This window comes from Neobittarella massiliensis (ex Bilen et al. 2018), from assembly GCF_900289145.1.
GTDB classification, from domain to species: domain Bacteria; phylum Bacillota; class Clostridia; order Oscillospirales; family Ruminococcaceae; genus Neobittarella; species Neobittarella massiliensis.
The window spans coordinates 57,672-173,014 of record NZ_OKQO01000005.1 but is presented as its reverse complement, the minus strand read 5'-3'; the positions used below and the strand labels follow the sequence as shown (position 1 = coordinate 173,014).

104 protein-coding genes, 1 tRNA gene, 1 pseudogene and 1 other annotated feature (2 of these 107 cut by a window edge) are annotated in these 115,343 nt (G+C 58.1%); of the genes and pseudogenes, 62 read left to right on the top strand and 44 right to left on the bottom strand.

What is annotated here, in order from left to right:
- From C6Y32_RS08360 to C6Y32_RS08350, 3 genes and pseudogenes are all read left to right on the top strand, one after another.
- On the top strand, nt 1-542 hold the 3' portion of the coding sequence (locus C6Y32_RS08360) for a hypothetical protein (RefSeq protein WP_105204852.1). Its footprint begins 25 nt before the window's first position; only the last 542 of its 567 coding nucleotides appear in the window; its start codon lies off the left edge, out of view; its stop codon occupies nt 540-542.
- A 290-nt stretch (nt 543-832) separates the two neighbouring features.
- Complete coding sequence (locus C6Y32_RS08355; protein WP_105204987.1) at nt 833-1,186, top strand: type II toxin-antitoxin system PemK/MazF family toxin; 354 nt, start codon at nt 833-835, stop codon at nt 1,184-1,186.
- Between the two features lie 396 nt (nt 1,187-1,582).
- Nucleotides 1,583-2,374: pseudogene (locus C6Y32_RS08350) on the top strand (collagen-like domain-containing protein); the annotation flags it as partial.
- A gap of 598 nt (nt 2,375-2,972) precedes the next feature.
- Here the strand turns inward: C6Y32_RS08350 and murC are convergent.
- Nucleotides 2,973-4,340, bottom strand: coding sequence for a UDP-N-acetylmuramate--L-alanine ligase (gene murC, locus C6Y32_RS08345; RefSeq protein WP_207204824.1), 1,368 nt, complete (start codon nt 4,338-4,340; stop codon nt 2,973-2,975).
- 492 nt (nt 4,341-4,832) lie between these two features.
- Here murC and C6Y32_RS08340 point away from each other — a divergent pair, with 492 nt between their 5' ends.
- The 6 genes from C6Y32_RS08340 to C6Y32_RS08315 all read left to right on the top strand — a co-directional run bounded on the left by C6Y32_RS08340 (nt 4,833) and on the right by C6Y32_RS08315 (nt 11,112).
- Nucleotides 4,833-5,720 carry a MurR/RpiR family transcriptional regulator gene (locus C6Y32_RS08340; RefSeq protein WP_105204850.1) on the top strand — a complete coding sequence of 296 codons (888 nt, stop codon included), beginning with the start codon at nt 4,833-4,835 and terminating at the stop codon, nt 5,718-5,720.
- The gene (locus C6Y32_RS08335) at nt 5,707-6,972 is read left to right on the top strand and encodes a BaiN/RdsA family NAD(P)/FAD-dependent oxidoreductase (protein WP_105204849.1); all 1,266 of its coding nucleotides are present in this window, start codon (nt 5,707-5,709) and stop codon (nt 6,970-6,972) included. Before C6Y32_RS08340 ends, C6Y32_RS08335 begins: the two co-directional genes overlap by 14 nt.
- 34 nt (nt 6,973-7,006) lie before the next feature.
- A complete protein-coding gene (cmk, locus tag C6Y32_RS08330; protein ID WP_105204848.1) occupies nt 7,007-7,672 on the top strand; it encodes a (d)CMP kinase in 666 nt (221 codons plus the stop codon).
- A 116-nt stretch (nt 7,673-7,788) separates the two neighbouring features.
- Entirely contained in the window at nt 7,789-8,394 is a 606-nt protein-coding gene (locus C6Y32_RS08325; protein ID WP_105204847.1) for a lysophospholipid acyltransferase family protein, read from the top strand.
- Nucleotides 8,391-10,397, top strand: coding sequence for a bifunctional 4-hydroxy-3-methylbut-2-enyl diphosphate reductase/30S ribosomal protein S1 (locus C6Y32_RS08320; protein WP_243562631.1), 2,007 nt, complete (start codon nt 8,391-8,393; stop codon nt 10,395-10,397). Before C6Y32_RS08325 ends, C6Y32_RS08320 begins: the two co-directional genes overlap by 4 nt.
- 217 nt (nt 10,398-10,614) lie before the next feature.
- Nucleotides 10,615-11,112: a GNAT family N-acetyltransferase gene (locus C6Y32_RS08315; RefSeq protein ID WP_105204846.1), complete on the top strand. Its 498-nt coding sequence runs from the start codon at nt 10,615-10,617 to the stop codon at nt 11,110-11,112.
- Between the two features lie 126 nt (nt 11,113-11,238).
- Here the strand turns inward: C6Y32_RS08315 and C6Y32_RS08310 are convergent, their stop codons facing one another.
- Complete coding sequence (locus C6Y32_RS08310) at nt 11,239-11,646, bottom strand: hypothetical protein (protein WP_129589419.1); 408 nt, start codon at nt 11,644-11,646, stop codon at nt 11,239-11,241.
- A 1,045-nt stretch (nt 11,647-12,691) separates the two neighbouring features.
- Between C6Y32_RS08310 and spoIVB the strand changes: the two genes are divergently transcribed.
- The 7 genes from spoIVB (at nt 12,692) to C6Y32_RS08275 (ending at nt 18,997) form a co-directional block, all read left to right on the top strand.
- On the top strand, nt 12,692-13,981 hold the full coding sequence (gene spoIVB / locus C6Y32_RS08305) for a SpoIVB peptidase (protein WP_105204844.1): 1,290 nt from the start codon (nt 12,692-12,694) through the stop codon (nt 13,979-13,981).
- A gap of 520 nt (nt 13,982-14,501) precedes the next feature.
- Nucleotides 14,502-15,284, top strand: a complete 783-nt coding sequence (spo0A, locus tag C6Y32_RS08300; RefSeq protein ID WP_306418972.1) for a sporulation transcription factor Spo0A — start codon at nt 14,502-14,504, stop codon at nt 15,282-15,284.
- Nucleotides 15,285-15,713: 429 nt separating this feature from the next.
- A complete protein-coding gene (locus C6Y32_RS08295) occupies nt 15,714-16,433 on the top strand; it encodes a nucleotide-binding protein (protein WP_306418974.1) in 720 nt (239 codons plus the stop codon).
- A gap of 2 nt (nt 16,434-16,435) precedes the next feature.
- Nucleotides 16,436-16,642, top strand: a complete 207-nt coding sequence (locus tag C6Y32_RS08290; RefSeq protein ID WP_105204841.1) for a 4Fe-4S dicluster domain-containing protein — start codon at nt 16,436-16,438, stop codon at nt 16,640-16,642.
- Between the two features lie 12 nt (nt 16,643-16,654).
- Nucleotides 16,655-17,716, top strand: a complete 1,062-nt coding sequence (locus tag C6Y32_RS08285) for a 3-methyl-2-oxobutanoate dehydrogenase subunit VorB (RefSeq protein ID WP_105204840.1) — start codon at nt 16,655-16,657, stop codon at nt 17,714-17,716.
- On the top strand, nt 17,716-18,465 hold the full coding sequence (locus tag C6Y32_RS08280) for a thiamine pyrophosphate-dependent enzyme (protein WP_105204839.1): 750 nt from the start codon (nt 17,716-17,718) through the stop codon (nt 18,463-18,465). The genes C6Y32_RS08285 and C6Y32_RS08280 overlap by 1 nt, the downstream gene beginning before the upstream one ends.
- Before the next feature lies 1 nt (nt 18,466).
- Nucleotides 18,467-18,997 carry a 2-oxoacid:acceptor oxidoreductase family protein gene (locus tag C6Y32_RS08275; protein WP_105204838.1) on the top strand — a complete coding sequence of 177 codons (531 nt, stop codon included), beginning with the start codon at nt 18,467-18,469 and terminating at the stop codon, nt 18,995-18,997.
- 838 nt (nt 18,998-19,835) lie between these two features.
- Here C6Y32_RS08275 and C6Y32_RS08260 read toward each other — a convergent pair.
- Nucleotides 19,836-20,234: a heavy-metal-associated domain-containing protein gene (locus tag C6Y32_RS08260; protein WP_105204835.1), complete on the bottom strand. Its 399-nt coding sequence runs from the start codon at nt 20,232-20,234 to the stop codon at nt 19,836-19,838.
- Nucleotides 20,235-20,485: 251 nt separating this feature from the next.
- Between C6Y32_RS08260 and C6Y32_RS08255 the strand changes: the two genes are divergently transcribed.
- Nucleotides 20,486-21,349 carry a TraX family protein gene (locus tag C6Y32_RS08255; RefSeq protein ID WP_105204834.1) on the top strand — a complete coding sequence of 288 codons (864 nt, stop codon included), beginning with the start codon at nt 20,486-20,488 and terminating at the stop codon, nt 21,347-21,349.
- Between the two features lie 167 nt (nt 21,350-21,516).
- Here the strand turns inward: C6Y32_RS08255 and C6Y32_RS08250 are convergent, their stop codons facing one another.
- From C6Y32_RS08250 to C6Y32_RS08230, 5 genes are all read right to left on the bottom strand, one after another.
- Nucleotides 21,517-22,500 carry a nucleoside hydrolase gene (locus tag C6Y32_RS08250; protein WP_105204833.1) on the bottom strand — a complete coding sequence of 328 codons (984 nt, stop codon included), beginning with the start codon at nt 22,498-22,500 and terminating at the stop codon, nt 21,517-21,519.
- A 40-nt stretch (nt 22,501-22,540) separates the two neighbouring features.
- Nucleotides 22,541-23,530: a nucleoside hydrolase gene (locus C6Y32_RS08245; RefSeq protein WP_105204832.1), complete on the bottom strand. Its 990-nt coding sequence runs from the start codon at nt 23,528-23,530 to the stop codon at nt 22,541-22,543.
- A gap of 262 nt (nt 23,531-23,792) precedes the next feature.
- Complete coding sequence (locus tag C6Y32_RS08240; protein ID WP_178089869.1) at nt 23,793-24,005, bottom strand: type II toxin-antitoxin system antitoxin; 213 nt, start codon at nt 24,003-24,005, stop codon at nt 23,793-23,795.
- A 1-nt stretch (nt 24,006) separates the two neighbouring features.
- A complete protein-coding gene (locus C6Y32_RS08235) occupies nt 24,007-25,032 on the bottom strand; it encodes an SPFH domain-containing protein (protein WP_105204831.1) in 1,026 nt (341 codons plus the stop codon).
- 183 nt (nt 25,033-25,215) lie between these two features.
- A complete protein-coding gene (locus tag C6Y32_RS08230; RefSeq protein WP_105204830.1) occupies nt 25,216-26,250 on the bottom strand; it encodes a threonine aldolase family protein in 1,035 nt (344 codons plus the stop codon).
- Nucleotides 26,251-26,499: 249 nt separating this feature from the next.
- On the opposite strand from C6Y32_RS08230, the gene C6Y32_RS08225 reads away from it, so the two are divergent.
- Entirely contained in the window at nt 26,500-27,405 is a 906-nt protein-coding gene (locus tag C6Y32_RS08225; protein ID WP_164998189.1) for a sensor domain-containing diguanylate cyclase, read from the top strand.
- Nucleotides 27,406-27,510: 105 nt separating this feature from the next.
- Here the strand turns inward: C6Y32_RS08225 and C6Y32_RS08220 are convergent, their stop codons facing one another.
- The gene (locus tag C6Y32_RS08220; protein ID WP_105204828.1) at nt 27,511-28,848 is read right to left on the bottom strand and encodes a lipase family alpha/beta hydrolase; all 1,338 of its coding nucleotides are present in this window, start codon (nt 28,846-28,848) and stop codon (nt 27,511-27,513) included.
- 313 nt (nt 28,849-29,161) lie between these two features.
- On the opposite strand from C6Y32_RS08220, the gene C6Y32_RS08215 reads away from it, so the two are divergent.
- Both C6Y32_RS08215 and C6Y32_RS08210 read left to right on the top strand, forming a co-directional pair.
- Complete coding sequence (locus C6Y32_RS08215; protein WP_105204827.1) at nt 29,162-29,857, top strand: cupin domain-containing protein; 696 nt, start codon at nt 29,162-29,164, stop codon at nt 29,855-29,857.
- 468 nt (nt 29,858-30,325) lie between these two features.
- Nucleotides 30,326-30,565 carry a helix-turn-helix domain-containing protein gene (locus C6Y32_RS08210; RefSeq protein ID WP_105204826.1) on the top strand — a complete coding sequence of 80 codons (240 nt, stop codon included), beginning with the start codon at nt 30,326-30,328 and terminating at the stop codon, nt 30,563-30,565.
- Nucleotides 30,566-30,907: 342 nt separating this feature from the next.
- Here C6Y32_RS08210 and C6Y32_RS08205 read toward each other — a convergent pair whose 3' ends face one another.
- The 7 genes from C6Y32_RS08205 to C6Y32_RS08170 form a co-directional block, all read right to left on the bottom strand.
- Nucleotides 30,908-31,447, bottom strand: coding sequence for a methylated-DNA--[protein]-cysteine S-methyltransferase (locus C6Y32_RS08205; protein WP_105204825.1), 540 nt, complete (start codon nt 31,445-31,447; stop codon nt 30,908-30,910).
- A gap of 69 nt (nt 31,448-31,516) precedes the next feature.
- Nucleotides 31,517-32,977 carry an AlkA N-terminal domain-containing protein gene (locus C6Y32_RS08200; RefSeq protein WP_105204824.1) on the bottom strand — a complete coding sequence of 487 codons (1,461 nt, stop codon included), beginning with the start codon at nt 32,975-32,977 and terminating at the stop codon, nt 31,517-31,519.
- A 413-nt stretch (nt 32,978-33,390) separates the two neighbouring features.
- Nucleotides 33,391-33,900 (bottom strand): helix-turn-helix domain-containing protein, encoded by a 510-nt coding sequence (locus C6Y32_RS08190; RefSeq protein ID WP_105204822.1) that lies wholly within the window; start codon nt 33,898-33,900, stop codon nt 33,391-33,393.
- A 200-nt stretch (nt 33,901-34,100) separates the two neighbouring features.
- Nucleotides 34,101-34,187, bottom strand: a tRNA-Leu gene (locus C6Y32_RS08185).
- A 205-nt stretch (nt 34,188-34,392) separates the two neighbouring features.
- Nucleotides 34,393-35,997, bottom strand: coding sequence for an MBL fold metallo-hydrolase RNA specificity domain-containing protein (locus tag C6Y32_RS08180; RefSeq protein WP_105204821.1), 1,605 nt, complete (start codon nt 35,995-35,997; stop codon nt 34,393-34,395).
- 141 nt (nt 35,998-36,138) lie between these two features.
- Nucleotides 36,139-36,579, bottom strand: coding sequence for a hypothetical protein (locus C6Y32_RS08175; protein WP_129589418.1), 441 nt, complete (start codon nt 36,577-36,579; stop codon nt 36,139-36,141).
- A gap of 292 nt (nt 36,580-36,871) precedes the next feature.
- Nucleotides 36,872-37,393 (bottom strand): GNAT family N-acetyltransferase, encoded by a 522-nt coding sequence (locus C6Y32_RS08170; protein WP_105204819.1) that lies wholly within the window; start codon nt 37,391-37,393, stop codon nt 36,872-36,874.
- Nucleotides 37,394-37,588: 195 nt separating this feature from the next.
- Here C6Y32_RS08170 and C6Y32_RS08165 point away from each other — a divergent pair, with 195 nt between their 5' ends.
- Nucleotides 37,589-37,789 (top strand): hypothetical protein, encoded by a 201-nt coding sequence (locus C6Y32_RS08165; RefSeq protein ID WP_105204818.1) that lies wholly within the window; start codon nt 37,589-37,591, stop codon nt 37,787-37,789.
- Between the two features lie 145 nt (nt 37,790-37,934).
- Here C6Y32_RS08165 and C6Y32_RS08160 read toward each other — a convergent pair whose 3' ends face one another.
- The 7 genes from C6Y32_RS08160 to C6Y32_RS08130 all read right to left on the bottom strand — a co-directional run bounded on the left by C6Y32_RS08160 (nt 37,935) and on the right by C6Y32_RS08130 (nt 43,028).
- Nucleotides 37,935-38,699 (bottom strand): MBL fold metallo-hydrolase, encoded by a 765-nt coding sequence (locus C6Y32_RS08160; protein WP_105204817.1) that lies wholly within the window; start codon nt 38,697-38,699, stop codon nt 37,935-37,937.
- Between the two features lie 128 nt (nt 38,700-38,827).
- A complete protein-coding gene (gene pyrE, locus C6Y32_RS08155; protein WP_105204816.1) occupies nt 38,828-39,496 on the bottom strand; it encodes an orotate phosphoribosyltransferase in 669 nt (222 codons plus the stop codon).
- Between the two features lie 91 nt (nt 39,497-39,587).
- Nucleotides 39,588-40,097 (bottom strand): hypothetical protein, encoded by a 510-nt coding sequence (locus C6Y32_RS08150; RefSeq protein ID WP_105204815.1) that lies wholly within the window; start codon nt 40,095-40,097, stop codon nt 39,588-39,590.
- Between the two features lie 200 nt (nt 40,098-40,297).
- Entirely contained in the window at nt 40,298-41,032 is a 735-nt protein-coding gene (locus tag C6Y32_RS08145; RefSeq protein ID WP_105204814.1) for a YczE/YyaS/YitT family protein, read from the bottom strand.
- A 164-nt stretch (nt 41,033-41,196) separates the two neighbouring features.
- The gene (locus C6Y32_RS08140; protein WP_105204813.1) at nt 41,197-41,892 is read right to left on the bottom strand and encodes a YczE/YyaS/YitT family protein; all 696 of its coding nucleotides are present in this window, start codon (nt 41,890-41,892) and stop codon (nt 41,197-41,199) included.
- Between the two features lie 85 nt (nt 41,893-41,977).
- The gene (locus C6Y32_RS08135; RefSeq protein WP_105204812.1) at nt 41,978-42,520 is read right to left on the bottom strand and encodes a flavodoxin family protein; all 543 of its coding nucleotides are present in this window, start codon (nt 42,518-42,520) and stop codon (nt 41,978-41,980) included.
- 13 nt (nt 42,521-42,533) lie between these two features.
- The gene (locus tag C6Y32_RS08130; RefSeq protein WP_105204811.1) at nt 42,534-43,028 is read right to left on the bottom strand and encodes a YaiI/YqxD family protein; all 495 of its coding nucleotides are present in this window, start codon (nt 43,026-43,028) and stop codon (nt 42,534-42,536) included.
- A gap of 188 nt (nt 43,029-43,216) precedes the next feature.
- Between C6Y32_RS08130 and trxA the strand changes: the two genes are divergently transcribed.
- Nucleotides 43,217-43,537 (top strand): thioredoxin, encoded by a 321-nt coding sequence (gene trxA / locus C6Y32_RS08125; protein WP_105204810.1) that lies wholly within the window; start codon nt 43,217-43,219, stop codon nt 43,535-43,537.
- A gap of 198 nt (nt 43,538-43,735) precedes the next feature.
- On the opposite strand, the gene C6Y32_RS08120 is transcribed toward trxA, so the two are convergent.
- Nucleotides 43,736-44,305 carry an HDIG domain-containing metalloprotein gene (locus tag C6Y32_RS08120; protein ID WP_105204809.1) on the bottom strand — a complete coding sequence of 190 codons (570 nt, stop codon included), beginning with the start codon at nt 44,303-44,305 and terminating at the stop codon, nt 43,736-43,738.
- Between the two features lie 203 nt (nt 44,306-44,508).
- Nucleotides 44,509-45,135, bottom strand: a complete 627-nt coding sequence (locus C6Y32_RS08115) for a lactate utilization protein (RefSeq protein ID WP_105204808.1) — start codon at nt 45,133-45,135, stop codon at nt 44,509-44,511.
- Between the two features lie 210 nt (nt 45,136-45,345).
- On the opposite strand from C6Y32_RS08115, the gene C6Y32_RS08110 reads away from it, so the two are divergent.
- Nucleotides 45,346-47,262 (top strand): ABC-F family ATP-binding cassette domain-containing protein, encoded by a 1,917-nt coding sequence (locus tag C6Y32_RS08110; protein WP_105204807.1) that lies wholly within the window; start codon nt 45,346-45,348, stop codon nt 47,260-47,262.
- A gap of 98 nt (nt 47,263-47,360) precedes the next feature.
- On the top strand, nt 47,361-47,867 hold the full coding sequence (locus C6Y32_RS08105) for a hypothetical protein (protein WP_105204806.1): 507 nt from the start codon (nt 47,361-47,363) through the stop codon (nt 47,865-47,867).
- A gap of 794 nt (nt 47,868-48,661) precedes the next feature.
- Here C6Y32_RS08105 and C6Y32_RS15860 read toward each other — a convergent pair.
- The 5 genes from C6Y32_RS15860 to C6Y32_RS08065 form a co-directional block, all read right to left on the bottom strand.
- Nucleotides 48,662-49,033: a class I SAM-dependent methyltransferase gene (locus C6Y32_RS15860; protein ID WP_164998188.1), complete on the bottom strand. Its 372-nt coding sequence runs from the start codon at nt 49,031-49,033 to the stop codon at nt 48,662-48,664.
- A 24-nt stretch (nt 49,034-49,057) separates the two neighbouring features.
- A complete protein-coding gene (locus C6Y32_RS08090; protein ID WP_105204803.1) occupies nt 49,058-49,666 on the bottom strand; it encodes a hypothetical protein in 609 nt (202 codons plus the stop codon).
- Between the two features lie 1,024 nt (nt 49,667-50,690).
- Complete coding sequence (locus tag C6Y32_RS08080; RefSeq protein WP_129589417.1) at nt 50,691-51,053, bottom strand: DUF2500 domain-containing protein; 363 nt, start codon at nt 51,051-51,053, stop codon at nt 50,691-50,693.
- A gap of 138 nt (nt 51,054-51,191) precedes the next feature.
- On the bottom strand, nt 51,192-52,385 hold the full coding sequence (locus C6Y32_RS08075) for an MFS transporter (RefSeq protein ID WP_105204800.1): 1,194 nt from the start codon (nt 52,383-52,385) through the stop codon (nt 51,192-51,194).
- A 1,515-nt stretch (nt 52,386-53,900) separates the two neighbouring features.
- Nucleotides 53,901-55,094, bottom strand: a complete 1,194-nt coding sequence (locus C6Y32_RS08065) for an MFS transporter (protein ID WP_105204798.1) — start codon at nt 55,092-55,094, stop codon at nt 53,901-53,903.
- 259 nt (nt 55,095-55,353) lie between these two features.
- Between C6Y32_RS08065 and C6Y32_RS08060 the strand changes: the two genes are divergently transcribed.
- Both C6Y32_RS08060 and C6Y32_RS08055 read left to right on the top strand, forming a co-directional pair.
- A complete protein-coding gene (locus C6Y32_RS08060; RefSeq protein WP_105204797.1) occupies nt 55,354-56,322 on the top strand; it encodes a LacI family DNA-binding transcriptional regulator in 969 nt (322 codons plus the stop codon).
- Nucleotides 56,323-56,335: 13 nt separating this feature from the next.
- A complete protein-coding gene (locus tag C6Y32_RS08055; protein WP_105204796.1) occupies nt 56,336-57,292 on the top strand; it encodes a PfkB family carbohydrate kinase in 957 nt (318 codons plus the stop codon).
- 204 nt (nt 57,293-57,496) lie between these two features.
- Here the strand turns inward: C6Y32_RS08055 and C6Y32_RS08050 are convergent, their stop codons facing one another.
- Nucleotides 57,497-58,393 (bottom strand): YwqG family protein, encoded by an 897-nt coding sequence (locus C6Y32_RS08050; protein WP_105204795.1) that lies wholly within the window; start codon nt 58,391-58,393, stop codon nt 57,497-57,499.
- A 159-nt stretch (nt 58,394-58,552) separates the two neighbouring features.
- Nucleotides 58,553-58,990, bottom strand: coding sequence for an FMN-binding protein (locus C6Y32_RS08045; RefSeq protein ID WP_164998187.1), 438 nt, complete (start codon nt 58,988-58,990; stop codon nt 58,553-58,555).
- 302 nt (nt 58,991-59,292) lie between these two features.
- Here C6Y32_RS08045 and C6Y32_RS08040 point away from each other — a divergent pair, with 302 nt between their 5' ends.
- Together C6Y32_RS08040 and C6Y32_RS08035 are read left to right on the top strand one after the other, a co-directional pair.
- Nucleotides 59,293-60,354 carry an FAD:protein FMN transferase gene (locus tag C6Y32_RS08040; RefSeq protein ID WP_129589416.1) on the top strand — a complete coding sequence of 354 codons (1,062 nt, stop codon included), beginning with the start codon at nt 59,293-59,295 and terminating at the stop codon, nt 60,352-60,354.
- Between the two features lie 40 nt (nt 60,355-60,394).
- Nucleotides 60,395-60,946, top strand: coding sequence for a Gx transporter family protein (locus C6Y32_RS08035; protein ID WP_243562629.1), 552 nt, complete (start codon nt 60,395-60,397; stop codon nt 60,944-60,946).
- Between the two features lie 388 nt (nt 60,947-61,334).
- Here the strand turns inward: C6Y32_RS08035 and C6Y32_RS08030 are convergent, their stop codons facing one another.
- Nucleotides 61,335-61,763: an Hsp20/alpha crystallin family protein gene (locus C6Y32_RS08030; RefSeq protein WP_105204792.1), complete on the bottom strand. Its 429-nt coding sequence runs from the start codon at nt 61,761-61,763 to the stop codon at nt 61,335-61,337.
- Between the two features lie 358 nt (nt 61,764-62,121).
- On the opposite strand from C6Y32_RS08030, the gene C6Y32_RS08025 reads away from it, so the two are divergent.
- The gene (locus C6Y32_RS08025) at nt 62,122-62,958 is read left to right on the top strand and encodes an endonuclease/exonuclease/phosphatase family protein (protein WP_105204791.1); all 837 of its coding nucleotides are present in this window, start codon (nt 62,122-62,124) and stop codon (nt 62,956-62,958) included.
- A gap of 458 nt (nt 62,959-63,416) precedes the next feature.
- Here the strand turns inward: C6Y32_RS08025 and C6Y32_RS08020 are convergent, their stop codons facing one another.
- From C6Y32_RS08020 to C6Y32_RS08005, 4 genes are all read right to left on the bottom strand, one after another.
- Nucleotides 63,417-63,842: a VOC family protein gene (locus C6Y32_RS08020; protein ID WP_105204790.1), complete on the bottom strand. Its 426-nt coding sequence runs from the start codon at nt 63,840-63,842 to the stop codon at nt 63,417-63,419.
- A gap of 317 nt (nt 63,843-64,159) precedes the next feature.
- On the bottom strand, nt 64,160-64,672 hold the full coding sequence (locus C6Y32_RS08015) for a P-loop nucleotide/nucleoside kinase family protein (RefSeq protein WP_105204789.1): 513 nt from the start codon (nt 64,670-64,672) through the stop codon (nt 64,160-64,162).
- Nucleotides 64,673-64,743: 71 nt separating this feature from the next.
- Nucleotides 64,744-64,998, bottom strand: a complete 255-nt coding sequence (locus C6Y32_RS08010; protein WP_105204788.1) for a hypothetical protein — start codon at nt 64,996-64,998, stop codon at nt 64,744-64,746.
- 189 nt (nt 64,999-65,187) lie between these two features.
- Entirely contained in the window at nt 65,188-66,738 is a 1,551-nt protein-coding gene (locus C6Y32_RS08005) for a Na+/H+ antiporter NhaC family protein (protein ID WP_105204787.1), read from the bottom strand.
- Between the two features lie 332 nt (nt 66,739-67,070).
- Here C6Y32_RS08005 and C6Y32_RS08000 point away from each other — a divergent pair, with 332 nt between their 5' ends.
- The 17 genes from C6Y32_RS08000 to C6Y32_RS07915 all read left to right on the top strand — a co-directional run bounded on the left by C6Y32_RS08000 (nt 67,071) and on the right by C6Y32_RS07915 (nt 89,527).
- Nucleotides 67,071-67,949, top strand: coding sequence for a DegV family protein (locus C6Y32_RS08000; protein WP_105204786.1), 879 nt, complete (start codon nt 67,071-67,073; stop codon nt 67,947-67,949).
- A 400-nt stretch (nt 67,950-68,349) separates the two neighbouring features.
- Entirely contained in the window at nt 68,350-69,441 is a 1,092-nt protein-coding gene (locus C6Y32_RS07995; RefSeq protein WP_105204785.1) for a BMP family lipoprotein, read from the top strand.
- 516 nt (nt 69,442-69,957) lie between these two features.
- Nucleotides 69,958-71,043 (top strand): BMP family lipoprotein, encoded by a 1,086-nt coding sequence (locus C6Y32_RS07990; RefSeq protein ID WP_164998186.1) that lies wholly within the window; start codon nt 69,958-69,960, stop codon nt 71,041-71,043.
- Between the two features lie 439 nt (nt 71,044-71,482).
- Nucleotides 71,483-72,571, top strand: coding sequence for a BMP family lipoprotein (locus C6Y32_RS07985; protein ID WP_105204783.1), 1,089 nt, complete (start codon nt 71,483-71,485; stop codon nt 72,569-72,571).
- A 420-nt stretch (nt 72,572-72,991) separates the two neighbouring features.
- A complete protein-coding gene (locus tag C6Y32_RS07980; protein ID WP_105204782.1) occupies nt 72,992-74,080 on the top strand; it encodes a BMP family lipoprotein in 1,089 nt (362 codons plus the stop codon).
- A 420-nt stretch (nt 74,081-74,500) separates the two neighbouring features.
- On the top strand, nt 74,501-75,589 hold the full coding sequence (locus tag C6Y32_RS07975; protein ID WP_105204781.1) for a BMP family lipoprotein: 1,089 nt from the start codon (nt 74,501-74,503) through the stop codon (nt 75,587-75,589).
- Nucleotides 75,590-77,123: 1,534 nt separating this feature from the next.
- Nucleotides 77,124-78,665: an ABC transporter ATP-binding protein gene (locus C6Y32_RS07965; protein ID WP_341480832.1), complete on the top strand. Its 1,542-nt coding sequence runs from the start codon at nt 77,124-77,126 to the stop codon at nt 78,663-78,665.
- Complete coding sequence (locus tag C6Y32_RS07960) at nt 78,658-79,737, top strand: ABC transporter permease (protein WP_105204778.1); 1,080 nt, start codon at nt 78,658-78,660, stop codon at nt 79,735-79,737. Before C6Y32_RS07965 ends, C6Y32_RS07960 begins: the two co-directional genes overlap by 8 nt.
- Nucleotides 79,738-80,667 carry an ABC transporter permease gene (locus C6Y32_RS07955; protein WP_105204777.1) on the top strand — a complete coding sequence of 310 codons (930 nt, stop codon included), beginning with the start codon at nt 79,738-79,740 and terminating at the stop codon, nt 80,665-80,667.
- Between the two features lie 170 nt (nt 80,668-80,837).
- Nucleotides 80,838-81,266, top strand: coding sequence for a D-ribose pyranase (rbsD, locus tag C6Y32_RS07950; protein ID WP_105204776.1), 429 nt, complete (start codon nt 80,838-80,840; stop codon nt 81,264-81,266).
- Nucleotides 81,267-82,313: 1,047 nt separating this feature from the next.
- Entirely contained in the window at nt 82,314-83,192 is an 879-nt protein-coding gene (gene rfbA, locus C6Y32_RS07945; protein WP_105204775.1) for a glucose-1-phosphate thymidylyltransferase RfbA, read from the top strand.
- 15 nt (nt 83,193-83,207) lie between these two features.
- The gene (rfbD, locus tag C6Y32_RS07940; RefSeq protein ID WP_105204774.1) at nt 83,208-84,101 is read left to right on the top strand and encodes a dTDP-4-dehydrorhamnose reductase; all 894 of its coding nucleotides are present in this window, start codon (nt 83,208-83,210) and stop codon (nt 84,099-84,101) included.
- 1 nt (nt 84,102) lies between these two features.
- A complete protein-coding gene (rfbB, locus tag C6Y32_RS07935) occupies nt 84,103-85,161 on the top strand; it encodes a dTDP-glucose 4,6-dehydratase (RefSeq protein WP_105204773.1) in 1,059 nt (352 codons plus the stop codon).
- 255 nt (nt 85,162-85,416) lie between these two features.
- Nucleotides 85,417-85,968 (top strand): dTDP-4-dehydrorhamnose 3,5-epimerase, encoded by a 552-nt coding sequence (gene rfbC / locus C6Y32_RS07930; RefSeq protein ID WP_105204772.1) that lies wholly within the window; start codon nt 85,417-85,419, stop codon nt 85,966-85,968.
- Nucleotides 85,969-85,990: 22 nt separating this feature from the next.
- Nucleotides 85,991-86,782, top strand: coding sequence for an ABC transporter permease (locus C6Y32_RS07925; protein ID WP_207204823.1), 792 nt, complete (start codon nt 85,991-85,993; stop codon nt 86,780-86,782).
- Nucleotides 86,783-86,830: 48 nt separating this feature from the next.
- A complete protein-coding gene (locus C6Y32_RS07920) occupies nt 86,831-87,526 on the top strand; it encodes an ABC transporter ATP-binding protein (RefSeq protein ID WP_105204981.1) in 696 nt (231 codons plus the stop codon).
- Between the two features lie 246 nt (nt 87,527-87,772).
- Nucleotides 87,773-89,527, top strand: a complete 1,755-nt coding sequence (locus C6Y32_RS07915; protein WP_105204771.1) for a glycosyltransferase family 2 protein — start codon at nt 87,773-87,775, stop codon at nt 89,525-89,527.
- 96 nt (nt 89,528-89,623) lie between these two features.
- On the opposite strand, the gene glmS is transcribed toward C6Y32_RS07915, so the two are convergent.
- A complete protein-coding gene (gene glmS / locus C6Y32_RS07910) occupies nt 89,624-91,441 on the bottom strand; it encodes a glutamine--fructose-6-phosphate transaminase (isomerizing) (RefSeq protein ID WP_105204770.1) in 1,818 nt (605 codons plus the stop codon).
- A 445-nt stretch (nt 91,442-91,886) separates the two neighbouring features.
- Here glmS and C6Y32_RS07905 point away from each other — a divergent pair, with 445 nt between their 5' ends.
- A complete protein-coding gene (locus tag C6Y32_RS07905) occupies nt 91,887-92,144 on the top strand; it encodes a TfoX/Sxy family protein (protein WP_105204769.1) in 258 nt (85 codons plus the stop codon).
- A 711-nt stretch (nt 92,145-92,855) separates the two neighbouring features.
- Nucleotides 92,856-93,077: a hypothetical protein gene (locus tag C6Y32_RS07900; RefSeq protein ID WP_105204768.1), complete on the top strand. Its 222-nt coding sequence runs from the start codon at nt 92,856-92,858 to the stop codon at nt 93,075-93,077.
- Nucleotides 93,078-93,390: 313 nt separating this feature from the next.
- Here the strand turns inward: C6Y32_RS07900 and C6Y32_RS15120 are convergent, their stop codons facing one another.
- Nucleotides 93,391-93,711, bottom strand: a complete 321-nt coding sequence (locus C6Y32_RS15120) for a helix-turn-helix domain-containing protein (protein WP_129589415.1) — start codon at nt 93,709-93,711, stop codon at nt 93,391-93,393.
- Nucleotides 93,712-93,942: 231 nt separating this feature from the next.
- Here C6Y32_RS15120 and C6Y32_RS07890 point away from each other — a divergent pair, with 231 nt between their 5' ends.
- Nucleotides 93,943-94,677 carry a hypothetical protein gene (locus C6Y32_RS07890; protein ID WP_105204766.1) on the top strand — a complete coding sequence of 245 codons (735 nt, stop codon included), beginning with the start codon at nt 93,943-93,945 and terminating at the stop codon, nt 94,675-94,677.
- 70 nt (nt 94,678-94,747) lie between these two features.
- Here the strand turns inward: C6Y32_RS07890 and C6Y32_RS07885 are convergent, their stop codons facing one another.
- The 3 genes from C6Y32_RS07885 to C6Y32_RS07875 all read right to left on the bottom strand — a co-directional run bounded on the left by C6Y32_RS07885 (nt 94,748) and on the right by C6Y32_RS07875 (nt 97,130).
- Nucleotides 94,748-95,305 carry a hypothetical protein gene (locus C6Y32_RS07885; RefSeq protein ID WP_105204765.1) on the bottom strand — a complete coding sequence of 186 codons (558 nt, stop codon included), beginning with the start codon at nt 95,303-95,305 and terminating at the stop codon, nt 94,748-94,750.
- 295 nt (nt 95,306-95,600) lie between these two features.
- Entirely contained in the window at nt 95,601-96,257 is a 657-nt protein-coding gene (locus C6Y32_RS07880) for a J domain-containing protein (RefSeq protein WP_105204764.1), read from the bottom strand.
- Nucleotides 96,258-97,130, bottom strand: a complete 873-nt coding sequence (locus C6Y32_RS07875; protein ID WP_105204763.1) for a DUF5685 family protein — start codon at nt 97,128-97,130, stop codon at nt 96,258-96,260.
- 1,273 nt (nt 97,131-98,403) lie between these two features.
- Between C6Y32_RS07875 and C6Y32_RS07870 the strand changes: the two genes are divergently transcribed.
- The 7 genes from C6Y32_RS07870 to C6Y32_RS07840 all read left to right on the top strand — a co-directional run bounded on the left by C6Y32_RS07870 (nt 98,404) and on the right by C6Y32_RS07840 (nt 107,217).
- Nucleotides 98,404-99,087 (top strand): response regulator transcription factor, encoded by a 684-nt coding sequence (locus C6Y32_RS07870; RefSeq protein WP_105204762.1) that lies wholly within the window; start codon nt 98,404-98,406, stop codon nt 99,085-99,087.
- Between the two features lies 1 nt (nt 99,088).
- Nucleotides 99,089-100,087: a sensor histidine kinase gene (locus C6Y32_RS07865; RefSeq protein ID WP_164998185.1), complete on the top strand. Its 999-nt coding sequence runs from the start codon at nt 99,089-99,091 to the stop codon at nt 100,085-100,087.
- Between the two features lie 134 nt (nt 100,088-100,221).
- On the top strand, nt 100,222-100,905 hold the full coding sequence (locus tag C6Y32_RS07860; RefSeq protein WP_105204760.1) for an ABC transporter ATP-binding protein: 684 nt from the start codon (nt 100,222-100,224) through the stop codon (nt 100,903-100,905).
- Nucleotides 100,902-103,478 carry an ABC transporter permease gene (locus C6Y32_RS07855; protein ID WP_105204759.1) on the top strand — a complete coding sequence of 859 codons (2,577 nt, stop codon included), beginning with the start codon at nt 100,902-100,904 and terminating at the stop codon, nt 103,476-103,478. Before C6Y32_RS07860 ends, C6Y32_RS07855 begins: the two co-directional genes overlap by 4 nt.
- A 409-nt stretch (nt 103,479-103,887) precedes the next feature.
- Nucleotides 103,888-105,354: an MATE family efflux transporter gene (locus C6Y32_RS07850; RefSeq protein WP_105204758.1), complete on the top strand. Its 1,467-nt coding sequence runs from the start codon at nt 103,888-103,890 to the stop codon at nt 105,352-105,354.
- Nucleotides 105,347-106,261, top strand: coding sequence for a nucleoside hydrolase (locus tag C6Y32_RS07845; RefSeq protein WP_105204757.1), 915 nt, complete (start codon nt 105,347-105,349; stop codon nt 106,259-106,261). The genes C6Y32_RS07850 and C6Y32_RS07845 overlap by 8 nt, the downstream gene beginning before the upstream one ends.
- Nucleotides 106,258-107,217, top strand: a complete 960-nt coding sequence (locus C6Y32_RS07840; protein WP_105204756.1) for a nucleoside hydrolase — start codon at nt 106,258-106,260, stop codon at nt 107,215-107,217. The genes C6Y32_RS07845 and C6Y32_RS07840 overlap by 4 nt, the downstream gene beginning before the upstream one ends.
- Nucleotides 107,218-107,273: 56 nt before the next feature.
- Here the strand turns inward: C6Y32_RS07840 and C6Y32_RS07835 are convergent, their stop codons facing one another.
- Nucleotides 107,274-108,101 carry a polysaccharide deacetylase family protein gene (locus C6Y32_RS07835; RefSeq protein WP_105204755.1) on the bottom strand — a complete coding sequence of 276 codons (828 nt, stop codon included), beginning with the start codon at nt 108,099-108,101 and terminating at the stop codon, nt 107,274-107,276.
- 360 nt (nt 108,102-108,461) lie between these two features.
- On the opposite strand from C6Y32_RS07835, the gene C6Y32_RS07830 reads away from it, so the two are divergent.
- The 4 genes from C6Y32_RS07830 to C6Y32_RS07815 all read left to right on the top strand — a co-directional run bounded on the left by C6Y32_RS07830 (nt 108,462) and on the right by C6Y32_RS07815 (nt 112,361).
- Nucleotides 108,462-109,397 carry a nucleoside hydrolase gene (locus tag C6Y32_RS07830; protein WP_105204754.1) on the top strand — a complete coding sequence of 312 codons (936 nt, stop codon included), beginning with the start codon at nt 108,462-108,464 and terminating at the stop codon, nt 109,395-109,397.
- Between the two features lie 99 nt (nt 109,398-109,496).
- Nucleotides 109,497-110,432, top strand: coding sequence for a nucleoside hydrolase (locus tag C6Y32_RS07825; protein ID WP_164998184.1), 936 nt, complete (start codon nt 109,497-109,499; stop codon nt 110,430-110,432).
- Between the two features lie 29 nt (nt 110,433-110,461).
- Entirely contained in the window at nt 110,462-111,406 is a 945-nt protein-coding gene (locus tag C6Y32_RS07820; protein WP_164998183.1) for a nucleoside hydrolase, read from the top strand.
- A 157-nt stretch (nt 111,407-111,563) separates the two neighbouring features.
- A complete protein-coding gene (locus C6Y32_RS07815) occupies nt 111,564-112,361 on the top strand; it encodes a DUF3658 domain-containing protein (protein ID WP_105204751.1) in 798 nt (265 codons plus the stop codon).
- Nucleotides 112,362-112,897: 536 nt separating this feature from the next.
- Here the strand turns inward: C6Y32_RS07815 and C6Y32_RS15645 are convergent.
- Nucleotides 112,898-113,041, bottom strand: coding sequence for a winged helix-turn-helix transcriptional regulator (locus C6Y32_RS15645; protein WP_243562626.1), 144 nt, complete (start codon nt 113,039-113,041; stop codon nt 112,898-112,900).
- Nucleotides 113,042-113,375: 334 nt separating this feature from the next.
- On the opposite strand from C6Y32_RS15645, the gene C6Y32_RS07805 reads away from it, so the two are divergent.
- Together C6Y32_RS07805 and C6Y32_RS07800 are read left to right on the top strand one after the other, a co-directional pair.
- Nucleotides 113,376-114,044 carry a flavodoxin family protein gene (locus tag C6Y32_RS07805; RefSeq protein WP_243562624.1) on the top strand — a complete coding sequence of 223 codons (669 nt, stop codon included), beginning with the start codon at nt 113,376-113,378 and terminating at the stop codon, nt 114,042-114,044.
- Between the two features lie 138 nt (nt 114,045-114,182).
- Nucleotides 114,183-114,427: a binding site (T-box leader), on the top strand.
- A gap of 208 nt (nt 114,428-114,635) precedes the next feature.
- Nucleotides 114,636-115,343 carry the 5' portion of an alpha-isopropylmalate synthase regulatory domain-containing protein gene (locus C6Y32_RS07800; RefSeq protein WP_105204749.1) on the top strand. Its footprint extends 702 nt past the window's final position, so only the first 708 of its 1,410 coding nucleotides appear in the window; the start codon lies at nt 114,636-114,638; the stop codon falls past the right edge of the window.

Genomic DNA, 115,343 nt, shown 5'->3' with positions numbered 1-115,343 from the left:
TAGTAGCGGTGCTGCTGGCCTTTTGTACGCTGACAGCACTGAGCGGCTGCCGAAAAAAAGAGAGCGCCGCCACCGAGAAAAACCCCACCCAGCAATTTGAGGGCGCCTTTGGCTGCCAGTTAAAGATCGAGAGCGGCGACTTTACCTGCGGCCTGCAACTGCAAAAAAATGCCGAGGGACGCATGTCCTTTACCGTATCAGAGCCGGCCAGTCTGGCCGGGCTCTCCTGCGAGATGACGGTGAGCAACGTAGTATTTCGCATGGGCGGTCTCGAGATCAATCCCGCCGGACTGCAGCTAAAGCCGGCAGGGGTGGCGACAATCTTAAAAAATCTGTTTCGCGCCGGGGATTACACCATCAAAGAGAAAAAGGGGATCATCACCGCCACCGGCAAAGACGATCAGGGAGATTTCTCGATCGCCTTTGACAAAAAGACGCTGCTGCCACTGTCCATGACCTACGGCCAGAAAAAAGACCAACAGCCGGTCACCATCACAATCGAGAGCTTTACCCCCCAGAGCGGACCCCAACAGGGGAGCTGACGGATCTTTTATATTTGTTTCTGCCGCTGTGCAAAAGCCCCTCTGTATGTGGGGGCTTTTTTGTTTTGGACAGCAGAATATAGGCGGGTAGCTGCGCCGCTACTTTTTTGCGCACACACCTTTTTGCTGGTAAAAATATACTGGTATACGCTCCTTGCGGTGATTAAAACCCCAACCTCCCGGTCAAACTACAGATGAGAGCGGTGGGGCGGATAGGCTGCCACGCCGCTGCCGGATAAAAAGATCGCCCGCTCTGGCGGGCACACAGCGAGCCAAAAGGAGTGAAAAAGATCGTGAACGAGGTAAGACGGGGCGATATTTATTACGCAGACCTGAGCCCGGTGGTGGGTTCTGAACAGGGCGGTGTGCGGCCGGTGCTCATCGTACAAAATGACGTGGGCAACCGCCACAGCCCCACCGTCATCGCGGCGGCTATCACCAGCCAGCGGGATAAATCCAGGCTGCCCACCCACATCGCCCTCAACAGCAAAAAGTGCGGGCTGGCCAAAAATTCCATCGTGCTTTTGGAACAGGTACGCACCATCGATAAGACCCGCCTGCGCGAAAAGATGGGTCAGGTCGATAACGGCTCGATGAGTCAGATCGATCATGCCATCTCCGTCAGTCTGGGTCTGGGCGGCTGACTACATATGCTCAGCCGCACCCGACGGGCAGAGAAGCCCACACTTTCTCACAGTTTGCAAGGGGCCGTTCATCGGCCCCTTTTTTGTTTTATATGGGCGCAAGTATCGCCTGGCCGGTCCGCGCTGCCGGAGCGCGGCGGGAGACGCAGATGAAAACGCAGTTGGCAGCGGACGCGGTGCTGTCAACACGGCCCTTTTGCGGTGCAAAAACATAGGATGGATGGTGCAGAGCAAGTTTTTTGAGAGAGAGGTATTTTAGCTATGTATGATCGTCAATGTCCTCCCAACTGCCCCTGTGGTCACACCACCTGCCAGCCCTGTTGCCCCGGGCCTGCCGGCCCCAGAGGACCACAGGGACCGCGCGGGCCACAGGGGCCTATGGGGCCCCGCGGCTGCATGGGGTACGATGGGGCTACCGGGCCAATTGGCCCACGGGGAGCCACGGGACCGACTGGCCCGCGCGGTATTTCTGGTCCCACTGGCCCCACCGGTCCGGCCAGCGCCCGTGGAGTTACAGGTATGACGGGCCCGCAGGGACCTACGGGTGCAACTGGCCCAACAGGTCCTACCGGCCCACAGGGGCTACCCGGTGCTGCTGGGGCCACTGGCCCAACGGGTGCTACCGGGGCGACGGGACCTGCCGGTGAGCGGGGCGTGACAGGCGCTACCGGCCCACAGGGCCTACCCGGTGCTGCTGGGGCCACTGGCCCAACGGGTGCAACCGGGGCGACGGGCCTTGTCGGTGCGCGGGGTGAGGCAGGTGCAACCGGCCCGACGGGTCCTGTCGGTGTGCAGGGCGTGACAGGCGCAACCGGCCCGCAGGGCCTACCTGGTGCTGCTGGGGCCACTGGCCCAACGGGTGCTACCGGGGCGGCGGGCCCTGCCGGTGAGCGGGGCGTGACAGGCGCAACCGGCCCACAGGGGCTACCCGGCGCTGTTGGAGCCACTGGCCCAACGGGTGCTACCGGGGCGACGGGCCCTGCCGGTGAGCGGGGTGAGACAGGTGCAACCGGCCCACAGGGCCTACCCGGTGCTGCTGGGGCCACTGGCCCAGCGGGTGCGACCGGGGCGACGGGTCCTGCCGGTGTGCAGGGTGAGACAGGCGCAACCGGTCCGCAGGGCCTACCCGGTGTTACTGGAGCCACCGGCCCGATGGGTGCAACCGGACCGACTGGTCCCACCGGTGCAGTGCCCGACCTGGAATACGGTTTTTTCTATCAGAGCGGGACGATCAAGGTGAGCGGGCTTTTTGGCGGTTTGCCCATTGAGGAAGAAGGCCCGCACACCGCCGGTATCATCGCCGACTACGGAATATTTCACCTGCTGCGACCGGGCCTCTATCTGATCAGTTTTAAGCTCAATCTGCCCCGCAGCGCGGCACTGTCCACCCGCTTTACCCTGCAGAAAAACGGCATCAGCCTGCCGGGAACTTTTTTGCGCATTGAAAAGAGTGCCGGCGAGCCGGGCTTTTATGCCGCACAGGCCCTTTTTCGCATAGACGCGCTCACCTCGTTCAGGTTGTCTTCGTCGTCGGCTTTTTCTATCAGCTCTGCCGACCCTGACGATACGCTGGCCACACTCATCATTCGCCAGTTGGAATAACAGCTGCGGCGCTGTTTAAAAGAGCACTGCCCGGTGTAGGAGCAGTGCTCTTTTATTGGCCCAGAACTGGTCATTGTCCCCGCTGTCCGGACAGATAGGGTAGAGGTATATAGAGTGAGAGCGGCACCCAGAAAGGTGCCGCTCTCGCCGTGATGATCGCAAATTTTTTTAACTGTACCGCCCGCTACTTTTTCAGCAGCAGTTTGGCGATCTTATACACGTCGCCGCAGCCGAGGGTCAGTACCAGGTCTCCGGGCTGGGCATTTTTGAGCACGTAGTCGGCCACCTGTTCAAAGGTGTCGAGCTGCACGCTACCGGGGATCTTGCTGGAGAGATCGGTGGCTTTGATGCCGTAGGTGTTTATCTCGCGGGCTCCCATGATCTCGGTGATGACGGCCCGATCGGGCATCGAGAGCACCTGCGCAAAGTCGTCGAGCAAAATGCTGGTGCGGGAATAGGTGAAGGGCTGAAACACCGCCCATACCTGACGATAGCCCATCTGCATGGCGGTGGAGAGCGTGGCCTCCAGCTCGGCCGGGTGGTGAGCGTAGTCGTCGGCTACGGTGAAACCGTTTACCTCGCCCAAAAATTCAAACCGGCGGCCGGCCCCGCGGAAGTTTCCGATGTGCTCTTCCAGCTGCGACGGCGTTACCCCGCACTGCAGGGCGGCGGCACACACCAGCAGCGAGTTGTGCACGTTGTGCCGTCCCGGTACCCCCAGCGATATGTGGCACAGCCGCGCCTGGCGGTGGTACAGGTCGTATTCAAAAAACACGTTGTTTTTGCAGGTGACATCCACTGCCCGGTACTCGCAGTCCTCACCTTCGCCACAGGTGACGATGGGCTTTTCCACCCCGTCCAGCGAGCGCATGGCATTTTGGTCGTCGCCGTTGACAATGACCATTTTGCTGGCCATCTTGTTAAAGGTGTTAAACGAGCGGATGATGTTATCGAGGTTTTTAAAGTACTCCAAATGGTCCTCGTCGATGTTGAGCACCACCGAAATGTCGGGGCTCAGCTTCAAAAAGGTGTCGACATACTCGCAGCTCTCGACCACCAGCGTGTCGCTGGCGCCGACCCGGCCGTTGGAGTCGATACTGGGCAGCCGGCCGCCGATGATGGCGGTGGGGTCGGCGCCGCAGTCCATCAGCAGCTGGGTGAGCATGGCGGTGGAGGTGGTCTTGCCGTGGGTACCGCACACGCACACGGCATTACTGTATTTGCGCGAGATGCTGCCCAGCAGCACCGAGCGCTCCACCACCCGCGCGCTGGAGGCCTTGGCGGCCACCAGCTCCACGTTGTCTTTCATAATAGCGGCGGTGTGTACGATCAGGTCCGCCCCCTCGATATTTTTGGGGTCGTGGCCAAAAAATACCGGGATGCCCAGCGAACGCACCAGCTTTAGCGTATCGGTCTCGTTGTTGTCTGAGCCGGTGATATAGTAGCCCTTATCGTGCAGGATCTGGGCCAGCGGAAACATGCCGCTGCCGCCGATGCCGATAAAGTGGATGTGTCTTTTGTCCTTGAGCAGATCCTCATAAATAACACTCATCGATGTAAACACCTCTAAAATCGCTTATGTGCCGCCTGCCGGCTTGTGGCCGGGCCGCCGTGTCGGGGCGGGCAGCTCTTTACCTGGCGCGCCTGCTCCGGCACGGCCCCACTACTATAGTATGGGCCGCCGGGTGCGGTTATAACAGGGCCGCCGCGTGTGGGGCAGATAGACCGCTGCCCCACTTTTGCAGCTATTATAGCACAATTTGAGCGGTCAAAACAGCTTTTGGCAAAAAAGTGATACCACAGTCACCGGCGCGCGGTGGGCAGCGGCTACTTTTTTTGCATTCGAGGGCAAAATCTCTTGCAATTTTTAGCGCCAATCTATAAACTAAAAACTGTATACTGTATCCGTGCGCCCAGGCGCGCGCAGGTGCCCCAAAAACGCGGTGGGGCGGGCTTTGGCGGCCCGTCTCGGTGCGCGGAAAACGAGATCGGGGACCGGCGGCCGGCGGCGCGGCGGCAAATTTTGCTAAGTGGGGCGAGAGATATGGCACACCCGGTCAACGGACTGCTGCGCAGCATCGAGGAGAAGATGGGCGTCTTTTCCAAGGGGCAAAAAAAGATTGCCGCCTATATTTTTGAAAATTACGACAAGGCGGCTTTCATGACCGCCTCGAAACTGGGTCGCGAGGTGGGCGTGTCCGAGTCCACGGTGGTCCGCTTTGCCATGGAGGTGGGCTTTGAGGGCTACCCCCAATTTCAGCGCTCGCTCAAAGAGCTCATCAAGCGCAACCTCAACGCGGTGCAGCGCATGCGGGTCACCACCGAGCAGATCGGCGACCACGACGTGCTCTCGCGGGTGCTGGAGATGGATATCGCCACCGTGCGCAAGACCGACCAGGCCATTGAAAAAGAGGATTTCGCCCGGGCGGTGGAGACGCTGCTGGCGGCCAAAAAGATCTATATCATCGGCATGCGCGGCGCCTCTAGCCTGTCGGCGTTTATGAGCTACTACTTCAACATGATCTTTGAAAACGTGCAGCTGGTGTCGGGCGACAACGGCTCGGATGTGTTTGAGCAGATCATCCGCATCGCCGAGGGGGACGTCATCGTGGGCATCAGCTTCCCCCGCTACTCCAAAAAAACGGTGCGCGCTCTGACCTACGCACAGAAGTGCGGGGCCAAGGTGATATCGATCACCGACAGCGAAAAGTCGCCCATCGCCACGCTGGCCGATACCGTACTGTACGCCAAGAGCGAGATGATCTCGTTCGTCGACTCGCTGGTGGCCCCCATGAGCCTGATCAATGCCCTGATCGTGGCGCTGGGGCAGCGCAAGCAGGCCGAGCTGTACCAGACGCTGGGCCGGCTGGAGACCATTTGGGACGAGTACCAGATCTACGAGAATATAGGGGAAGTTTATGAAAAAAAATAGTGCGCCACCCACCGTGGTGGTGGGCGGCGGCGCGGCTGGCCTGTTTTGTGCCTGCCAGCTGTCGGCCGGCGGTGTACCGGTGCTGCTGATCGAGAAAAACGCCCAACTCGGGCGCAAGCTGCGCATCACCGGTAAGGGCCGCTGCAACCTGACAAACGACTGCGACAGCGAGACGTTTTTAAAAAATGTCCCCCGCAACTGGCGCTTTCTCTACAGCGCCATAAATGCCTTTTCTACCCAGGATACCAAAGACTACTTTACGGCTCTGGGCGTGCCGCTGAAGACCGAGCGGGGGGCGCGGGTATTCCCGGTATCCGACTCGGCGCACCAGGTGGCCGACGCGCTGGTGCAGACCGCCCGCGCGCAGGGGGTGACCATTTTACAGGACCGGGTGACGGCCATCGCCCCCGCTGACGGCGGCTACCGGGTAGAGACTGCCGCCAGCGGCGACTTTTTTGCGCCCCAGGTGGTAGTGGCCACCGGCGGGCTGTCTTACCCGCAGACCGGCAGCGACGGCGACGGCCACCGCTTTGCCGCCGCACTGGACCTGCCGGTGACCGCCTGCAGCCCATCCCTGATCCCCATGGTGGTAAAAGAGCCTTGGTGCAAAAACCTGATGGGGCTGTCGCTGCGAAATGCCACCCTGACGGTGCGCGACACGCAGAAGAAAGACCGGCCGGTGTTCAGCCAACTGGGCGAGCTGCTGTTTACTCATTTTGGCGTTTCCGGGCCGCTGGTGCTGTCGGCCAGCGGTCACATGGAGGATGTCCCCGGTCGCTACCGGCTTCAGATCGATCTAAAGCCGGGACTCACCGCCCAGCAGCTGGATCGCCGCATCTTGCGGGATGTGGAGGAAAACCCCAACAAGAATTTTTCGAACCTGCTGGCGGGCCTTTTGCCGCAAAAGCTCATCGGTACCGTGTGCGCCCTGAGCGGGGTGCCGGCCACCGAAAAGGCCAATCAGCTGACCAGAGCCCAGCGGGCTGCACTGCGGGACCTGCTCAAGTGCCTGCCGCTGACCTTTGCCGGCTTTCGGCCCATTGCCGAGGCCATCATCACCCGCGGCGGGGTGGATGTGCGGCAGGTGCAGCCGGGCAGCATGCAGATAAAAGAGCGGCCCGGCCTCTACTTTGTGGGCGAGGTGCTGGATGTGGACGGCTACACCGGCGGCTTTAACCTGCAGATCGCCTTTTCCACCGCGTATTTGGCCGCCAGAGATATTTTGGCCAAACGAGGGGCCGGAGGGCTGTAAGATCACGACACACGAGCAAGGAGAATGGATTTCTATGCATATCGCAGTAGCAATAGACGGCCCCGCCGGGGCCGGTAAGAGCACCATCGCCCGGGCGGCGGCAGCCGAGCTGGGCTATATCTACGTGGACACCGGCGCGCTGTACCGGGCTGTGGCCTGGTATGTCGTAGATCGCGGCATCGACCCGCAAGACAGCCCGGCGGTCATCGCCGCGCTGCCCGGCCTGCAGCTGGACCTGCGCTATATAGATGGCGTACAGCGGGTATTTGTGGGCGAGCGCGACGTGAGCGACTTCATCCGCACCCCCGAGATGAGCATGGGGTCATCGGCGGTGTCGGCGCTGCCCGAGGTGCGCGATTTTTTGATGGAGACCCAGCGCTCGCTGGCCCGGCGAAACGACGTGATCATGGACGGCCGCGATATCGGCACCGTGGTGCTGCCAGACGCCCAGGTAAAGGTCTACCTGACAGCGTCGGCCCAGGTGCGAGCCCGCCGCCGCCACGCCGAGTTGGCTCAAAAAGGCGAGCAGATGACCTATGAGCAGATACTCGCGGACATCGAGCAGCGCGACTACAACGACTCGCACCGCGCGGTAGCCCCGCTCAAGAGGGCCGACGACGCCCATCTGCTCGACACCGGCGAGATGGATATCCAGCAGAGCGTAGCTGCGCTGGTGGTGCTGATCAAAAACAGCTTGTGAGCGCCGGTAGCCGGCGGCCCGATGGGCGAGTGCCGACTGCCGAATACCACCGAATACGTTTGAACAGATGCGCCGCCGGGGCGCAAACATACCGGCGGCGGGGGAGAGGTCGACAGATGATAGACGGTTTTTACAGATTTGCCCGCGGGCTGGTACACGGCATCTTTGGCGCGCTGTACCGCGTCCGCTACCACGGGCTGGAAAATATTCCGCAGGGGGGCGGCTATGTGCTGTGCTCCAACCACATCTCACAAAAAGACCCTATTTTTATCGCCCTGAAGGTGCCGGGCCAGATCTGTTATATGGCCAAGGCCGAGCTCTTCAAATTTAAGCCGCTGGGCTTTATCATCTCGCACCTGGGAACCTTTCCGGTAGAGCGGGGAAAAGGAGATACCGGCGCCATCGACGCCGCCGGCGAGAGGATCCGTCAGGGGAAGATACTGGGCATCTTCCCCGAGGGGACCCGCTCGAAAGACGGCAAGCTGCAGCGCCTCAAGTCGGGCGCGATCGTGGTGGCTGCCCAGACCGGGGCCGATATCCTGCCGGTCATCGTCAGCGGCCCTAAAAAGCTGAAGATCTTTACCCGGGTGGACGTCACCTACGGCAAGATGATCAAAAACAGCGATCTGGGCCTCACCGATATCCACGCCCCCAGCCAGCTGCGTGCGGCCAAAAAGGTGCTCACCGAGCAGATGCAGGCACTGTGGGAGAGTGCCCAGTGAGCGCGCAGATCATTTTGGCGAAGACCGCCGGTTTTTGCTTTGGGGTAGACCGGGCGGTGGGCAAGGTGTATGAACTGGCCGAGAGCGGCGTCAAGGTCTGCACGCTGGGCCCCATCATCCACAACGCCAACGTGGTGGCCGACCTGGAGAAAAAAGGGGTGTTTATCTGCTGCAGCCCCGACCAGGCGCCCACAGACGGGGTGCTCATCATTCGCTCCCACGGGGTGCCACAGTCGGTGTACGACGAGATCGAGCGGCTGGGCCTTCGCTGCGAGGACTGCACCTGCCCCTTTGTGGCCAAGATACACCAGATCGCGGCCGAGCGTTCGCGGCGGGGGGACGTGCTGCTCATCGCCGGCGACCCCGAGCACCCGGAGGTGGTGGGCATCACCGGCTTTTGTACCGGCGAGCACTACGTGTTTTCGACCCCTGCCCAACTCGAGGCGCTCATCACCGCGCACCAGTTGGAGCAGCGCCCGGTATCTATGTGCAGCCAGACCACCTACCATGTGGGCAACTGGCAGCAGGCCAAAGAGATCGCCGCCCGCAGGTGCCAAAAGCTCGAGATATTCGACACTGTGTGCGGCGCCACCGCCAGCCGCCAGCAGGAGGCCGAGGAGCTCTCGCAGCGCTGTGACCTGATGGTGGTGGTGGGAGACCGGCACAGCTCCAACACCGCGAAACTGCGGGAAGTATGCGAAAAAAATTGTCGCACCATCCTGCTAGAAACCGCGCAAGAAATGTTGCAACAGGACATTTTATGTGCTAAAATAATAGGAGTTACAGCCGGAGCGTCGACTCCTGCTCGTATAATCAAGGAGGTACTACATACAATGAGTGAACTGCTAAACGATGTGCAAGGCGAAGAATTCAGCTTCGAGAAAGCTTTGGAGGAGAGCCTTAAGCCGGTATATATCGGGCAGCGCGTCAAGGGCGTCATCACCAGTGTCGCCCCCAACGAGGTCACGGTAGACATCGGCACCAAACACACCGGTTTCATTCCCCTCAGTGAGCTCACCAGCGACTCCACCGTTTCTTCCTGCGATCAGCTGGTCGCAAAGGACGAGGAGATCAACGTGATCGTCATGCGGGTGAATGACCAGGAAGGAACAGCTCTGCTTTCTAAAAAGCGCTACGATGCGATCGAAGGCTTCGACAAGATCATGAAGGCAGAAGAAGAAGGTACCGTCCTTGAGGGTGTCGTGACCGACGTGATCAAAGGCGGTGTGCTGGTCACCGTACACGGCGTAAAAGTGTTCGTGCCCGCCTCGCTGGCTACCCTGCGCCGGGGCGAAGATCTGCAGGCCCTGAAAGGCCAGCAGGTCGAGTTTAAGATCATCGAGACCAACGAGCGCCGCGCCCGCGCTATCGGCTCTATCAAAGCTGTTCTGGTCGAGAAGAACAAAGCCATCGCCGAGGCCTTCTGGAACTCGGTGGAGATCGGCAAAGTGTACTCCGGCGTGGTCAAATCGCTGACCTCTTACGGTGCCTTTATCGATCTGGGCGGCGTAGACGGCATGGCTCACATCAGCGAGCTGAGCTGGAAGCGCATCAAACATCCCAGCGAAGTCGTCAAAGTGGGCGACACCGTCGAAGTGTATATCAAAGATATCGACTTCGAGAACAAGAAGATCTCTCTGGGCTACAAAAAAGAGGCGGACAACCCCTGGAACATCTTCCAGGCCAACTACCATGTGGGCGACGAAGTCAAGGCGACCATCGTCTCCATCACCTCTTTTGGCGCCTTTGCCCGCATCATCGACGGTGTGGACGGCCTGATCCATATCTCGCAGATCTCTAACGAGAGAGTTGAGAAAGTGGCCGATGTGCTGAAAGTTGGCGACGTGGTCGACTGCAAGATCACCGAGGCCGACATCGACAGAAAGCGCGTGAGCCTGTCGATGCGCGCTCTGCTGGAGAACCAGCCCAGAGCCGAGCACAGCAGCAGAAGCATGGAAGACGCCGTGGTCTACTCCACCGAGGATTCCGATTTCGAGGGTTAATCCGAGATTTTTGTGTACTGGACACAGAGTGACAGAGCACGTTTAGACGGAGCGCAGCATTTGCTGTGCTCCGTTTTTTGCCTTGAGGTGGTAGCGTAAAGCGCTGCCGCCGAAAAAGGTGGACCAGCGGGTACAAGCCTGGCCTGCCGCGGCTGTACACCTACCGCCGACCTCAGCGGTGGGTGTGCGGCGCTCACGTAAATAGGGGGGAAGACAGATGCAGATCATTGAACCGGCAGTGCGCGGCTCGCAGCAGATACAGGTGCTGACAGCTCTGTGGGATCGGTCGGTGCGGGCGACCCATACATTTTTGAGCGATACAGATAGAGCAGCCATCGCCCTGGAGGTACCTGGGGCATTGGCCGCCGTGCCACAGCTGGCAGTGGCGGTCGCCGCGGACGGGGCGTTATTGGGTTTTATGGGAGCAAACGACCGCCACCTGGAGATGCTGTTTTTAGACCCGGCTGCCCGCGGGCAGGGGGTCGGCGGCACGCTGCTCCGTTACGGTGTTCGGCGCTGGCAGCTAGAGACGCTCACCGTCAATGAGCAAAACCATGCGGCAGTGGGGTTTTACCGGCACATGGGGTTTGTTGCAGAGCGCCGTAGCGACACCGATCAGCAGGGGCGCCCCTTTGCTCTGCTGTATATGCGCCGGGCTGATGAGAGCACGGCACAGCTGCCAGCCGCAACTGGCGGTGATTGTTGCGGTGACTGATGCCGGGCAGGATAGTCTAGAGGGCAAAAAGGGGTACAGTACCGCTGATTAAGAGCAGCAACGATAAAGAAGAGGGCCGATACCTGTTGGAGGTATCGGCCCTCTTCGTCATAGCTATTTGGGTGGTCAGCATGGGCCGCGGTGCACTGCTGATCGGGGGCCCAAGATGCCGTAGGCGATGAGGGTAGCCGCCGCCAGCCCCAGACCCACATAAAATTCTGGATAGGCCAGATGAAAGCTCTGAGACAGCGAAAATGCCCCGCTGACCGTCTCGATGTGCCAGGTGAGGAAATAGGCTGCTTCCAGTGTGGTGATACCGCCCATACCCAGCCAGAATAGCGGCACCCGGTATTTACCGGCGGTACATAGCCCCAACACCGCTATCGCCAGGCAGAGCAGTGTGCGTGGATCTTGCAGTACCAATGTGCCCGATATCTCCTGCACGCCGCGGGCACCGCCAAACCAGGGCAGAAACATTGCCGCAATGCTGGCCGTGAGCAACAGACCCACCGCACATTTTCTAACTGGTGACATCTTGTACCCCTCCTTTGATTTAGGTGTGTGCTGTTGTATGGCCTGGTGAAAAGCGCGAAAAACTCGTGCGGAAGCTCTGCAAGCCCGGCCTGTTCATTAGCTGGCCCTGATTTTAGAGATGTGTGGCGGCCATAGATAGCGCTGGCAGGCGCGATGCTACAGGCCGACATTTGACTTTAGGGCGATCTCGCAAAAGATGTTTGCCGCTGCTCTTCCTGCGCGTGGAGCAGGAGACTATCTAAATATGAATATATTTTTAATTGGATGACCCCGGAAAACGGCAGGGACATTTCAAAAGCGCACGATCAAATTTTACATAAAAAACAGATCAAAAACTGGCGTGTGCATAGATCTGTATACTTTTTATTCCCTCTATTTTTTACCGTACAGTATTTTTAGTGATCATAAAATAGAAAATATGAAATGCAGATCTTTTTATCAGTATAACAGCTGATCAGCGGTGATACAACGGCAGCGGTGGGCAAACTATCGATAGGGATGTTGCTGTATCGGCAGTATTTTTGCGTAGCGGCAGGTAGCCTAGTTGCTGGCGGCCGGGCCGTACTTTGCGAAAACAGGTAAGATCTGTGGGCCGGTCTACCCACAGTTGCAGTGCTGTATCTGCTGCAGGCCGAATGCCTGCAGGGAAAAGAAACAGTACCTTGCCCACGGTATAAAAACGCGGTATGTAAATTTTATAAAGATGGAATACGGCGCCGTGGACGCAGTCTACTGCTTATCTGCCGTACAGCTTACTGCGGCAAAAAAGCACCGATCAGCGCAGATTGTGCCAAAATTCAACCCCGTCCAAAAGTTACCTTAGAGAGCGTACACCTAACACCTGCCTTACATAAAAATTTGCCGGTGAGCGGCTGCGCGTCATGCAAAACTTGCCGCACATATTCGCCGGAGCCAGGCAAACACTGATACTGTCTCACCGCGCAGAAGAAAAGCTTGGCGGCGGGGCCATCAATCGCCGCGCCTGCACGCTGGCAATCAGTTGGGTGCACCGCGCTGGGCTAAACGGTACAGGGGGTCGCTATCTATGCTAAAAAAACACCGCGGGGAACATGAGCCCCGCCGGCCGGTGAAGCTACCGGCCATGTTCCAGCGCCGGGCGGGCATCAAGGGCTGGGTGCAGCGGCTGGCTGCCGCTGCTTTGGTGGTTACGATGCCGCTGTTTGGTGCTGTGAGTTACTACCAGAAAACACTGCCCGACAGTTTTTACATGCAGTCGGCAGACTCGGCCTATTTTTCGGGCAACGAGCTGCTGCATTTTTCCAGCGGTACCGGCCAAAAAGCGGCGGAGGCCAGCACCGGCCTCAATCAAAACTTTTTTACAGATGTAAACCTATTTGGAGTCATCCCCATCAAAGACGTCCACGTCTCGGTGGCCGATAAGCCGCAGGTGGTAGTTTCGGGCGAGCCGTTTGGGGTGAAGATGTTCACCGACGGCGTGGTCGTGGTGGGCATCTCACCGGTTCAGACCAAGTCGGGCAGCGAGAACCCCGGCGAGAAGGCGGGGCTGAAAGTGGGGGACGTCATCGTGCAGGTAAACAGCCAGACGGTCAAGTCTAACGACGATCTCATCGCGCTGGCCCGCACCGGAGACAAGCTCAACATCCACTACCGCCGCGACGGATCGGACGGGTATACCAGCATCCAGCCGGTAGAATCTAAAGACGGCGGCTACAAGATCGGTATCTGGGTGCGCGACTCCACCGCCGGCATCGGCACCATGACCTTTATCGACGCCACTCGCGGCGTATTTGCCGGCCTGGGGCACGGCATCAGCGATTCCGACACCCGGGAGATCATGCCGCTGGAAAACGGCGAGATCGTCGATGCGGCGATCAGCGGAGTTAAAAAGGGAAAGGCGGGCACCCCCGGCGAACTGCGCGGCAACTTTTTTAACAGCAGTGTTTTGGGCAGCCTCAAGCAAAACGGCGAGACCGGCGTGTATGGCCAGTACTACCGCCAGGCAGAAGGGGAGACGCTGCCCATCGCCTACAAACAGGAGGTAAAAGCCGGTGCCGCCCAAATCTTGACGACCATCGACGGCGAGACCCCGACCCTATACGACATAGAAATCGAAAAAGTGGGGCTAAACGACCGCGAAAAGACGCGGAACATGGTCATACACATTACAGACGGTATACTTTTGTCGAAAACAGGGGGCATCGTGCAGGGCATGAGCGGCAGTCCCATCCTGCAAAATGGGCAACTTGTCGGGGCAGTCACCCACGTTTTGGTCAATGATCCAACCCGCGGCTACGGCATATTCGCTGAAAACATGTACGATACTGCCCGACAAATTGAGGGGAATGCCCAATAGAAATGTCCCTATTCTACAGTCGGTAAAATATTTTTCCGAAATCCAATATTTTCCAGCTAATTCTATTGACATATTTACAAATAATGGTAAAATACTGGTATAGATTACAGTAGCTACACAAATTCTATCAAACGCACCGCAAACTGCAGGGTCTCTGCTTATGATATCGCCCGTCTGTGCGCCTTTATGGCAGGCGGCGACATCTATTGCGAAAGACCGGCAGGCCGCCACCTGCATGTCCCGGCGGCACACCTTGACGGGTGTGCCTGCGGTGTGTACAGTTACAAGTAATAGAGGACACCGCGTTTGGCCACGGCAGGGGCACAGGGTCAGTTTTGAGCTCCAAACCAGATGCGCGGCGGCAGCTCCAAAAACAAGGTGGGGGCGCCTCTCTCGCAGCAGTAGTCACTTTTATGTAGCAACTTCCAGATGAAAGGACCCCTCTGCCATCAGGCACCGAGGCCCGTTTTGTCTGGGGAAATACAAAGTGCCGGTTTTAATAGTTTAGGAGGAAGATATTGTGAACAAGGTATCCGTGTTGATCGCAGACGACAGCGCCGAATTTGGCAGGGTTTGTGCAGATGTACTCAAATCTAAGGGGTTTGAGGTCCAGACGACCAAGAAAGACGGCAAACAGGTGCTCGAGCACATTTCGGCCGACCATCCGCAGGTAGTTATCATGGACGCCTTTATGTCCGGCTTAGATGCCATCGCCGTTATGCAGGCGGTAAAGGAGTCGGGCGCTGAGAAGAGACCGGTGTACATCTGTGTATTGAGCTTTAACAATTTTGCCATCGAGAACCAGCTGTTGGCTGCCGGCTGCAACTACTGTGCCATCCAGCCGTTCGATATGGATGTCCTCTCTAAACGCATTGCCAGCCTGTGCGGTATGAGCGAGGCAGGCCCCGCCGGCACCTTGGCTCCCGCTCCGGTCACCGCCACCGACCTGGAGATCTCTATCACCGAGACACTGCACATGATCGGGGTGCCCGCCCATATCAAGGGCTACCACTACATCCGCGACGCCATCCAGCTGTGCATCGAGAACAGTGAGATGCTGGGCTCGGTGACCAAGCTTTTGTACCCCACCGTAGCCAAGATGCACGGCACCTCTGCCTCCCGCGTGGAGCGCGCTATCCGCCACGCGATCGAGGTGGCCTGGGACCGCGGCGATATCGACGTGCTCAATACCTACTTTGGCTATACGGTCAACGCGCTGCGGGGCAAACCCACCAACTCTGAGTTTATCGCCATGATCGCCGACCGCATGAAACTGTCGCTCAAAAAAGGCATGACCGTCTGACCATAAAGACCATAAGACCATGTATACAGTAGCAGCACCCCCATACACACAGACATCTTGCGCTTCATCACGAGAGCGCAAGATATTTTTTTGCCCGTAGCCCCGACACCTCTGTTATCGTGCGGGCCCGCCGCACCGCCAACAGGGGACACGTGGATACGGGGACACGGTGGCAGGCCGAATACGGATCTGGTGCTAAGAGCGGTGAACGCTTTACTGGGCAAAAGTACGGATTCGTCTGATTTGCCGATTGACCTGCTCTTTGTAGATCTTTCTAAATTTTCCAGCTCGCAGTCTGCTTTTTTCCATGCCTCACCCATCAATCCCCATTTGTCCTTTGTCTTATAAGGTGGTATAATAGGGGAAATCCCGAATGTCGGGATTTCTTTTGCCCACTTAAAAGGTTTAAAGCGATAAAGCGATCGGGCTCTGGCCCCGCTTTTAGGAGGAATACCTATCGATATCCAGTCTATCCCCCGCATGACGGTCATCACCGGCCACTACGGCAGCGGCAAGACCAATTTTGCTGTCAATATGGCCCTGCAGCTGGCACAGGCCGGCCAGCAGGTAACGGTGGTCGACCTAGACATTGTCAACCCCTATTTCAGGACCAGCGATTTTCGCGATCTGTTTTTTAAAAAGGGGGTCGACATCATCGCCCCTATGTATGCGGGCACCAACTTAGATATCCCCGCCATCACCGCCGAAGTCCAGTCGGTATTTGCCAAAAAAGAGGGCTATACCATCTTTGACGTGGGCGGGGACGATGCCGGTGCCGCTGCTCTGGGCCGCTACCGGCAGGAATTTTTAAACTGCGGCGCCGCCCACTGGTACGTGTGCAACTGTTACCGCTACCTGACCCGACAGCCCGAAGAGGCGCTGGCGGTGCTGCGGGAGATCGAGGCCACCTCTCGCCTGCCGGCTACCGGCATCATAAATGCCTCGAACCTTTCTTACGACACCACAGCAGAGGACATTTTAAATGCTCAGCCCTTTGCTGAGCAGCTGGCGCAGTTGAGCCAGCTGCCGTTGGTGACCACTTTGGTCGAGCGCGCGCTGTACCCACAACTCAGCGCGCTGATAGAGCGCATCACCCCGGTCGACATTTATGTTGGCCCGGTGTGGCAGCGCCGAGATATGGAGGAATAGAGATGGCGAAAATCACCGTGAACACCGATCTCTGTAAGGGCTGCGGCCTGTGCGTACAGGCCTGCCCCAAGCAGATCATTGCCTTGGCGCAGGAGCTACTCAACGCCAAGGGTTACCACCCGGCCCAGTGCATAGATGAAGGCGCCTGCATCGGCTGCGCCATGTGCGCGACCATGTGCCCCGATGTGGCCATCACTGTAGAAAGGTAAGGTAGGGAGAGTATGACAGACAGAGTTTTAATGAAGGGAAACGAAGCCTTGGCCGAGGCCGCCATCCGCGCCGGCTGCCGCCACTTCTTCGGTTACCCCATCACCCCGCAGACAGAGGTATCGGCCTACATGGCCAAGCGCATGCCCAAGATCGGCGGCACTTTTTTGCAGGCTGAGAGCGAAGTGGCGGCCATCAACATGGTGTTGGGCGCTGCCAGCACCGGCAAGCGGGTCATGACCTCCTCCTCCTCGCCGGGCATCAGCTTAAAGAGCGAAGGGATCTCGTACATAGCCGGCTCTGACCTGCCCTGCCTCATCGTCAACGTGATGCGCGGCGGCCCCGGTCTGGGTGGTATCCAGCCTTCGCAGGCCGACTACTGGCAGGCCACCCACGCCTCTGGTCACGGCGACTTTTTCAACCTGGTATTTGCCCCCAGCACCATTCAGGAGATGGTGAACCTTACCTTTACCGCCTTTGATCTGGCCGACAAGTACCGCATGCCGGCCATGATCCTGGCCGACGGTATGCTGGGCCAGATGATGGAGCCGGTGGAGTTCCCCGAAGTACAGGCCCACCCGATCGAAAAACCCTGGGCCACCACCGGCCACGGCGGCAAGCGGCCCCACAACATCGTAAACTCGCTGTACCTAAAGCCCGAGGACCTGGAAGACCTGGTGCGGCAGCGTTTTGCCCGCTATGAAGTGGTAAAAGAGAACGAGGTGCTGGTGGAGAGCCAGTACACCGAGGACGCCGATATCGTAGTGGTGGCCTACGGCGCCACTGCCCGCATCGTCAACAGCGCGGTGAAATCGGCCCGCGCCAAAGGACTGAAAGTCGGTGTGATACGGCCCATTACGCTGTGGCCGTTCCCCGAGAAGGTCATCGCCCAGGCGGCAGACAGCTGTAAAGCTATGCTGTGCGTGGAGATGAGCATGGGCCAGATGGTAGACGATGTGCGCCTGGCGGCGAACGGCAAAGTGCCGGTGCACTTTTTCGGCCGCACCGGCGGCGTGATCCCCACTCCGGCCGAGGTGCTGGCCGAGATCGAAAAAATCGCAGGAGGTGTGCAATAATGGCCATCGTATTCCAAAAACCCAAAGCGCTTACCGACGCTGTGTTCCACTACTGCCCCGGCTGTACCCACGGCATCATCCACCGCCTGGTGGCCGAGGTGCTCGACGAGCTTCAGATCGAGGACAAAGCGGTGGGGATCGCCCCGGTGGGCTGCGCCGTTATGGCCTATGACTACTTTACCTGTGACATGATCGAGGCCCCGCACGGCAGAGCGCCGGCAGTGGCCACCGGCGTAAAGCGCGCCCTGCCCGACGGGGTGGTGTTCACCTATCAGGGCGACGGCGACCTGGCCGCCATCGGCACCGCCGAGACGGTCCACGCAGCCACCCGCGGTGAGAACATCACCGTCATTTTTGTCAACAACGCCATCTACGGCATGACCGGCGGCCAAATGGCCCCCACCTCGCTGCCGGGGCAGATCACCCAGACCACCCCTTACGGACGCGACACCTCTACGGCCGGTTACCCGGTGCGGGTTTGCGAGATGCTCTCGACTTTGAGCGGCACCGCGCTGGCACAGCGGGTGGCTGTGGACAGCGTGCCCCACGTGAAAGAGGCCAAAAAGGCCATTAAGAAAGCATTCCAGAACCAGATCGACAAAAAGGGTTTCTCGATCGTCGAGATCCTCTCGAGCTGCCCCACCAACTGGGGCCTGTCGCCGGTAGAGGCACTGGATTGGCTGCGCGAGAACATGCTGCCCTACTACCCGCTGGGCGTTTATAAAGACATTGACGGGGAGGCGAAATAAGATGACCCACAATATTTTGCTGGCCGGCTTTGGCGGTCAGGGCATCCTTTTTTGCGGCAAAGTATCGGCTTACGGCGGACTGATGGCCGGTAAACAGGTGTCGTGGCTGCCTTCGTACGGGCCCGAGATGCGCGGCGGCACTGCCAACTGCAGCGTGTGTATCTCTGATGAGCCTATCGGTTCGCCGTTGGTGCTGGCACCGGACCTGCTGCTGGTCATGAACAAGCCTTCGTACGACAAGTTTATTCATACCGTTACCCCCGGCGGTACGGCGGTGGTAGACAGCACCCTGATCGCTGACCGCGACGAGGTAGAAGGGGTGCACATCCACTATGTGCCCGCCACCGCGCTGGCCGAGGAGCGGGGCTTAAAGGGGCTGGCCAACATCGTGCTGTTGGGCAAGCTGCTGGGGGAGACCCAGTTCCTCACTCTCGATGAGATCAAAAAAGGTATCGAGAAGAGCGTTCCGGCCTCTAAACAACATCTGGTCGAGAAAAACTTTGAGGCCATCCAATTGGGTATGAGCCTGTAACAGAAAAAAGAGAGAGCCGGCGGACCCGAAAATGGGCCGTCGGCTCTTTTTATTTTAGGTGGCGTGCTGCCGCTACCTGCTCGGTCGGGCCTATCGGGTACCGGGCGTTTGACCCGACGCGGCACACCAGCAGGGGGCTGACAAAATGGGGAGAAGGACACTGGTGCCGACAGAGGCGGCTGGCACACCACAGCAGGGTCGCGGCGCGATCTGGCAGCCCGTGGACGTGGACCAGTGCTCAGGCGGATACGGGACACAGCTGGCCGAGCTCGGCGCACAGATTAAACGGCAAGCCCGGCAGCAAGCGGATCAGCTTCCCCGGAGTGACGCCAGCGCGAGGTGTACAAATGCAAACAGCACGGCACTGATCGGCACCGGTCAATCATGAGCCGGCGGCATAGACGGCAGCCAACAGATAGAGGCAAAAGTGCAGACCCTCCGCAGGTGCGGTGAACACCAGCTGGCCGGGCATTGTGTGTACGGTGTGTGCCCCCATCAAAGGGGTGAAACAGCACTGACATCAGCGCCAGAACCAGAACGAGTACAGATTCAGACCGGCAACAGCTAACAGCGCTCGCCGCGGCGGGTGCTGCCGGGCCCCGCCAAGCTCGAGACCGGGCCGACTGCTCTGCGGGGCGCACAGCCAGAGCGCACCGGCCAGAAGCCGGCGATAAGCAGTGTTTTGGGCGGCGGCCACCGACCAGACCAGCTGCCGGGTGGCGGGCAGCGCTATGCCGATTACCGCCGTATAGCCGGTTTGCGGCAAGAGAGCCGTCAGTCGGCGGCGGCGCCTACAGCGGGAGGCAGGCGCAGGAGGTACTGGGGTACTGGTAGGGCCTTACTGGCTGGCGAGTGGCGGCTTATTACCGGAGCTGGTATCGGTACGCAGGGCATACCCTGCTTTGGCTACCGCTTGGCGCAATACCCCGGCAGAGAGCGGGCGTTTGGTGTGTACCACTGCCTGCTTTTTTCCCAGGTGGACCTGGGCGTATACCCCATCGATGCCGTTGAGCGCATTCTCGACCCGGACGGCGCAATTTTTGCAGGTCATGCCCTCTACGGCAAAGGTGTGGCTGTACGGGTAGTGCCGCAGGTCGCGGTCAGCCACCGGCGTGCGCTGTACGCGGCTCTGGTCGCCGCCGGCTCCACAGCAGCCCGAGGCCAGCTTTTTACAGTAGTGGCGCACAGCAAATACAGCCAGCAGCAACAAAACGGCGCAGACGATGACAGTAGGCATGATCGGTCCCTCCCAAATGATGATCACGGTGGTTAGTTTAAGCTAACTATTGGCTAAAAAGAACAGCGCACGGCGGCACTTGACAATAATAACTATACGCCCGGCCCGCACTGCTGTCAAGTGCTGTGCCGCCGGCTGCGGGTATGAAGGGACATTTGACAGGCGCTGCCCCAGCGGGTACACTGGGGAGCAGTGCCCGCACACCGACTTCAAGGCCTGTGGAGCGGCAAAATTGAGAGGAGCGTTGTGGCATGCAGACGACACAGATCGATACTGCCGCGGCGGCCGGCATCCGATCAGCGGTGGAGCAGCCGCTGGATGCGCCGCTGGTGCGCGGATTTTCTGGCGCCTTTTTAAAAAAGCTGGCCATGGGCCTGATGGTCATCGATCACCTGGGGGCTATACCACTGATGGCACTGGTGACAGTATGGGGGCAAAAAGGCTGGCCCGGCCTGATGTGGCTGGTACAGGTGAGCGGCTTTTTTCGCGCGGCGGGGCGATTGGCGTTCCCCATCTTTTGCTTTTTGGTGGTGCAGGGGTTTACCCACACCCGCAGTTTTGCCAAATACGCCGGCCGTTTGGCGCTGTTTGCGCTGCTCTCGGAGATACCGTTCGACTTGGCTGTAAACGGGCGCTGCTTTGACTGGAGCGGGCAAAATGTGTTTTTTACACTGCTGTTGGGCCTGGTGGCAGTGTGGTGGCTGCGCCGTTTTGCCGCTCAGAAATGGCTGGCAGCCGCCGGGCTGCTGGCCTGTATGGCGGCCGCGTGGCTGATACGATGTGACTACAGCTTTTTGGGGGTGGCCCTGATCGCGCTCTTTTATCTGCTGGCCGACCGGCCGCGGCTGTTGTGGCCGCTGGCGACCATACTTTTGCTGGTGGGCAATGTGGCGCTCTATTTTGTCAGCGACTTTTTGCCCGGCGACCCGCTGCCGCTGACTTTGGTGTTTTCACTGGGCAGCGGCATCACCGAGAGCACGGGAGCGCTGGCTTTTGCCATCCTGCACTGCTATAACGGCCAAAAGGGGCGGCAGGGGCACGGCTTTTACCTGTTTTACCCGCTGCAGTTTTTGGTGATGTGGGGGCTGGCACTGCTGGTGCAGCTGCTGGCCTGAGCGATGAAAAAAAGGAGTGCCGCGGTCATGACCGGCAGCGATGACCGCGACGTATAAAGAGCCGGGGCTGCAAACAGCAGTCCCGGCTCTTTATCGCCTGTGGATCGTTTGTCAAAGAAGGTTAAGTAGTTGCCCGACAGTCGGCAGAGCGCTTGAACGGTACTTCTTTAGAACGGGCAGGTCTTGAGGATGGCTTTGACCATTGTGCGGAATTTTTCGCGGTCGGCGTGCAGGGCAAAGTAGCAGTTGGGCGCGTCTTTGTCGATCTTCTGGCGCATATCCAGACAGGTCTGGCCATCGGCGTAGCCGCCGGAGATATCGACGTGGCAGTTGACGTGTACCACTTCGGTGAGCACGCTGGGATCGAGCAGAGCGCAGACGGCTAAAGCGTCGTGGATGGGAGCGCCGCCAAACGCCTTCATGTCGGCGTCGTTGGCATAGCCCTTGATGCGCTGTTCCACCAGGTCGGCCACGGCTGTAGCGGCGGTGTTCTGGTACGAGCGCAGCTCGGCTACATCCTCTAAATTGAGGTAGGTCTCGTGGGTGGCGTCGAGCGGGACCAGCGTGACTTTGCAGCCGGCGGTGAGCACGATCTCCAGCGCCTCGGGATCGACCCAGACGTTGTACTCGGCCATGGGGGTAGTGTTATTGACCAGGTAGCCGCCGCCCATGATCATGATCTCCTCGATCCCCTGCACTACGCGGGGGTCGCTGCGGATAGCCATAGCGATGTTGGTCAGCGGGCCGACGGGGATGAGCGTGATCTTTTCCTGGGTGTGTACCAGCGTGTCGATGAGCCACGGCACAGCGCCCACAGGCTCTTCTTTTAAGCTGGTCTCGGGGAACGGGAGATGGTCGCCGTGGATCAGCGAGGTGACACCGGTCATTTTGCCCTCACGCCAAGGGATATTGGGCTTGCGGCCGGGGGTGAGCGTGGCGACCATGGGGTATTCACAACCCTTATATACCGGCACATCCGACTTCATCAGCTGTTTTACCCGCAGGGTATTGTCGGTGGTGAGTTTTACCTCCCGATTGCCGTTGACCGAGCACAGGCCCAATACCTCGAACTCGGGGGACAGCAGCGACAGGATGATGGCAACGGCGTCGTCCGAACCGGTATCGACGTCTAAGATCACTTTTCTAGGCATAAGAGTGTTCCTCCTTTTATCTGCATCAGAGCGGTGTGTTTTACCGGGTGGCTTTTTTCATGATAGCCAGGATCATATCTTTAAACTTCTCGCGGTCGGCGTGCATGGCAAAATAGCAGTTGGGGCCGTCTTTGGTGGTGCGCATACGGCGGTCCAGGCAGGTCTGCCCATCGGCGTAGCCGGCGGCGATGTCCACATGGCAGTTGACGTGCTCTACGTCTACCAGCACGGTCGGGTCGATGAGCGCACAGACAGCCAGCGCGTCGTGGATGGGGGCGGCGGCGTACTCTTTCATATCTACATCGTTGGCGTACCCGCGCGAGCGCTTTTCAATGATGGCGGCCACGGCGGCGGCCGTCTTGGTGCCGTAGGAGCGCAGCACCTCGGCGTCTTTGACGGTGAGGTAGGCCTCGTGGGTGGCATCGAGCGGGACCAAAGTGATCTTGCAGCCGGACTGCAGCACCACTTCCATCGCCTCGGGGTCGACCCAGATGTTGTACTCAGACACTGCCGACGAGTTGTTGGTGATAAAGCCGCCGCCCATGATCATGATCTCCTCGATGTTCTCGCAGATACGGGCGTCTACGCGCATAGCCATGGCGATATTGGTGAGCGGGCCCACGGGGATGAGCGTGATCTTTTCTTTGGTGTGCAGCAGCGTGTCGACCAGCCAGCTCACCGCGCAGGTATCCTGCTCTTTTAGATCGGTCTCGGGGATCTCGAGGTGATCGCCGTGGACCAGTGCCTCGATACCGGTCATCATGCCTTCACGCCAGGGGATATTGGGCTTGCGGCCGGGTTTTAAAGTGGAGACCATGGGGAACTCGCATCCCTTAAAGACGGGGATCTGGGGCATCCCCAGCAGATCGAGGACCCGCAGCGTGTTGTCGGTCGTAAGCCGTACCTCGCGGTTGCCGTTGACGGTACAGATGCCGAGGACATCGAATTCCTCGGGTGACAGCAGCGCCGTGATGATAGCGACGGCGTCGTCCGAACCGGTGTCTACATCCAGTATGACTTTTCTGGGCATAAGAGTGACCTCCTTAAATTCTGCGGCTGGGTGCCGCTTGACGTTCTCTTGGGAGCAGCTCGCCCCTTCGAGTACCAGTATAGTGAAATCGGCAGTTGTTACAAGGACATGTGTCCCAGCTTAAGATATTTGTGCAGATAGTATATCTGGTGCGGCGGCAATTTGGCTGTCCTCTACATGCGACATGCGCCGCCCCTGTGCAGGGGGACCGACGCGCGGCCGGTACACAAAAAAGAGCCCCACCGTACGGCGGGGCTCTTTTTTACTCGATATCCAGTTCGGGCGGCACATCCAGCTCGTCAGAGACGTATTTGCCGTTTTTCTTGCGCTGGCGCACGCATTCAGAGAGCAGGTACTCGATCTGACCGTTGACCGAGCGAAAATCGTCTTCGGCCCAGGCGGCGATCGCATCGTACAGTTTGGCGGAGAGACGCAGAGGCACCTGCTTTTTGGGCTGTTTTTGCACGGCAGCCATTTTAGTACAGGCTTCCCGAGTTGACGATGGGCTGGGCGTCGTGGTTGCCGCAGAGCACCACCAACAGATTGGAGACCATGGCGGCTTTGCGCTCTTCATCCAGCTCTACGACCTGATTTTCGCCCAGGCGCTCTAGGGCCATCTCGACCATGCCCACCGCGCCGTCGACGATCATTTTGCGGGCGTCGATGATGGCTGAGGCCTGCTGCCGCTGCAGCATGACGGCGGCGATCTCCGGCGCGTAAGCCAGGTAGGTGATGCGGGCTTCGATGATCTCGAGCCCGGCCTCGGCTACCTTTTGCTGGATCTCGTCGCGGATGCGGGCAGCTACGATCTCGCTGGAGCCGCGCAGGCTGCCCTCGTCGGCCACCCCGTCGCCGGTGGTATCGACGCCCGGGGCGATATCATAGGGGTAGATGCGTACGATGTTGCGCAGGGCGCTGTCGCACTGCAGCGAGAGGTACTCTTTAAAGTTGTCGACACAAAATACCGCTTTGGCGGTGTCGACCACCCGCCACATGACGGCGATGCCGATCTCTACTGGATTGCCCAGGCAGTCGTTGATCTTTTGGCGGCTGTTGTTGAGGGTCATGATCTTTAAAGAGATCTTGCGGTTGGCCAGCTCGGCCCCGGTGGCCGAGACAGCGGCGGTGTTAAAGATCACCGAGGTTTTGGCGCTGCCGCCGTCCACGTCGCCGCTCTGGCTGAGTTTGGTCTTGGCGGCCGGGTTGACACTGGAGCAGAAGGGGGTTACAAAGTAAAAGCCCTCACTCTTGAGCGTGCCGATGTATTTGCCAAACAGGGTGAGCACCAGCGCTTCTTGCGGTCTCAATACCTTTAGGCCCAGCAGCGGTATCCAGCCCAGGCTCAGCCACAGGATACTCACTACCAGCAGCACCACCCCAAAGGCGCCCGGCAGCAGCATACCGCCGCCCACACATCCGGCGACCGCCAGCAGGTACAGCACCACGGTCACCAGCAGCACAGCCATACCGTTTTTCTTGTTTTGCAGCACGATCTCTTTCACGGTAGTTCCCCCTTATACAGATCATTTCTGTTTGATATCATTATAATATCACTTCGATCTGTTTTGTCAAGTACATCTAAAAAATATGTTGGGGAGGTACGCAAAAAGGCGGCACAGCTGGGTTGCTGTGCCGCCGGGGAAGCGGGTCGCGGCGACCGATTGGCCGCTGCCAAAAGGGCCGCTTTACAGCGCGGTGAGATCGGCGCAGAGCGCAGCGGTATCGTCCTCGGTGGTGGCCCAGCTGGTGCAGATACGCACTGCGCTGTGGCGCTCGTCTATACGGCCCCAGTAAGAGAAGGCGTATTTTTGCTGCAGCGCCGTCAGCGCCTCGTCGCTGAAGATGTAAAACAGCTGGTTGGTGCCGGTGACCACCAGCGGGGGGATACCTTTTTTCTGGCAGGTGGCGGCGATGCGGTCGGCCATCTCTACGGCGTGGCGCGACAGCTGGAAGTACAGCCCATCAGAGAACAGCGCCTCGAACTGCAGGCCCAGCAGTTTACCTTTGGCCAGCATGCCGCCGCGCTGCTTCATCAGGTAGCGAAAATCGGGCAACAGCTGGGGGCGGCACAGCACCAGTGCCTCGCCAAGCAGCGCCCCCTGCTTGGTGCCGCCGATATAAAAGCAGTCGCACAGCGCGCACAGGTCGGCCAGGTCGAAGTCGCATCCGGCGGCGGCCAGCCCGTAGCCCAGGCGCGCCCCGTCGATATACAGGGGCAGATGATTTTTACGGCACACCTGGTACAGCGCCGTCAGCTCGCTTTTTTGGTAGATGGTGCCCAGCTCGGTGGGCAGCGAGATATAGACCATGCCCGGCTGTACCATGTGCTGGTGGGTCTCGTCGTGCCAGTGCTCGTCCAGGAGCGCCTCTACCTGGGCGGCGGTGATCTTGCCGTCGCTGCTGGGGAGCGTGAGCACCTTGTGGCCGGTGGCCTCGATAGCGCCGGTCTCGTGGACGCCGATGTGGCCGCTGGCGGCACTGATGACCCCCTGATGGGGGCGCAACAGACCGGAGATCACCGTCAGGTTGGTCTGGGTCCCGCCCACCATAAAGTGGACCTCTACCGGGGCGCCGCCGCAGGCCTTACGGATGAGAGCCCGGGCGCGGTCGCAGTGGCTGTCCTCCCCGTAGCCGGGACACTGCTCCAGGTTGGTCTGCTGCATGAGTTCCAGAATGCGGGGGTGGGCCCCTTCGCTGTAGTCGCAGTTAAAACGGATCATGTGATGTTCCTCCTGTCGTTGCGGTATGTTTGGCTGTTTTTTAGCATACCCCATAGGGAAGAGGACTGTCAACTTGCCGCAGTACCGATATAAGTGGAGCTATACCATCTTTTTATCAGCTATTTATATACTGTGTATATATTAATGGAAAATAGCTGGCATATATAAGCGCACACTGTTATAATGAAAACGAAATATGCGCCGGGAGCAGAGCACAGCGTCCCCGGTGGCCAGGCGGGAGGTGTGCGTTTGCTCAAATCACTGCGGCGCTATAAAGAGCGTTTTACCATCGCCATGCGGGCGGCCGGCATCTGCGTGTACGAGGTGGACCTGAAAAACCAGCGCTATACCTTTTTTGAAAATGCAGAGGCGATCTTTGGAAAAGACGGCGACACGATCTTGCGCGATGTGGCCGCCTTTAGCGATCTGTCGCCGCAGGCATACTGCCGTGCGGTGTCGGGTTACTTCTCCCACCCCGACGACCACCCCACCGTGGCGCGCGCATTTGCGGCGGTGCTGGCGGGGCAGCCGGCCTCGTATCAGGCGCGCATGTGCGCCGGTGACGAGGACTATACCTGGTGCAAGATCGATGTGGTGCCCATCTTACAAGACGGGGAGCCCGCCTTTATGGTGGGGGTGGTCTCGAATATCGACCCGCTCAAGCGCCGGGCCGACTTCTTTGAGACAGCCGCCCACATGGACCCGCTGACCGGCCTGTATAACCGCCGCTATGGGGAGGCATATATCGAGCGTGTGCTGCGCCGGGAACCCGGCGGCCCCCACGCGCTGCTGCTGGTGGACCTGGATGCTTTTAAACAGCTCAACGACACCCACGGCCACACCGCCGGCGACGGTGCGCTCAAGCAGGTAGCCGACCAACTGCGGACCGCTTTTGGGCCCGAGGCGATGATCGCCCGCTGGGGCGGCGACGAATTTGTGGTGTTTGCCCATGGGACCGAGTGGTGCGGGGAACTGCCGCGGCAGATAGACCGCTTTTTAAAAGACCCGCTGCAGTGGGGGGCCACCAAGAGCATGGGGTTGGCCCGGTGGCCGCAGCACGGAAAAAGCTATCAGGCGCTTTTTAGCGCAGCTGACGCCGCGCTGTACCAGGCCAAAAAGCGCCGCAGCTGCTGCGTGGTGGCGGGCCCGCAGTGAACGGGCAGACAAGATAGAACAGATAGATGTGATCAGCGCCCCGGGCGCCTTCTTACAGAGGAGGTGCCCGGGGCGCTGTTTGTGATGTACATAGTACGGCAGGGGCTACAGGCCCCGCGCCTTTAGATCTCTGACAAGACCGATATAGAACTCGCGCACATCGAAACCGGGGATATCTTCACGCATAAGATCGATCATGTCGCCGTGGGAGATGCCCCGCTTGCCGCCGGCGCGCAGACAGCCTAAAAATTTGCCATATTGGGCGGACGGCAGGGCCACCAGACCGTCGTTTTCGGCCCGGTCATATTTTTTGACCAGCCGGTAGCTGAGATTGAGCGGCGGGGCGGCACTGCCCGGCCTTTTCATCACCGACATCGCGCTCTGGTACAGAATACCGTCGCTGGCGGGCATCTGCTGGGCCAGCTGGGCGCAGCGCTGGGCAGTTAGGTCCTGCACCCCGGCCATAAAGTCGGGGTCGTCATCGCCCAGTTTGGCAAACAGTTTGTTGTAGCGGGTGGCGATAAAGCGCACCAGACCCCCGGGCAGCTTTTTTAGCAGCACCTGGGCAAACACACAGCCCCGGTGTGGGGTGTTGATGGTGGTGAGCGAGGCGACCCGTGGCGCCAGCCCCAGACAGCTGATGGCATAACGGGCATCGAGCCCGCCTTTGGAGTGGGCGATGATATTGACCTTTTCGCAGCCGGTAGCCGCTACGACCCGCTCGATCTGCCGGGCCAGTTCGGCGGCGCTGCGGGCCACGCTGGCGGCCGATTGCTGCTGCCCGTAAAAGATGGTGGCCCCATTTTGAATGAGCGCTTTGGGGATGCGGCCCCAGTAGTTTACGAGCTGCCAATCTCTGAAAAAGATACCGTGCACCAGCAGCAGCGGGTAGCGGGTGGCACAGACCTGGCTGTCGCGGCGCAGGACCTGCAGTTGGGCGCGGGCGGCTTCAAACCGGTACTCGGCCTGGGCCAGCGAACAGGCCTTGATGAGCAGCAGCGGACCGACCACCGGCACCCACCAGCATAGCAGGAGCAGCACCCGCCAGAGGATGCGCAGCCGCTGGCAGGTGAACATCAGCCGCAAAAAGCCGTTTGTAAGCAGTGCGGCCACCAGCAGCAGTGACAGCGCGATCGCCCCGATGCGCCGCCCCAGTGAAAACAGGTGTTTCCAGCGGGTACAGGCCGACACGAGCAGCACCGGCTGCACCAGCAATACCGGGCAGGAGAGCACCAGCAGCTCGCGCCCGCCCATCATGACCTGCAGGCGGCCGCCTTCGGGCAGCCTGCGGGGGCGGATGTGCAGAGCCAGATAGAGCGCCGTCAGCAGCGCGGTAAAAGCGATATGCAGCCACAGCGGGCCACCGGCCAAGCCCACCCACAGCGGTGTGTTGATGAGCGATAACAACCCGGCTGCCGCCAGTGCCCGCTTTGCTGCCAACATGCTTTTGAGCTCCTTTCGGTGACGCGCTTTGCGCTGTATCGATAACCATATTATAGCACTTCGCAGCGCGGCTGGCAAAACAGGAGCTGCGGATCGGTGTGGTGCTGGAGCCGGGCTGCGCGGCGAGGGATGGGCGAAATATGGGGTGAGGGGCGTTTTTAGGCGGTGGACGCAGCTGATAAAGCCGCCGACAGCTGCGCTTTTGCCGCAGTTGCCGACGCGGTGTGTAAAAGCGCGCCGCACCACCGGTACCGCCGCTGTCGCCGAGACATAAACTGGAGTGCTGTCAGCACATAGGAAAGGAGATAGCGATATGCCCAATCACCACGAAGATGTATTCTTCACCAATATCCGCTGTAACTGCCACCAGGATGAGGAGAACCTGGTGGATTGCCCCGACCGCCACTGCGACTGCTACGAGGAGTTCCCGGTGGAGCGCCCCGAGCCGGAGGAGCCGGGCTGCGGCTGTGGCGGCAGACCCGATCACGACCACCATCACCGCCCGGACGGCGGCTGCGGTGGACGCCCTGAACCCGAGCCGGAGGAGCCGGGCTGCGGCTGTGGCGGCAGACCCGAGCCTGATCCTGACCCCGACGAGTGCCCCGATATCCACTGTGATACCGACCACGGCCCTGGGCCGTATGTGGCCAACATCGAGACCGCGGCACAGAAGAACTGTGATTTCCGCACTGCTTACTGGACCGGCGAGTACCTGCAGATGACGCTGATGTCTATTCCGGTGCGCGGCGATATCGGCTTGGAGATGCACCCGGATACAGATCAGTTTATCCGCGTAGAAGAAGGAATGGCCACCGTTAAAATGGGCAGCTGCCGCACACATATGACCTACCGCAAGCAGCTCTACAGCGGTTACGGCGTGTTCGTCCCCGCCGGTACCTGGCATAACATCGTCAACACCGGCCGCCGCCCGCTGAAGCTCTCGTCTGTGTATGCGCCGGTACACCATCCCCGCTGCACCGTACACCCCACCAAAAAAGACGCCCAGTAGAGCGCCTTCTGACAGCAGACCAGGGGCGCCGGCGGGCGCCCCTACATAACCGGGCATATCTGCACTCGGCGGCGTGTAGCACTGCGATACAGCAAATACAGCGCACACCGCAGGATAAGGCCGACAGCTTTTTAAAGGCTGCCGGCCTTATTGGCGTAAAAAAATACCCCGCCGCGCGGCGTAGCCGGCAGGCGGGGGGAGCGCGCAACAGAAAAAAGGGTCAGGTTTAGACATCGAATACTAAAAATATACAGGGCGAACTATGAGATATAGTCTTGGGTAAAAGCGCATGAATTATATGACAGTTCTGAGAGCGGTACCAAATACAAATATGCAGTAAGTTTCCCCTAAGCAATTGGGGCTATTTTTGTGTTATTTCATAAATGTGTAGATTATGTACCATCGTCCATTGTAGACAGAGACCAAATTGACATAAAATCTCAACAGAGAACGCTGAGGAGGTGTAATATGTCAATACATGAAATATTTTCTCAAAAAGTGCGGCAATATCGCGAGGAAAACCATCTGACACAGGCCAATATGGCCGAAATGTGCAATATTTCTATCGAGTATTACCAGCGTATCGAACACGGCCGAGCCAATGTGGGGTTGGATAATGCCGTGTTCATCGCCACAGTGCTTGATATAAGTATAGATGCCCTCAAGGAAGAGGTGCGCCGGCAGCAGGCGCGGGAAGACAGGCAGTGACTGCCCTTTAAAAAGGCAGGTACATAGCTGACCAGCGCCGCGGCAGACCTGGCCGGCTGTCGGTATGCCGGCAATTCGCCGTATACGTACACATACACATAGAGAAATGTATGAACTCGGCCGGCGGCCTCGATCGGACTGTCGGGAGCAACGCTATATGCGGTACGCCCCCAATACGCACCTGCACCTCACTGGGTGCAGGGCCTTTTTATATGGGCGCGGCAGTAGGGCGGGGACAGAGTGGCAGACGCCTGTGTGACATCTGCTGAAACGAGATACCTCCATAAAAATAAATGGCGGCACTCAGTGTGTCAGCGCGCGTCGGCCGGCCCGCTATGGGGGTTAGAGCGCAGTTCCTTTACGGGGGACAAAGAGCCCCGATAGATCTACCTGCTCCAATTTGAGCAGGGCGATCTTTTTATCGATGCCACCTGCATACCCCGTCAGGCTGCCGGTGCTGCCGACCACGCGGTGGCACGGGACGATGATAGAGATGCTGTTGTGCCCCACAGCGCCGCCCACTGCCTGGGCCGACATGTGCGGCAACCCGTTTTGCGCGGCGATCTGGCGGGCGATCGCCCCGTAGGTCGTAGTCTGTCCGTATGGGATGTGGCAGAGCACCTCCCATACAGCCAGCTGAAACGGGGTGCCGACCATGTGGACAGGCGGCAGCTCACCCGGCTCCCGGCCAGAAAAATAGGTGTCTAACCAGCGCTCTGTCTTTACAAAAATGGGGTGGTCTTGCCGGTGCTCTTGCGCGAAAAGATCGGTGGGAAAATACTTTTCGCCCTCAAACCACAGCCCGGTCAAGCCGATGTCGTCACCGGCCAGTAAAATGTTGCCCAGCGGTGTTTTACATGTTCGGAGGTACAGATGCTGCATGGGTCTCATCCTCTCTTTTCTCATTATAAACGGCAATAGATCTACCTAGCGGCGGCCGCAAAAGGCCCTCTACAGGGCATTCCACAAACTGACGGTGGCGTAACTGCGCCAAGGCCGCCACTTCTCTGCCAGAGCCAGCGCATCTCCGGGCGAGCGGGGCGCCAGTGCCTTTTTGACACCGGCATCGGTCTCTAAGAAAGCGTCGGGCCACTGCATGGCCCGCATGGCCATATACTGGGCGCTCCAACTCCCGATCCCGCGGATCTGCAAGAGCTTTTGCATCTCTTCCTGCGGCTGAGCGCACGGGCCCAGAACGATCTCTCCACGCATGAGCGCCAGAGCCAGCGCGTAGATGGTACGCGACCGGGCGGCGATCACCCCCAGCTGGCCCAGCTGAGTCTCGATATTCGGCCCCAGCGCCGCGATATCGGCCGGGGTCGGAAACAGGCGGCTCAATCCGTCGATACCGGTCTCTATCGGCTTTCCGTAAGCGGTGGCCAAACGGGCGGTCAACGTGCTGGCTGCCCGCACCGTGATCTGCTGGCCCAACACGGTGCGCACGGCCATCTCAAAGGCGTCGAAGCACCCCGGTACACGGGTCCCAAGCACACGCAGGCCGGGGCGTATCTCATCCATGCTCTGCAGCGCGCGATACACCGTATCCGGGTCGCAGTACAGGTCAAACAGGCGCCGAATTCTCGCCAACACCTGCGGCAGTACCGGCAGCAGCGTTTCGCTCACCGTCACCTGCAGGGCGCTTTTTTTCGGCAGATGTGTCACCTCTATCCAGCCGGTCAGCGGCCGGCCCAAACGGTCCTTTAGCCAGACTGTGCGCCCATAGGTGCCGTCCTGCACACGCTCTACCCCGGCGATGGCCCGCCCGGCCAAAAAATCGAGCATCTTATCCCACTGGTATGGGGGCCGGTACCCCAGCGCCAAAGTGATACTGCCGGGGTGCGGTGTGGCTTTGGCGGGGGCTTTTCGCAGGGCGGTAGGGGAGAGTTGATACTGCTCTTTAAACCGGGTGTTGAACCGGCTCAAACTGCCAAATCCCGCGGCCATCGCCACTTCTGTCACCGAAAGCGCTGTGTCGGTGAGCAGGTTTTTAGCCAACAGCAGTCGGCAGGTCTGCAGATATTGGACCGGTGATACGTGAAATTCCTCGGCAAATACGCGGCGCAGATGGCGGCCGGTGCACCCCAGCTGTGCCGCCAGATCTTCTAGACTCTGCCCACTGCCGCAGTTCTCTTCGAGAAGGTGCGCCGCCTTATGGGCCAGCGCGGCACTGGCGTCAACAGGCGACTGGCCGGGAGCCAGTTCCGGCCGACAAAGCAGACACGGCCGGTATCCCGCCTGCTCCGCCTCCGCCGCGGTGGTAAAAAAGGTGCAGTTCTCCTCTTTGGGCATCTTTGCCCAGCACACGGGGCGGCAGTAGATCCCGGTGGAAGAGACACCCACAAAAAAGCGCCCGTCAAAGCGCGCGTCTCTTGCCGCGAACGCCGTATATAACCCTCTGCTGCTTTTTATCACAGCACCACCTCCTATCAAGCTCCCGCCGCGATCGGGCTGGGCTCTGCATCTATTTTAGCATATACTCAAAAAATGTCTCGCTGTTTTCGGACATGATGATGCCGGCCTGTACCGGCTGGAGCCGCCCAATGGTGGCGGCCGTATCCCCGGCCCTTTTAACGGGCAGCGTGTAGAACATCGATAAAAAGCGGCTGTTTTGCCCATTTTTCTGTGCCGCAGAACAGCTGCTCTTATGCGACAAGGAATAGGTTTGTATAGCGGCGCTCTGCCGATAAATAGAAAAAGACCGCCAACTTGAGCCGGCGATCTTTTTGCAATCATAGCGCAAAATGATTTCTAGCAGTAGTTAAACTAAATGATTATAGATAAACTGGGATTTTTTATCGACTGTCTTCTAAAAAAGTTAGGCAAACTCACACCTTCTTCCGCGTTAAGAAAACCCCAACGAATGCGCCGATCAAGGCAAGCGGTGCTATTCGAACGAACAGCCACTCAAATGCGTGAAACACGACTCCTGCAACTGCGGGTTCGGGGTGGCTATAATCCCAACCCAAGTAGGGACTATTTAATATGATCAGGACTGCAAAAACAGCCACTATAACCGCACACAATAAGATAAAAAGCCAATGGATCGCTTTTTGTCTCGCTGTTTTCCTGTGGGCGAGTTGCAGGTTTATGACCTCAAGTTTCTCGGAAATCGCTTTTAGATCATCCGCTTTCGCCTCGACAACGGTTTCTCCAAGCAGTGTGCTTACAGGTGTTTCAAATACCTCTGATATGGAAATCAACATATCGGCATCTGGAACCGACAGGCCTTGCTCCCATTTAGAGATCGTTTGTCTCACCACATTCAACTTGATTGCAAGTTCCTCTTGTGAAAGCCCTTTGGATTTTCTTATTGTTTTTATGTTTTCTTTTAGCATCAGGAATGACCTCCTTACCTTGCCACTAATGATACGGAGGATAGCCTGTTGCGGCAAGCAACGCAGATTAACATTACAGTGTCCTTTTGATAAATCGGTATTTGTCAGTACATCTTTTTTGCCTGACCGTGCATTTAAATGACAGCACATTTGGGGTATAAAAAAGACATACCTTCCTCTTAGCGGAAAGTATGTCTTTTTGGTGCAGATGACGGGACTTGAACCCACACGGACGAACGTCCACTACCCCCTCAAAGTAGCGTGTCTGCCTATTCCACCACATCTGCATATTGCTATCTGGCAGTACCGGATAGCAAAAATGATTATACCATCAACCTGCCGCGGCGTCAAGCCCGTTTTTGCTGCCGCCCCGTCAAAACGCTCGATATCCGCCTGGCCGGCCGAGGAGAAATCGCCCCCGTGTGCCCGGTGCGGCAGAGACAGGGGCCGCCTGCCCACTGCTGACAGCCCGCCTGTATTTACCGCTGGCTATTACCGGTCCCACTTGTCGCACAGCGCCAGGATCTGGTCGCGGAATTTGGCCAGATCTTTGTTGGCGCCGCCGGCGTTGTGGCCGATAACGTCCAACAGGCGCGAGCCGGCAGTCACCAGCCGGGCAAAAGCCTGGTTAGAAGAGCCGTTTCTGGGCCCCTCCAGCAGCGGGTGCAGCTGCTGGTAGCTGCGCCCCTGGGCCAGCATCTGGCCGCTGACGAGGTCGTAGATCTCCATAAAGTTGGGTGCGTGGGCCGCCAATCCCCGCAGAGTCAGCGCCCCCACGAATTTGTCGCACACGGTGTTTTCGCCGTGCACCACAAAGATCTGCCGGGGCCGGGGTGAAAAAGACTCTGCCCACCGCAGCAGCCCCTCCTTATCGGCGTGGGCCGAGAGACCGGGGAAGTTGACGATGCGGGCCTTTACGGCGATCTGCTCGCCAAACAGCTTTACCTCTTTGGCCCCCTCCAGCAAAATGCGCCCCAACGTCCCCTCTGCCTGGTAGCCCACGAACACCACAGTGCACTCGGGGCGCCACAGGTTGTGCTTCAGGTGGTGGCGGATGCGGCCGGCCTCACACATGCCGCTGGCCGAGATGATGATCTTGGGGGTGTGCTCAAAGTTGAGCAGCTTAGATTCCTCGCTGGTCTGGCACAGGTGCAGGTCGGGAAAAGAGAGCGGGTCTTTGCCCCGCCGCAAGATGGCCTGTGCGTCGCTGTCGGCGTAGGTGTGCAGCTGCCGGGCGTAGATACGAGTCGACTCTACCGCCAGCGGGCTGTCGACATACACCGGAAAATCTGGCCGCCGCACCAGGCCCCGCTCCTTGATGTCGCGGATAAAGTACAGCAGCTCCTGGGTGCGTCCCACCGCGAATGAGGGGATGATCACGTTGCCGCCGCGCCCCAGCGTCTCGTCGATGATGCGCGCCAGATCGGCAGTGTAGTCGGTAGCTGGCGGGTGAGAGCGGTCGCCGTAGGTGCTCTCCATCACCACGTAGTCGGCGTCGGTCAGGTGCTGTGGGTCGCGGATGATGGGCTGATCGGTGTTGCCGATATCGCCCGAGAATACCACCTTTTTGCGTGTGCCGCTCTCTTCCAGCAGCAGCTCCACCGAAGAGGAACCCAGCAGGTGGCCGGCGTCGAAAAATACTGCCGTCGCCCCGTCGCACACCTGCACCGGCTGCCCGTACTGGCAGGGTACCAAGTAGGGCAGCACCGCCTCGGCGTCCTGGGCGGTGTACAGCGGCTCCACCAGGTCTTTGCCGCTGCGGTCGCGCTTGCGGTTCTCCCACTGGGCGTCCATCTCCTGGATGTGGCCGCTGTCGCGCAGCATGATGCTCAGCAGTTCACAGGTGGCCTCGATAGCGAATATCTGCCCGTGAAAGCCGTTTTTTACCAGCAGCGGCAGCCGCCCCGAATGGTCGATGTGGGCGTGGGTGATCAGCACACAGTCGATGCTGTCGGCCTTAAACGGCAGCTGTTGGTCGTCTTTTTCATCGCGGCCCTGTTGTAGGCCGCAGTCTATCAGAATGCGTTTGCCCGCCACCTCGATGCAGTGGCAGCTGCCGGTGACCTCGTGGGCTGCGCCGTAAAATGTCAGTTTCATGTGTGACCGCCTCTCGTGCCCAGGGCAGCTCGTCCCGGGCGGTGGGCCCCGCCGCTGCAGTGTGCGGAGCAGGGCCGATATGTGAAAAAAACGGGGCGGCAGCCGCCTGAAACGAAGCGCCCGCCGCCCCAAAGAGCGCGTCTATTCGGTGAATTTTTTGACCACCTTTTTTAAGATCGTGTCCACATCGCTGTCGGGGTACTGCAGGATGATGTTGGTCACCTCGCCGCCGATGTGTGAGATCAGGTCGTGGGCCGTCACCTGGTAGTCGTCCTCTTTGGCCATATCGGCCAGTTCGGCGAACAGGCGGGCGCATTTCTCCTGCGCCAGCACATGACTGCGGTAGTTGTCGTACTGATCGGCCTTTTTGGACATCCGCTTTTTCTCGGTGGCGATGATCTCCTCTAGGATACGCGCCTCCTCGTCGGCCCGCATGCTGTTGTATGCCGGGTTCGAGGGGTCTGACGGGTTGTTGGAATCCAAAAACCGGCCCCAGTTCTGCAGCCGCTTGATGTAGTCTTGCTCCTGCCCCTTCTGGTCTTGAATGAACCTGATAAAGCCCTGCACTTTTTCCAGTGACATAAACAACACTCCCTCTATACGGTGCCGGTATCGCAGTAAAAATGCGGTACCAACATCTCTTTATGTCTTTATTGTACTTGTGTTTTGTGTACAATTTCAAGCATAATTTGTAACAAATTATGAATAGTTTGGATAATTGTCGGGTTGAACAAAAGAATATCTACAAGGTTGGTAGTTCTTGCTGCCCATAAAAGGGGCAGCCCTCAAAAGCACCCTGATCACCGCTGTGTGCACCTGTACAGCAGTGTATCAGCGGCGATATAAAAAGGGCGGGGCCACCGCCCCGCCCGACCTATAATACCTTTTCAAAGGCGATGCGCTCGTGACCGTCCTCGGCGCCGCCGCACAAGAAGATGCGCCCACAGCGGGAAAAACCGTTTTTTTGCAGCAGCCGCTGCATAGAGCGGTTGTCGCGGTGGGTGTCCACCCGGATGCTGCCCACCTGCCGCTGGCGGCACATCGCCTCCACCTGCGCCAGAATGTAGGAGGACACCCCGCGCCCCTTACAGTTGGCCCGCACGGCGATGCGGTGCACGGTGGCGTACGCGGCCCCGTCGGTCAGCCAGGCGCCATCCTCTATCTGCCGGTATGAGAGTTCGCCGTCAAAGGTCACCGCCACCGTGGCCACCACGCTGCCATCTTCATCTTCTGCCACATAGCCGATGCCGGTGGCGATGTCCCCCTCGATGGTCGGCCGGTCGGGGTACCCGTTTTGCCACTGGTCGATACCGGCTGCTTTCATATAGGTCATGGCCTGACCGATGATACCCATCACCTGGTCGAGGTCCTCTTTTCTGGTCGGCCGCAGCTGCATAGCGCCGTCCCTCCTTCACAGTAAAATATCTGCCTATCATTGTAGCACAGCTGCTCTTGCAGTGCAAAGTGTCGGCGCAGTGCAGAGAGTCTTGTGCGCTGCGAGCGGTAAAAATTTTGCCGTCTTGGCGTTGCCGGCGGCGATTCGGGCCATACTATGGGTATCCATACTTTACCTTGCAAGGAGGAGACTACTGTGAACGAAGCACAAAAACGCGTAAAAGCGCTGATGGACCACAAGATCGCTGAGCTGGAGGACGGCTTGGCCAAACTGCACGCCGAGCCCCGCCAGCCCGGTGAGATGGGCGACCTGTATAACGGGATGCTCAAACAGGCCGTCTCGTTCGAGATCACCCACATGAAACACCTCAGCGACGAACTGCAGCAGATGTTGTAGGGCGGCCACCACTTTAAAAGAGGGGCAGAGCACAGCCGTGTTCTGCCCCTCTTTATGCTTTTTACAGACGGGCCGCAGTCCTGGGCCCCACCGGGGTCCAGCCTGGCCTTAACGCCGAGCCCCGCCGCCCGCGGCTGTGTTTTAGCTACAGATGGATCGAAAAACCGTCGCCGTCAAAGATGCCCGATCCCTGACGCAGCTGACCCTTTTGCCGCAGCTGTGAAAATGCCGCATCCACCCGGCCGATCAGCGCGGGGGAGATGTCCAGTGTATAGTGGCCGGGCAGCAGCTTTTTTACCGGCAGCGCTGCCACGCGCTGTACCGACTGCGCAAATGCCTCGGGGTCGGTACTGGGGTAAAAGGCGTCCAGCTGCCCGGCATAGATCAGATCGCCGCTGAACAGGTAGCCCCGTGCCGGCTCGTAAAAGCACAGGTGCCCGGGGGAGTGGCCCGGCGTGTGCAGCACCTGGATCTGCCGTCCGCCCAGATCGAAACAGTCGCCGTGGCGCAGCACTCGGCTGGGATCACCGCGAAACACCTGATAGGCCCCCGGCTCGAACCCGGCGGGGAACACTTGACCGCCGCGAGTCAGGTTCTGCCGCACCACCTGCAGCGGGATGGGAAACTTTTTGGCCAGCCAGTCTACCTCGGCCCGGTGCACGGCAAAGTCGCAAAAATGGCGGTGGCCGCCGATGTGGTCCCAGTGGACATGGGTGGTGGCTACCGTCACCGGCAGCGCGGTCAGCTGCCGCACCACCGCCCCTATATCGCCCACGCCCAGCCCGCTGTCGATGAGCAGCGCCCGCCGCTGCCCCCGCAGCAGGTAGCTGTGCACCTGTTCCCAATGGCGGTACTCGCTGATCGCGGTGGTCTCGCTGTCGATAGCCTCGGCGGTGAACCAGTGCTCCATCACATCGCGCTCCTCCTGCCGGCTGCCGCGGGCGCCCACGGCAACCGCTCACGCCGACTCAGTAAATAAAACAGCGGGCGGGACAGCGCGCCTGTCCCGCGCCCGCTGCCCCGCCCACTGTGGTCGGATCAGATGCCGTATACCTCTAGGTAGGCCTCCATTTTGGCCAGCATCTCGTCGTCTATATACACCTTGCCGTCGATTTCGCGGCCGTGCAGATGCTCCATGATCTCCCGCACCGTGACGATGGGGTAAGCTCTGATACCGTAGTCCTCGTACACCTGCTGGATGGCCGACTTGTCGCCGGTGCCTTTTTCCATCCGGTCCACCGAGATGATCAGCGCCTGAATGTCTACTTTGGCCGCATTTTGTAGCACCGGTAGGCACTCGCGGATAGCGGTGCCGGCGGTGATCACGTCCTCGATGATGGCCACCCGGTCGCCGTCTTGCAGCTGGTAGCCCACCATCACGCCGCCTTCGCCGTGATCTTTGGCCTCTTTGCGGTTGAAACAGTAATTTACGTCCATGCCGTAGTCGTTATACAGTGCCACCGAGGCCGATACCGCCAGCGGGATACCTTTGTACGCCGGGCCAAACAGCGCATCTACCCCATCGGGCAGGTTCTCGCGGATGCAGCTGGCGTAAAACTGGCCCAGCTTGGCCGCCTGGTAGCCGGTCTTGTAGTTGCCGGTGTTGATGAAATAGGGGGTCTGACGACCGCTCTTGGTCACGAAATCGCCAAAGGTCAGCACGCCCGAGCGCACCATGAACTCGATAAATTCCTGTTTGTATCCCATATCTTCGTCCTCCTCGCTGTGTGGGGCGCAGCCCGCGGCCACTGCCCTGCCTTTAAAGTAGCAGATTTTTAAGGTGTTGTAAAGCGCCGCTCTACTTGACCGGCACCACCGTTAAGCTGGCCTGCTTGTCCCGCAGCACAAAGGTGTATTTGCGGCTGTTGAGGGTGGTGCTGGCCTCGATCTGGTCCTGCTCTTTTACCTTGGCCAGCTCCAGCCCCTCGATCAGGTCTTTGAGCTCCTCCTCCTTGACGGTGTCGTCGCAGGCCACCAGCAGGATCGACAGGTACCCGGCAAAGGTCTCGCCTTCGCTGTCGCTGCCGTACGGGCCGCGCAGCTCCACCTTGTCGACCAGCTTTTGCTTGCCGCCGGTGTGCAGCAGCAGCTCCACCCCGCGGGCGGTGATGGCGCCGTCTTTCTCTTTGAATTTGTCCAGCTGTTCGGGGATCTTCTGGTTGTACATCTCTAAGAACTGGCCCTTTTGCAGATTGAAACTGTCGCCCACCACTTTGTTTGACAGACTGCACCTGGTCAGCGAAAAGAAGGCGAACACCGCCGCTGCGATCAGCATAAAGATGGCGATGGTCTTGGTGGTATTTTTCATAGTCTCCTCCGGTCTTTGGCGTGTGTGGGGCGCCCGCGCGGGGCGCGCTCTTGGTGTGCTGGCCCGCGGGGCGCCGAGCAACAGGCCCCGGTTTTGCGGCCCGGCTGTTGGGGCCGCATAGCCGCACAGCAGTTACTTTTTATCATAGCACGATTTAGGGCCCCGGGCAACTGCTGTCGGCGGCAAAAAGCCGCCGCTCCTCACGGGGCGGCGACCTTGTCTGTCTCTTCTTGGGCGGCTCTCTTTTGCATCTGCTGGTTGTGCGGGTCGTCGATGCCCAGCGGCCGCAGCAGCCACCGGTCGATGATGGGCACGAAAAAGCTGATGGCCGGCCCGGTCAAAACAAAGCCGACGACCGTGCCCACGCCGATGACCCCGCCCAGCAAAAAGCCGGCGGTGATAAAGACGCCGTCGCTGCAGATCTTGATGTAGCGGTACTGCCAGCGGGGGTGAAAATCGAGGATGCGAAAGAGGATGGAATCGGTGCTGGAAAAGCCAAACCGCAGCGACACGGTAAAGGCGCAGCCGGCCGCCATCAGCACCATCCCCACCGCAATCATCCCCGCCTGGGTGACAAGGCCGGGGTGGGCGGCCAAAAAGTCTTGCAGCAGCGGGTGGAACCACCCCAGCGCCTGCGAAAAGAACACCGAGCTGATGACGGTGCCGATGTTTATGTACTTGAAACAAAACAGCAGCGCGATGCACAGCGTGGTGCAGTTGTTGATCATCGAGGCGGTGCCGATACCGAAATGAAAGGTGTGGTCGAGGCCGTCCAGCCAAACCGACACCGGGTCGGAGCCCAGACTGCTGGCGATGAACAGCCCCACCCCCAGCGCCGTTACCGCACTGCCAAAAAAGCCCACCAGCACCTTTAAAAGAAGCTGGCGGCCGGTCAGCCCGCCCAGCTTATCGTCGTACAGTTTTTTTAGCCACATAAAATAGACCTCCGTATTTCGTACAGGTATCTCTCAGTCTATCATATCAGGTGGCCGGTGTCGATAGAATATGCCGAGGCGCTCTGCCGGCAAAAAAGGGCGGCTGTTTTGAGCCGCCCCAGCGCCCCCGCCGTACAGCGGGGGCGGATACGGATATGGGTACGCTATCGGTCCATCTGCTGGTTTTGCGGGTCGCTCACCCCCAGCGGCCGCAGGATCAGGCGGTCTATGTGGGGCACCAGCAGCCCCACCCCCGGCCCGGTCAGCAAAAAGCTCATCACCGTGCCGATGCCCACCACTCCGCCCAGCAAAAAGCCGGCGGTGATGAAGGTGCCGTCCAGGGCGATCTTTAAAAAGCGGTACTGCCACCGGGGGCGGTGCAGTAGGATCTCGAAGAGGATGGCATCGGTGCTGTCAAAGCCAAAGCGCAGCGACACGGTAAACGACCAGCCGAAGATCATGATCGCCAGCCCGGCCACCACCATTACCGCGTGGAAAGAAAGCCCGGCGTGGGCGGCGGCCATGGCCCGCATCCAGGGCTCGCACAGCCCCAGCACCCAGGCGAAAAACAGGGCCATCACCGCCGTGCCCACGTTGACGAAGCGGCGACAGAACAAGAGCGCCGTCGACAGCGTGACCGTGTTGGTGAGCAGCGAGGCGGTGCCGATACCGATGTGAAAAGTGTGGTCGAGCCCATCGAGCCAGACCGAGATCGAGTCGCTGCCCAGACCGCTGCAGATAAAGAGCCCCACCCCAAAAGCGGTGATGGCACTGGACAAAAAAACCAGTGCGGTCTTGGTGAGCACCTGACGGCCGCTCATATCGCCCATTTTGGCCTGATACACGCGTTTTAACCACATAGAAACGACTTTACTCCTTTTGTTTTTGCTGCGCTTGCCAGCGCGATATACCCCGCTGCCGGGGCTTAGCTGGGGCGGCAGACAGTTACCGATCCATGCCCAGCCCCAGCTCGTAGGCCAGCTGGGGGTAGTCGCTGTTTTCGATGTCGGCGCGCAGATAGCAGCCCGGCGCCAGCACGATGCCGCAGTCGCGCCACTTGAGGTAGCTGCACATTGCCCGGTAGTGGGCTACCAGCGCATCGAAGGCGCTCTCTTCCCCGTCGCCGCAGGTGGCCATGAGAGCCGCCTTTTTACCGCCTGTCCGCAGCTGGTCGCCCAGCGCGTAAAAGCGGTCTATCACCGCTTTGAGCTGGGCCGACATGCCGTAGTAGTACAGGGGGGTGACGAGCACCACCACGTCGGCCTCTTTGAGCATGGGGGCCAAGACCTCCATATCGTCGTGCAGCACACAGTGCCCGCCGTTTTGCTTGCAGGCGTCGCAGGCCGTGCAGGGGCGCACCTTTTGAAAGGCGGCGTCGAAACGGGCGATCTTGTGACCGGCGTCGGTGGCGCCCACCATAAAGCGGTCGGCCAGCAGGGCCGAGGTCCCGTTGCGGTGTGGGCTGCCGGTAATCATGAGTATATGCATGGTTGTGTCCTCCTTATAAATGTGCGCGGCCGCTGCCGCGCATGTAGCCACTTTGATCCTCGCCGGCGGCGGCCAGCTGTTCATCCAGCAGCTGGCAAAAGGCATCGGCAAAGGCACGGTCTTGCTGAGCGGCGCGCTTTTTTTGCCCCTTGGGGTACTTGCCGTGGCGCCGGGCCACCCGCCCCAGGTGCCGCCCCTGCAGCAGACCGTCGATATTTTGGCCGGTAAAGCGCCGGCCGTTTTGATCGAGCACCAGTCCGCCGCCGCCCAGGACCATAGCGGCCAGGCCGTAATCCTGGGTGACCACCACGTCGCCGGGCCGCATTTTGCCCACCAGCAAAAAGTCGACTGCGTCGGCGCCCCGCTCGGCGGTAAGCACCTGCGCCCAGCTGCTGTACAGCTGGTGAGCGGTGTCGCAGTACAGGGTGGCCGCCACCTGTTTTTGGTGGCAGATATCCACCGCCAGCCGCCACACCGGACAGGCGTCGGCGTCTATATGTACCTGCATGTGGCGCGCTCCTCTCTAAAACGGGCAGGGTCTCCCGGGCGTACCGCCGACCCGGTGGGGCGGCAAAACACATGTTGTGGGTGCCCCGCTGCATACAATGTCCCAAATGCTCCCAAAATAACCTTGACAACCCAGGAAAACTATACTAAAATGGTGTAAAAAGGAAGAACCCCAAGGAGGTATCTGTTATGAGCGTACAAGTATTAGATAGAGCGGCATTTGAACAGAAGGTGTTGGCCGGCGGCGACAAGCCGGTACTGGTCGACTTTTTCGCCACCTGGTGCGGCCCCTGCAAGATGCTGCACCCGGTCATTGAGCAGGTGGAGGCCGAGACGGCCGGCAGCGCCGAAGTGTACCAGGTCGACATCGACCAGGAGAGCGATCTCGCCGCCCAGTACGGTGTGATGAGCGTGCCCACCCTGATCGTGTTCAAAAACGGCAAGCCGGTCAACCAGTCGCTGGGCTTTATGCCCAAAGAGCGGGTGCTGGCCCTCATCCAGAACAGCTAAAATAGCCCCCGATCAAAGCGGCAGTATGGGCCACCGGGCCCGCTGTCGCTTTTTTTGCGCCCGCGGCCGGGAGACAGCGGGGTACTGCCGGGCTCTACTGGGCCGGCAGGGGTGTGCTTAAATGTGAACAAACTGTAAAAACAGCTGTTTTGAGCCCTGTTTTAGGTGCAAAAGGCAGACAGTGCGGCGCGGTGGCCGCTACTGTGCCATCCCCAGCCCGATGGTATCGGCGATCTCGCGCATGCCGGCGATGGCCTCGGCCATCACCCAGTCGGGCTCTTTGCCCAGCATCTCGCAGCCGCGCAGGATCACCTGCCGGTCGCAGCCGGCGGCAAAGGCCTTGGACTTGAATTTTTTCTTCAGGCTCTTGAGTTCCAGGTCCATCACGCTGTGGCTGGGCCGCACCAGCGCGCAGGCGGTGATGAGGCCGGTCAGCTCGTCGATGGTGTAGAGCACCTTTTCGAGATCGCTCTCGGGCGCGGTGTCGCTGACCAGCCCGTACCCGTGCGACACCACCGCGCGGATAAACGACTCGTCGATGCCGGCGCCGTGCATCAGCTCCACACATTTTTGGCAGTGCTCGTCGGGCCACTGCTCGTAGTCCAGGTCGTGCAGCAGACCCACGGCGCCCCACAGCTCCTCGTCTTGGCCGTACAGCCGGGCAAAGTGGCGCATGACGCCCTCGACGCTCAGGGCGTGGTTTATGAGCTCCTCGGTGTGGGTGTAGGTCTTGAGCAGGGCCAGAGCCTCTTCTCGGTTGGGTATCATCTGGGCAGTTCACTCCTTTTATTTTTGGGCGGCGCGCACCCCGCTGCACTGCGGCGGGAGCGCGTGCTTTTTTGTAACCGTATATAAAATATGGTATGCGGTATGCCGGGCGGCACCGGCTGCACGCGCAGCTGGGAATGCCCGGCGAGGTGGCGGCTGTGCGGGGACGGATGGGCCGGGGGATGTGGGGCTTGGGCGGACTTTTAAAAGCCCAGCTCCTCGGGCAGCAGCAGTACCTTGATGCGGCCGGGCGCTTTTTGCCAGGCCAGCTTTACGTAGCTCGAGCAGATGCGCTGGGCGTTGTGGCAGCCGCCCACGCAGTGCCCGGTGACGGCGCAGGGGGTGTGCAGACCCAACCGCTGGGCGTTTTTGGGCGCCGCCACGGTGCGCAGGCGCCGCTCGGCGGCGGCCATGTCGTCCACGATCTTGTTGGTGCCGGCGATCACCACCACCTGACGGGGGCCAAAGATCATGGCCGCCACCCGGTTGCCGTTACCGTCGATATTGTAGAGCTCGCCGTCGACGGTGATAGCGTTGGTGCCGGTGATGAAGCAGTCGCAGCTAAAGACATCGCGGTAGATGCGCTGTACCTGCTCGGGGGTGGTGCCGGGGGCCTCTCTGTCTAAAAAGGTGTAGGGGCCTCTGCGCAGCAGGTCGTCGACCCCCAGCTCGCGGGCGGTCTGGGTGCCGCCCATGCTCACGGTCATGCCGGGCTTCAGCAGCTCATCTTGCAGCAGGCTAAAAAGTGCCTGCCGGTCGGGGAGCAGCCGCGCATCCATATTGTGCTGCCTGAGTGCCTCGATACAGCGCTGTACTGCATAGTCAGCCATGTTCTCTCTCCTTTTCACGCCGTCGGCAGCCGGCGTGGGTATCGCCGACCGGCCGCGCCTTGGGCGGCGCTGCGGCACCGCCCCCTATAAAGACTATTATACGCCGCCGGCCGCCGCTTGCAAAGGCCTATTTGAAAGGCGGGTGGTTGTAGTGTATAATAGCGGTGTGCCGCCCGGCGGCACCACTACCAGATCACGGAGCATGGAAAGATGGAAATAAAGTGTAATGGGGTCAGCCTCTCTTTTGGCCAGTTCCCGGTGCTGCAAGAGGTGGATTTTACCCTGTCTGAGACCTCCCGCGTGGGCATCGTGGGCCAAAACGGAGCGGGCAAATCGACCCTTTTGAAGCTGCTCACCGGCGAGCTGGTGCCCGACAGCGGCGACATTTTTATCACCCGGGGGGCCTCCCTGGGCTTTTTAAAGCAAAATAGCGGCCTGCAGGCCGCAAACACCGTTTACGCCGAGATGCAGACGGTGTTTGCGGAGCTGCTGCAGACCGGGCGGGAGCTGGAGCAGCTGGAGCGGCAGATGGCCGATACCGACCCCGACGGCGCCCAGTACGCAGAACTGGCCGCCCGGTACGCCCAGCGCACCGCCGCCTTTGAGGCCGGCGGCGGCTACGATATCGACTACCGCATCCGCACGGTGCTTTTTGGCATGGGCTTTTTTGAGGCGGATTTTGACAAGGAGATCGCCAAGCTCTCGGGCGGGGAGAAGACTCGGCTGGCGCTGGCCAAGCTGCTGTTGGGCGCCCCCGACGTGCTGCTGCTCGACGAGCCGACCAACCACCTGGACTTAAAGACACTTTTTTGGCTGGAAAACTACCTGCAGAGCTACCGCGGCTGCATCGTGGTGGTGAGCCACGACCGCTATTTTTTAGACGCGGTGGTCACCGAGATGCTGGAGGTGAGCCGCCACCGGGTGCGCCACTACCGGGGCAACTACACCCAGTACAAGCAGCAAAAAGAGGCCGAGACCCTGACCCAGCAGCGGGCCTATGAAAAGCAGCAAAAGGTCATCGAGAAGTACCAGGACTATATCGACCGCAATCTGGTGCGGGCCTCCACCTCGAAGATGGCCAAGTCGCGGCGCAAGGCGCTGGATAAGATCGAGCGGGTGGAGCGGCCGGTGGAGGAGCGGCAGGAGATACACTTTTCGTTCCCGTTTGACCGCCCCCCGTACGAGAAGGTGCTCACCGCCACCGGCGTAGACGTAGAGGTGGAGGGCAAGATGCTCATCACCGGGGTGGACCTGACAGTAAAACGGGGCGAAAAGGTGTGCATCGTGGGGGAGAACGGGGCCGGAAAATCCACCTTTTTAAAGGAGGTGCTGGGCCTGCTGCCCTGTAAGCGCGGCAAGATCGCGCTGGGGGGCTTTGTGAAGCTGGGGTATTTTGAGCAGGAGCAGAACCCTTTTTACCCCCAGGAGACGGTGCTGGCGGCGCTGCACAACAAGTATCCCCAGATGACCGAATTGGCGCTGCGCTCGCACCTGGCCCGCTACGGCTTTGTGGGGGAGGAGATCTACAAGCAGGTGTCGGAGCTGTCGGGCGGCGAGCTGGCCAAGCTGAAATTTGCCAACCTCAGCTTTCAGCGCCCCAATTTTTTGGTGCTGGACGAGCCCACCAACCACCTGGACGTGTACACCAAAGAGGCGCTGCAGCAGGCATTAAAAGAGTATGAGGGGACCATTTTGATGGTCAGCCACGACCGCTACCTGCTGGGCGATATCGCCGACTATATCGTGGAGCTGTCGCGCGCCGACGGCGCCAAGGTCACCCAGGGCGGATTTGCCGCCTACCGCGACAAGATGCTGGCCGGCGGCGCTCAGACGCTGCAAAAGGCGCGCCCCAAAGAGGACGGCGGCGCCGACGAGGGCCGGGGTGCGGCCAGCTACCGCTCCTCGAAGCAGGCCCGCCGCGACGCCGCCCAGCGCCGTGCCAAGCTGGCGGCGGCCGAGCGGGATATCGAGGCGTGCGAGCGGCAGATCGCCGCGCTGGAAGAGCAGCTGCAGCAGCCTGAGGTGCAGACAGACTACCAGCAGCTGGCCGAGCTGACCACCCAGCTGGAACAGCAAAAACAGCTGCTGGAACAGCACATGGAGCAGTGGGCCGAGCTGGCCGAGTAGTTCTATCGCAAAAAACGCCCATAATCAGGTGCGGCGCAGGGTATACTGGTAACACCGGCGGTGCCGGGGCCACAGAGACATAGGGGAGGTGGTGGGCGTTGAAAAACTGGCAGCGGGGCGTGGGCCTCTACCTGGTGGGACTGTGCTTTTGCGCGCTGTCGCTGGTGTGCGTGCTCTGCTCCACCCGCTCGGTGGCCACCGCCATTGAGCGCTCTACCCTGGGCAACACTGTAAAGACGGTGCGGGTGTTTTTAGAGAGCGAGGTGGACCCGCGGCCCTACCTGAAGATCCTGTCGGACCGCAAGGATATCGTGGGCCTGTTTTTTGACTACACCGACGCCGTGGGTGAGGCCACGCTGCAGGTGCGGGCCTCGCCCCAGTACCTGACCATCGGCTTTTTGGATATCCTCAAGGCGGTGCCGCCCGACTGCGACATCCGCGATATCCAGTGCAAAGATGGGGCGCTGCGCTTTTTTTTGCCCGGTGCAGACGTGGTACAGGGGCGGGCCATCGCCGATGAGCTGGTGAAGAGCCGCGCCTTTTCGAAGGTGCTGTTTACCCCTGATCAGACCGGCTGCTGGATGAGCTGCGTGCTGGAGAGCTGAGGCCGGGTGGGGGTATTTGACGACGATCTTATAAGAGAGGGCCGCCCACAGAGGGCGGCCCTTTTTGCTGTTAGGGAGACGGCGCGGCGCCTGGGAGCCGGGTGAAAAACGGTAGGCGGGGGAGATAGAGATTGCCGCAATAAAAAGGAGCTGCCCGGCGACAGACCGCGATGGGCCGGCCGACCGGGCGTGCCGGGCCCCGTTGGGTAGGCACTATCCTGCCTGCAGCGGAACACTGTAAAAAGACGCGGTGCCCGGGCGGCACCGCCGCCAGGGAGATGACGGAAAACACCGGCGGGGCTATCGGCGACATGCAGATAGCTCCGCCGGTGTTTGGAGGCGGGGGAGAGCAGAGCCGACTGGGCGGTGTGAGACCGGCCGGAATATGCGCCGAGAGGCACGATACCTGCTGCTGGGACGGCGGTGACTTTTGGCATACCAGTACCGCGTGATTGCTCATACCGGTACAGGACTCGTGGAAAGCCATTTGGTCCAGCAGCGGTCTTAGCAGCGCAAACTTCTCGTCGCTCATGGCATCCACGACGCTTTTGGTGATAAAAAAGTCCGTTCCCAGATCTTTGATCTTGGCAAAGCCGTGTGCGGCGGCGACAAGCTCTATTTCTTCTGGCATGGTGTAGAAAAACAGACCCGGATGCAGATCGTCGGTGCCTTTCTGCAGCACCTGTCGGTTGGCGCTGGCGTTGGGGTAGTTCGCCCGCAGATCATCGTGTATACAGGCCCCGGCATATGCCCCGACTTTGCTGATGTAGGCAAATACTGCGATCCCACTGCTTTTACAGATGCGGTGACATTCGGCAAAGACCAGCTCTCTCTCGTTTGGCGGCAGGTGATAGAGGGGCCCGAGACACTAGGACGACATCAAATGAAGCGCTGGGGATGCCGTTTAGTGTTGTGGCGTCTCCGACGACGCCAGTCACATTATTAAGCCCTCGGGCTGCCGCCTTTTGATTGAGGAGCTCGATGTTTTCTGGCGTCAGGTCCACGCCGACGTAGGTTTTGCACTGCGCAGAAAAGTACATGGCATAATAACCGGTGCCACACCCCAGCTCGATCACGGAGGAGAGGGGACCGATATAGTGAGAGATATGTTTTTTATACCTGAAAAAAGCAGTAAATCGTATATGATTTACTGCTTTTCTAAGCAATGATGTATTCTTTATTGTTTTAAATCAGTTGATATTTGATAAGGTAGTTAGCCTAGCTTTAATCAGAGTTTCTGCTAATGCAATTTGTCGTAAAATATTATCACTTAATTCATTTGATTTTATAGTATCTATTTTTTCAGTAGATAGGTTAAAAACTACATCAGCAACCAACTTCCAATGTTGCAGCCCTTCTTGCATTTGTGATACGATATTTGAACACTCCATAAATATCGTTCTAGGTAGGTAAACTTGGTGTACCAGCGTTTTTTCTTTTATTTCTTTGATTAATTCACAATACCTCAAGAAGCATTGTTTATAATTTTTACGCTGAAATTCATAGTCCATCTTATCATCAGAACTTGAATAGTAAACCAAATCTTGTACTAAAACGATTACTTCTGCAAATAATGGGTCACTGTTAGTGTAAAAGTCAAGTTCTTTATCCAATAGAATTTCAAAAGCAGTCGTAGAGCGTGTAAGCACATTTTTGTACTTTTCAATATTTTTTTCAAAAGCAGTATCTATAACTCTTTCAAAAAATTTCATAAATAGTGCCTTAAATATTGTAAGCAAAGCTATTAGAGCGGTAGTTCCACCACCTATTGCGATTATTAAATCTTTTATGTACTCCATAATTACCCCCATAGTGTTTAAATTCTAATATAATAAAATTCGAGCTCTGCGTATCTGGACTCGGTGGCCCGATGTTCTTCACCGGTATCTCTGTAGTGTGCGGTGACTGCTTTTTCATTGCTCGACATGAAAAATCCTCCTTTAAGATGGCGCCCGGACTTGAGCGGGTTGTGAACCGCAGACGGGTAGGGGAACACGGCTTTTTTGCGCCTTATTGTGTGGGGTGCTTACCGGCGGCGGGTGGGGAGGTGGCGCCGATGCCGGAGCCCTGACCGATCGTGCGGTAGCTGCTGCCGTTTTGCCGGTACAGAAAGCCGTACTGCGCCTGGCAGCCGCCGCTGGTACAGGGAACGGTGACCGCGCCGTTTGGGGGCGCCCCACCCGTGGGGCGGTCTCGATGACGGGGCGATGGGTGATCGGGTCGGTCGGCCAGCAGGGCGGTGAGCTGTTGCCGGACCAGACCGGTGACGGCGCTGTGCTGATGTGCTGCTGGCGGTCACAGCCGGACAGCAGCAGGTCGGCAACAGGACAGCAGCAGGCAGGGAGCCAATAGGAGCGCGGTGGTATACCTGCCTATGGGTGATCCTTTTTTAGCGACAGCTCTTTGCGGTGACGGCAGCCGGAGACCGGCGTTTGGTGGAGGCGGGCCGCACCGTGGGTCTGGGCCGCTTTGGCACCGCCAAAATGCCGCTGGCCAATTGCCATTGGTCACCAGCTACCAGCGGTCTGCTTGCTCCATCTGGTTCGTATAGCAGCTGCTTTTGGGCGGCGGTAATGGGTGACACAGCAGCTGACACGGCGGTGACACAGACGCAAATGGATATCTGATATCTGTGCGGAGGAGGCGCTTTGCGGCCGACGGGGTTGCGGGATTGCAAAAGAGGGAGGATGGGGGAGCAGAGGGACGGGCCGCGTATGGCGGTGGGGCATTTTGAGGGCATTTTGAACTGGTTTGCGCTAGTTGGGGCTGGTTTGGGCTGGTTTGGGCTGGTCTGGTTTCGGCGGGGAGGTCGTGTCGGCGGGACTACCTGGACCTGGGGGCCTTTTGAAAATCCAGATATTGCGTGCCCTGAAAGGTGAGCGTACCGCGACAATTTTGTTTTAGCTGATGGTACACCCGTCGGCGCACCCAGAGCTCGAGCTGCTGGCCGCCGTCGATGGCAAAGGTGACATAGTAGGTGACGCGCTTTTGAGAGTGGGGCAGAGAGGGGCCCCAGTGCAGGTGCCGCGTGACCTGGGCGCGCTTTTTTATCACCTCGGCCCGGACGGAGAGCCTGGGGGCGCGGCTGTTTTTGTACCGCTGGCCGATAATCACTGTCAGTATGACAGCAAGCACCAATAGAAACATGGCGATAAACGAATAGAGTGCAAATTGCGCATACGGCAAAACGATCTCCTCCTTGGCCGTGAGCAGCTGACCGCCGGCAAAAAAGCGCAGGCCCGGCGGCACCGGACCTGCGCAGAAAAGGCGCTGGGACCTATACCGGACAGTATGAGGCGGCCCGGCCCATGGCGGCAAGCAGTTTTAGGTATTTTTGCCTTTTTTGCGGGTGAGGATGAGCAGCAGGAAGGTGGCCAGCAGCGAGCAGACGGGGATGAACATGGCCCCGGTAAAGCTGAAGCGCTGGGCCACCGCCCCGGTGAGCGCGTGAAAGCAGATGCTGCCCACCGCCGTGCACAGGCCGGTGAAGGCGGTGGCGGTGGCGGGGAACTGGGGAAAATACTCGCAGGCCAGGACGAATTTGGCGGTGTAGATGGCGCCGGTGAGCAGGCCCAGAGAGAACGAGACCGCCATCCACAGGATCTTGTGCTGGCCCAGCAGGCCGATGATCAGCGCCGCCCCGCTCAGGATGCTCACCAGCGTGATATAGTCGCGGGAGGAGATGAACTTGGAGATGATGCCGTTGATGAGCCGGCTGACGATCACGCCGCCCGAAAACAGGCTCAATAGCACCGCGCAAAAGCTCAGGGGGTACTTTTGCCCATCGAGCTGATTTAAATAGGTGGGCAGCCACACGGTGTACATTTGAAAGCCGGCGTACAGAAAGCTGACGATGCACAGGATGCGCAGATCGGCCGAGGCCAGCATGGCCTTGAGCGGCGCTTTTTGGCGGGTGCCGTCGGCGGCGGTGTTCTGCACCAGCGCCACCGGCTTGCCCATGATCTTGAGCGTGCACAGATAGGCGATAGCCCCGCCCATCACCAGCAGCGACAGCAGCGTGTACGCCAGGCTCCACTGGTGGCCGTGGTCGGTGAGAAAGCCCACGTACAGGGGGCCCAGCATGGCCCCCACCCCGTAAAAGGCGTGCAGGATGCTGATGTATTTGCTGCGCTGGTCGCCGTACAGGTCGGACATGTAGGAGGCGCAGGCGTTGTCGACGATGTTGGAGACGATGCCCAGCAGCGCAAACAGGGCCAGCAGCACCCAAAATGGGGGCATGGAGCCGATGGCCAGCAGGATGAGCCCCATCACCAGGCACATGATACCGGCCACCCGGCTCTTGTCGAGGCGGTCGACCACCAGGCCGATAATGGCGTTGGAGACCAGCATGCCGATAGACTGCAGCACCGAGAACATGGACGCCTGTTCCAGCGACAGGCGGTAGCCCTGGATGATCCGGGGCTGGGCGGTGCCGAACAGGTTGATAGAGAGCGCGAAAGCCATCATGAACACCATGAGGTAGATGCACACTACACTGCGCTTTTTGGTATTCTTCAAAAACAGTTCCACCTTTCGATTGCAAACGTTTGCATTATCTTTTTTTCCTCAAATTTTCCTCAATTGAAAATATGATACACCCGCGCTATCACCGCTGTCAATGGTGTGTTTTGCGCTATCTCGCGCCGATATTGCAGCGATCTGCACAGAAACAGGGCGCCCAGGCGGGAAAAAGAGGGGGCCAAGGGGCAAACGGGACTGTGCAAAAGTTTGCATAGCCGGTAGGGCGTGCCGCCGCAGGGAGACGGCGCTGAGGTGGGCGGCGTCAACGGGGGAATTTTAGCTTGAGAGACGGAGCGGGCCCTGGTGGGTGGGGGTATCTCTCGGGCCGGGGCGGTTTTGGGGAGGTTTTTGGGCGACTTTTGGGCGGATTTGGAGGCTTTGGGCGACTTTGGGGGGGGGTAACAGCCGGGAGGCGGCGGGGGAGACGGCCGATACGGGGATAGAAGGGCCGACCTGGTAGGTGGCGGGCGTTGGATGGCGGGTGGCGCTGGGACGGCTGCTGTTATGGCTGCTGCAGTTGCTGCGGCTGTTGCGGCGGATCGATTAAGATAGAGCGGGTGGGAGAGCAGCGGGGCGCTGAGCGGCTGCCCGGGAGCGAGCGGACGGCAGCGGTGGATTTCGGTGCGGAGACTGGCGGAGACCGGCGGCACGGGGTACGAGACCGGCTTATAGGGGAAAAGCGGTGGTTTTACCTCTGCGCCGGGTGGGGACACAGGGGGACACCAGAGAGGGCGGGGCCCCGAGAGTTGGCGGGGGCCGGGGATGGCTTGACGGGGCGATGAGAGCGGGGAGCAGCGGGCCGCGTGTGGCGGTGTGCAGCAGTGCGCGGCAGTGTGCAGCGGGGTACAGCAGCATGTAGCAGCGACATATATGAGGGGCAAAGCCGGAAAGACCGCTGCTGCTCTGCGCAAAAATAGGGCGGGCCGGGAGGGAAGCGGTCGGGGCCGGGCGAAAAGACCGACGGCGCTGACACGTGCCGACGGATGTTGGCTCATGTTAGCCGGCACTGTCTGGGGGAGATCGGTGCTTGTTGGGATCGGCGGGGACAGGGGCGCGGTGGCTTGGACGCAAAGCGCGAATGCGGCGGGGAGAGAAAGGGGCGTGCCCCGCCGGAGCATGTGGCTTGTGCGGGAGGACCTTGGTCTGCTTTTACGGGGGCAGCAGGGTGCTGTGCTTTGGCAGCGGGTATTTTGGGTAGATGGATCGATGGCGGGAGGTGGGGGTATGCGGAAGAGAGGTGGACGGAGGGCAGACAGAGAGCCGGTGGGGGGAGCGGTGTATCGCGGCGGCGGGCTGTGTTCTATATAGCGCCGGATCGTGGGTTTGGGCGCGGCGAGCAGGGGCGGGCCGCTATAGGTGCGGTGAGATGGTGAAGGTGAAGGGGTTTTTGGTGATGGCCGGGCAGTGAGTGAACGCCTGTTTAAAAGGATTTGGGGGACCGCAGGGCATAAAAAGGCCCCGGCGCACAGGTGGCCGGGGCGGATGGGACGAGTGGTAAAAAGTGGGAGACGCCTAGCGGTTGGGCCGGCGGCGATGGGTGATGGCCAGCAGCAGAAAAGTGCCCAGCAGGGCGCAGACGGGGATGAACATGGCCCCGGTAAAGCTGAAGCGCTGGGCCACCGCCCCGGTGAGCGCGTGAAAGCAGATACTGCCCACTGCCGAGCACAGACCGGTAAAGGCGGTGGCGGTGGCGGGGAACTGGGGGAAGTAGCTGCAGGCCAACACGAACATGGCGGTGTGGGTGGCGCCAGTGAGCAGGCCCAGCAGCAGCGAGACCGCCATCCACAGCAGCTTGTTGTGCAGCGTGAGCCCGGCGATGAGCACCAGCCCTGCCGCCACGCTGACGAAGGTGATGTAGTCGCGGGCGTGGACGTATTTGGAGATGTAGCTGTTGGCCAGCCGGCTGACGATCATGCCGCCGGAGTACAGACTTAAAAGCAGGGCGCAAAAGCTCAGGGGATACTTTTGGCTGTTGGCCTGATTGAGATAGGTGGGCAGCCAGATGGTGTACATCTGGAACCCGGCCAGCAGGAAGTTGACCGCACAGAGGATGCGCAGGTCGAAAGAGCGCAGCATCTCGCCGACCGGCGCCTTTTGGCGGGTGCCGTCGGCGGCGGTGTTCTGCACTGCCGGCTGCGGGCGGCCCACTACCTTTAAGGTGAACAGGTAGGCGATGGCCGCCGCCATGATCACCAGCGAGAGCAGACTGTAAGACCAGTTCCAGCCCAGGCCGCGGTCGTTTAAAAAGCCCACGTACAGCGGGCCCAGCATGGCCCCCACCCCGAAAAAGGCGTGCAGGATGCTGATGTATTTGCTGCGGTCGTCGCCGTACAGATCGGACATGTAGGAGGCGCAGGAGCTGTCGAGCACGCTGGAGGTGACCCCCAACAGCAAAAACAGCGCCAGCAGCACCAAAAACGGCGGCATGAGGCCGATGGCCAGCAGGGTGAGGCCCATGATGAGGCACATGAAACCCACTACCCGGCTCTTGTCGAGCCGGTCTACCACCAGGCCCACGATGGCACTGGAGACCAGCATGCCGATGCTCTGCAGCACCGAGAAGTAGGAGGCCTGCTCCAGTGTGAGGTGATAGCTCTGGATGATCTTGGGCTGAGCAGTGCCGAAGAGGTTGGTGGACAGCGCGTACCCCATCATGAACACCATGAGATAGATGCATACGGCACTGCGCTTTTTACGCTGTTGCAAAAAAATGACCGCCTTTCAGAAATGCAAACGATTGCAATAGTTTTTTTGACTGTAAACAAACTGATGATACACGAATACACGGCATTTTGTCAATGCAAATATTGCTGATATGTAGGAAAATATCCCTGTATATGGCGCTGTTTGGCGGAGACAGCTTGACAGGCGAGCGGGGAGCAGGTATGATAAGAGCAGGAGTGCAAAGGCTTGCACAAACAATTTGTGTGGAGCGCCGCCTGATGCGGTGCAGGGAGGGATCGTTATGGCAACACTCAAGGATGTGGCTCAGCTGGCGGGGGTGAACATCTCTACCGTGTCGCGGGCGCTGGCGGGATCGCCCAGCATATCGGCGGCCACGGCGCAGCGGGTGAGGGCGGCGGCCGATCAGCTGGGCTACCACCCCAACCTGAGCGCCCGGGCGCTGTCGGGCAAGCGCACCGGGGTGGTGGCGCTGGCGGTACAGGACATCATGTCGCCGGTGTGGGCGCTGCTCTGCGGCGGCGTGTGTGACACGGTGGCCGCCCGCGGCGGCACGGTGATGCTGTTCACCGCCCAAAACGAGAGCGACTACCGCGAGCGGGTGCTGCCGGCGCTGCGCTCCTGCGGGGCGGACGGGGCGGTGCTGGCGCTGCTGTTTTTGGACCAGCAGCTGCAGCAGCTGACCGAAGAGACCGGTATAAAAGCGGTGCTGGCCGAGTGCCGGCCGCGGGCGGGCATCCCCTCGGTATACGCCGACCGAGAGGAGGCCAGTTACCGCGCCTGCCGCCACCTGATCGACGTGGGCTGCCGCGATATCGCGCTGGTGACGGCCCCGTGGTTTGACCACAGCTATATAGAGGGCTGCGACCGGGCAGCCGGCGGCGAGGTGCCCCACCGGGTGTACAGCGGCGAGCCCACCTACCAGGCCGGTTACCAGTTGGGGCTGGCGCTGGCGGCGGACGGGCCGCTGCCACAGGGGCTGGTGACGGTGTGCGACGAGCAGGCGCTGGGCCTGCAACACGCCTTTTTACAAAACGGCGTGCAGGTGCCGCAGGACTGCTCGGTCATCAGCCTGGAGGACAGCATGCTGGCGGTGGCCACCTGGCCGCAGCTGACGGCGGTGTCGAAACCGCTGTACCGCATCGGCGCGCGGGCGGCGGATATGCTGCTGGACATGCTCGACGGCAAAACGGCGGCGAGCCAGGTGGTGCACCACCAGCTGACCGTGCGCCAGAGCACCAGCCTGCGCTAGAGGGGAGAGAGCCATGGCGGAAAACGACCAGATACTGTTTGTGGGCAACATCGATATGGGCATATCGCTGGAGATCGAGAAGATACCCGGCCGCTGGGAGGCGCAGCGGGCCACCGAGGCCGTTTACACCACCGACGGCCGCGCCAGCCGCCAGGCGGTCGCGGCTATTGGCCTGGGCGGCCGGGCGGCCATTTTGGGCCGGGTGGGGGACGACGACTTTGGACGCCGCATTCTGTCTGACCTGACTGCGCAGGGGGTGGACACCGCCGGACTGAGCCCGGTGCCGGGCAGCCCCACCGGGCTGGTGCTGTTGTGCCGCACCCCCGGCGACGCCGCCCCCCACATCATCAGCTCCCCCGGCGCCAACGCCCAGTTTGGCCCCGACTATGTGCGGCAAAACAGCGGCCTGTTTGCCGGCCGGGCCATGACGGTGGTGGTGAACCAGATGCCGCCCGAGACGGTGCTGGCAGCGGTGCAGACCGCCCGGCGGCAGGCTCCCGGCGGCACGGTGATACTGGACCCATCCCCCATTGAGAGCCTGCCGGCCGAGCTGCTGGCCCAGGTGGATGTGGTGCTGCCGGACGAGTGGGACATCGCCCACCTGACCGGGTGCGGCACCCCCACCATGGGACATGCCCGGCTGGCGCTGTCGCGGCTGCTGGAGCAGGGGGCCCGGGCAGTGGTGCTCAAGTGTGAGGGGGGCGCGCTCATCGCCACCGCCAACGAGTTCATCACCCTGGGCGAGTGTGACATCAGCGAGGCGGTGGACAAAAACGGCGATAAGGACATTTTTATCGCCGCGCTGTGCATGGCGCTCTCGCAGAGACAGGCGCTGTACCCGGCGGTGGTGTACGCCCGGGCGGCAGCCATGTTCTCCCGCGCGGCGCGGGGGATATCGGCCCGGCTGCCCACCCAGCGGCAGCTGCAGAACTACCTGAAGAAAAACCCGCTCTTTAAGAGCCGCGGCTGACTGCACCGGCGGTGCGGCAGCGCGGCGGCGCGCGAAAAGAGGAGCGCGGGGACCAGAAAAGGTCCTCGCGCTCCTCTTTTTTTGTGGGGCGCATATACCGGGCGGGGCAGGGGGCGGATCGCCCGCCGGAGCTGGGGCTGATGGGGGCTGATTTGAGCTTGTTTGAGCCTGTTTGGGCGGGGGCAGTACTTGCGGGCAGGGGGACTAAAAGCAGTCCCAGTTATAGAGGATGCGGCTGGTGTCGCCGGCGGCCAGCGCTCCGGCAGGGGCAAAAAAGCCGGCCACGCCGCTGTCGCCCCACATGATCTCGCGGCTGCCCAGGCCGGCGCTGTCTATCTGCAGCAGCAGCTGGCTGTAGGGGGCGTAGCGGCCGTGACAGTCGCGCGGGTCCTCTTGGGTGAAGGCGGGGTAGCCGCCGAGCTTGTGGCCGAAACCGGACAGGTCGTTAAAGGGGTCCTCGGTCAGCGCGTCGGGCAGGTCGTACCAGTGGGCCAGCGGCACCTGGGGGTAAAAACTGGCCCACAGGGCGCAAAAGGCGGCGTCGAAGCGGTGATCGCAGCTGCTCATCCCTTCTTCTTCCAGCGAGAATCGCAGGCCAAAACAGCCGGTAAAGGGGAAGTAATCATCTTCTTCCCCATAGGGGTGGTAGCGGGGGCGCACCTGCTCGGCGGTGACGGCGAGATCGACACGGGGCCAGAAGAGCACCCGGCTGGCGGACTGGTCGTCCAGCGCGTCAAAGTTTTGCAGGCCCAGCAGATCGTCGTTTAAAATGTAGAACTGGACCAGACCTGCCGGCGGGTAGAGACTGTTGGCGGGGAGCTCCTCACAGCGGATCTGGGCCAGCAGAGTGAGCTGCTGACCGGCGGCGGTGGTGGGCACGGCGGCGCCGGGCGGCAGGTAGGGCAGACCGCCCAGCTTGCTGGCGGCCAGAGCGGGAGTATCGCCGGTGAGCGCCAGGCGTATGACCGGCTGCCGGGTGCGCAGATACAGCTCTTTGAGCACCGCCTGGACCATGTCGGCGGTGTAGGGAGCGGCGGCCGGCCGGGAGGGTGGCGCTGGAGTTGGGCCGGTCTTCTTTTTAAAGAGATCGAGTAGTCCCACGGGGGGCACCTCCTTACAACAGATGGGTGTTTGCCGATACCAGTATAGCAGACCGGCGCCGACCTGCCCACTGCCTGGGGGCCGCCAGGCGCAAAAAAAGAGCGGCCGGCAGCCGCTCTCTTACGGGGGAAGAAGATACCGCGATCGCGCAGAAAGGTGTTACTTGGACGCCTCGACGGTGATGGTGTCGGTATTGCCTTCCTTCATGCTTTTTTCCAGCTCGGTCATCAGCACTTTGAAGGAGTCGGAAGAGTTGGTGGCGCCGGCGACGGCGTCCATCTTCTCGGCCGACTGTTTCTCTTTGTACTGCTCGGCGATGTCGCCGTAGAACTTCTCGGGCCAGGTGCCGGTGGCCTCCATATAGCTCTTGTACTCGGCGTCTTGAGATTTTAGCTTGCCGTCGGCGTTTTTGGCGTCGAAGGTGACGTCGCTGACTTTGCCGTCTTTGACGGTGACCTCGACGAATTCGGTCCAGCCGTGCTCGTCGGCGTCTTTGTACTGGGCTTTGTAGGCGCCGTCTTTATAAGACGAGCCGCAGCCCACGAATACCAGCAGCGCGCAGCAAGCCGCCACTGCCATGGCCATAAACTTTTTCATCTCGCATACCTCCATAATTTACCTGCCCGGCAAATGTGCCCGGACACTCTGCGGGTATTCTTCCCTAGAGTAGCCCTAACTATACACGTGCATAGCGGCACTGTCAACGCATTTGGAAAAATTTCTGCAAAGTGTACAAAAATGGTAAACTTTAAGACCGATGTTCGTTGTATCCACCGTCGGCATACGGTTGACAGCGCCGCCCATACTCTTTAAAATAGAGCGTATTCACAGGCCGGGCGCGGGATGCCCGGCTTTTTGGCCCGGTACAGACCGGGGCGACAGAGGAGGGGGGAGTGCCGGTGGTCAACGAAAAACGCGCCCGCCGCCGCGGCAGTGCTGCGGTGGCGGTGCTGATCGCGGTGGCGCTGGCGGCGGTGGGCATCTACTCGTTTTGGGATGACTGGCGCGCCACCCCCCACACCACCAGCGACTTTTTGATGAACACCTTTGTGTCGCAGACGGTGTACGGCAAAAACGCCCAGCGGGCGGCCGACGAGGTGGTGGCGGCCCTGTCGGGCTTTGAGGACGACTTTTCGATGTACCGCGAGAACTCGCCCATCGCCCAGATCAACCGCAGCGCCGGGGTGGCGCCGGTGGCGGTGCCGGAGCAGGTGTACCAGCTGATCGCCACCGCGTACGACTACTGCGCGCAGACAGACGGGCTGTTTGACGTGACCACCGGGCCGCTGTCGGTGCTGTGGAACGTGACCGGCGACACGCCGCACGTGCCCGGACAGCAGGAGCTGAGCCAGGCGCTGGAGCTGGTGGACTACCGCGATATCCTCCTGGACCCCGAGGCCCGGACGGTGATGCTGCGGCGGCCGGGGCAGATGATCGACCTGGGGGCCATCGCCAAGGGGTACGCCTGCCGGGTGGCGGGCGAGATATACCGCCGCTACCAGGTGGGCGGTGCGGTGCTCTCGGTGGGGGGCAACATTTACACCTACGGTAAAAAGCCGGGCGGAGGGGCGTATGATATTGGCCTCTCGACCCCCGAAAAGGACCGCCAGCACACCTTGGGGACGCTGCACGCCGACGGAATGGTGGTGGCCACCTCCGGCGGGTACGAGCGGTATTTTGAGGAGCAGGGCATCCGCTACCACCACATCTTTGACCCGCGCACCGGCTACCCCTCCCAGCAGGACCTGCTCTCGGTGACGGTGGTGGCCGAGGACGGGGCGCTGGCCGACTTTTTATCCACCTACTTTTTTGTGGCCGGCTCACAGGCGGCCATCGACTGTTTGGACCGCAGCGAGTTCTCGCTTATTTTGGTGGACAGCGAGAAGAACGTCTATATCTCGCCGGCGCTAAAAGACCAGTTTGCCCTGACCAGCAGCGACTATACGCTGGCGGCACCGTAGTAGCGGCGCCGCCGAATATCACCAGAGGGGAGGCGGACCTGTGACTTCGCGACAGATACAGCAGAAGACCCGGCGGGTGGCCTTTTTGGGGCTGCTGTTTGCGCTGGCCATTTTGCTGTCGTTTATAGAGGGGTTGGTGCCGCCGCTGCCGATGATGCCGCCGGGGGTGAAGCTGGGGCTGGCGAACATCGTGACCATGTACTGCCTGGTACTGCTGGACTTTAGGGCCGCCTTGACGGTGACGGCGCTCAAGGGGCTGTTTGCCTTTTTGACCCGGGGCGCGGTGGCGGCGGCCATGAGCCTAGGGGGGAGCGTGCTCTCGCTTTTGGTGATGGCGCTGGTGTGGCGGCTGACCAAAAAGCGGTGCAGTATGCTCACCATGGGGCTGACCGGCGGCTTTTTTCACAACATGGGACAGCTGTGTGTGTCGGTGCTGATCTTAAAGACCACCGCCGCCTTTTACTACCTGCCGGTGCTGGCGGTGGCGGGGCTGGTGATGGGCTTTATCACCGGTGTGACCCTGCAGGTGCTGATGCCCCACATTGGGCGGCTGCAGCAGGACCTTGGGCCGCCAGCCGGTCGGCGGCGCTAGCGGCAAACTGGCGGCAGAGGAGATATTTTGCGGGCGGGCCGGTGCGGTTCCGCTCTTTTTTGCGGGTACTGCGGGTGCTGGGATGTAGATAAATGGGCGGGTCAAAAGAACGGGCAGCGGCGAGAAGGGAGCAGATAAAGCGGGATGGCGCAAACCGCTGCGCGCGGTAGGCGCTGCCTGCTGCGAGCCGGCTGTGCTGTGTATAAAAGGCGCCGGGCGGGGCGCTGCGGTATAGCGCCGGGCGCGTTGGGCTACACTGTTAGCGCGCCGAGACGGCACCCGGCGCACCTTGGGGGCGGCAGAAGTAGAGACGGACTTACCGGGCGGGCACCAAAAAGGGGCGGCTGCCCCAAATTGGCGGCAGCCGCCCCCTGGGGGGTGCAACTGGTCATTTGATCTCGATCTGGTGGCGCACATCGGCGACCGGCGCCTTTTTGGGCAGCTTCAACTCGAGGATGCCGTTTTGATAGCTGGCGTCGATGGCGGCGGTGTCGATATCGCTGATATCGAAGCTGCGGCGATAAGAGCCATAGCGGCGCTCCCGGCGGACAAAGCGGCCCTGGTCGTCTTTTTCCTCGCTCTTTTCGTCGTGGGTGGCGCTGATACACAGCTCGTCGCCCTGGATATCGATGTGCAGGTCTTTTTTGTCAAAACCGGGCAGCTCGGCCTGCAGCAGGTAGTGGTCGCCCCGATCTACGATATCGGTGCGGAACTGGCCGAAACCGGCGCCCATATCGCCAAATAGGCTCTTCTCCATATCGTCGAGATAGGAAAACAGATTGTGTTCATTTCTGCCAAACGGGATCAGTGCGGACATAGTAGGTACCTCTCTTTCGTGTAATACTTGGGGATGGGGTTTCGTGTGTGTAGTTTGGTGCTCTAGTCGCTATTCGTCTGCATGTGCATCGCTTCCTTTTTTGTTTCTGTCTACAGTTTATCCGGTGTGTTTTACCGATCTTTTATATTTTTGTGAACGCTTTTTGAATTTTAGCACTCTTTGATATAGAGTGCTAAAATTGTGGATATGGGGGAATTGGTGCCCAGAGAAAGCGCGTATTTTTCGTCGCTTTTGCTATCAACCATCGGTGCTTGTTGTGCTATACTAAACATAGAGGGGCGCCGGTGTGGGCGCCCCAATACGCGGCGGCAAAAGCCGCCGGAGGCAGGTGAAGACCATGCAGGAACAGATCGTGAAAGTGGCCACCTTCAACCTAAAGCGCGACGGCCGCTTTAATCCCCGCACCTGGGAGCACCGGCGCAAGATGGCTGCCAAGGTGATCCGCAACTCCGGCGCCAGCATCATCGGCGTGCAGGAGCTGCTGCTCTCGATGCGCGAGGACATACAGCAGCTGCTGGGCAACTACAGCTTTTTTGGCTGGGGCCGCAAAAAAGACCTGGGGGACGAGCACGCGGACATCATCGTCAAGAACCAGGATATCGATGTGCTGTTCCACGATACGTTTTGGCTGTCTAAAAAGCCCCAGAGTCAGGGCAGCCGGTACGCCTTTGCCATTTTTCCCCGGGTGTGCACCGTGGCTGAGGTGTACTTTAAACAGAGCCACCGGCGCCTGCGGGTATTCAATACCCATTTTGACCATCTGCTGCCCATGTCGCGGGTGTTGGGGGTCAACGTGATCTTTCAGCGCATCCAGCAGTACCAGCAGATAGACCCGCTGCCCACCATCCTGATGGGGGACCTGAACGCCACCCCCGACAGTTTGCCGGTGCGGCTCATCCGCGAGAACCGACACGGCTACGATTTCCACTTTACCGACGTATTTTCGACATTGGCCCAGAGCGGGCAGGGGGTCAACACCTTTCACTACTTTAAGGGCAAAGACCGGCACAAGACCCGTTTTGACTACATCTTCGTCACCCAGGAATTTGACATCCTCGATGTGGCGCTGGACAAGTACAGCATCCGCGGTATCTACCCGTCGGACCATTATCCCATTCTCACCACGCTGCGCCTGCCCGGCGAAGCGCCCCCGGCGGACACCGCCGCCAGCTGATGGGACAAAAGGCAAAAAAGAGTGCGCGGCCCGAGTTTGTTCGGGCCGCGCGCTTTTTGCTGCGGGGAGATAGAGTGCTGCCGGGCGCCGGCGGTGGACCGGCCCGCGGGCATGGAGATATGCCGCTGTATGGGATTGTGGACAGGCGGCGATGCAGACCCGACCGCTGGAGCACAGCGGCGGGCCGGTGCGGCCGCAGACGCAGTACCCGGCTGCCCCAACTCGAGCTGACGGGCAGCTGGTGGGGGCCGGCGGTGATAGAGAGGCTGTTGACCGGCCCGGACGGGGCTGTACGCGGCGACCAAATGAGCAGCGCGCGACAAAGAGCGGACGCCTGGCGCCGGTAACTGGGGATGAGCGGCCAGGAGGGCGTGCGGCGGGAGATATATCGGCACGGCCAGCGCCAGAGAGACAGGGGGCATAAGGGGCGGCACCGACATGGTCAGCGGCGGCGCTTTTTAGCGCAGGCCGAACTGGGGGCTCTCGATCACCGCGCGCATCTGGCACAGGCAAAAGGGGTGCCCGGCAGGGTCGAGCATGACGCGCCAGCCGTCGTCAAACTGCGCCGCGGCCACCGTCGCCCCGCACTGGAGCGCATGGGCCACAGCCCCATCCAGATCGTTCACGGCAAAGTCGAGGTGGGCCATCTGCTGCTGGGCGCCGGGCTCGGACGGCCAGACCGGCGGCGTGTACGACGGCTCGCGCTGAAAGGTGATGCCGGGATAGGCCCCCTGCGCCGCGCCCGGCGGGCCCACGATGGCCCAATCTCCGTCGTGATAGGCGATCTCCCACCCGAGCAGGGAGGCGTAGAACCGGGCCAAGGCGCAGGGGTCTTGACAGTCCAGGGTAAAGGCGTACATTTTGATCTTCAGCTGATCGCTCATAATCAGATACCTCCTGTGAAAAGCCCATGTGGGGCGGACGGCCCTATAGGGCTGCGTTTTTTACAGTCTAAGCGCTGGCGGCGGGAATGTCAAACCGCTGCCGGACATGTAGAGTGTGCGCGGCAGCGGCGGCTGGGGCGGCGGCGAAAGGCGGGCAGTTTGCCGGTGGCGCCGGGGGGAGGAACGCCGGGGGATGGGGCAGCGCGGCGGGCGTGCCTGTACCGGGGATGGAGCCGAGCGGCGCCGGAGGTGCTAAAAGGGATGAAAAAAAGAGCCAATACCGTTTGTGGTATCGGCTCTTGGCTATATGGTGAAAACTAGAGTTCGAGATCGACCTGATAGTCGCCGTCGATGCGGATATAGTCGCAACCGTACCGCTTACAGGCGGCCAGATTGCTCCGGTTTTCGGCCAGCAGCGCCTGCTGGTCGCAGCTGTCGCTCTGCCGCCACTCGATATCGCTGGCGTGGGAGAGGATCTGGCGGTAGTACTGCCGGATATAGTCTTCGCTGAAGAGCAGGCAGCGGTACTGGATGTGGGGCAGATACCAGGCGTCGAAGTCGTCGCGCCAGGTAAAGGGGATGTAGCAGCCCTCGATGACCAGATCCTGCCGGTTCTCGATGGCGGTCTTGGCCATCTCGCGCACGATGGGCCAGAGATAGCCGGTCAGCGCCTCGTCGCTGCTGAGCGGGGTCAGGTCGGTGTGGCCGCTGCGGATGAGCCCCATTTTGAGGTGGTCGATCGAGAGGTAGGGGAACCCGTATTTTTCGAGCAGACGCTGGGCCAGCAGCGTTTTGCCGGTGTGGGTGCCCCCGGCGATAAAAACGACCATGCGATATCTCCTCCTGCACAGATATAGTCCCGGGGCCGGCCGGGGAGTAGTTTAGGCGAGAGCGGCGGCGCTTACTGCTCGCCGTCGCCCGGGCGGCTGTCTGCCGGGGGAGTGGCGGGCAGGTCGCCGGTAAATTCCAGCTCTTCCTTGGGCGGGGTGGCGGCCTCGATCTTTTCGCGCTCGGCCTTTTTGCGGGCCTCGATCTTTTTCATGGTGCGGCGCTGGAAAAACTTGCGCACCGCGTAGACGGCCAAAAAGACCAGTAGAAAATATACCAGCGACTGCCCTACGATGTAAGACGTCTCTGCCAATGCCTGATTGTTCACGTTCTGCCTCCTGAATGGTTGCGTAAGGTGGTAGTAGATAGCCCGGCGGGGACCGGCCACGATATGGACGGCGGCCCGGCCGCGCCGCGACCGGTACCCGCCGGTGTGCAAGAGCACCTAAAAAGGGGTGGCAAACCACACAAGGCGATTATACCACACCCCTTCATGGGTATCAACTTGCCGGGCCGGTCAGTTGTGGGCGGCCGGGTGGATGCGGTGCTCGTACCGGCGGTGCAGCAGCACTAAGCAGAGGACGAGCAGGCCGATGGAGACCGCCAGCGACAGCAGTGCGCTGGTGGTGAAACCGGCCACCAGATAGCCCACGAAACAGCATCCCGCCGCCACGGTGGCGTAGGGCAGCTGGCTGGAGACGTGGTCGATATGGTTGCAGCCGGCGCCGGCCGAGGAGAGGATGGTGGTGTCGGAGATGGGGGAGCAGTGATCGCCGTACACCGCGCCGGCCAGGATGGCGGCGAAGATGATGGGGATGAGCTGGGGCGCCGAGTGGCGCGAGATCTCGACCGAGATGGGGATGAGCATGGCGAAGGTGCCCCAGGAGGTGCCGGTGGCAAAGGCCAGCAGCCCGGCCACGGCAAAGATGACGGCCGGGAAGATCTGCAGCGGGAAGTGAGAGCTGCGCACCAGCTCGCCCACGTATTTGCCGGTCATCAGGTAGTCGCTGCACACGCTGCCGATGGTCCAGGCCAGCACCATGATGGTGATGGCGCTGATCATCGACTTGATGCCGGTGGTGACCCCCTCAAAGAATTTGGAGAAGGTCATCAGCCGGCGGGGGATATACAGCACCAGCGCCACCAGCAGCGCGCCAAAGGCACCGTAGGTGAGCGAGCGGTTGGAGTCGGTGTTGGCAAACGCCTCGAGCAGGCCCACCTTTTGACCGTCTACCGTGCTGCCCAGGCCGCCGGTGATGAGCATGGCGGTGACGGTAAAGACGATGAGCGAGGCGATTGGCAGCAGCAGGTCCCAGATGGTGCCGCGGTCGGAGGCCTCGACCTGGCTGAGCTCGTCGCCGCTCTTGCCGCCCCGGTCGGCGCCGGGGATGACTTTGCCCTCCAGCGCCTCGTCCTCGAATTTGGCCATGGGGCCGAAATCCAGCTTGGTGACAGCCAGCACCACCAGCATGATGACGGTGAGGATGGCGTACATGTTAAAGGGGATGGACTGCAGGAAGGTGGCCATGCCGTTTTGGGTGGCGCCGGTATCGGCCAGCACCGAGATGGCGTAGGCGGCAAAGCTGGAGACCGGCGCGATGGCGCAGATGGGGGCGGCGGTGGCGTCGATGATATAGGCCAGCTTGGCCCGCGATATGAGGTGCTTGTCGGTGATGGGGCGCATGACGGTGCCCACCGTCAGGCAGTTAAAGTAGTCGTCGATAAAGATGAGCACGCCCAGGCCGCTGGTGGCCAGCATGGCCCCGGTGCGGTTTTTTATTTTTTTAGAGGCCCAGTCGCCGTAGGAGCGGGAGCCGCCGGACATGGTGACCACGCACACCAGCGCCCCCAGCAGCGACAAAAAGATGACCATATAGGCGTTGTCGCCCAGCTTGCCGGTGATGATTTCGAACATCTCGGTCATGGCGCTGATGGGGTTGCCGCGGGTGTAGATGAGCAGCCCGGACAGGATGCCCAGAATGAGCGAAGAGATGACCTCTTTGGTCACCAGAGCCAGCACGATGGCGATGAGCGGCGGCACCAGTGACAGTATGCCAAAGTTTTCCATTGTATATCCCCCTACAAAAAAGCGGTAAAATAATAGGGAACAGCGCCGCGGGCGCTGTTCCCACCCACAAAAAACGGCCGCTAAGGCCTTTACTCTATTCCTACACACAAATTTAGCATACCTGTCGCCAAAATACAACAAGATCTGCACATTCTGGGCTGATCTTGGGGACTCTGGCCATGATTTTCCAGCCCATCTGCCCGTTTGGCTTGCTTTTGCCGGCCCTGTATATTAAAATGAACTAGAATATTGAAAGCGCACCGACTGGCTGCCGCGGCCCCTGTTTACAGGGCTTTGCCGGCCTGCGGGGCGCCCCCTGAGGAGGAAGAGCTATGCCCCGCAAGTTTCTCATCACCACCGACTCCACCACCGACTTTGACGCCGGTTACATCAAAGAGCACGATATCCACATGGTCCCGCTGTCGTTTCAGCTGGAAGGTAAGCTGTACCCCGACCTGAATGCCGGCGACGGCGGCGATTACAAGTGGTTTTACGACCAGCTGCGCCACGGGGCGATGCCCACCACCACCCAGGTGAACCCCGGCGACGCCCGCGACTTTTTTGAGCCGCTGATCAAAGAGGGATACGATATCCTGCACCTGGCTTTCTCCTCTGGTCTCAGCGGCACTTACGGCAGTATGGTGGTGGCGGCCGACGACCTGATGGCTGAGTACCCCGACTGTAAGATCGTGGTCATCGACTCGCTGTGCGCCTCGTTGGGGGAGGGGCTTTTGTACCACCACATGCGCCGCCTGCAAGACGAGGGCAAGACGCTGGAGGAGATCGCCGACTGGACGGAAAAAAACAAGCTCAAGGTGTGCCACATCGTGATCGCCGACGACCTGCACCACCTGCAGCGGGGCGGCAGGGTCTCGAAGACCACGGCCATCGTGGGTACGATGCTGGGCATCAAGCCCATCATCCATCTGCTCGATGAGGGCAAGCTCATTCCGGTGGGCAAGACCCGCGGCCGCAAGGCGGGCATCAAGAACCTGTTGGATACGATGGCCGAGAAGTTTGTCCCCGAGGAAAACGACTGTGTATATATCTGCCACGCCGACTGCCTGGACGACGCCCAGGCTATGGCCGCGGAGATCCGCCGCCGCTTTGGTGTAAAGGAGATCTACATCAACTATATCGGCGCGGTCATCGGCAGCCACACCGGTACCGGGACCATGTCTATCTTTTTTATGGGAGATAAGCGCCAGTAGCCCGGCAGCAGGCCGAATGAAAAAAGTGGCAAGAGGCCCGACACTGTGTAAGACAGTGTCGGGCCTCTTGCTTTTTGCTGCCCGTATGGACGGAGAGGTTGCAGCTGCTTTATATATAGGTGTTTTACAATATGTTTATGAGGTTACTTACTATTTACCGACGCCCCAAAAAATAAGATCAGTGCAAAACAGCAGCTGAATAAGCAACTGTTTTGTAACAATTGTGATAATACGCAGAAATTTGTTTATGTATTTATTGGCTACATGCAGATATCTGAAAATAACAGTTATTACAAAAATAGATATAGATACTTTAAAAATTTTTAATTGATTTTATAATCATAGATATAGAGCGGTTGGGTATACAAAACACATATAAATTTTGCAAAGAAGGGGTGTAATGATGAAAAGGATTGTTTTGGCATGTACGGTGCTGTCGATGCTGCTGTCGCTCGCGCTGACCGGTTGCGGGGACGGCAAAGACGGCGGCGGCAGTGAGAGCAAGTGGAACAGTATCGTCTACGTCTGCTCCAACCTGGGGGACAAGTCGTTTTGCGATGTCTCCTGGAAAGGGGTGCAGGATGGAGCCGAGGACAACGATATCGGCACGGTCAAGTGTATCGAATTTGGCCGCGACACCAAATCGAAGATGGAGCCTACCATGGTGGATGCGGCGGACGCCTATGACCTGATCGTCTCCTCGGGCGGGGAGATGCTGGAGATCGTGGAAAAGATCTGGGAGGACTACCCTCAAAAGCGCTTTATCATGTTTGATATCGACCCGCTCTATGAAAATAAGATGACCAACGTGTTCTGCATCAACTTCCGCCAGAATGAGGGGGACTTCCTGGCCGGTGCGCTGGCCGAGAAGATCTCGAAAACGGGAACTATCGGCTATGTGGGCTCGATGGAGGCGGTGGTCATACAGGACTTTATGGTCGGCTACATTGCCGGCGCCGTGTACGCCGACCCCAACGCCAAGGTGGCGGTCTCCTATATCGGCAACTCTCAGGACTCGCCCAAGGCCAAGGAGCTGGCCGGTATCCAGATAAACGTAAATAATGCCGATGTGCTGCACCAGGTAGCCGGTGCGGCCGGGCTGGGGCTCTTTCAGGCCTGCCTGGAAAATGGGAAGAAGTGGGCTATCGGTGTGGACGCCGACCAGCGCAACTATTTTTTAGAGACCGATCCGGAGCTGGCTGATGTGATCTTGACCTCTATGGAGAAGCGGACCAACGTGGCGGTGCGCGAAGCCATCAACAAGACCTATGCGGGCAAACTGGCTTATGGCACGCTGGAAAAGTGGGGCGTGGCTAAGAAAGTGACCGTTTTGGCCGAAAACGACTTTTATAAGGAGCATGTGCCCGCCGAGGTGCAGGCGTATATAGACGACCTGGAAGAGAAGGTGGCGGCGGGGAAGATCGAGATCGACTCCGCTTACGGGATGGATACCGAGACCTATAACGCGCTGCGCAACAGCGTGAAGCCGTGAATGCTTGCGGGAGAGGCGCCGGGGAGAGTGACGTTGTTAAAGACGGCGCTCTGCCCGCAGAGCTATAAAAAGCACAGTCTCATATTATAAAGGACGGCAGAATGTGCGCACGGTAGCCGGCGTTTGTGGCTGTTAGCCGGTGTGATTTGTGCATATATGTAAAGGGACATGCCGGGCCTAGGGCGGAAAATAAACCGTTTTGTGTAAGACGACCGGTGTTAGGCTGCTTTTTTCTATCTTAGACAAGTGGGCTCCCCAGCCATTTTTGCGGATAGTCAATTGCCTGAATTTTTCTGTCAATCCGTCGGAAAAAGCATTTTACATGAAAGAAATACAGCAAAACGTAAAATGGAAACGTTTTTAACACAAAGTGTTATGGTGTAATTGCACAATAAGGATGGCGGCCATTTTTGGAAAACAGAGAAGATAGCCCCCAGCCGTTGACCCGGCGAATGGGCAATGCTAGAATGGGCGCAAATCAAGTCCCCCGTGGGGCTGATAGGGAGGAGAACAACAATGAAAAAACTCATGGCAATGCTGCTGGCCTCGGCCATGCTGTTGTCGGTCGCACTGACCGGCTGCGGCGATGACAAGGACGGCGGCAAAGAAGGCAAGCTGAACAGCATCGTCTACGTGTGTTCGAACCTGGGCGACAAATCATTCTGCGATGTCTCTTGGAAAGGCGTGCAGGAAGGCGCTAAAGTAAACGATATCAGCAAGGTAAAATGTATCGAGTACGGCCAGGACACCAAATCGAAGATGGAGCCCACCATGGTCGACGCGACGGACACCTACGATCTGATCATCGCCTCCGGCGGCGAGATGGTCGAGATCGTCGAAAAATTCTGGGAGGATTACCCGGATAAACGGTTCATCATCTTTGATGTGGACCCCCTGTACGAGAACAAGATGTCCAACGTGTTCTGCATCAACTTCAAGCAGAACGAGGGCGACTTCCTGGCCGGCGCGCTGGCCTCGAAAATGTCTAAGACCGGCACAGTCGGTTATGTAGGCGCCGCAGAAGTGGTGGTTATCCAGGACTTCATGGTCGGCTACATCGAGGGTGCTGTCTACGCTAACCCCAACGCCAAAGTGGCTGTTTCTTACATCGGTAACTGGTCTGACTCCCCGAAAGCCAAAGAGCTGGCCAACGTACAGATCACCGTCAACAACGCAGACGTTCTGCACCAGGTAGCCGGCGGCGCCGGTCTGGGCCTGTTCCAGGCTTGCTTGGAAAACGGCAAGAAGTGGGCCATCGGCGTGGATGCCGATCAGCGCGACTTCTTCCTTGAGACCGATCCGGAGCTGGCTGACGTGATCCTGACCTCTATGGAGAAACGGGTAAACGTCGCTCTGCTGGAGGCCATCAACAAGACTTATTCGGGCGAGCTGTCCTACGGCACGCTGGAAAAATGGGGCGTTGGCAAACAGGTAACTGTGCTGGCCGAGAACGACTTCTATAAAGAGAACGTTCCCGCCGACGTACAGAGCTACATCGACGATCTGGAGACCAAGATCACCAACGAAGAGATCGAGATCAGCTCGGCTTACGGCATGAGCACCGAGACCTACAACGCGCTGCGCGACAAGGTAAAACCGTAACGAACGGATCTTCCCTTTAAAAACAGCTTTTGATAAAGAGGACCGAGCGATAAAGGCTCGGCCCTCTTTTTTGCTGTGCAGGCCGAGCGCCGGTACTTTATAACGGTGCTGGTGTGACATATGATGGGGTACATGATGGGGAAAAGCGATTTGTGGCCCACGATAAATGCGCACATGCTGCAAAATATGTTGAAAAGAGGGCCTGACAGGTGTATGGACACAAGAGTGTACGAAAAAAGAATAGGTATACAGTGCGGTTTTAGTGATTAGAACAACAAGATCACAAAAAGCAATTTGCAACATACACAAAAAACGAATAACCTGTTAATGCGATATGTTGAATATGTCTTTTTTGTGTTGACGGCTTGAAAACGGCGATGGTATAATCCATTTATCAAATTTGCCAATCCTGGCATTTTAGGAGAGAAGGAGAATACCAATGAAAAAACTCATGGCAATGCTGCTTGCCTCGTCTATGCTGTTGTCAGTTGCGCTGACCGGCTGCGGCGACGACAAAGACGGCGGCGACGGCAAAGACGGCAAGTACAACAGTGTCGCGTATGTCTGCGGCAACATCGGTGACAAATCTTTCTGCGACGTATCCTGGAAAGGCGTGCAAGAAGGCGCCGAAGACAACAACATCAAATCGAAAGTCATCGAGTATGGCGCCGACACCAAATCGAAGATGGAGCCTACCCTGAACGACGCTGCCGACACCTACGACATCGTAGTTGCCTCCGGCGGTGAGATGGCTGAGATCCTGGAGAAATTCTGGGAGGATTACCCGAATAAACGGTTCATCCTGTTTGATATTGACCCCGATTACGACAACAAGATGTCCAACGCTTTCTGCATCAACTTCAAGCAGAACGAGGGCGACTTCCTGGCCGGCGCGCTGGCTCAGAAGATGTCTAAGACCGGGACCATCGGCTTTGTCGGCGGCGGCGAGGTCGTTGTTATCCAGGACTTCCTGGTAGGTTACATCCAGGGTTCCAAATACGCCAATGAGTCTGGTAAAGTGGCGATCGCTTTCATCGGTAACTGGACTGACTCGGCGAAAGCCAAAGAGTTGTCTGGCGTACAGATCAACACCAGCAACGCCGACGTGCTGCATCAGGTGGCTGGTTCTGCCGGTCTGGGCCTGTTCCAGGCTTGCCAGGAGAACGGCAAAAAATGGGCTATCGGTGTTGACGCCGACCAGCGCGATTACTTCCTCGAGACCGATCCGGATCTGGCTGACGTTATCCTGACTTCCATGGAGAAAAAGTGTGACGTTGCTATCCGTGACGCTATCAACAAGACCTTTAAAGGTGAAGCCGAGTACGGCACCTTGGTAAAATGGGGCGTTGCTGAGGGCGTAACCGTTCTGTCGGAGAACGACTTCTACAAAGAGAACGTTCCCGCTGACGTACAGTCTTACATCGATGATGTCGAGGCGAAGATCACCGCTGGTGAGATCAAGATCGACACCATGTATGGTATGGCTACCGACGTGTACAACGCTCTGCGTGACGGCGTTAAAGCCTAAGCTTTTAGTAAAGTACTTACAAGCGAGCTATTCATTAAAGAGAGCGGACTTTATGTCCGCTCTCTTTTTACGCTCATTTAAGACGGGCATGACTTGCATAGGGCTGTACTGGGTCTCATTAGAAAGAACTGCTATAAAAAAGAGATAGAATAGAGGGCGATATAAAAATCAAATTCGTAAATACTTGCTATGGTGTATAAAATTATTTAGCTATATACACAAAAAAGAAAATAAATTTTGTGCAATAAAAAATGAGGGTGACAAAAATAACATACAAAGTGCACGAGAATATAGAGCTGGGTTACAGCAAAATGTTAAATCTCGGGACAAGCAGTTGACGGCAAATTTACGCAAGTGCTATAATCCAGTTGTTGATTTTGCCAATCCTGGCAATCTTGAAAAGAGAAGGAGAAAACACACATGAAAAAACTCATGGCAATGTTGCTCGCTTCTGCCATGCTGCTGTCGGTCGCACTGACCGGCTGCGGTGATGACAAAGACAGCGGCGACGGCAAAGACGGTAAGTACAACAGTGTCGCATTCGTTTGCGGCAACATCGGCGACAAGTCCTTCAACGATGTATCCTGGAAAGGTGTACAGGAAGGCGCCGAGGAGAACAACATCAAATCGAAAGTCATCGAGTACGGCGCCGATACCAAATCGAAGATGGAGCCTACCCTGAACGACGCTGCCGATACCTACGACATCGTAGTTGCCTCCGGCGGTGAGATGGCCGAGATCCTGGAGAAATTCTGGGAGGATTACCCGAACAAACGGTTCATCCTGTTTGATATCGACCCCGATTACGACAACAAGATGTCCAACGCTTTCTGCATCAACTTCAAGCAGAACGAGGGCGACTTCCTGGCCGGCGCGCTGGCTCAGAAGATGTCTAAGACCGGGACCATCGGCTTTGTCGGCGGCGGCGAGGTCGTTGTTATCCAGGACTTCCTGGTAGGTTACATCCAGGGTTCCAAATACGCCAATGAGTCTGGTAAAGTGGCGATCGCTTTCATCGGTAACTGGACTGACTCGGCGAAAGCCAAAGAGTTGTCTGGCGTACAGATCAACACCAGCAACGCCGACGTGCTGCATCAGGTGGCTGGTTCTGCCGGTCTGGGCCTGTTCCAGGCTTGCCAGGAGAACGGCAAAAAATGGGCTATCGGTGTTGACGCCGACCAGCGCGATTACTTCCTCGAGACCGATCCGGATCTGGCTGACGTTATCCTGACTTCCATGGAGAAAAAGTGTGACGTTGCTATCCGTGACGCTATCAACAAGACCTTTAAAGGTGAAGCCGAGTACGGCACCTTGGTAAAATGGGGCGTTGCTGAGGGCGTAACCGTTCTGTCGGAGAACGACTTCTACAAAGAGAACGTTCCCGCTGACGTACAGTCTTACATCGATGATGTCGAGGCGAAGATCACCGCTGGTGAGATCAAGATCGACACCATGTATGGTATGGCTACCGACGTGTACAACGCTCTGCGTGACGGCGTTAAAGCCTAAGCTTTTAGTAAAGTACTTACAAGCGAGCTATTCATTAAAGAGAGCGGACTTTATGTCCGCTCTCTTTTTACGCTCATTTAAGACGGGCATGACTTGCATAGGGCTGTACTGGGTCTCATTAGAAAGAACTGCTATAAAAAAGAGATAGAATAGAGGGCGATATAAAAATCAAATTCGTAAATACTTGCTATGGTGTATAAAATTATTTAGCTATATACACAAAAAAGAAAATAAATTTTGTGCAATAAAAAATGAGGGTGACAAAAATAACATACAAAGTGCACGAGAATATAGAGCTGGGTTACAGCAAAATGTTAAATCTCGGGACAAGCAGTTGACGGCAAATTTACGCAAGTGCTATAATCCAGTTGTTGATTTTGCCAATCCTGGCAATCTTGAAAAGAGAAGGAGAAAACACACATGAAAAAACTCATGGCAATGTTGCTCGCTTCTGCCATGCTGCTGTCGGTCGCACTGACCGGCTGCGGTGATGACAAAGACAGCGGCGACGGCAAAGACGGTAAGTACAACAGTGTCGCATTCGTTTGCGGCAACATCGGCGACAAGTCCTTCAACGATGTATCCTGGAAAGGTGTACAGGAAGGCGCCGAGGAGAACAACATCAAATCGAAAGTCATCGAGTACGGCGCCGATACCAAATCGAAGATGGAGCCTACCCTGAACGACGCTGCCGATACCTACGACATCGTAGTTGCCTCCGGCGGTGAGATGGCCGAGATCCTGGAGAAATTCTGGGAGGATTACCCGAACAAACGGTTCATCCTGTTTGATATCGACCCCGATTACGACAACAAGATGTCCAACGCTTTCTGCATCAACTTCAAGCAGAACGAGGGCGACTTCCTGGCCGGCGCGCTGGCTCAGAAGATGTCTAAGACCGGGACCATCGGCTTTGTCGGCGGCGGCGAGGTCGTTGTTATCCAGGACTTCCTGGTAGGTTACATCCAGGGTTCCAAGTACGCTAACGAGTCTGGTAAAGTGGCGATCGCTTTCATCGGTAACTGGACTGACTCGGCAAAAGCCAAAGAGCTGTCTGGCGTACAGATCAACACCAGCAACGCCGACGTGCTGCATCAGGTGGCTGGTTCTGCCGGTCTGGGCCTGTTCCAGGCTTGCCAGGAGAACGGCAAGAAATGGGCTATCGGTGTTGACGCCGATCAGCGCGATTACTTCCTCGAGACCGATCCGGATCTGGCTGACGTTATCCTGACTTCCATGGAGAAGAAATGTGACGTTGCTATCAAATCCGCTATCAACAAAACTTTCTCTGGCGAGCTGGCTTACGGCACCCTGGAGAAATGGGGCGTTGCTGAGGGCGTAACCGTTCTGTCGGAGAACGACTTCTACAAAGAGAACGTTCCCGCTGACGTACAGACCTACATGGACGATGTCGAGGCGAAGATCACCGCTGGTGAGATCAAGATCGACACTATGTATGGTATGGCTACCGACGTGTACAACGCTCTGCGTGACGGCGTTAAAGCCTAATTTGCTAAACTAAATAAAAAAGGCAGACCTTCTGGGTCTGCCTTTTTTATGTTTTAGGGTGGGTAACTCTTTTTTGTACAGGTGTATTATTTACCGATAAAATACGATATATTGTTATAAGATCGCGTGTTTTCGAAATTTTACACCGATACATCAGAGGATATCAGCTGCTTTTCTATGTGCAAAACTGAGAAATATCTTTCTGATATTTGTGTTAAATAAATAATAGCCGATACCTGATTGACCGATGTAGGAGGGGACTTTTCCGCAGAACGCATGCAGAACGTATATCAAATAGATCGGTAGGGGCATGTTTCCTGTGTGGATGGAGTCAGAAACGGCAGAGAGATAAAACGAACATAGATTAGTTGGGAGATGGGGGATAAGGCAACAGGACGTAACAACAGTTTAAATGATGAAAAACACACCCCTTTTTCGCTTTTAAGTCACGAGATGATTTCCTCCTCTAATTTATGAATATATGGAGAACGATATATGGCCATTAAAAGACACAATTTTGGTTAGGGAAAGTAAAGATAAAGGGAGAAAGATGGGGGTCATGTGCTTTTGGATAAACTGGTGTATAAAAAAGTCTGTATTGTATAAAAGGTGAGCTTTTGCGACTTGAAAAGACCAGTGGAAGAGTTTACTGCTGTAAAAATATAAATATAAAGGTAAAAGTAAGTGGCTTTTTAGGGCTGTATTACCAAATCTATTAATTTGCAATTGATAAATACAGGAAATGACAGAGAAGAGAATGAGTAGCTGTTAAATAATGACGGGGGAGCTCAGAATAGGGATCTTGTGGTATCAGATCCAAAAAGAGATATGTGTGGGTGGGAAACAAAAGTGTAGTGGATAATCTTTCCTATATAAATAGAGGGAACCGGCAAAGCAGCAGTTATTTGAGATGAGAGCACAAGGCGATCTGGCGAAGCAGGTATGCGTAGATGCGCAGAGAAAGTACTGGAAAAGAAGGGTTTACTTGGAAATGAGCAAGTATACCGTATATGGGGAGACTGCCTGCCGGGCGCTTTTTATACGGGGCCACGGCTGCCAATGGTACCAAAGGAGCGGGAACTGGTTTAGCCAAAAATACGAATTGTATAGAAAAGACTGCTTACCCACTATATCCCCCAAATAGGCCGCTTTGGGCAATATGCCGATGAGTCCGGCAAAAAACGACATGAAAATGGCCTTTTTGGCAGGTAAAATTCGGTTTTCTATTTAGCATATACTCAAAAAGTTGTCAGGTTGCATAAAAACCCAAAGTGCGATATGAGCAATAGGTAGGACTTCTTCATTTTCTGTTTACATTTAGTATGGAGTTAGGTAAAATTTATGGTAGTGAAATTGGTATCGGTTCGTCGCACGTCGTTATAGTGTGGCAACATGGTTTCTCTCGGTACTGATTTTTAGATCTTTTAACGGGGTCTAAAGCATCACAAAATTATGCTGAAGGCAGCTGCCTTTTTTAAGTTGGCTGCACAACAGTAAAGTACGAGGTGATTGTATGCCAGAAGAAATTCTACTAATGGATAACATTACGAAGGTGTACGCCAACGGCTTCGTGGCGAACAAAGACGTAACATTATCCGTTCGTAAGGGCGAGATACACGCGCTGTGCGGCGAAAACGGCGCGGGTAAATCTACCCTTATGAAGGTTCTCTTCGGTCACGAGAGCGCTGAAGAGGGCAGGATCGTTCTGCGGGGTGAGGAAGTAAAATTCGCAAACTCCATCGAGGCGATCAAACACGGCATCGGCATGGTTTGGCAGCACTTTATGCTCTGCCCCTCCCTGACCGTTGCGGAAAACTTGGTACTGGGCATGGAGCCTTCTAAGGGCGGCAAGTTCGGTCCCATGAACATCAACAAGGCCATCCAGATGGCCGAGGAAGTATCGAAAAAATACAACCTCATCGTTGATCCCAGAGCAAAAGTGGAAGACCTGCCGGTCGGCCAGAAACAGAAGGTCGAGATCCTGAAAGCACTGCTGCGCGGCGCTGAGATCCTGATCCTCGACGAGCCCACCGCTGTTTTGACTCCGCAGGAGACAGAAGAGCTGTTCGTTGAGCTGAAGAACCTCAAAGAGATGGGTCACACCATCATCTTTATCTCTCACCATCTGGATGAGGTCAAGTCCCTGTGCGATCGGTTTACCGTTCTGCGCCTGGGCAAATCTGTCGGCGGCGGCGAGATCAAAGACGTGACCGTACAGGATATCTCCAGAATGATGGTCGGTCGTGACGTTATGCTGAAGATCGACAAGACGCCGGCTCAGCCCAAAGAAGTCGTGCTGAAGATCCGTGATCTGAAGTACAACAACGATGAGGGCCGTCCTATCGTCAAGCAGTTCTCGGCCAGCATTCGCCGCGGTGAGATCGTCGGTATTGCCGGCGTTGAGGGCAACGGCCAGCGCGAGATCTCGGAGATCGTTACCGGCCTGATCCCCCACAGAAATGGTGATATCACCGTTTGCGGCACTGACATCCGTGGTATGAGCGTGCGGCAGATCCGTGAGCTGGGCGTGTCCCACATCTCTGAGGACCGCATGACCTACGGCTGCTCGGAGAACTCCTCGGTGAAAGAGAACATCATCTCTGACAGATATTACAAAAAAGAGAACAATAAGGGCATCTTCCTCAACAACAAGAAACTGGATGCCGATGTTGATCAGAACATCAAGGATTTCCTGGTAAAATGTGATGACAGAACGCAGCCGGTCAGAATGCTGTCTGGTGGTAACATGCAGAAAGTCGTTGTGGCCAGAGAGTTCTCTAGTCATCCCAACCTGGTAATTGCCAACCAGCCCACCCGCGGTATCGACGTTGGCGCCACCGAGTTCATCAGAAGAAAACTCGTCGAGCTGCGTGATGAGGGTGCTGCTGTGCTGCTGATCACCGCTGACCTCAACGAGGCGCTGGAGCTCAGTGATAGCTTGATCGTCATGTACGAGGGCGAGATCGTCGCATACTTCGAGGACGCCTCTCAGGTGACCGATTTTGTGCTCGGCGAGTACATGCTGGGCATCAAGAGAATGTCCGACGAGGAAATCGGGAGGGTAGCATATGAGTAGCAAAACTATTGAAAAACGCTTCGATGCTATGAAGACCGCCATTGCTATCTTGATTTCGCTGGTGCTGTCTTTTGCTCTGGTAGCCATCGTGAGCGATGATCCTGCAGAGGCTCTGCAGACATTCGCACTTGGTCCTCTGAGTAACCTGCGCCGTATGGGCAACGTTATCGAGCTGACCATTCCTCTGACTTTTGCTGGTGTCGCCGTTTCTATCATGTACTCGGCCAACCAGTTCAGCATGATCACCCAGTCCACCATTTATGCTGGCGCCTGTATCGGTTCGTGGTTCGCGATCTATGTGACCCTGCCCAAAGGCCTGCATTCGGCGTTCGTCATTTTAATGGCTGGTATCGTCGGTATGGTCCTGGCGGCTATCCCCGCCATCATGAAGGTGAAATGGCAGGCATCTGAGGTCGTTTCCTCGATCATGATAAACTACATCATCATGCAGTTTACCTTGTGGTTCCTGCTCAACGTTTACAAAGATCCTACTGCAGGCTTCAACTGCTCTTACAAATTTAAAGAGAGCGCTCGCCTGACCAAGATCGTTACCGGTACTCGTATCCATACTGGTCTGTTTGTGTGTATCGCCGCTGTCATCTTCGGCTACATCTTCCTGTACAAGACCAAATGGGGCTACGCTATTCGTGTAGTTGGCCAGAACCAGGAGTTCGCCCGTTACTCTGGTATCGCTGTTGCTTCCGTTATGATCTACTCTCAGGTCATCGGTGGTCTGATCGGCGGTATCGGCGGTGGTGTCGAGATCATGGGTCTGTTCCAGCGCTACACCTGGGAGGCTCCTCCGTCCTACGGCAATGACGGCCTGATGGTCGGTATCCTGGCGAAGTACAATCCTCTGTTCGTTCCGTTTGCCGCGCTGTTCCTGGCTTACATAAGAACTGGCGCTGACATCATGTCTCGTATCACTGACGTTCCCGTTGAGTTCGTAAACATTCTGCAAGGTGTTGTCATCATGCTGGTCGCAGCTGAGATGTTCCTGGCCAAATGGAAACATAAACTCATCGTTAAGAACGCACAGAAACAAGAAATTGCAAAGGAGGCTGCGAAATAAATGGAAAGAGTTTTTTCTGCAATCTTTAGCACATCCTTCTTTGTATCTACCCTGAAGCTGACCACCCCTATTCTGCTGGCTGCCTTGGGCGCTATCTTTACCGATAGAGCCGGCGTTTTGAACCTGAACTTGGAAGGTGTTATGCTGGCGGCTGCTCTCGGTGGTGTTCTGGGTTCTGCCTGGACCGGCAGTGTGTTTGTCGGTATCCTGTCGGCTATCCTGATCGGTATGATCATTGCCGCTGTACTGGCTTATGTCGGTATCTACCTGAAATCTAACCTGGTTCTGGCCGGTACTGCTTTGAACTTGTTCGTAACTGGTGCTACCATTTTCGTACTGTTCATCGTCACCGGTGAGAAAGGTACCTCCACTGCTCTGAAGAGCGGCAAGATCCCCAAACTGAACATCCCCTTTATCAAGGATATTCCGGTTGTGGGCAAACTGCTCTCCGGCCACAGTGTAATGACCTACTTCGCTTTCCTGTGCGTATTCATCGCCTCGTATCTGATCTACAGAACTGCGATCGGCCTGCGTATCCGCGCTGTCGGCGAGAACCCCGACGCTGCTGAGTCTGTGGGTATCAACGTAAAGACCATCAAGACTGCTTCGCTGCTGATCTGTGGTTTCTTCGCTGCTCTGGGTGGCTCGTTCCTGTCGATGTACTACGTATCCTGGTTCCAGAGAGATATGACTGCTGGTCGTGGCTTTATCGCTCTGGCAGCTATGAACCTCGGTAACTCGACTCCTGTTGGTACAATGCTGGCAGCTCTGCTCTTCGGTGCTTCCGAGCAGTTGGGCAACGTGCTGCAGGTTATGAAAGTTCCCCCTCAGATCGTGCTGATGATCCCCTACTTTGTGACTCTGGTCGGCCTGGTGCTGTATGCCATCCGTCGTGAGTCCAAGATCAAAAAACTGAAAGCTAACAACTAGTTTTCTGGCATACGGCAAAAGGATAGCCTGTGGGCTATCCTTTTGTTTTGACCGGAAAAATTGCAGGTCTTGATGGAGGGAGCGTGAAAAATACCTTGCCTGATCAAAGTGATCTGTAGCAGTTGAGGCAGCTGAGGTGCCTAAGTGGGTTAGAAGGAGAGGAGAAAAAGATGTTAGAGACTGGTTTGATCAATCGGCCCATGAGTGACCTTTTGATGTCGCTGGGGCACACGGACTGTATCGCTATTGCTGATGCGGGCCTGCCTCTGCCTGTTGATGTTCCGGTAGTAGATGTTTCACTGAAGGTAAATATGCCGACCATGACCGATGTTTTAGAAGAAGTGCTGCAGTATTTTCTCTGCGAGCGTTACCTGTTGGCGGCAGAGTTGGAGCGGGCGAACCCGTCGATATATCGACAGACGACTGACTTGTTGCAGATGTCGCTGGGGACACCTGAACGGGAGATCATCAGCCATGAAGATCTCAAGCGAAAGTTGGGCAGTTGTAAGGGGATCATCCGTACTGGTGATTTCCATGCTTATAGCAATGTACTGCTCTATGCGGGATCGAGTTCGCGCTTTACCCGGGAGTGCACGTGATAGCGCTTTGACTGGCAGCGGCCGTATATTATAGTAACTAAAGACAACTGTTTTAAGAGGCCGGCAATATGCTGGCCTCTTTTTGATCAGGACTTTCTCAAGATAGCAGGCCCAATTTAGTTGGCAGACGATGTGACGATGTCATGAGGTAACCGGAGTAATGCCGATAAAGTAATAAGGATACAATATGGCCACACGTGAAATTGCGATGTGTATGATAGCCGTGTTTTGCGAAGGACAAGTCTGGAACAGTACGGAGAACTTCTATCTGTATGGAGCCAAATGCTCTGCTCGATCCGAACATTGATAGTTCACTTTAGTATAAATTGAAAGTGGGTACTTACTTGGAAAAATAGAGGAACGGCTCTAAAATCGCTATACAGCGACCGATGGGCAGATGAGCAGTAGGGCAGATGGGCGGTGGAAAGAACAGGGGAGAGATCGGGTGATTTTTTGATGGGATGGTAGGTGGTGGTAACGTGTATTTGTATGAAAAAGCTAAGAGGTTGGACAAAATGACCGTGCCCCCTAACTGTATTAAATGATCGAGATCTCCTGCTGGATAAGGGATCTATCAACCCGGTGATGGCAGAGTAACAGTATTTCGTTTTCTACAGAATAGGCCGCATTTTATAAAAAGAAGGATAAAAGTACGATCGTTTGGCTGCCGGTTGCCTGCCCTGTTTAGGTAGGCCTGGTTGGGCGATATCGGGGCAAAACAGCCCATGTAAATATGGAAGGAAACTTCTTTTCTATAGTGGTACGCCGCAGAATGGCTAGAGAGGAGTATTGTTTAAATGCTTTGCAGGCAGTCATGGTCCGCCCGGTATTTGTCTGCTGCATACTTCTAAAGGCATATACCCAGACTTTCACCAACAGAGGTAGAAATATTCATATTTTTCAGGCAAAATAGGAATATCCCGGCAGCAGTGACGCAGGCAGCCCATAAAATGGCACAAAACCACAGGAAATAATTGATTTAATATGCACAAGTGTGGTACAATAAAGCAAATATGTGCCAATCTATATTTAGGAGGAATCCGACCGATGAAAGGTATCGTTTTAGCCGGTGGGGCGGGTACCAGACTGTACCCCTCTACCATTGCGTGCTCCAAACAGATGCTGACCATATATGATAAACCGATGATCTACTATCCGATATCCACGCTGATGCTGGCGGGGATCCAGGATATTTTGATCATCTCTACCCCCCGGGATATTGTGGGGTTTGAGGAGCTGTTTGGCGACGGCAGCCAGTTGGGACTGCGCATCAGCTACAAGGTACAGGAGGCCCCGCGCGGGCTGGCTGAGGCCTTTATTCTGGGTGAGGATTTTATCGGCGATGACAATGTGTGCCTGGTGCTGGGCGACAACATCTTCTACGGCTACTCTTTCACCGAGCGGATGAAAAACGCCTGTGCCCGCGAAGATGGGGCCACCATCTTCGGCTATCATGTGAGCAATCCCCGCGAGTTTGGCGTGGTGGAGTTCGACGATGACGGCACCGTGCTCTCGATCGAGGAGAAACCGGCCCAGCCCAAATCGAACTATGCGGTACCGGGCCTGTATTTTTATGATCACCGGGTAGTGGAGATCGCCAAAAATGTGCAGCCCTCAGCCCGCGGCGAGTTGGAGATCACCTCGGTCAACAACGCTTACTTAAAAGAGGGAAAACTGAAGGTGGAGCTGTTTGGCCGTGGCATGGCGTGGCTGGATACCGGCAACCACCGGGCGATGCTGGATGCCGCCAACTTTGTGGAGGCGGTCCAGACCCGGCAGGGCCTCTACATCGCCTGCTTGGAGGAGATCGCCTACCGCAACAAATTTATTGATAAAGAGCAGTTGCTGGCGCAGGCAGAGCGCCTGAAGAGCACCGAGTACGGGCAGTACCTGTTCCATGTGGCCGAGACGGTAAAAGTAAAGTAAAAGGAGATGGATCCGATGAAAGTGCTGATTACCGGCGCCAATGGTCAGCTGGGCAGCGAGCTGCGCAGAGATCTGGCCAGTGGCCGGACCGAGCTGGGGGAGATCCCGGCGGCATTAAAGAGCGCCCAGGTCATTGGTGTAGACGTGGCGGAACTGGACATTACCGATGGACCGGCAGTGCAGCAGTACCTGCAGAATAATCCGGTAGATGTGATCATCAACTGTGCGGCGATGACCAATGTGGACGGCTGTGAAAAAGAGCTGGAAGTGGCCTTTAAGGTAAACGCACTGGGCGCGCGCAATCTGGCGATAGCAGCGGAAGCCATCGGCGCCAAACTGATCCACGTCTCCACCGACTACGTATTTGCCGGCGATGGCTTCTCCCCTTATATAGAGTGGGATCTGGTGAATCCCAAGAGCATTTACGGCAAGAGCAAGGCGCTGGGCGAGCAGTATGTGCAGACTTTCTGTTCGCGGTACTTTATTGTGCGCACCGCCTGGCTGTATGGCTATGAGGGGAACAACTTTGTCAAGACCATTATGCGGGTGGCCCGCAAAAACGGCAGTATCAAGGTGGTGGACGACCAGCTGGGCAACCCCACCAATGCGGTGGACCTGGCCCATCACCTGCTGAAATTGGCCGCTACCGAGCAGTACGGGATCTACCACTGTACTGGGACCGGTATTTGCAGCTGGTATGATTTTGCCAGCAAGATCGTGGAGCTGGCGGGCATTGACTGCCAGGTAAACGCCTGCACCACCGAGGAGTACGGCAGCCCCACCCGGCGGCCGGCCTATTCGGCGCTGGACAACATGGCTCTGCGCTGCACGGTAGGCGACGAGATGCGCCCCTGGGAAGAGGCACTGACATGCTTTTTTGAGAATTACACAGAAAGTGAGAAGGCGTAATATGAAGACTTATTTGGTGACCGGCGGCGCCGGGTTTATTGGCTCGAACTTTGTGCTGTATATGCTGGGCAAATACGACGATGTAAAGATCATCAATCTGGACAAGCTCACCTATGCGGGCAATCTGGAGAACCTGACCGAGGTGGAAGACCACCCCAACTATCGTTTTGTACAGGCTGATATCTGCGACAAAGAGGCTGTTGAGAAACTGTTTGCCGAAAATGAGATCGATTACGTGGTCAACTTTGCCGCCGAGAGCCATGTGGACCGCTCTATCTCTAATCCGGAGATCTTTGTGCAGACCAATGTGCTGGGCACGGTCAACCTGCTGAGCGCGGCCAAAAACGCCTGGCAGGTAGGGGACGACACCTACAGAGAGGGCTGTAAGTTTTTGCAGGTGTCGACCGACGAGGTATACGGTTCGCTGGGTGAGACGGGTTTCTTTACCGAGACCACGCCGCTGGACCCCCACAGCCCCTATTCCTCCAGCAAGACTTCGGCCGATTTGTTTGTGAAAGCCTACGCCGACACCTATAAGTTCCCGGTGAACATCACCCGCTGCTCCAACAACTACGGGCCGTATCAGTTCCCCGAGAAGTTGATCCCGCTGATGATCAACAACACGCTGCAGCACAAAGATCTCCCCATTTATGGCGACGGCATGCAGATCCGTGACTGGCTGTATGTTGAGGACCACTGTAAAGCCATCGACATGGTCATCCGCGATGGCAAGCTGGGTGAGGTCTACAACGTGGGCGGCCACAACGAGCGGCCCAATGTGGTCATTGTCAAGACCATTATTGAGTACATTAAAGAGAACGTGGACAGCGCGGTAGGCGAGCACATGATGAAACATGTGGAGGACCGCAAGGGACACGATCGCCGCTACGGTATCGATCCGGAGAAGATCAAAAACGATTTGGGTTGGTACCCGGAGACCACCTTCGAAGTGGGGATCAAGAAGACCATCCAGTGGTATTTGAGCCATAAAGAGTGGATGGAGAACGTGACCAGCGGCGCTTACCAGGCATATTACGAGAAGATGTACGCGGGCAAATAGAACATAAAATAGAGCGAAATAGAGTGACAAACACCGCTGTTTTCACTCTATTTCGCTGTATATATACGGCAGTGACCGGCAGTGATCTTGCCGTTGAGCTGTTGTGGGGAGGCACCGCGCTTTTTAACGAGTGCGGGTCCCTGCATTTGTGGCGGGCAGCATAGTCTCGCGGTGTGCACACGAAAACTGTATTTGCGTGCGCCACCGTGTGGCGGTAGTCTCGTCGCGCTTACTTAGGATTGGGAGGAGCACATGATGGGCAAATTTACTTTTATAGAGACTGGGATCCAGGGACTGGTGATCGTGGAGCCGACCGTATTCGGCGACGACCGCGGGTATTTTATGGAGACTTATAATTATAACGATTTTAAAGAGGCCGGGCTGGACATGGTGTTTGTGCAGGACAACCAATCCAAGTCGAAAAAAGGCGTGCTGCGCGGCCTGCATTTTCAGAAGAAAAATCCCCAGGGCAAGCTGGTACGGGCCATCAGCGGCGAGGTGTACGACGTGGCGGTGGACCTGCGCCGCGGCAGTGAGACCTATGGCCAGTGGCGGGGCGTGCTGCTGAGCGCTGAGAATAAGCGCCAGTTCTATGTGCCGGAGGGGTTTGCTCACGGCTTTTTGGTGATGAGCGACACAGCTGAATTTGCCTATAAGTGCACCCGCTTTTACGACCCCAGCGATGAGGGCGGCCTGATGTACAATGACCCGGACATCGGTGTAGAGTGGCCGATCGCCGAGGATATGGATATCCTGCTGTCGGACAAGGACAAGAAAAATCCCTCGTTTAAAGAGCTCAACGCGTAGGGCCGGGCAAAGGAGAGTCGTTTTGAATAGGTTAAAAGGCTATTTTAATGCTCTGGCCAAGTACCGATACCTGCTGGAGGATCTGATCTCGCGGGATATCAAGGTCAAATACCGGCGCTCAGTGCTGGGGCTGGTGTGGAGCGTGCTCAACCCGCTGCTGATGATGATGGTCATCTCGGCGGTGTTCTCGCACATTTTTCGCTTTGAGGTAGAAAATTTCCCCATATACTACCTGACTGGTTCGACACTGTATAACTTCTACTCAGAGTCGACCAGCTCGGCTATGACATCGATGACCGGGGCTGGGGCGCTGATCAAAAAGGTGTATATCCCCAAATACATTTTTCCCCTGGAAAAGGCGCTGTTTGCCTTTGTCAACATGCTGTTTTCAATGATCGCCGTCGTGCTGATGATCTTTATTCTGCGGGCACCGGTGCACTGGACGCTGTTGCTATCCCCCATCCCCATGCTCTATATGCTGGTATTTTGTATAGGTATCGGCCTGATCTTGAGTGCGTTGAGCGTATTTTTCAGGGATCTGCTGCACCTGTATGGCGTGTTTTTGACGGCGCTCGTGTATATGGCGCCTATCATCTACCCCATGGAGGCGATCGCGGGCAACAAGTTGCTGGTGACAGTGGTCAAGTGCAACCCGCTCTACTACTACATCGATTACTTTAGACAGCTGGTCATGAAAGGCACCATCCCCGGCCTGACGGAAAACTTGATCTGTATAGGTTTTGCCGTCGTTTTTTTGGCGCTGGGGCTGTGGGTGTTCAAAAAGTGCCAGGACAAGTTTATTTTGTACATTTAGGAGGTGAGGGCTTTGGACAATCGCGCTGTGATCGTGAGAGACGTCGAGATGCACTTCAATATGAGCAAAGAGAAGATCGACAGCATCAAAGAGTACCTCATCAAGTTTGCCAAACGGCAGCTGTTCTTCGAGGATTTCGTGGCGCTCAAAGATGTGTCGCTGGACATTGAAAAGGGCGATGTGTTCGGAATCGTCGGACTCAATGGCTCTGGCAAGAGCACGCTGCTGAAAGTGATCTCGGGTATTTTAAAGCCCACAAAGGGTTCGGTGGAGATACGCGGGACCGTGGCGCCGCTCATCGAGTTGGGGGCAGGTTTTGACATGGATCTGACCGCCCGGGAAAACATCTTTCTAAACGGCTCGGTGCTGGGCTTTCCCCGCCAGATGATGAGAGACCGCTTTGATGAGATCGTGGATTTTTCGGAGATGCGGGAATTCTTAGATGTGCCCATGAAAAACTACTCCTCCGGCATGGTGGCGCGGGTGGCGTTCGCTGTGGCGACCATCACCCGGCCCGATATCCTCATCGTCGACGAGATCTTGGCGGTGGGCGACTTCCGCTTTCAGGAGAAGTGCGAGCGGCGTATCAATGAGATGATGAGCGGGGGAACCACCGTCATCATCGTCTCCCACTCCATTGAGCAGATCGAGCGGTTGTGCAACCGGGTAATGTGGCTGGAGCGTGGCCACATAAAGATGATCGGCGACAAAGATGCCGTCTGCAACGCGTATAAGGAGAGCTAAAACAGAGACATGGAAAAAGAGACAAAGACATCTGCCGAGTACTCGCTAGAACAGAGCTTGCAATATTACCGTGAAAAGTATAAACAGCTGCAGGAAGAAAACGTTGAACTGACTTATACGTGTGCGCGCTATCGAAAGCAGTGCGAGGAAATGTTGTGTTCGACTTCTTGGCGGGTGACTAGACCTCTGCGGGCGATAAAGACAGCTGTCTATAAGATCGCACGCAGCAATCGAGTGCTTTTGCTAATGTGGCGTGGGCTGTCCTACTTAAAAAATCAGGGCGTGGTAAGCTTTTTTAAAAAGCTGTGGACCGTTGTGGCGGGAGAGCGCAGCTCGCATTCCGAGCTCGGAAAAAAGCTGACCAAAAAACAGTTGGAAGAACAGCGGGCGCGCAGGTTTGAAAAGCAGATCTGTATCAGTATTTTGGTGCCGCTCTACAATACCGATATCGCCTTTTTGCGCGAGATGTTGGATTCGGTAGTCAGGCAGACTTATCCCAACTGGCAACTGTGCCTGGCAGATGGAAGCGACAGAGATCAGGCAGAGATCGAGGCGGTCGTCGCCCAGTATCAAAAAGATAACCAGCGGATACTGTATCGGGTGCTGGAGGAAAATCGCGGCATATCGGAAAACACCAACGCCTGTGCCCAGATGGCGACCGGTGACTTTCTCGCCCTGCTGGACCACGACGACATTTTGGCGCCCAATGCACTTTTTGAGATCGTCAGCGCCTATAACGAGACCGGTGCGCAGTTCATCTATACCGATGAAGCCATGTTCGAGCGGCGTATAACGCGGATCTTGGGCTACAACTTAAAGTCTGATTACGCCCCCGACACGCTGCGCAGCTACAATTATATCTGCCACCTGTCCTGCTTTGACAAAAGGTTGTTTGAACAGGTAGGCGGCTTTCGTAGCAAGTGTGACGGCAGCCAGGACTATGATCTGGTCCTGCGCATAACAGAGATTGCCAACCATGTCTATCACATCCCCAAAGTTTTGTACTATTGGCGCTCGCACCCGCTGTCTGTGGCCAGCGATATCTCGGCCAAGCCCTACTGCCTTGCGGCTGCGAGAACGGCATTGGCAGATCATCTGGCCCGGGTGGGGCTAGAGGGGACGGTGGAGGATTCGACTGTTTTATCCACCTACAAAATTCGGTATGCGCTCAAGGGTACACCGCTGATTTCTATCCTCATCCCCAACTGCGACCATGTTGAGGACCTCAGACTGTGTGTGAATTCGATCTTGGGCCTGTCAACCTACGAGAATTACGAGATCATCGTCATCGAGAACAACAGCATCGACCCAGAGACTTTTCGCTACTATGCACAGCTGGAAAAGAGTGATCGCGTGCAGGTGGTCTACTGGAAAGATACCTTCAACTATTCAGCTATCAACAATTTTGGCTTTCAGTATGCCAAAGGCGAGTATATTCTGCTCCTCAACAACGACATGGAGGTCATCAGCCCGGACTGGATGCAGGAGATGCTGATGTTTGCCCAGCGGGACGATGTTGGTGCGGTCGGCGCCAAACTGTATTACCCAGACGATACGGTGCAGCACGCCGGGGTGATCCTCGGCATCGGTGGTGTGGCAGGCCACGCCCTAAAGGGGAGCCGACGCGACGAGCCTGGTTTTATGACGCGGCTACAGATCGCCCAAGACCTCTCTGCGGTGACAGCGGCGTGCATGATGATTCCCAGACGCGTCTACCAGCAGGTACACGGCCTGGATGAAGGCTTTGAAGTGGCCTTTAATGACGTGGACCTGTGCATGCGCATACGGCAGGCGGGCTATCTCATCGTGTTTACTCCCTATGCGGAGCTTTACCACTACGAGTCCAAGAGCCGGGGGTATGAGGACACCAAAGAAAAGCAGATGCGCTTTAGCGGCGAGGTCAAGCGCTTTACTGACCGCTGGCAGAAGCAGCTGGATGCAGGCGACCCCTACTACAACTCCAATTTGACTTTGAAGCGGGAAGATTTTTCGCTGCGATAGGCTGCCTCTTGCTCGGGGTCCCCAGAACAGGTAGCAAATAAAAAGGCATCCCGTACGGGATGCCTTTTTATTTAGGGAATGGCCATGGATAAGTGCCTATTCTACTGTTACGCTTTTGGCCAGATTGCGGGGCTTATCTACGTCGCAGCCTTTGAGGGAGGAGATGTAGTAGGCGAACAGTTGCAGGGGGATGATGCTAGCCAGGGGGGCGAAGATGTCGCTGCTGAAGGGCAGGTAGATGACGTTGTCGGCAAATTCGTCGGCGCCTTCATACCCCTCGTAGCAGATGAACAGCACATTGGCACCGCGGGCCTTGACCTCTTTGATATTGCTGACCATCTTTTCGAGCAGCCGCTGCTGGGTGCCCAGGGCGATGACCGGCATATCGTCGGTGATCAGCGAGATGGTGCCGTGCTTTAGCTCGCCGGCGGCGTAGGCCTCGCTGTGTATATAGGAGATCTCTTTGAGCTTGAGCGAGCCCTCCTGCGAGAGCGCATAGTCCAGGCCGCGGCCGATAAAGAACATATCCTCGGCGTGCATGTACTGTTTGGCCAGTTCCTCGTAGCGGGAGGAGGTCTCCAGCACTTTTTCTAACAGCTGAGGTATGGCACAGAGCTGAGCCACATAATCGGCCTCCTGCGCGGCGTCGATAGTGCCTTTGCAGGCGGCCAGCTTAAAGGCCAGCAGGTACATGATGGACAGCTGCACGGTGTAGGCTTTGGTGCTGGCCACGGCAATCTCGGGGCCGGCCCAGGTGTAGAGCACGCTATCGGCTTCGCGGGCGATGGAGGAGCCCACCACGTTGACCACCGCCAGCGTATGGGCGCCGCGCTGCTTAGCCAGCCGCATGGCGGCCAGCGTATCGGCAGTTTCGCCGGACTGGGAGATGATGACCACCAGGTCGTCTTTATCCAAGATCGGGTCGCGGTAGCGGAATTCAGATGCCACATCGACGTTGACCGGGGTACGGGCCAGCTTTTCGATGAGGTATTTGCCGACGATGCCGGCGTGCATGGCGGTGCCGCAGGCGACGATATGGATCTGTTTAAAGCCGGCTAACTGGCTTTCGGTGAGTGGGATGGCCAGGTCGATGTGGCCATCTTTTACCCGGGGCGATACAGTATTTTGCAGGGCGGCCGGCTGCTCGAAGATCTCTTTGAGCATAAAGTGGGGGAACCCGCCCTTTTCGGCGGCGGCGATATCCCAAGTGGCGGTGAGCAGCTCTTTTTGAATGGGAGCGCCGTCCAGATCACACGCGGTGATGCCCTCTTTGGTGAGGGTGGCGACCTCATTTTCCTCTAGCAGATAGTAGTTGCGGGTATACTTTAAGATGGCGGGGATGTCGGAGGCGATAAAGTTTTCGCCTTCGCCCAGCCCGACGATGAGCGGGCTCTCTTTGCGCACGGCAAATAATTTGTCGGGGCAGTCGTAGAACAAAATGCCCAGCGCATAGGAGCCGCGGATCTGCCGCAGAGTATTTTGGATAGCGGCAAAGGGGTCGCCCCGGTAGTTGTAATCGAGCAGTTTGGCCACTGTCTCGGTATCGGTCTGCGAGTCGAAAGAGTAGCCTTTAGAGAGCAGAAACTCTTTGATCTCGGTATAATTTTCGATAATGCCGTTGTGCACGACCGAGACCTTGTTACCGCAGTGGGGGTGCGAGTTGACGTCGGACGGCACACCGTGGGTAGCCCAGCGGGTGTGGCCGATACCGCAATGACCGGCGGGGATACCTTCTTTTTCCATCTTGGCCTTTAAGTCGGCCAGGCGGCCCTGCGATTTGATGGTGCGCACGCAGTCCCCCTCGAAGATAGAGACGCCGGCTGAGTCGTATCCGCGATATTCCAGCATGCTTAGGCCTTCCAGCAATACGTTGGCACAGTCACGCGTGCCGATATAACCTACGATTCCACACATATATGTATACCTCTTTTTATCAAAATGATCTGCCGCGCTTTTTGTGGACCGGCATTGCTGCCGGGTTTTGTAGCGCGGGTAACGACCAGACCTGTCGCCTGAGCGGCGACTATCTGACCGGGAGAGCATCCGCCGAATTTTCGATCACTCTCCGCCTCGTCAGCCCCATGGGCTCTGGCGCTTTACTTCCCACGGCCCTCCTTTCGACAAATAATATTAAGTATACAACAGTATACGTTGGGTGTCAAAAAAGTGTGATAGCGAGGTCGATAAAGCGACTTTTGTTATTTTGTGCAGCGGCAGGTGCAGATATGCGGCGACACTTATAACAGAGGTGGACACAGAGTACGGTTTGCTGCATAGCTGCCTGGGCAAACACTTGCGGTAGGAACCCCGCCGCAGTATACTGAGGTAAAAATACGGACAAGTGTTAGGGGGTAAAGGTATGCGCATATTAGAAAAATTGCCCAATATTGGGCCGGAGGTGGCGCGGCAGCTGGAGCAGGTGGGGGTGACCGAGGCGGAGCAGCTGCGGCAGCTGGGCAGCAGGGAGGCTTGGCTACGGATACAGGCGATAGACCCATCGGCCTGTATCCACCGCCTGTATGGGCTGGAGGGAGCGGTGCGCGGAGTGAAAAAAAGCATGCTGCCACCGGAAGTAAAAGCAGAGCTGAAAGATTTTTACAGTGCACACAAGCTGTGAGCGCACAGCAGTGCACCGGAGTGCGAAGTACAAGCGCCCAGGGAATACCCGTGTCTTTCGCACCGGGTACTGGAGAGGGTTATTCGCCTATTTAAGAAATGGCCGGACTTGATACGGGGGGTACTGGCATACAAGCTAGATAAGGTGTATGATAAAGACAAGTGTTAGGGCCTGTTTTTGTAAGAGATTGCCGTCACCACCCACGCGGGTGGTGTGGATTGAAATGCCATATGGCTCACGCTTATCAATGTTGGAAAGTAGTCACCACCCACGCGGGTGGTGTGGATTGAAATGCTTTCATCCTCGAACGGCTCGCTTTTGCTAGGAGCGGTCACCACCCACGCGGGTGGTGTGGATTGAAATGGCTGGGACTATGACCGTATGCCGGATAGCCTGCGGTCACCACCCACGCGGGTGGTGTGGATTGAAATTTCTGAAACTTCTACGTAAGTATCTGGCGCGAAGTGTCACCACCCACGCGGGTGGTGTGGATGAAAGCATATTGTAGGCACAAATTAGATTTGAACCGGCTGTTGACCGTAGACAGAGAGGACGCATAGGTGGGGCCACTCAAAAGGGACACGATAAAGACTGATTGGCGCCCCAGTTGTTGGCGGGTAAAGATGCGATGATCGCTTTACTCTAATCTGGATCATACTTTTAATGCGTGCAAAACAGGAGACTGGACAGCTGCTTAATGGATGGGGGGACATGGTGAAGATACCATTTAGCAAAGAGCAACTGACGTTTTTGAAAAGTGTACCGCTACCGTTTGACCCATCGACTGACTTGACGGATGAGCAGATAGAGAGATTGGTCGATGCCTTAGAAGATCACATTGCGTACCATGGGATGAACGAGGCCGGTACGGGAGAAAGTGAGATCGGCACTTGTTGTGCTGATCTGCTCACATTTTTAGCACCATATGCATAATGAAACGACAAGTCAATAGCAAATATGGTCTCTACAGTAAAGATAGGGGCCTTTTTGCTGTACAAAAATCGCCCCTGAACGGCGCAAAGCTTGACCGGCTACAGGATGGCCGAGCAGAGCGTACGAATAAAATAGAAATAGCCGGGGGCTGTGGAATGTGCGGAAAGCACCATCGCGCTATACCGTGGACATACAGTCGGCCACAAGTGGGGGCGGGTCTGCGCGACGATGAACTTAGGTGCGCAAACACAAAGAAACACCCCTGCCTGGGGTTTGGGGACCCAGGTAGGGGTGTTTTGTGCTGTTTGGCGACCTATTTTGGAGGCTGTTGGGAGAGACCGTGGATGAGGGAAGAGAGCAGCAGCTTGTAGTGTGCATCGAGCCCACTAAAATCCTGCTCAACTTTTTGGATGACCTCATCGAGCGTACCTTCGGTGTGGAAAAATTCAATAGGGGAAATTTGTGTGCATGTGCAAAATTTTAGAAAATCTTCTACCCGCATTGAAGAACGGCCATTGATTATATGATTCAGATAAGTTCTGCTCCGTCCCATCATTACACTGACTTTAGACTCAGCCAAATTTTGCTGAGTCAATATTTGAGACAGTCGTTCGCGGAACTTCTGATTATCCAATCCTGTTCACATCCTATCAATCTATTTGAAAACATCATAAAATTATATTTTATCGATAACAAGCAATTTAATAATTTGTGTTCTGTGTTGAGATGTGGTACACTAAAACTACTCAATAACAAACACAAAATAAAATAATTGAGTACGGAGAATAAACATAAGCTTTACACTAGGATATACATAATAGGATAATATATAAACTGGATTGTAAATTGTTTTGCGGAGGAAGAAATGAAATATCAGGGCAGTGCACTGCTGTATACCGAGGAGGGGCGGGTGGCGCCGATACAGACACGAGAGCAGCTGCAGCAGGTATTCGGCGAGGTATACGACTTGCTACAGGGGGCTTATCTGCTGCCGGGGGAGGAGGAGATAGCGGGTTATGATGCCCCGCTGGCCGGGCAGGTGCCCCCACTGACATCGGGACCATACGGCCCCGTTTGCGCTGAGAAGGAACTTTTGAGCCGACAACTGCGGGCGGTGATCGGGGAGCAGGGGATAGACGGCCGGGATGAGATCGAGGAGCTGGAAATATTTTATAACATCGCCCAAGAACTGCTGTGCCACTGGGCCTTTTTATACGGCTATACGTGCGGACAGAGCGCTGACCGGCAAACGGACCTGCTGTTGGCGGCACTGTACGCGGCGGGGCGTGCAAAAGACGAGACTATGCTGCAAACGCTGTTTTGGCAGTTGGACCCATTGACGGGAGACCGATCGCAGGGGCAGCTGCTGGCGGCTTTGACCGGCGGCGAGCGACAGCAGGCAAGTATTTTACAATTGGCGCGGTTACGGGATTACCGCAAAGAGCAGTTGCCCCCACGGCCCAATTGGGCAGCTGGGGAGCTGATACAGATGGCTACGGCAGCGCTGCAGCGGTGGCAGCTGTGCTTTTGGCAACTGGCGCAGGCCAGTGGGGACATACTCTGCCGCTGCGGACAGCGTTTGCAACAGGGTACACTATAGGAATATAAAGGCACAATAAACGAGCCTCTCCCGCCATGGGGAGAGGCTCGTTTATTGACTTGGCAGACGGTCAACCCAGGCGCTTGAGAAAGCGGGGGCGGAACCAGTGCACGTACATGGAGATGACTCGGGTGAGCGCGATATCGTACACCACCCCGGTGACGTTGGCCAACACCCACAGGCCGGCGATGAGGCCGGTACCCATCTGGCCGAATTCCTCTATAACGGCGGTGAGGCCCAAAAGCCGCACCATGATAAAGTAGACCAGGGCTATGGCGACATTGAGCAGCCCCAGCTTGCACAGCCACTGCAGCAGGCGGCTGGACAGGCGCTCGATACGCGCTTTGATGATGGGGTAGTAGCCGAGGAAAAAAACGAACAGCAGAGCGGCCTCTTTGTCGGGGGCAAAGAGCAGCCCCAGTATAGAGATACCGCCGTACACGGCCAGCGCCCAGCGGTAGCCGATCTCGACCACTACCGGCATGAGGGCCACCCCGGCGGCAGCGGGCAGCGCATAGGTAGCAAAGGGGAACACCCCCGAGAGAAACAGCAGCAGCAGACTGAGCGCGCCCATGCTGCCGCCCAGCGCCACCCGGGCGCTGGCTCTATTTTGTCTGCGTGGTGTCATGTGGGGTTACCTCCTAGCAAAAATGGGGTACGGAGAAAAGAAAGGCGCCGACGCCGGGTGAGGGGCGGCAGCGCCAGATAGCCTTTGGGACCGGGGCGGGAAAACATCGAGGGGGTTTGCGGCGGTATTTGCCGATAGCCAGGCGGTGCCGGGCGGCGGGCAGCCGCAGCGGTATGCACACGGAAAAAGTACCGCGGCGCTGAAGATAAAATGTGTGGGAGTTGACGGCCATGCCCGCACCGACGATACCACAGAATGAAGTTTTACCTGCCATGGAAGATCGGCGGAGGTAAAGCTAGCAGCAGGATATCAGGTCGCCGCCCATACATTCACAGCAGCAGTCGGCGCAGATGAGCGAGCTGCACATATCGCAGCCGGAACAGCCTGCCGGTTGGGTGTTATAGCCGCCGTAGGGGTTGCCGGCCATGTTGCCCCGGCGCTGGGCGTTCATCTGATTGACGGCGTTTTGATACTCGGGGTTTTGCGGGTCCATGACCCGGGCCTGGTTAAAGTGGCGCATGGCCTCCTCGAGCCAGCCGTGCTGGGAGTAGATGACCCCCTTGAGAAAATACCACTCGGCGCTGCGGGAGCCGGTGGGCACCCCGTCGAGCACCTCCTCGGCCTCGACGATGCGGCCGGACTGGATGAGCCGGCGCACATCGGCGTACTGGGTAGAGCCGCCCCCGGCACCGGCGCCAGCGCCAGAATAACTGTAGCCACCGGCGGAGCCGGTGCCGGAACCGGCCCGGCCGGTGGAACCGCCGCGTTTACGGGAGGTGACGATCTCGTCGTAGGCGGCATTGATCTCTTTCATCTTTTCGGCGGCCAGGTCCTCGAGCGGGTTGTTCTGGTAATTGTCGGGGTGGTATTTGGCGGCCAGTTTGCGGTAGGCGGCCTTGACCTCTTCGTCGGTGGCGTCGCGGGAGACGCCCAGTACTCTGTACGGATCCATCTAGTTTTCCCCTTTATACTTGTCTAGGATAAGGCCCTGGGTGTGTTTAAAGCCCAGGTATATAATGTTGTCTAGGATACTCTGGTAGTGGTACAGGTCGAGCAGTTGGTAGCTGGCAGCCAGCTGCCCGACGGTGAGATTACAGATCTCGGTGATGCTGGCGCCGATGGTCTGCCAGTCGACAGGCTGACCTTTTTGCAGCCCAAACTGCAGCGCCAGCGGGTTGTAGTCGCCCCGCTGCAGGTCGCTCTCGAGATCGTCGAACGCGTCGATGAGATAGATCCAGCGGCCCAGCAGGTAGCCCATACGGCCCAATATGCGGCGCTGGGCGTCGCTCTGGGCCATCTGGGCAAAGACCTGCTGCAAAAAGGTGGCGGTGGGGTCGGCGGCGCGGTCGATGCTGGCGCAGTGCTGGTCTTCGAGCTGCTGTTGGGCGCGGGTGGCGGCAGCCATGACCGCGTCGACCTGGGGAAAGGTGCGACTGGCTTTTTTGCGGGCTCTTGCCATGAACGGGTAACAGAGCACCGCCCGCAGCTTGCGGCCCATACCGTGGTCGCGCAGATCGTCTTTTATTTTATAATAGGCCATGATCATGGCGCAGCCGGCAGAAAAGCGCTGGGCCGCATTCTCGGTGCAGCAGACCTTTTTTTTGAGGGGATTGGCCATGCAGCGGCACTTGGAGAACTGGGGATCGGCGGGATCGAGAGCCATTTGTAACAGCGAGAGAAACGCAAAATCATAGCTGAGAGTCAGTTTGGAAAAGGGGCCAAAACTGCTTCCCAGCTGGTGACACAGGCCACAGTAGACGGCCTTATAGGTATCGAACTCGCAGACGCGTAGATCGGGCTTAAACGGCTTTACGTAGCCAAACAAAGGCATGTCCCCCAGAAGAGCGGCCCGCCGGACACAGCTGCAGATGTACGCGGCCGGCGGCGGGATACGAAAAATCAGTATTATTATACTACAACAAATGCCAGTTATGTTCAATTGCTAATTTGTGAACGAACCACACATTTTAGATGGATTTGGCCGCCTTTTTGATGCCGGCAGCCCCACTGAGGGGTATTTGGCGGCTGTTTTTTATAACTGCCGGCAAAAAATCGCAGATTTGGGGTGGAGCGCGCAGCAGACGACCGCCTGCTGCCGGTGTTTTGCCGGCGTTTTCGGCTCGTGTACTGTATGGGGCGAGGGGCCTTACACAGAAATGAAAGGCGGCCGCTGTCTTGTGCTGCCCGGCAATTAAAATTTTGACCTTTACAGCGGTGGACAGAGGACTGACCACATAGCCGAAAGAGCGGCCTGCGGCCATTTTTTATTGTAGCGCGTGCAGGGATGCAGGCCCTGCGGGTGCGTAGTACCGCCGGCGGTAGCCGGTGTGCGCGTTCGTCAAAAAATATTCTGTGGGGGTCTGGCCCCACAGAGAGCGGCGCCAGCCGCGGTAAGCCGCCGACCGGCTATTTTTTATAATAGCCGGTCCAAAATCGTCAGATCTTGGGTGCGACAGTACGGCTGGCGGCAGCCAGCAACCGGCGTATTCAAAAAATATCTGGTATGGGGGCTTGACCCCATACAGAGAGCGGCGCCAGCCGCGGTAAGCCGTCGAGCAGCTATTTTTATAATAGCCGGTCCAAAATCGCCAGATCTTGGGTGTGGCAGCACGACTGGCGGCAGCCAGCAACCGGCGTATTCAAAAAATATCTGGTATGGGGGCTTGACCCCATACAGAGAGCGGCGTCAGCCGCGATAAGCCGCCGAGCGGCTATTTTTTATAATAACCGGTCCAAAATCGCCAGATCTTGGGTGCGACAGCACGGCTGGCGGCAGCCAGCAACCGGCGTATTCAAAAAATATCTGGTATGGGGGCTTGGCCCCATACAGAGAGCGGCGCCAGCCGCGGCAAGCCGCCGAGCGGCTATTTTTTATTGTAGCGCATGCAGGGTCGCAGGCCCTGCGGGGGGCATACTCATCAAAAAACGCCGGGCATGCAGCGCCGGCGCAAGGCGGGCGCGCCACCGATGTGAAGTTTGAGGGCCGGTTAGCAACTGCTTTTGATACAGCGGAGGCCAGGCGGGACAGGTGACGATTTTGTCACCCCGCTGCGGGCAAAAATAGCTATAATGGAGGAGAGCAAAGAGGAGGGGCGACCATGGCCGAGCAGATACTGCTTTTAGAGGACGACAAGACCATTATGCAGGGGCTTTTGTATGCGCTGACCAGCGAGGGCTACCAGGTGGTGGCGGCCGACTGCTGTGCTGCGGCAAGAGAACTGCTTGACGGCCGGCAGTTTGATCTGCTGCTGTTAGACGTGATGCTGCCCGACGGCAGCGGGTACGACATCTGCCGCGCCGCGCGGAAAAAGAGCGACGTGCCGGTGGTGTTTTTGACCGCCAGCGACGATGAGCTGAGCGTGGTGATGGGCCTGGACATGGGGGGCGACGACTACATCACCAAGCCGTTTCGGCTGCGGGAGCTGCTCAGCCGCATCCGCTCGGTGCTGAGACGGACCCAGCGCGCACAGGACGAGCAGGAGGTGCTGCGCTTTGGCAGGCTGTGCATCTACCCCCGGCGGGCGGCCGTACAGGTGGGGGCGCAGGAGGTGGCGCTGACGGCGGTGGAGTACCGACTGCTGCTGACCTTTGCCGCCCACCCCGGCCAGGTGCTGACCCGCAACCAGCTATTAGAGGGGATCTGGGACATAGACGGCGACTTTGTGGGGGACAACACGCTGACGGTCTACATCAAGCGGCTGCGGGAAAAGCTGGCCGAGGCGGGGGATGCTGCCCGGATCACCACCCTGCGGGGGCTGGGATACCGCATGGAGGAGAGATGAGATGCTGCGCAACCGGGAGATAAGACTGCTGTTTGGGAGCTGGCTGGCGGTAACGGCGGTCAGCTGTGCCGGGGGCTGCTGGCGCTGGGGGCTGCCGGGGCTGTGGTGCGGCGCCGGCTGCCTGGTGCTGGGGGGCCTATACGCGCTTTTTACCCGCTACCGCTACCGGCAGATCGCAGCGCTGTGCGACTATTTGGCGGCGGTATACGCCGGCGGCGAGCCGCTGGATATCCGCGACAACCGCGAGGGAGAACTGAGTCTGCTGAAAAACGACATCTACAAGATCGTGAGCATACTCAAGCGCCAGACGCGGCAGTTGGGGGCGGATAAAGCCTATTTGGCCGAGGCGCTGCAAAATATCTCGCACCAGCTGAAAACACCGCTGACCAGCCTGTTTGTGATGACCGACCTGCTGGCCGAGCCGGACCTGCCACAGGAGCGCCGGGAGACGTTTTTGCACAGCACCACCGAGCAGCTGGGGCGCATCCAGTGGCTGGTGAGCGCGCTGCTGCGGCTGGCGCGCATCGACGCGGCGGCGGTGGACTTTAAAAAAGAGGACATGGCCCTGTGCGCGCTGTTACAGCGGTCGCTGACGCCGCTGCGCATACCGGCAGAGCTGGCGGGGGTGCAGTTACAGCTGGACTGCCCGCCCCAGCTGCACTGGCGGGGCGACCTGTCCTGGACGGCCGAGGCGGTGGGCAACATTGTAAAAAACTGCATTGAGCACACACCGGCAGGGGGGACGGTGGCGCTTTCGTGCCGGGAGAACCCGCTGCACATCGCCCTGTATATCCGCGATACCGGGCCGGGCATCGATCAGGCGGACCTGGGGCGCCTCTTTGAGCGGTTTTACAAGGGTCAAGGGGCCGGACCGGAGAGCGTGGGGATCGGCCTGGCGATGGCCAAAGCCATTTTGCAGAGCCAGAACGCCGACGTGACAGCCGGCAACTGGGAGAGCGGTGCGGTATTTACCGTAAAGCTGTATAAGCAGGTGGTGTAGAGGGAGATCGGCTGGCAGGTGACGAAACTGTCACCCCGCCGGTCACGGCAGCGTCATGTGCAGACCGTATGATGGGCATAGACGGGAGAGGGGCGCCGAGCCAGACGCCCACCCGGACACAGGAGGGAACAAAAATGCAGCTATTGCAGGTAAACGATCTGTGCAAGCGATACGGTGCGGGGGAGGCCCGGGTAGATGCGCTCAAGGGGGTATCTTTCTCGGTGCAGCGGGGCGAGTTCGTGGCCATCGTGGGGCCGTCGGGCTCAGGTAAGAGCACGCTGCTGCACATTTTGGGCGGGGTGGACCGCCCCACGTCGGGCCGGGTGGTGATCGACGGGACCGACCTGTACCAGCTCGACGAGAGCGCCTTGGCCATTTTTAGAAGGCGGCAGATCGGGCTGATCTACCAGTTTTACAACCTGATACCGGTACTGACGGTAAAGGAGAACATGGCCCTGCCGCTGCTGTTGGACGGACGCCGGGTAGACGAGGGGCGCATGTGCCAGCTGAGCGAGACGCTGGGACTGCGCGAGCGCATGAAGCATTTGCCGGGCCAGCTGTCGGGCGGGCAACAGCAGCGGGTGAGCATTGGCCGGGCGCTGATGGCCAGCCCGGCGCTGGTGCTGGCCGACGAGCCCACCGGCAACCTGGACTCGAAAAACAGCGCCCAGATCCTGCAGCTGCTACAGACTTTTCACCGGGAAAACGGGCAGACGCTCATCGTCATCACCCACGACGAGTCGATCGCACTGCAGGCTGACCGCATCATCGCCATCGAGGACGGCCAGATCGCCAGAGACGAGGTGATCCGGCGGTGAACGTGATACAGAGATTGACGCTGCGGCACATGGCCCAGAATAAAAAACGCACCTTGGTGACGGTGCTGGGGACCATCGTATCGGTGACGATGGTCACGGCGGTGGCCATTATCGCGCTGTCGTTTTTAGACAAGATGCAGAAAAATACCGTTCAGAACATAGGGCTGTGGCACACGGCTTATGAGCGGGTACCGGTAAAAGAGGCCGCTGTTATCACCGAAGACGAAAATACCGCAAGCTACAGCCTGAGCTACCAGGGCCAATATGCCCAGCTGCCCGAGAGCAAAGACCCCCGGCAGTACCTGTGTGTGGGCCGGTACGCACCGGGCAGCTTAAAACATCTGCCGCTGCGGATGACCCAGGGCCGCGCCCCCGAGCGCACAGATGAGCTGGTGGTGTCGCAGGACTTTTTAGACACCTCGGGCTACGAGTGGAAGGTGGGAGACAGGGTGACGCTGACGGTGGGGGCGCTGTATGTGCCCTACACCCAGGAGGACGGCAGCGAGGGGCGTCGCTACGTGACCCAGCAGGACGCCCAGGACGAGGAGACATTGTGGGAACCGGCAGGGGAGCAGACATTTACAGTGGTGGGCATCGCCGCGATGCGCACCAATATGGAGACCAGCTGGATGTACGGCTATACCGGCATAAGCGGATTGGACCTCGCGGCGCTGCCGGCCGACGCCACGGTGGATATACGGGTGGAGAACAGCCACCTGAGCCGCCAGCTGTTTCGCGACGGTGCGCGCATCGCCGAGCAGCTCTCGTGCGCGGTGAGTTTTAACTCGTCGCTGCTGATGTACAGCGGGGTGATGGAGGACACCTACCTGATGACCACGTTGACGACCACCGTCGTGACGCTGTGCCTGGTCATCCTCATCGGCTCGGTGAGCCTGATCTACAACGCCTTTGCCATCTCGCTGTCGGAGCGCAGCCGCACCTTGGGGATGCTGGCCAGCGTGGGAGCCACCCGCCAGCAAAAGCGGGCCAGCGTATTTTTTGAGGCGTCGGTCATCGGCGCGGCGGCGATACCGCTGGGCATTCTGTTTGGCTGGCTGGGTATCAGGGTGACTTTTCTGGCGGTGGGCCCCATGCTCGACAGCCTGATGGGCGATGGGCCGGCCATGCAGGTGGTGATGAACCCATGGGTGGCGGTGTTCGCAGCGCTGTTTTCGGCGCTGGTGCTGTTTATCTCGGCCTGGGTGCCGGCGCGCCGGGCCTCGAAGATGGGGCCGATCGACGCCATTCGCGGAAACGGGGAGCAAAAGCTGCGGGCCAGGCAGGTAAAGACCAGCCGCCTGACCGGCAAGCTGTTTGGCTTTGAGGCCGAGCTGGGACTGAAAAATATGAAACGCAGCAAAAACCGCTACCGGGCCACGCTGCTGTCGCTGGTGGTGAGCGTGGTGCTGTTTTTGACTGCTGCCACCTTTACCGATTACATGCAGACTGCCTTTGCGATGACCCAGGACCAGGTACAGTACGACCTGCTGGTGAATATCAGCGGCACCGATGAGGAACAGGAGCAGCTCGCCGCGGCGGTAGAGCAGGTAGAGGGCGCCGACCGCATCGACCGCTACACGGTGCTGCAGGGTGCGCTGTGGACACAGCTGGATGAGAGCCAGCTACACCCCGACTTTAAAAAATACGCCCCTAAGGGCAGCACCGCCAGCTGCCCTAACATACAGGTGTTCGGCCTGCCCGAGGACCAGCTGCGGGACTACTGCCGGCGCGCGGGCATTGGCAGGGGCGCGCTCGAGACCGGCAGCGGCATTGCGATAGCGCCGCTCAACTTAAAGCAGGAGCACAACTTTACGGCGGTGCGGCAGTTAAAAGACCCGGCGGGCACGGTGCTGTACCTGCACCGCGAGAGCGGGGCAGACAGCGCCAGCACCCCGCTGATGCTGGTGGGAGAGAGCAGCGAAAAGACCGAAGTGATGGCCGGGTATGAGGAGGTGCTGACCGACCTGTACGTGGTGACCAGCGAGGAGACGGTGCGCCAGATAGCCGCCGCTCTGCCCGAGGTGGACCTGGGCACGCAGATGACTGTTCGCGCGGTGAACCCGGTGCAGGTGTATAACCAGATTATGCAGATGCCCGCGGCCAAGACCGGTGCGATGCGGGTGATGAACATATCGGACTACGGCGAGCAAAACCGCCAGGTGATGGGGATCTTATCGGTGTTTATCTACGGCTTTATCGCCCTGATCACGCTGGTGTGCGCGGCCAACATCTTTAATACCATCTCTACCGGGGTGGCGCTGCGGGCCAGAGAGTTTGCCATGCTGCGCTCGGTGGGCATGACGCCCAGAGGACTTACCAAAATGGTCCGCTGTGAGAGCCTGTTTTACGGTGTCAAGGCGCTGGCCTACGGGATGCCCATGGCGGTGCTGGTGGCCCTGGGCATGTACAAGGCACTGGAGCGCAACTTTGATTTTGGCTTTATGCTCCCCTGGACGGCATACCTGGGAGCGGCCGCCGGCGTGTTTTTGCTGGTGGGCAGCACGATGCTATACGCCACCGGCAAGATGCGCAGAGCCAACCTGGTCGACGCGCTGAAAGACGAGAACCTATAGGGCTCGGGGTGGGAAAAGCACTCCGGCCCCCGCTAAACAGAAAGAGCAAAAGGGCAGCACGAGCCATTTGAGGGGCGGTGCCGCCCTTTTTGCTCTAGCGGGCAGGACCAGTCAAAAAGGAGAAATTTTCACAGATAGATTATGCATCTTGTGCATTGCTTTTGGGAACTGTCTCTGCATATAATGAATATCATAAGAACGCGGCGGATCGCTGTGTGCTCTTACGGTGGTGGTGGGTCTATCTTTAGGCCTGCCACGCCGTTTTTTGTTGCACAGTTTTGTTGCGCTCTGTTGTTGTAATGAAACTTTAAAAGCGCGTGCAGTCTATTCTGCACGCGCTTTTTTGCAGGCCACGAGAGTATAACCGTTTATCGGCGCTGTGCAACTGTCAGCCGAAAGGAGAACTGTAGTGACCAAAAATTTGACAGCCGGGAGACCGGGGAAGACGATCCTGTTTTTTGCCGTACCTATGCTGCTGGGCAACATCTTTCAGCAGCTGTACAACATGGTCGACTCGGTGGTGGTGGGCAACTTTGTGGGTTTTGACGCGTTGGCGGCGGTGGGCAATTCGTTTACCATCACCTTTTGTGCCACCGCTCTGGCCTTTGGCTTGAGCAGCGGCGCCACCATCTATATCGGCCAGCATTTTGGCGCCGGCAACAGCAGGAAGGTGCGGCAGGCAGTGGTGACCAGCACGGTGTTTTCGGTCGGATTCTCGCTGGTCTTATCGCTGGCTGGTGTGCTGCTGTGCCGCCCGCTGCTCGCGCTGGTGCGCACGCCGGCTTCGGTGATGCCCATGTCGCTGGTGTACATGCGCATCTACCTGCTGGGACTGGTGTTCACCTTTACCTACAATATGCTCTCGGCAGTATTTCGCGCACTGGGAGACTCTAAGATGCCGCTTGCTTTTTTGGTGGTGGCCTCGGTGGTGAACATCGTATTGGATCTGCTGTTCGTGTTGGCTTTTGATATGGGGGTAGCGGGGGTAGCGCTGGCCACGGTGATCGCGCAGGCGGTATCCTCGGTGCTGGCCTTTGTGTTTTTTAAAAAGCAGCTGCGGCAGATGGAGCGGCAGGAGCAGCAAAAGGACGGCAGTCAGCTACAGCCGACAGAGACGCTGGCACGGCAATTTCAGCTGTCGGTGCTGTGGGAGATCATTCGCCTGGCGGTCCCCGCTACGCTGCAGCAGATCGCGATCTCGGGCGGGATCATCATCATGCAGGGGTTCGTAAACAGTTTTGGGCCCCAGATCATGGCGGCCTATACAGCAGCCATCAAGTTCGAAAATATCATCATGATGTCGATCACCAGCATCTCGATCGCGGTCACAGCTTTTGCAGCCCAAAATATGGGCGCTCGCCAGACCGAGCGGGTGCGCAGCGGCTACCGATGGGGGCTGCTCATATCGCTTTTCTTTGCGCTGGTACTGGGGGCGGCGGCCATACTGCTGCGCGAGCCGCTGATCAGCCTGTTTATCTCGGGTCAGGGCGCACAGGCGGTCATCGAGGCCGGCAGCTCGTACCTGGTCTGGACGTTTGGATCGTCGCTGTTTATGGCGCTGCTGTTTTCGGCAGAAGGGGTGCTCAAAGGTGCCGGTGACGTGACGTTTTGCATGGTCATCGGCTTTGCCAGCATACTGGTAAAGGTGGCCGCCGCATACGTGCTGTCGCCGCGCATGGGATATCAGGGCCTGTGGGCAACGATGGTCATTGGATGGGGAGCTGAGGCGCTCTGTGCCACCGGGCGCTATCTGTCGGGCCGGTGGAAAAGCAAAGGTGTCACTGCAGGCAGCTGGCCAAAAGATGGGCAGCTGCCTGACGGCGGTGCGCAAAAAGGGGCCCCAGACGAGGTGACAGGAGTGACAGAAGATGCATAAGAAACCGCTGATCATAGATGTAGACGGCAGCGATGGCAGCCTGCTGGCACTGGTGCTGGCCTGTGCCAGCGAGGAGCTCAGTGTAGAGGGGGTGACCTGTACCGGGAGGTGGGGGGCGGCCGATAGGACAGCGGTGACAGTGGCCCGCCTGTGCGAGTACTTGCAGATAGAGCTGCCCATTTATGTGGGGAACGGGCGGCCGCTGTGCAGCCAGAGCCACTTGGTTGCTCAGACGGGTGAAGAGCCGCCGGTGGAACGCGCTTTTTTGCCCCCGGCAGAATTTTTGTGCCCACCGCAGCCGGCAGCAGAATTTATGGCAGAGGTTATTCGCGGCAGAGTGGGAGAGATATGCCTGGCAGCGGTAGCCCCACTGACCGACCTGGCCGACCTGGCGATCGCTTACCCCCAGCTGTGCCGGGAGGTGGATCGGGTCGTGATCGCCGGCGGCGGTACAGTGCGTGGAGACCGCACACCGGCAGCGGAGCACAATATCTGGTGCGACCCAGAGGCGGCGCAGATCGTCTTTCGGTCGGGCCTGCCGCTGATCATGTGCGGCACCGATGTAGAGACTTCCTGTTATATGTGTCCGACCGAGAGGAGCGGCCTATACGACCGTGGCGGCGACATTGGCAGACTGGTGGCCGAGTTGGCTAAAGATGCGGCGTGCCTGCGCCGGGCAGCTGCCATCTACGTTTTGTGCCGGCCCGATGAAGTGAACCTGCGCCGATACCCGGTAGAGATCGATCTAAACGGCGCCTATACCCGCGGCAGTACAGTGGCGCTCATGTCGGGGTACTACCCTGACAAGGTCGCCAATACCGACGTGGTACTGGCGCTGGTACGGCAAAGATTTGTGCAGTGGCTGTTTGACACCGCCGCCAGTGCCGACAGGAGGAGACAGGGATGAGCAGAGCAAAGCGACCGCTGATCATCGATTGCGACCCGGGCATCGATGACTTTGTAGCCATACTGCTGGCCCACAGCAGCCAGCAGTTCGACATTCGCGCGATCACCACCCTGGGCGGCAATGTGAGGCCGGAATATACAGCGGCCAATGCCAGAGATACAGCGGCCCTGATAGGCTTAGACTGTGCAGTCGGCGCCGGGGCACAGACGCCGCTGATGGGCGACCTGATCACCGCCGAATATGTACACGGACCAACTGGGTTGGGCGGCGTACAGCTGCCCCGGGCCCGCAGAGAGCTTGACCGGCGCCCAGCCTGGGATATCCTCTACGATGAGGCATGCCGGTGCCGGGGAAAACTGGAGATCGCGGCGCTGGGGCCACTGACCAATGTGGCGATCATGCTGCGCAAACACCCCGAGGCCGCCTTTATGATCGATAAATTGCACATTATGGGCGGTTCGACGACAGCGGGTAATCACTCGGCTTACGGCGAATTTAATATCTGGGAGGACCCGCTGGCCGCAGACATCGTATTTACGAGCGGTATCGATCTGCGCATGGTGGGGTTAAACTGCACCGCACAGGGGATCTGTGCGGCAGATGTGTGGCAGAGCGGCATACACCGGCCGGGGGCGGTACTCTCAAAATTGCGGCAGATGATGGATTACAGCGCCGAGCAGACCAGGAGCTGGCGCCCCGACACAGACATTTTGCACTATGTGCCCGAGCTGCCCGATGCGGTAGCGGTGGCGGGTATGATCGACGATACGCTGCTGCGCTGCCGCCGCTACCCTGTTTTGATCGAAGTGAGCGGCACGCCGTCTGTGGGGCGCACGCTGGTAGACTGGGACGGGGTGAGCGGCAGACCCCGTAACTGTGAGGTGGCGCTGCAGGTTGACGCTGCGCGCATTACCGAGCTGTACCGGCAGATGTTTGCCTTTTACGAGGAAAGATGACCGTCAAAAAGCGCTGCCTGCAGGCAGCGCTTTTTATCTGTAGTTGAGCGACGAGATCAATTATACCGCTGGTGGTGGCAGGGGGTGGACTCGGAGAGGCTCTGGAAGGTGTAGCCCTGAGCGGTGAGCTGATCGATGATCTGGGGCACGGCGGCAGCGGTGGTATCGTGGCCGGGGGCATCGTGCATGAGGATGACCGGGGTCTCCTGCTCCAGAGACTCTTTGACCACCTTGTTAACCAGGTAATCGGTACTCTTTTTAGAGCCTACCGAGTCGTCGGCCGAGACGGTCCAGTCGAAATACTGGATCCCCTGGGCGGTGAGCTGCTCGATAACGGTGTCCATAAAATTGCTGACGTTGCTGAATTTGCGGTGTACCGTGTTGGAGGAGCCGCCGGGGAAGCGATAGGCGCTGATGGGCTGGCCGGCAATAGCCTCCAGCGGTTCTTTGAGCATATTCAGGTCCTGAAAGAACGATTCGGGGCTCTGATAGATGCTCTTGTACTCGTGGGAGAAGGAGTGCAGCCCCAGCACATGGCCCTCGTCGACGATGCGGCGGTACAGGTCGGGGCGCTTATCCAGCTCGGTGCCCAGCACGAAAAAGGTGGCTTTGGCGTTTTTCTCTTTCAGGCAGTCGAGGATCTTTTCGGTCTCGTCGCTGGGGCCGTCGTCAAAGGTGAGATAGGCGATCTTTTGCCCGGTGCCGATGGCATCGGATGGAGCGGTGGTCTCGATGTGCTCGCCGTAACCGTCGGGGAAATTGCAGTATTGCGTTTTTTGCCCCTTTAGGTGGCTGCCGATGCCGATGGCCAGCGCTACGGCAGCCACCACCCCCACGGGAATGAGCAGCATGCGTTTTCTCAGGCGGATCGTGATACATTTCATATTGACACCTTCTAGCTTTTTTCTGTACTACCAGATATATCGCCCCGGGCGCCAGAATATGCGCCGCTCTCTATAAATCCAGGTGGTGTATTCGGTAGATGAGGTGTACAACATGCCAGAAACTATGTTTTAAAACTATTCAAATAGACGAATAACAGCTGGTGAGACAGGCTGTTTTCATGCAAGGAGGTGGATAAACACCAAAAAAAGATTGTAATTTTTAAAGGCAGCCGGTATACTGAAATCATAGGAAAAAACCGACCTGCCGCCCGTGGGACGGGCCTTTTTTGCGGGGTTTTGCCGCCGCAGCGGGCACTTTTGGCGGGGCGGGAAAATAAGGGCAAACAGGAGGACGAGAAAATGGGACGTATTCCGATTTTGTTAGACGGCGACCCGGGCCACGATGACGCGATGGCCATGACGCTGGCGCTGGCCAGCGATGAGCTGGAGGTAAAAGGCATGACGGTGGTGGCTGGCAACAGCACACTGCAAAACACCTCGACCAACGCCATCCGCGTGCTGGAGTGGCTGGGCCGCACCGATATCCAGGTAGTCAAAGGCGCCAGTCAGCCGCTCTCGCGGGAGCTGAGCATCGCCGACAGCGTACACGGCGAGTCGGGTCTCGACGGCCCGGTGTTTCCCCCCATCACCCACCAGCCGCTGGATGTGAACTTCTGCGATTTTATGGCCGACATCGTGCGAAAGAGCGACGAGAAGGTGGCCATCGTGGCCATGGGCCCGCTGACCAATACCGCTATCTTTTTGCTGTCGAACCCCGACCTGCACGACAAGATCCGCTGCATCAGCCTGATGGGCGGCGCGGCCATTGGCGGCAACTGGTCGCCCACGGCAGAATTTAACATCTGGGAGGATGCCGAGGCAGCCAGAGTGGTATTTGACTCCGGTATCCCCATCATCATGTGCGGGCTCGACGCTACCAACAAGGCCAGAGTGACCGCCGAGGAGATCGAGCAGTTCCACCAGATCGGCACCAAGGGCGGCGACCTGATCGCCGGACTGATGGATTTCTTTAAAGATCACGACCTGCCCGGTACCAACTTTAAAGAGGTGCCCATGCACGACGCAGTGGCTGTGGCGGCCCTGCTTTCGGATACGCCGGTAAAGCTGGAGGACATGTATGTGACCGTAGATATTGACGGCGGCTACACCCAGGGCTGTACCGTCTGCGATATTCTGGGCCTGACCGGTAAAGCCCCCAACGCCAAGGTGGCTATGGACTTGGACCGCGAGAAGTTTGTGGGCATGCTGGCCGACGCCTGCCGCAAATTTAAATAGGCAAAGGCGCGTACACCAAACAGGAAAAGAGTGCCCGGCGCTGCCGCGCGGCGGCGGGCGAGGATTTATATACGGCGCGGAGAAATGGCGGTTACATATATGGATAAGATCCCTGTTATCATAGATTGCGACACCGGTACCGACGACGCCTGGGCCATCGTATTGGCCAACAGCAGCGACAAGCTGGACATTAGAGCGCTGACGGCGGTAAACGGCAATGTAGAGCTAAAACACACCGGCCCCAACAACCTGAACCTGCGCGAGTACCTCAATATCGACTGCCGGGTGGCGCTGGGCGCTGACCGGCCGGTCATCGGCGGGGTGAACCCCATCCCCGACGTGCACGGTGAAAACGGTCTGGGCGGGGTAGAGCTGCCCAAGGCCAAGAGAGATTTTGACGAGAAATATGCCTGGGACGTGATCGCCGAGGAGGCTGAGAGAGCCGCCGGCGAACTGGTGATCCTGGCTGTTGGCCCGCTGACCAACATCGCCATCACCTTTTTAAAACACCCCGAAGCCAAAAAGAATATCAAGCGCATCGTGATGATGGGCGGCGCCTTTGGCACCGGCAACACCAACCCCTATGCGGAGTTTAACATCTGGATAGACCCCCATGCCTGCGACATCGTGTTCAAGAGCGGGGTGCCTATCACCATGGTGGGGCTGGACGCCACCAGGATGACTACCCTGACCGGCCAGGAGCAGGAGGCGCTGCTGGCCCAGCCCACTAAAATAGACCTGCTGCTGCGGGGCATGCGCAAGTACTTTATCGAGAGCCACAAAGCCATGGGCCGGCCCGACGCAGTGACACTGCACGATGCGCTGGCTGTGGCGGCGGTCATCGACCCGACTGTGCTGCACACCGAGAAGTACTATGTGGTGTGTGAGACCAAGAGCAGCCAGAGCGTGGGCCAGACGGTGGTGGACTTTAAGGGCCATCTGCACCGCGAGCCCAATGTGGATGTGGCCATGTCGGCAGATAAAGAGAAATTTGTGCAGATGCTGCGCGACTGCATCGCCTGCTACGCCCAGTAGCAGGCCGGCAGTTGAGGGAGGGATCTGCCGTGAAGAAAATTCCACTGATCATCGACTGCGACCCGGGAACGGACGACGCAGTAGCTATTTTGCTGGCTAACAGCTGCCCGCATATAGACCTGTTGGCGCTGACACCGGTGGCGGGCAACTCCTCTTATACGTACACCAGCGACAACGCGGTGCGACTGGCCGGCTTTATGGGCGGTGGCTGCCGCGTGGCAAAAGGCGCCAAGCGGGCGCTGATCTTTGACGGCTTGGCCGGATACCAGAATAAAGACGATATCCACGGTGGCCACGGGATGGCCGGTGTGCTGATCGAGAACCGGGCGGGTGCAAAACAGGAGGACAAATTTGCCTGGGATGTGATCTATGAGGAGGCGCTGGCTCACCCGGGTGAGCTGGTGATCGCGGCTATCGGTCCGCTGACCAATATTGCCATCACCCTGCTCAAACACCCCGACATCCGGCACTATGTAAAGCGCATTTATATGATGGGTGGATCGGCCACCACCGGCAATGTGAGCCCCTACGCCGAATTTAATGTGTGGGTGGACCCGCACGCCTGTGATATCGTTTTTAAGAGCGGTATCCCGGTGACCATGGTGGGGCTGAACGCCACCCGGTACGCCGAGTTTACGCTGGAGGAGTTTGAGCAGCTGACCGACACGCCGTGTGCGATCACCTTTTTGTTGGCGGCTATCAACAAATTTATCAAAGAGATCCTGCGGCAGGGCCGTCGGTGGGACCTGATCATGCACGATGCCATCACCGTGGGTGCGCTGATCGACCCGGATATGGTGAAAACGGCGCCGTACTACGTCACCTGCGAGACCGAGAGCAGCCAGAGCATTGGCCAGACGGTGGTCGACCGCGGGGGGCATTTAGGGCGCACGCCCAATGTGGATGTGGCGATGTATGTAGATAAGGCCCGCTTTAAAGACATGCTGCAAAAAATGATCGCGTTCTATCGCTGATATAGCGAGATCTACTGTGAGAAAAAGGGGAGCAGGGGTGCCGTGCGGCGGCCCTGCTCCCCTTTTATAAGGATTTTTAGACAGCGCTGACAGATACGGATCGCCGCGGTAAAAAGAGTAGCGGCCGACCGGGACTGCGCGAGAATGGGAGACGAACATGGCAATAGAACTTACCTTTGGCGACAGTGCCGCAGGCGCACTGCAGTGCGCCCGCCACCTGCCCGGCGCTGCCAAAGCAGACCTTGGTGAGGTGCGGCCACTGACGTTGGCCCTGGATATCGGCCGGATCGGTGGTGCGCACCGGGATATAGAGTGTCGCCGAGCGATTTTGTACGCGCTGCTGGCCGACTATGGCGGTGCGGTTGCAGACATGTGGGCGCAGAACCGGCAGACGGTACAGCGTTTGGCGCAGGCAGCAGCAGACAGAGAGCCGATACGGGCGTGGATCAGCCTAGAGGCCCCGGATGAGCTGTGCGGACTGCTGTGGCTTTGCGCGCATCTGCTGGAAACACCTACCCCAATACAGGTGTTGCCAGTACCGGCCTGGGTGCGCAAAGAAGAGGTGCTGCAGCGCCGGCGCGGCACCGGAGAGCTCGACCCGGCCGAGGTGCCGGCGCTGCTGGGGGACACCCTGACGCTGAGCGCCATCGAACGGCAGGAGGCAGCGCACCGCTGGCACGAGCTGGCCGCGCAGGACGACCCACTGCGGGCACTGGTGAATGGACGTCTGATGGGCGTGCCAGCTGATTTTTATGATTTTTGTCTGCTGCGGGCTATGCCAGACGGCCCCTTTGTAGAGGCCCAGGTATTGGGGCGGGCACTGGCTGGGCTGCCGGGAGTGAGCGACTGGTGGCTGCACCAGCGCCTGCTTGACATGACAGCTGCCGGGGCGCTGCTCTGGGTACGGCCCGCCACGGGAGACCACCCCTACAGCGGTGTGCTGCGCCGGGCATGAGTTGTGCGGAGACAGCACCTGTACAAATGGGGTACAGCACTGCCCCAGACAGTGCACAGGGGGAGGATAGGCGGGCAGCGCGGTGATGGTATCGGCAGCTTTTTGGGTGAGAATAGGTACACGGAGAAGGGGCGATCCTTCGGGTGCCGGCGCGCCTGGCTATATGCACGATAGGCAGTATCCCCCACTTCAAAACTTCAAAACAGGCTTGGGGCGCTAAACGGCCCGGTTTCCGCTACCGGCAGGGTGCCCTTTAAAGCGGTGCAGCTATGTGCTTTTTGTTGGGAGACGTACTCCTTGCGAAACGTTGCCGGCAGAGGACCTGTGCGGCTGTAGCCAGCGGGGCAGACAGATTGTTTTGCCGTTGTGTGTCGGCGGCAGCTTGCGGCTGAAAAAAGCGGAAAAAGGTGAGTGGGGAGCGGAAAAGATACGGCCCGCGCGATAGCGGACCACATCTTTTCTATATAAATATTGCTGGTCGTAGACCGACAATGTCGAGATGTGGGGGCAGAGGGCCGGTGGTCGGTAGCTTTTGTCTAGTGCGGCGGCCGATGTAACTCGCCCCAGCGACACATATCGGCCGGGATGGGCAGCAGGGAGCGCCCCTTCCCGGTGAGGCGATACGCCACCTTAGGTGGGATCTGCGGGTATTCGTGTCGGTAGATGATGGATGAGCCCATCGGCGGACAGCTCTTTGAGGGTGGTACTGCGCGTTTGGTAGGTCACACCGTCCACTGTCCGCCGTGCGCCGCAGTTCGCTATAGTTCAGCCCCTCCGTACTTACCTAGGTTGTAGAGTATCAGCAATTTCCATTTGCTGCCTATGACCGATAACGTATAGTCAAAATAGGTATGTTGACTGTCGGCTGCCTGCCCCTTATAAGTCTTCACGGCAATACTTTCTTTTTTGATAGTACTCACCAAAAAAGTGCATACTTGCTGCTTTACACCTGCTTTTTTAAAATAGAAACTGACAAAAGCAAACCCATAAAGGGTACAGAAGTGAGGAGCGTATATGATGAAGATCTACGGGGTGAACGGCGGGCCGCGTAAAAACTGGAACACAGCTACCATGTTGGAACACTTTTTGCAGGGGGCGCGGTCGGCGGGGGCAGAGGTGGAGACCATTCACCTTTTTGACCTGGACTATACCGGCTGCCGCAGCTGCTTTTTGTGCAAGCGCAGGGGCCCTACTTATGGGCGCTGCAGCTATCGTGACGGCCTGCAGCCGGTGCTAGAAAAGCTGCGGCAGGCCGATGGGATCGCCTTTGCCTCGCCCATTTATTTTCACCAGATCACCGCCCAGCTGCGGGGCCTGTTGGAGCGGCTATTTTTTCAGTACCACTCGTTTGAGCGGGGCGGTGGGAGTTTGGCACCGCAAAAGATCGAGACGGCGGTGCTCTACACCATGAACGTCACCGAGGAGGAGATGCGCCGGCGGGGCTATCCAGCCGTACTCGGCGACACCGAGCAGTACTTCTCCTACACCTTTTACGCCGAGCCGCAGCGGATATATGCCTTTGACACCTACGAATTCACCGACTACAGTCAATACCAGGCCGATTACTGGGACGAGCCGGCCAAACGGCGTTGGCACCAGGAACAGTTTCCCCGCGACTGCCAAAACGCCTTTGACGCCGGCGTACAGATGGCTGCGCGTATCGGTACTGATGCGGGGCGGTAGCAAATGTGGCCGCAGCGGGTGCTGCCGGTGCACGGGTTGGCGGACAGGCTGAGGACGCCGTAAAAAGTAAAAAAATATTTATTGGTTCTGGTCTTGACAAGCGCCGGGGCGGTATAGTATGTTAAACCTACGACATGACAAAATGCTTTGACGGAATTATGCCAGGTCTGGAGCGTTCCAGAGAGCCGGCGGCGGGTGCGAGCCGGTACTGAAAGACCTGTGCAGTCTGCCTCCCGAGCAGGGCTCCCTAAAGTAAGCCGAGTAAGGAGCCACGGTTTCCCCGTTATCGGATAGGGGCTTGCTAGAGCCCCGAAAAGTGATCGCGCGCTATACGGCAGCGGCGATAAACAGGGTGGTACCGCGGAAGATCTTCCGTCCCTGAAGCCTGATACCGGGCTTCGGGGACTTTTTTTATCGGCGGATGCATTTTGGCTCTGTGTATCGCGGCGAAGCTGCACGGCGGGCGGTAAACAGGGTGGTACCGCGGAGCACATCCGTCCCTGAGGTCTTATATAAGACCTCGGGGATTTTTTTGTTGAGAGAGGTTTTGACCGGCCCCAGGCCGGGCGTGAGAGACAGGAGCGAGATACTATGCGCAACATTATACTGGCAGACATGACCTTAAAGACCGCGCGGCAGGGATCGGCCGCCCAGCTGAGCTTTAAAGAAAAAATAGAGATCGCCAAACTGCTCGACCGGGTGGGCGCCCCGGTCATCGAGGTATCGGCCATCGACGATCCCCAGGTGGATGCACTGCTCATCAAATCTATCGCCAATCTGGCGGCACAGGCGGTAGTCAGCGTGCCGGTGGCCCACAGCGAGGCGGGGGTAGACAGTGCCTGGGAGGCGGTGCGCGGGGCCAAAAGACCGCGCCTGCAGGTGGCGGTGCCGGTGAGCCCGGTACAGATGGAGTACAGCTGCCACAAAAAGCCGGCGGCGGTGCTGGAGATGATCGACATGCTGGTGCGGCGGTGCCGGACGCTGTGCGGCGAGGTGGAATTTTTGGCCGAGGACGCCACCCGTGCCGAGCAGGACTTTTTGTACCGCGCCGTAGAAGCCGCTATCGCCGCCGGTGCCACTGTCGTGAGCCTGGCCGATACAGCCGGCACCATGCTGCCCAGCGAGTTTGGCCACTTTATCGGGGCGGTGAAAGAAGCGGTGCCCGCCTGCGGGCAGGTGTCGCTGGGGGCCGCCTGCGGCGACGAGTTGGGCATGGCGGTAGCCTGTGCGGTATCGGCCATACGGGCCGGGGCCGACGAGATCAAGGTGAGCTGCTGCACCGCCGATTGCCCGGGCATG

What these genes read in the sequence shown, in the direction of transcription:
- murC (WP_207204824.1), bottom strand. Translation starts at nt 4,340, where the DNA reads ATGAGTGTTATTTATGAGGATCTGCTCAAGGACAAAAGACACATCCAC.
- C6Y32_RS08340 (WP_105204850.1), top strand. Translation starts at nt 4,833, where the DNA reads ATGGCACACCCGGTCAACGGACTGCTGCGCAGCATCGAGGAGAAGATG.
- C6Y32_RS08335 (WP_105204849.1), top strand. Translation starts at nt 5,707, where the DNA reads ATGAAAAAAAATAGTGCGCCACCCACCGTGGTGGTGGGCGGCGGCGCG.
- cmk (WP_105204848.1), top strand. Translation starts at nt 7,007, where the DNA reads ATGCATATCGCAGTAGCAATAGACGGCCCCGCCGGGGCCGGTAAGAGC.
- C6Y32_RS08325 (WP_105204847.1), top strand. Translation starts at nt 7,789, where the DNA reads ATGATAGACGGTTTTTACAGATTTGCCCGCGGGCTGGTACACGGCATC.
- C6Y32_RS08315 (WP_105204846.1), top strand. Translation starts at nt 10,615, where the DNA reads ATGCAGATCATTGAACCGGCAGTGCGCGGCTCGCAGCAGATACAGGTG.
- C6Y32_RS08310 (WP_129589419.1), bottom strand. Translation starts at nt 11,646, where the DNA reads ATGTCACCAGTTAGAAAATGTGCGGTGGGTCTGTTGCTCACGGCCAGC.
- spoIVB (WP_105204844.1), top strand. Translation starts at nt 12,692, where the DNA reads ATGCTAAAAAAACACCGCGGGGAACATGAGCCCCGCCGGCCGGTGAAG.
- C6Y32_RS08290 (WP_105204841.1), top strand. Translation starts at nt 16,436, where the DNA reads ATGGCGAAAATCACCGTGAACACCGATCTCTGTAAGGGCTGCGGCCTG.
- C6Y32_RS08285 (WP_105204840.1), top strand. Translation starts at nt 16,655, where the DNA reads ATGACAGACAGAGTTTTAATGAAGGGAAACGAAGCCTTGGCCGAGGCC.
- C6Y32_RS08280 (WP_105204839.1), top strand. Translation starts at nt 17,716, where the DNA reads ATGGCCATCGTATTCCAAAAACCCAAAGCGCTTACCGACGCTGTGTTC.
- C6Y32_RS08275 (WP_105204838.1), top strand. Translation starts at nt 18,467, where the DNA reads ATGACCCACAATATTTTGCTGGCCGGCTTTGGCGGTCAGGGCATCCTT.
- C6Y32_RS08260 (WP_105204835.1), bottom strand. Translation starts at nt 20,234, where the DNA reads ATGCCTACTGTCATCGTCTGCGCCGTTTTGTTGCTGCTGGCTGTATTT.
- C6Y32_RS08255 (WP_105204834.1), top strand. Translation starts at nt 20,486, where the DNA reads ATGCAGACGACACAGATCGATACTGCCGCGGCGGCCGGCATCCGATCA.
- C6Y32_RS08250 (WP_105204833.1), bottom strand. Translation starts at nt 22,500, where the DNA reads ATGCCTAGAAAAGTGATCTTAGACGTCGATACCGGTTCGGACGACGCC.
- C6Y32_RS08245 (WP_105204832.1), bottom strand. Translation starts at nt 23,530, where the DNA reads ATGCCCAGAAAAGTCATACTGGATGTAGACACCGGTTCGGACGACGCC.
- C6Y32_RS08240 (WP_178089869.1), bottom strand. Translation starts at nt 24,005, where the DNA reads ATGGCTGCCGTGCAAAAACAGCCCAAAAAGCAGGTGCCTCTGCGTCTC.
- C6Y32_RS08230 (WP_105204830.1), bottom strand. Translation starts at nt 26,250, where the DNA reads ATGATCCGTTTTAACTGCGACTACAGCGAAGGGGCCCACCCCCGCATT.
- C6Y32_RS08220 (WP_105204828.1), bottom strand. Translation starts at nt 28,848, where the DNA reads ATGTTGGCAGCAAAGCGGGCACTGGCGGCAGCCGGGTTGTTATCGCTC.
- C6Y32_RS08215 (WP_105204827.1), top strand. Translation starts at nt 29,162, where the DNA reads ATGCCCAATCACCACGAAGATGTATTCTTCACCAATATCCGCTGTAAC.
- C6Y32_RS08210 (WP_105204826.1), top strand. Translation starts at nt 30,326, where the DNA reads ATGTCAATACATGAAATATTTTCTCAAAAAGTGCGGCAATATCGCGAG.
- C6Y32_RS08205 (WP_105204825.1), bottom strand. Translation starts at nt 31,447, where the DNA reads ATGCAGCATCTGTACCTCCGAACATGTAAAACACCGCTGGGCAACATT.
- C6Y32_RS08190 (WP_105204822.1), bottom strand. Translation starts at nt 33,900, where the DNA reads ATGCTAAAAGAAAACATAAAAACAATAAGAAAATCCAAAGGGCTTTCA.
- C6Y32_RS08180 (WP_105204821.1), bottom strand. Translation starts at nt 35,997, where the DNA reads ATGAAACTGACATTTTACGGCGCAGCCCACGAGGTCACCGGCAGCTGC.
- C6Y32_RS08175 (WP_129589418.1), bottom strand. Translation starts at nt 36,579, where the DNA reads ATGTCACTGGAAAAAGTGCAGGGCTTTATCAGGTTCATTCAAGACCAG.
- C6Y32_RS08170 (WP_105204819.1), bottom strand. Translation starts at nt 37,393, where the DNA reads ATGCAGCTGCGGCCGACCAGAAAAGAGGACCTCGACCAGGTGATGGGT.
- C6Y32_RS08160 (WP_105204817.1), bottom strand. Translation starts at nt 38,699, where the DNA reads ATGGAGCACTGGTTCACCGCCGAGGCTATCGACAGCGAGACCACCGCG.
- pyrE (WP_105204816.1), bottom strand. Translation starts at nt 39,496, where the DNA reads ATGGGATACAAACAGGAATTTATCGAGTTCATGGTGCGCTCGGGCGTG.
- C6Y32_RS08150 (WP_105204815.1), bottom strand. Translation starts at nt 40,097, where the DNA reads ATGAAAAATACCACCAAGACCATCGCCATCTTTATGCTGATCGCAGCG.
- C6Y32_RS08145 (WP_105204814.1), bottom strand. Translation starts at nt 41,032, where the DNA reads ATGTGGCTAAAAAAACTGTACGACGATAAGCTGGGCGGGCTGACCGGC.
- C6Y32_RS08140 (WP_105204813.1), bottom strand. Translation starts at nt 41,892, where the DNA reads ATGTGGTTAAAACGCGTGTATCAGGCCAAAATGGGCGATATGAGCGGC.
- C6Y32_RS08135 (WP_105204812.1), bottom strand. Translation starts at nt 42,520, where the DNA reads ATGCATATACTCATGATTACCGGCAGCCCACACCGCAACGGGACCTCG.
- C6Y32_RS08130 (WP_105204811.1), bottom strand. Translation starts at nt 43,028, where the DNA reads ATGCAGGTACATATAGACGCCGACGCCTGTCCGGTGTGGCGGCTGGCG.
- trxA (WP_105204810.1), top strand. Translation starts at nt 43,217, where the DNA reads ATGAGCGTACAAGTATTAGATAGAGCGGCATTTGAACAGAAGGTGTTG.
- C6Y32_RS08120 (WP_105204809.1), bottom strand. Translation starts at nt 44,305, where the DNA reads ATGATACCCAACCGAGAAGAGGCTCTGGCCCTGCTCAAGACCTACACC.
- C6Y32_RS08115 (WP_105204808.1), bottom strand. Translation starts at nt 45,135, where the DNA reads ATGGCTGACTATGCAGTACAGCGCTGTATCGAGGCACTCAGGCAGCAC.
- C6Y32_RS08110 (WP_105204807.1), top strand. Translation starts at nt 45,346, where the DNA reads ATGGAAATAAAGTGTAATGGGGTCAGCCTCTCTTTTGGCCAGTTCCCG.
- C6Y32_RS08090 (WP_105204803.1), bottom strand. Translation starts at nt 49,666, where the DNA reads ATGGAGTACATAAAAGATTTAATAATCGCAATAGGTGGTGGAACTACC.
- C6Y32_RS08060 (WP_105204797.1), top strand. Translation starts at nt 55,354, where the DNA reads ATGGCAACACTCAAGGATGTGGCTCAGCTGGCGGGGGTGAACATCTCT.
- C6Y32_RS08055 (WP_105204796.1), top strand. Translation starts at nt 56,336, where the DNA reads ATGGCGGAAAACGACCAGATACTGTTTGTGGGCAACATCGATATGGGC.
- C6Y32_RS08045 (WP_164998187.1), bottom strand. Translation starts at nt 58,990, where the DNA reads ATGAAAAAGTTTATGGCCATGGCAGTGGCGGCTTGCTGCGCGCTGCTG.
- C6Y32_RS08030 (WP_105204792.1), bottom strand. Translation starts at nt 61,763, where the DNA reads ATGTCCGCACTGATCCCGTTTGGCAGAAATGAACACAATCTGTTTTCC.
- C6Y32_RS08025 (WP_105204791.1), top strand. Translation starts at nt 62,122, where the DNA reads ATGCAGGAACAGATCGTGAAAGTGGCCACCTTCAACCTAAAGCGCGAC.
- C6Y32_RS08020 (WP_105204790.1), bottom strand. Translation starts at nt 63,842, where the DNA reads ATGAGCGATCAGCTGAAGATCAAAATGTACGCCTTTACCCTGGACTGT.
- C6Y32_RS08015 (WP_105204789.1), bottom strand. Translation starts at nt 64,672, where the DNA reads ATGGTCGTTTTTATCGCCGGGGGCACCCACACCGGCAAAACGCTGCTG.
- C6Y32_RS08005 (WP_105204787.1), bottom strand. Translation starts at nt 66,738, where the DNA reads ATGGAAAACTTTGGCATACTGTCACTGGTGCCGCCGCTCATCGCCATC.
- C6Y32_RS08000 (WP_105204786.1), top strand. Translation starts at nt 67,071, where the DNA reads ATGCCCCGCAAGTTTCTCATCACCACCGACTCCACCACCGACTTTGAC.
- C6Y32_RS07995 (WP_105204785.1), top strand. Translation starts at nt 68,350, where the DNA reads ATGATGAAAAGGATTGTTTTGGCATGTACGGTGCTGTCGATGCTGCTG.
- C6Y32_RS07990 (WP_164998186.1), top strand. Translation starts at nt 69,958, where the DNA reads ATGAAAAAACTCATGGCAATGCTGCTGGCCTCGGCCATGCTGTTGTCG.
- C6Y32_RS07985 (WP_105204783.1), top strand. Translation starts at nt 71,483, where the DNA reads ATGAAAAAACTCATGGCAATGCTGCTTGCCTCGTCTATGCTGTTGTCA.
- C6Y32_RS07980 (WP_105204782.1), top strand. Translation starts at nt 72,992, where the DNA reads ATGAAAAAACTCATGGCAATGTTGCTCGCTTCTGCCATGCTGCTGTCG.
- C6Y32_RS07975 (WP_105204781.1), top strand. Translation starts at nt 74,501, where the DNA reads ATGAAAAAACTCATGGCAATGTTGCTCGCTTCTGCCATGCTGCTGTCG.
- C6Y32_RS07965 (WP_341480832.1), top strand. Translation starts at nt 77,124, where the DNA reads ATGGATAACATTACGAAGGTGTACGCCAACGGCTTCGTGGCGAACAAA.
- C6Y32_RS07960 (WP_105204778.1), top strand. Translation starts at nt 78,658, where the DNA reads ATGAGTAGCAAAACTATTGAAAAACGCTTCGATGCTATGAAGACCGCC.
- C6Y32_RS07955 (WP_105204777.1), top strand. Translation starts at nt 79,738, where the DNA reads ATGGAAAGAGTTTTTTCTGCAATCTTTAGCACATCCTTCTTTGTATCT.
- rbsD (WP_105204776.1), top strand. Translation starts at nt 80,838, where the DNA reads ATGTTAGAGACTGGTTTGATCAATCGGCCCATGAGTGACCTTTTGATG.
- rfbA (WP_105204775.1), top strand. Translation starts at nt 82,314, where the DNA reads ATGAAAGGTATCGTTTTAGCCGGTGGGGCGGGTACCAGACTGTACCCC.
- rfbD (WP_105204774.1), top strand. Translation starts at nt 83,208, where the DNA reads ATGAAAGTGCTGATTACCGGCGCCAATGGTCAGCTGGGCAGCGAGCTG.
- rfbB (WP_105204773.1), top strand. Translation starts at nt 84,103, where the DNA reads ATGAAGACTTATTTGGTGACCGGCGGCGCCGGGTTTATTGGCTCGAAC.
- rfbC (WP_105204772.1), top strand. Translation starts at nt 85,417, where the DNA reads ATGGGCAAATTTACTTTTATAGAGACTGGGATCCAGGGACTGGTGATC.
- C6Y32_RS07920 (WP_105204981.1), top strand. Translation starts at nt 86,831, where the DNA reads ATGCACTTCAATATGAGCAAAGAGAAGATCGACAGCATCAAAGAGTAC.
- C6Y32_RS07915 (WP_105204771.1), top strand. Translation starts at nt 87,773, where the DNA reads ATGTGGCGTGGGCTGTCCTACTTAAAAAATCAGGGCGTGGTAAGCTTT.
- glmS (WP_105204770.1), bottom strand. Translation starts at nt 91,441, where the DNA reads ATGTGTGGAATCGTAGGTTATATCGGCACGCGTGACTGTGCCAACGTA.
- C6Y32_RS07905 (WP_105204769.1), top strand. Translation starts at nt 91,887, where the DNA reads ATGCGCATATTAGAAAAATTGCCCAATATTGGGCCGGAGGTGGCGCGG.
- C6Y32_RS07900 (WP_105204768.1), top strand. Translation starts at nt 92,856, where the DNA reads ATGGTGAAGATACCATTTAGCAAAGAGCAACTGACGTTTTTGAAAAGT.
- C6Y32_RS07890 (WP_105204766.1), top strand. Translation starts at nt 93,943, where the DNA reads ATGAAATATCAGGGCAGTGCACTGCTGTATACCGAGGAGGGGCGGGTG.
- C6Y32_RS07885 (WP_105204765.1), bottom strand. Translation starts at nt 95,305, where the DNA reads ATGACACCACGCAGACAAAATAGAGCCAGCGCCCGGGTGGCGCTGGGC.
- C6Y32_RS07880 (WP_105204764.1), bottom strand. Translation starts at nt 96,257, where the DNA reads ATGGATCCGTACAGAGTACTGGGCGTCTCCCGCGACGCCACCGACGAA.
- C6Y32_RS07870 (WP_105204762.1), top strand. Translation starts at nt 98,404, where the DNA reads ATGGCCGAGCAGATACTGCTTTTAGAGGACGACAAGACCATTATGCAG.
- C6Y32_RS07865 (WP_164998185.1), top strand. Translation starts at nt 99,089, where the DNA reads ATGCTGCGCAACCGGGAGATAAGACTGCTGTTTGGGAGCTGGCTGGCG.
- C6Y32_RS07860 (WP_105204760.1), top strand. Translation starts at nt 100,222, where the DNA reads ATGCAGCTATTGCAGGTAAACGATCTGTGCAAGCGATACGGTGCGGGG.
- C6Y32_RS07845 (WP_105204757.1), top strand. Translation starts at nt 105,347, where the DNA reads ATGCATAAGAAACCGCTGATCATAGATGTAGACGGCAGCGATGGCAGC.
- C6Y32_RS07840 (WP_105204756.1), top strand. Translation starts at nt 106,258, where the DNA reads ATGAGCAGAGCAAAGCGACCGCTGATCATCGATTGCGACCCGGGCATC.
- C6Y32_RS07835 (WP_105204755.1), bottom strand. Translation starts at nt 108,101, where the DNA reads ATGAAATGTATCACGATCCGCCTGAGAAAACGCATGCTGCTCATTCCC.
- C6Y32_RS07830 (WP_105204754.1), top strand. Translation starts at nt 108,462, where the DNA reads ATGGGACGTATTCCGATTTTGTTAGACGGCGACCCGGGCCACGATGAC.
- C6Y32_RS07825 (WP_164998184.1), top strand. Translation starts at nt 109,497, where the DNA reads ATGGATAAGATCCCTGTTATCATAGATTGCGACACCGGTACCGACGAC.
- C6Y32_RS07815 (WP_105204751.1), top strand. Translation starts at nt 111,564, where the DNA reads ATGGCAATAGAACTTACCTTTGGCGACAGTGCCGCAGGCGCACTGCAG.
- C6Y32_RS15645 (WP_243562626.1), bottom strand. Translation starts at nt 113,041, where the DNA reads ATGGGCTCATCCATCATCTACCGACACGAATACCCGCAGATCCCACCT.
- C6Y32_RS07805 (WP_243562624.1), top strand. Translation starts at nt 113,376, where the DNA reads ATGATGAAGATCTACGGGGTGAACGGCGGGCCGCGTAAAAACTGGAAC.